This window comes from Qipengyuania sp. CAU 1752 (assembly GCF_054482615.1).
Genome location: NZ_JBTLRE010000002.1, coordinates 1 through 115343, shown reverse-complemented (window position 1 = coordinate 115343; position 115343 = coordinate 1). Strand labels below are relative to the sequence as shown.

General features: G+C 59.7%; 90 protein-coding genes, 4 tRNA genes, 3 rRNA genes and 1 pseudogene (1 of these 98 running past the window's edge). 53 read left to right on the top strand and 45 right to left on the bottom strand.

From position 1 onward, the window contains the following. From ACXYL9_RS13030 to ACXYL9_RS13015, 4 genes are all read right to left on the bottom strand, one after another. On the bottom strand, nucleotides 1-899 hold the 5' portion of the coding sequence (locus ACXYL9_RS13030) for a spinster family MFS transporter (RefSeq protein WP_459039990.1). The gene continues 400 nt to the left of window position 1, outside the view; 899 of the gene's 1299 nt are visible here — the first part of the coding sequence; the start codon lies at nucleotides 897-899; its stop codon lies beyond the left edge, outside the window. 75 nt (nucleotides 900-974) lie between these two features. Continuing rightward, the gene (locus tag ACXYL9_RS13025; RefSeq protein WP_459039989.1) at nucleotides 975-3959 is read right to left on the bottom strand and encodes a TonB-dependent receptor plug domain-containing protein; all 2985 of its coding nucleotides are present in this window, start codon (nucleotides 3957-3959) and stop codon (nucleotides 975-977) included. 207 nt (nucleotides 3960-4166) lie between these two features. Then, nucleotides 4167-6203 (bottom strand): 3-hydroxyacyl-CoA dehydrogenase NAD-binding domain-containing protein, encoded by a 2037-nt coding sequence (locus tag ACXYL9_RS13020; protein WP_459039988.1) that lies wholly within the window; start codon nucleotides 6201-6203, stop codon nucleotides 4167-4169. 21 nt (nucleotides 6204-6224) lie between these two features. Beyond that, nucleotides 6225-7469, bottom strand: a complete 1245-nt coding sequence (locus tag ACXYL9_RS13015) for a serine hydrolase domain-containing protein (RefSeq protein ID WP_459039987.1) — start codon at nucleotides 7467-7469, stop codon at nucleotides 6225-6227. 173 nt (nucleotides 7470-7642) lie between these two features. On the opposite strand from ACXYL9_RS13015, the gene ACXYL9_RS13010 reads away from it, so the two are divergent. Beyond that, a complete protein-coding gene (locus tag ACXYL9_RS13010; protein ID WP_459039986.1) occupies nucleotides 7643-9319 on the top strand; it encodes a class I adenylate-forming enzyme family protein in 1677 nt (558 codons plus the stop codon). Here ACXYL9_RS13010 and ACXYL9_RS13005 read toward each other — a convergent pair. The 4 genes from ACXYL9_RS13005 to ACXYL9_RS12990 all read right to left on the bottom strand — a co-directional run bounded on the left by ACXYL9_RS13005 (nucleotide 9316) and on the right by ACXYL9_RS12990 (nucleotide 14479). Further along, nucleotides 9316-10608 (bottom strand): MFS transporter, encoded by a 1293-nt coding sequence (locus ACXYL9_RS13005; protein WP_459039985.1) that lies wholly within the window; start codon nucleotides 10606-10608, stop codon nucleotides 9316-9318. The two genes, ACXYL9_RS13010 and ACXYL9_RS13005, sit on opposite strands and share 4 nt — an antisense overlap. Continuing rightward, nucleotides 10605-11669 (bottom strand): acyl-CoA dehydrogenase family protein, encoded by a 1065-nt coding sequence (locus ACXYL9_RS13000; protein WP_459039984.1) that lies wholly within the window; start codon nucleotides 11667-11669, stop codon nucleotides 10605-10607. The genes ACXYL9_RS13005 and ACXYL9_RS13000 overlap by 4 nt, the downstream gene beginning before the upstream one ends. 15 nt (nucleotides 11670-11684) lie before the next feature. Then, nucleotides 11685-12896 carry an acyl-CoA dehydrogenase family protein gene (locus ACXYL9_RS12995; RefSeq protein WP_459039983.1) on the bottom strand — a complete coding sequence of 404 codons (1212 nt, stop codon included), beginning with the start codon at nucleotides 12894-12896 and terminating at the stop codon, nucleotides 11685-11687. Between the two features lie 86 nt (nucleotides 12897-12982). Then, nucleotides 12983-14479, bottom strand: coding sequence for an MFS transporter (locus ACXYL9_RS12990; protein WP_459039982.1), 1497 nt, complete (start codon nucleotides 14477-14479; stop codon nucleotides 12983-12985). 150 nt (nucleotides 14480-14629) lie between these two features. Here ACXYL9_RS12990 and ACXYL9_RS12985 point away from each other — a divergent pair, with 150 nt between their 5' ends. Continuing rightward, entirely contained in the window at nucleotides 14630-16153 is a 1524-nt protein-coding gene (locus ACXYL9_RS12985) for an acetyl-CoA acetyltransferase (RefSeq protein ID WP_459039981.1), read from the top strand. On the opposite strand, the gene ACXYL9_RS12980 is transcribed toward ACXYL9_RS12985, so the two are convergent. Then, nucleotides 16150-16614, bottom strand: a complete 465-nt coding sequence (locus ACXYL9_RS12980; protein ID WP_459039980.1) for an ion channel — start codon at nucleotides 16612-16614, stop codon at nucleotides 16150-16152. The two genes, ACXYL9_RS12985 and ACXYL9_RS12980, sit on opposite strands and share 4 nt — an antisense overlap. Then, a complete protein-coding gene (locus tag ACXYL9_RS12975; RefSeq protein WP_459039979.1) occupies nucleotides 16611-18632 on the bottom strand; it encodes a hypothetical protein in 2022 nt (673 codons plus the stop codon). The genes ACXYL9_RS12980 and ACXYL9_RS12975 overlap by 4 nt, the downstream gene beginning before the upstream one ends. A gap of 227 nt (nucleotides 18633-18859) precedes the next feature. On the opposite strand from ACXYL9_RS12975, the gene ACXYL9_RS12970 reads away from it, so the two are divergent. The 6 genes from ACXYL9_RS12970 to ACXYL9_RS12945 are packed head-to-tail and all read left to right on the top strand — an operon-like array spanning nucleotide 18860 to nucleotide 26282. Beyond that, nucleotides 18860-20995, top strand: a complete 2136-nt coding sequence (locus ACXYL9_RS12970) for an FAD-dependent oxidoreductase (RefSeq protein ID WP_459039978.1) — start codon at nucleotides 18860-18862, stop codon at nucleotides 20993-20995. Further along, entirely contained in the window at nucleotides 20982-21932 is a 951-nt protein-coding gene (locus tag ACXYL9_RS12965; protein ID WP_459039977.1) for a hypothetical protein, read from the top strand. Before ACXYL9_RS12970 ends, ACXYL9_RS12965 begins: the two co-directional genes overlap by 14 nt. Before the next feature lie 3 nt (nucleotides 21933-21935). Continuing rightward, on the top strand, nucleotides 21936-23000 hold the full coding sequence (locus tag ACXYL9_RS12960; protein ID WP_459039976.1) for a polyprenyl synthetase family protein: 1065 nt from the start codon (nucleotides 21936-21938) through the stop codon (nucleotides 22998-23000). Next, complete coding sequence (locus ACXYL9_RS12955) at nucleotides 22997-24073, top strand: saccharopine dehydrogenase family protein (RefSeq protein WP_459039975.1); 1077 nt, start codon at nucleotides 22997-22999, stop codon at nucleotides 24071-24073. Before ACXYL9_RS12960 ends, ACXYL9_RS12955 begins: the two co-directional genes overlap by 4 nt. Next, the gene (locus tag ACXYL9_RS12950; RefSeq protein ID WP_459039974.1) at nucleotides 24070-25251 is read left to right on the top strand and encodes an acetoacetate decarboxylase family protein; all 1182 of its coding nucleotides are present in this window, start codon (nucleotides 24070-24072) and stop codon (nucleotides 25249-25251) included. The genes ACXYL9_RS12955 and ACXYL9_RS12950 overlap by 4 nt, the downstream gene beginning before the upstream one ends. Beyond that, nucleotides 25248-26282: a hypothetical protein gene (locus tag ACXYL9_RS12945; RefSeq protein ID WP_459039973.1), complete on the top strand. Its 1035-nt coding sequence runs from the start codon at nucleotides 25248-25250 to the stop codon at nucleotides 26280-26282. The genes ACXYL9_RS12950 and ACXYL9_RS12945 overlap by 4 nt, the downstream gene beginning before the upstream one ends. Here the strand turns inward: ACXYL9_RS12945 and ACXYL9_RS12940 are convergent. From ACXYL9_RS12940 to ACXYL9_RS12920, 5 genes and pseudogenes are all read right to left on the bottom strand, one after another. Further along, nucleotides 26279-28096: a hypothetical protein gene (locus ACXYL9_RS12940; protein ID WP_459040070.1), complete on the bottom strand. Its 1818-nt coding sequence runs from the start codon at nucleotides 28094-28096 to the stop codon at nucleotides 26279-26281. The two genes, ACXYL9_RS12945 and ACXYL9_RS12940, sit on opposite strands and share 4 nt — an antisense overlap. 40 nt (nucleotides 28097-28136) lie before the next feature. Beyond that, nucleotides 28137-28340, bottom strand: a pseudogene (locus tag ACXYL9_RS12935) (TIR domain-containing protein); the annotation flags it as partial. A 50-nt stretch (nucleotides 28341-28390) separates the two neighbouring features. Further along, nucleotides 28391-28579: a hypothetical protein gene (locus ACXYL9_RS12930; protein WP_459039972.1), complete on the bottom strand. Its 189-nt coding sequence runs from the start codon at nucleotides 28577-28579 to the stop codon at nucleotides 28391-28393. Then, entirely contained in the window at nucleotides 28579-32805 is a 4227-nt protein-coding gene (locus ACXYL9_RS12925) for a translocation/assembly module TamB domain-containing protein (RefSeq protein ID WP_459039971.1), read from the bottom strand. The genes ACXYL9_RS12930 and ACXYL9_RS12925 overlap by 1 nt, the downstream gene beginning before the upstream one ends. Beyond that, nucleotides 32805-35069 (bottom strand): autotransporter assembly complex protein TamA, encoded by a 2265-nt coding sequence (locus tag ACXYL9_RS12920; protein ID WP_459039970.1) that lies wholly within the window; start codon nucleotides 35067-35069, stop codon nucleotides 32805-32807. Before ACXYL9_RS12920 ends, ACXYL9_RS12925 begins: the two co-directional genes overlap by 1 nt. 643 nt (nucleotides 35070-35712) lie before the next feature. On the opposite strand from ACXYL9_RS12920, the gene ACXYL9_RS12915 reads away from it, so the two are divergent. Continuing rightward, nucleotides 35713-36420 carry a helix-turn-helix transcriptional regulator gene (locus tag ACXYL9_RS12915; RefSeq protein ID WP_459039969.1) on the top strand — a complete coding sequence of 236 codons (708 nt, stop codon included), beginning with the start codon at nucleotides 35713-35715 and terminating at the stop codon, nucleotides 36418-36420. A gap of 201 nt (nucleotides 36421-36621) precedes the next feature. Continuing rightward, nucleotides 36622-39171: a hypothetical protein gene (locus ACXYL9_RS12910; protein WP_459039968.1), complete on the top strand. Its 2550-nt coding sequence runs from the start codon at nucleotides 36622-36624 to the stop codon at nucleotides 39169-39171. Between the two features lie 66 nt (nucleotides 39172-39237). On the opposite strand, the gene ACXYL9_RS12905 is transcribed toward ACXYL9_RS12910, so the two are convergent. From ACXYL9_RS12905 to ACXYL9_RS12875, 7 genes are all read right to left on the bottom strand, one after another. Beyond that, nucleotides 39238-39993 carry a hypothetical protein gene (locus tag ACXYL9_RS12905; RefSeq protein WP_459039967.1) on the bottom strand — a complete coding sequence of 252 codons (756 nt, stop codon included), beginning with the start codon at nucleotides 39991-39993 and terminating at the stop codon, nucleotides 39238-39240. Nucleotides 39994-40589: 596 nt separating this feature from the next. Beyond that, nucleotides 40590-40666: transfer RNA gene (locus tag ACXYL9_RS12900), tRNA-Met, on the bottom strand. Nucleotides 40667-40766: 100 nt separating this feature from the next. Continuing rightward, a 5S ribosomal RNA gene (rrf, locus tag ACXYL9_RS12895) occupies nucleotides 40767-40881 on the bottom strand. Between the two features lie 125 nt (nucleotides 40882-41006). Continuing rightward, nucleotides 41007-43797 (bottom strand): 23S ribosomal RNA (locus tag ACXYL9_RS12890). A gap of 248 nt (nucleotides 43798-44045) precedes the next feature. After that, nucleotides 44046-44121, bottom strand: a tRNA-Ala gene (locus ACXYL9_RS12885). Nucleotides 44122-44143: 22 nt separating this feature from the next. After that, a tRNA-Ile gene (locus ACXYL9_RS12880) sits at nucleotides 44144-44220 on the bottom strand. Between the two features lie 182 nt (nucleotides 44221-44402). Next, nucleotides 44403-45891: ribosomal RNA gene (locus ACXYL9_RS12875) — 16S ribosomal RNA — on the bottom strand. Together the 16S, 23S and 5S rRNA genes with 3 tRNA genes alongside form the textbook arrangement of a ribosomal RNA operon. 617 nt (nucleotides 45892-46508) lie before the next feature. Here ACXYL9_RS12875 and ACXYL9_RS12870 point away from each other — a divergent pair. The 4 genes from ACXYL9_RS12870 (at nucleotide 46509) to ACXYL9_RS12855 (ending at nucleotide 52619) form a co-directional block, all read left to right on the top strand. Further along, nucleotides 46509-48035 (top strand): lipopolysaccharide biosynthesis protein, encoded by a 1527-nt coding sequence (locus ACXYL9_RS12870; protein ID WP_459039966.1) that lies wholly within the window; start codon nucleotides 46509-46511, stop codon nucleotides 48033-48035. Nucleotides 48036-48127: 92 nt separating this feature from the next. Next, nucleotides 48128-49120: a retroviral-like aspartic protease family protein gene (locus ACXYL9_RS12865; RefSeq protein WP_459039965.1), complete on the top strand. Its 993-nt coding sequence runs from the start codon at nucleotides 48128-48130 to the stop codon at nucleotides 49118-49120. Between the two features lie 55 nt (nucleotides 49121-49175). Then, the gene (locus ACXYL9_RS12860) at nucleotides 49176-50993 is read left to right on the top strand and encodes an ABCB family ABC transporter ATP-binding protein/permease (RefSeq protein WP_459039964.1); all 1818 of its coding nucleotides are present in this window, start codon (nucleotides 49176-49178) and stop codon (nucleotides 50991-50993) included. A gap of 132 nt (nucleotides 50994-51125) precedes the next feature. Then, nucleotides 51126-52619, top strand: a complete 1494-nt coding sequence (locus tag ACXYL9_RS12855; protein ID WP_459039963.1) for a SulP family inorganic anion transporter — start codon at nucleotides 51126-51128, stop codon at nucleotides 52617-52619. A 2-nt stretch (nucleotides 52620-52621) separates the two neighbouring features. Here the strand turns inward: ACXYL9_RS12855 and ACXYL9_RS12850 are convergent, their stop codons facing one another. The 5 genes from ACXYL9_RS12850 to ACXYL9_RS12830 form a co-directional block, all read right to left on the bottom strand. Continuing rightward, nucleotides 52622-53020 (bottom strand): GFA family protein, encoded by a 399-nt coding sequence (locus tag ACXYL9_RS12850; RefSeq protein ID WP_459039962.1) that lies wholly within the window; start codon nucleotides 53018-53020, stop codon nucleotides 52622-52624. Between the two features lie 69 nt (nucleotides 53021-53089). Next, nucleotides 53090-53467 (bottom strand): ACT domain-containing protein, encoded by a 378-nt coding sequence (locus ACXYL9_RS12845; protein WP_459039961.1) that lies wholly within the window; start codon nucleotides 53465-53467, stop codon nucleotides 53090-53092. Between the two features lie 26 nt (nucleotides 53468-53493). Then, the gene (gene hslU, locus ACXYL9_RS12840; protein ID WP_459039960.1) at nucleotides 53494-54795 is read right to left on the bottom strand and encodes an ATP-dependent protease ATPase subunit HslU; all 1302 of its coding nucleotides are present in this window, start codon (nucleotides 54793-54795) and stop codon (nucleotides 53494-53496) included. Between the two features lie 13 nt (nucleotides 54796-54808). Continuing rightward, nucleotides 54809-55366 (bottom strand): ATP-dependent protease subunit HslV, encoded by a 558-nt coding sequence (gene hslV / locus ACXYL9_RS12835; protein WP_459039959.1) that lies wholly within the window; start codon nucleotides 55364-55366, stop codon nucleotides 54809-54811. A 42-nt stretch (nucleotides 55367-55408) separates the two neighbouring features. Then, complete coding sequence (locus ACXYL9_RS12830; RefSeq protein WP_459039958.1) at nucleotides 55409-55885, bottom strand: outer membrane protein assembly factor BamE; 477 nt, start codon at nucleotides 55883-55885, stop codon at nucleotides 55409-55411. A gap of 182 nt (nucleotides 55886-56067) precedes the next feature. Between ACXYL9_RS12830 and ACXYL9_RS12825 the strand changes: the two genes are divergently transcribed. Then, nucleotides 56068-56601: a ubiquinol-cytochrome C chaperone family protein gene (locus tag ACXYL9_RS12825; RefSeq protein ID WP_459039957.1), complete on the top strand. Its 534-nt coding sequence runs from the start codon at nucleotides 56068-56070 to the stop codon at nucleotides 56599-56601. Further along, nucleotides 56598-57128, top strand: coding sequence for a YceD family protein (locus ACXYL9_RS12820; protein ID WP_459039956.1), 531 nt, complete (start codon nucleotides 56598-56600; stop codon nucleotides 57126-57128). Before ACXYL9_RS12825 ends, ACXYL9_RS12820 begins: the two co-directional genes overlap by 4 nt. A gap of 60 nt (nucleotides 57129-57188) precedes the next feature. Here ACXYL9_RS12820 and ssb read toward each other — a convergent pair whose 3' ends face one another. From ssb to ACXYL9_RS12795, 5 genes are all read right to left on the bottom strand, one after another. Beyond that, a complete protein-coding gene (ssb, locus tag ACXYL9_RS12815) occupies nucleotides 57189-57713 on the bottom strand; it encodes a single-stranded DNA-binding protein (RefSeq protein WP_459039955.1) in 525 nt (174 codons plus the stop codon). 121 nt (nucleotides 57714-57834) lie between these two features. Then, nucleotides 57835-59673 (bottom strand): ferrous iron transporter B, encoded by a 1839-nt coding sequence (gene feoB, locus ACXYL9_RS12810; protein ID WP_459039954.1) that lies wholly within the window; start codon nucleotides 59671-59673, stop codon nucleotides 57835-57837. Nucleotides 59674-59689: 16 nt separating this feature from the next. Next, on the bottom strand, nucleotides 59690-59929 hold the full coding sequence (locus ACXYL9_RS12805; protein WP_459039953.1) for a FeoA family protein: 240 nt from the start codon (nucleotides 59927-59929) through the stop codon (nucleotides 59690-59692). 57 nt (nucleotides 59930-59986) lie between these two features. After that, on the bottom strand, nucleotides 59987-60649 hold the full coding sequence (locus ACXYL9_RS12800) for a COQ9 family protein (protein ID WP_459039952.1): 663 nt from the start codon (nucleotides 60647-60649) through the stop codon (nucleotides 59987-59989). A 6-nt stretch (nucleotides 60650-60655) separates the two neighbouring features. Next, a complete protein-coding gene (locus tag ACXYL9_RS12795; protein WP_459039951.1) occupies nucleotides 60656-61273 on the bottom strand; it encodes an ankyrin repeat domain-containing protein in 618 nt (205 codons plus the stop codon). Between the two features lie 186 nt (nucleotides 61274-61459). Here ACXYL9_RS12795 and ACXYL9_RS12790 point away from each other — a divergent pair, with 186 nt between their 5' ends. From ACXYL9_RS12790 to ACXYL9_RS12765, 6 genes are read left to right on the top strand one after another with little or no spacing between them, the layout of a single operon-like run. Then, nucleotides 61460-61963, top strand: coding sequence for an SCO family protein (locus tag ACXYL9_RS12790; RefSeq protein ID WP_459039950.1), 504 nt, complete (start codon nucleotides 61460-61462; stop codon nucleotides 61961-61963). Continuing rightward, a complete protein-coding gene (locus ACXYL9_RS12785; RefSeq protein WP_459039949.1) occupies nucleotides 61951-62397 on the top strand; it encodes a YcgN family cysteine cluster protein in 447 nt (148 codons plus the stop codon). The genes ACXYL9_RS12790 and ACXYL9_RS12785 overlap by 13 nt, the downstream gene beginning before the upstream one ends. Beyond that, nucleotides 62394-63116 (top strand): M48 family metallopeptidase, encoded by a 723-nt coding sequence (locus ACXYL9_RS12780; protein ID WP_459039948.1) that lies wholly within the window; start codon nucleotides 62394-62396, stop codon nucleotides 63114-63116. The genes ACXYL9_RS12785 and ACXYL9_RS12780 overlap by 4 nt, the downstream gene beginning before the upstream one ends. A 42-nt stretch (nucleotides 63117-63158) precedes the next feature. Further along, nucleotides 63159-63587: a hypothetical protein gene (locus ACXYL9_RS12775; RefSeq protein ID WP_459039947.1), complete on the top strand. Its 429-nt coding sequence runs from the start codon at nucleotides 63159-63161 to the stop codon at nucleotides 63585-63587. Further along, entirely contained in the window at nucleotides 63587-64573 is a 987-nt protein-coding gene (gene ribD, locus ACXYL9_RS12770; protein ID WP_459039946.1) for a bifunctional diaminohydroxyphosphoribosylaminopyrimidine deaminase/5-amino-6-(5-phosphoribosylamino)uracil reductase RibD, read from the top strand. The genes ACXYL9_RS12775 and ribD overlap by 1 nt, the downstream gene beginning before the upstream one ends. Then, nucleotides 64574-65194, top strand: a complete 621-nt coding sequence (locus ACXYL9_RS12765) for a riboflavin synthase (RefSeq protein ID WP_459039945.1) — start codon at nucleotides 64574-64576, stop codon at nucleotides 65192-65194. A 71-nt stretch (nucleotides 65195-65265) separates the two neighbouring features. Here ACXYL9_RS12765 and ACXYL9_RS12760 read toward each other — a convergent pair whose 3' ends face one another. Both ACXYL9_RS12760 and ACXYL9_RS12755 read right to left on the bottom strand, forming a co-directional pair. Further along, on the bottom strand, nucleotides 65266-66444 hold the full coding sequence (locus tag ACXYL9_RS12760) for an amino acid aminotransferase (RefSeq protein ID WP_459039944.1): 1179 nt from the start codon (nucleotides 66442-66444) through the stop codon (nucleotides 65266-65268). A gap of 86 nt (nucleotides 66445-66530) precedes the next feature. Beyond that, nucleotides 66531-67370: a DUF1134 domain-containing protein gene (locus ACXYL9_RS12755; RefSeq protein WP_459039943.1), complete on the bottom strand. Its 840-nt coding sequence runs from the start codon at nucleotides 67368-67370 to the stop codon at nucleotides 66531-66533. Between the two features lie 229 nt (nucleotides 67371-67599). On the opposite strand from ACXYL9_RS12755, the gene ACXYL9_RS12750 reads away from it, so the two are divergent. From ACXYL9_RS12750 to ACXYL9_RS12740, 3 genes are all read left to right on the top strand, one after another. Further along, nucleotides 67600-67691: transfer RNA gene (locus tag ACXYL9_RS12750), tRNA-Ser, on the top strand. A 539-nt stretch (nucleotides 67692-68230) separates the two neighbouring features. Continuing rightward, nucleotides 68231-68821 (top strand): hypothetical protein, encoded by a 591-nt coding sequence (locus ACXYL9_RS12745; protein WP_459039942.1) that lies wholly within the window; start codon nucleotides 68231-68233, stop codon nucleotides 68819-68821. Between the two features lie 782 nt (nucleotides 68822-69603). Then, nucleotides 69604-69927 carry a hypothetical protein gene (locus tag ACXYL9_RS12740; protein WP_459039941.1) on the top strand — a complete coding sequence of 108 codons (324 nt, stop codon included), beginning with the start codon at nucleotides 69604-69606 and terminating at the stop codon, nucleotides 69925-69927. Nucleotides 69928-70543: 616 nt separating this feature from the next. Here ACXYL9_RS12740 and ACXYL9_RS12735 read toward each other — a convergent pair. From ACXYL9_RS12735 to ACXYL9_RS12720, 4 genes are read right to left on the bottom strand one after another with little or no spacing between them, the layout of a single operon-like run. Then, nucleotides 70544-71659 carry a hypothetical protein gene (locus tag ACXYL9_RS12735; protein ID WP_459039940.1) on the bottom strand — a complete coding sequence of 372 codons (1116 nt, stop codon included), beginning with the start codon at nucleotides 71657-71659 and terminating at the stop codon, nucleotides 70544-70546. A 12-nt stretch (nucleotides 71660-71671) separates the two neighbouring features. Next, a complete protein-coding gene (locus tag ACXYL9_RS12730; RefSeq protein WP_459039939.1) occupies nucleotides 71672-73840 on the bottom strand; it encodes a GumC family protein in 2169 nt (722 codons plus the stop codon). Between the two features lie 2 nt (nucleotides 73841-73842). Beyond that, nucleotides 73843-74553: a polysaccharide biosynthesis/export family protein gene (locus ACXYL9_RS12725; RefSeq protein ID WP_459039938.1), complete on the bottom strand. Its 711-nt coding sequence runs from the start codon at nucleotides 74551-74553 to the stop codon at nucleotides 73843-73845. Nucleotides 74554-74561: 8 nt separating this feature from the next. Continuing rightward, nucleotides 74562-75998, bottom strand: coding sequence for an O-antigen ligase family protein (locus ACXYL9_RS12720; protein ID WP_459039937.1), 1437 nt, complete (start codon nucleotides 75996-75998; stop codon nucleotides 74562-74564). 492 nt (nucleotides 75999-76490) lie between these two features. On the opposite strand from ACXYL9_RS12720, the gene ACXYL9_RS12715 reads away from it, so the two are divergent. The 23 genes from ACXYL9_RS12715 to ACXYL9_RS12605 all read left to right on the top strand — a co-directional run bounded on the left by ACXYL9_RS12715 (nucleotide 76491) and on the right by ACXYL9_RS12605 (nucleotide 102070). Further along, nucleotides 76491-77810 carry a sugar transferase gene (locus ACXYL9_RS12715; protein ID WP_459039936.1) on the top strand — a complete coding sequence of 440 codons (1320 nt, stop codon included), beginning with the start codon at nucleotides 76491-76493 and terminating at the stop codon, nucleotides 77808-77810. A gap of 155 nt (nucleotides 77811-77965) precedes the next feature. Then, entirely contained in the window at nucleotides 77966-78472 is a 507-nt protein-coding gene (gene nusG / locus ACXYL9_RS12710; protein ID WP_459039935.1) for a transcription termination/antitermination protein NusG, read from the top strand. Between the two features lie 149 nt (nucleotides 78473-78621). Continuing rightward, on the top strand, nucleotides 78622-78978 hold the full coding sequence (locus ACXYL9_RS12705) for a MarR family transcriptional regulator (RefSeq protein ID WP_459039934.1): 357 nt from the start codon (nucleotides 78622-78624) through the stop codon (nucleotides 78976-78978). Nucleotides 78979-79356: 378 nt separating this feature from the next. Next, a complete protein-coding gene (gene glmS / locus ACXYL9_RS12700; RefSeq protein ID WP_459039933.1) occupies nucleotides 79357-81174 on the top strand; it encodes a glutamine--fructose-6-phosphate transaminase (isomerizing) in 1818 nt (605 codons plus the stop codon). Between the two features lie 48 nt (nucleotides 81175-81222). Next, nucleotides 81223-82365, top strand: coding sequence for a glycosyltransferase family 4 protein (locus tag ACXYL9_RS12695; RefSeq protein WP_459039932.1), 1143 nt, complete (start codon nucleotides 81223-81225; stop codon nucleotides 82363-82365). A 15-nt stretch (nucleotides 82366-82380) separates the two neighbouring features. Next, nucleotides 82381-83391 carry a GDP-mannose 4,6-dehydratase gene (locus tag ACXYL9_RS12690; RefSeq protein WP_459039931.1) on the top strand — a complete coding sequence of 337 codons (1011 nt, stop codon included), beginning with the start codon at nucleotides 82381-82383 and terminating at the stop codon, nucleotides 83389-83391. Beyond that, nucleotides 83388-84662 (top strand): Vi polysaccharide biosynthesis UDP-N-acetylglucosamine C-6 dehydrogenase TviB, encoded by a 1275-nt coding sequence (gene tviB / locus ACXYL9_RS12685; protein ID WP_459039930.1) that lies wholly within the window; start codon nucleotides 83388-83390, stop codon nucleotides 84660-84662. The genes ACXYL9_RS12690 and tviB overlap by 4 nt, the downstream gene beginning before the upstream one ends. 45 nt (nucleotides 84663-84707) lie before the next feature. Continuing rightward, entirely contained in the window at nucleotides 84708-84875 is a 168-nt protein-coding gene (locus tag ACXYL9_RS12680; RefSeq protein ID WP_459039929.1) for a WxcM-like domain-containing protein, read from the top strand. After that, nucleotides 84872-86743, top strand: coding sequence for an acyltransferase family protein (locus ACXYL9_RS12675; protein WP_459039928.1), 1872 nt, complete (start codon nucleotides 84872-84874; stop codon nucleotides 86741-86743). The genes ACXYL9_RS12680 and ACXYL9_RS12675 overlap by 4 nt, the downstream gene beginning before the upstream one ends. A gap of 196 nt (nucleotides 86744-86939) precedes the next feature. Next, complete coding sequence (locus tag ACXYL9_RS12670; RefSeq protein ID WP_459039927.1) at nucleotides 86940-88406, top strand: oligosaccharide flippase family protein; 1467 nt, start codon at nucleotides 86940-86942, stop codon at nucleotides 88404-88406. A 60-nt stretch (nucleotides 88407-88466) separates the two neighbouring features. Next, entirely contained in the window at nucleotides 88467-89393 is a 927-nt protein-coding gene (locus ACXYL9_RS12665; protein ID WP_459039926.1) for an FkbM family methyltransferase, read from the top strand. Further along, nucleotides 89390-89953 carry an acyltransferase gene (locus ACXYL9_RS12660; RefSeq protein ID WP_459039925.1) on the top strand — a complete coding sequence of 188 codons (564 nt, stop codon included), beginning with the start codon at nucleotides 89390-89392 and terminating at the stop codon, nucleotides 89951-89953. Before ACXYL9_RS12665 ends, ACXYL9_RS12660 begins: the two co-directional genes overlap by 4 nt. Before the next feature lie 7 nt (nucleotides 89954-89960). Then, nucleotides 89961-91052: a glycosyltransferase family 4 protein gene (locus ACXYL9_RS12655; protein WP_459039924.1), complete on the top strand. Its 1092-nt coding sequence runs from the start codon at nucleotides 89961-89963 to the stop codon at nucleotides 91050-91052. 102 nt (nucleotides 91053-91154) lie between these two features. Further along, nucleotides 91155-92357 (top strand): glycosyltransferase, encoded by a 1203-nt coding sequence (locus ACXYL9_RS12650; RefSeq protein ID WP_459039923.1) that lies wholly within the window; start codon nucleotides 91155-91157, stop codon nucleotides 92355-92357. Between the two features lie 29 nt (nucleotides 92358-92386). Beyond that, the gene (locus ACXYL9_RS12645; RefSeq protein WP_459039922.1) at nucleotides 92387-93469 is read left to right on the top strand and encodes a glycosyltransferase family 4 protein; all 1083 of its coding nucleotides are present in this window, start codon (nucleotides 92387-92389) and stop codon (nucleotides 93467-93469) included. Continuing rightward, nucleotides 93466-94686: a carboxylate--amine ligase gene (locus tag ACXYL9_RS12640; RefSeq protein ID WP_459039921.1), complete on the top strand. Its 1221-nt coding sequence runs from the start codon at nucleotides 93466-93468 to the stop codon at nucleotides 94684-94686. Before ACXYL9_RS12645 ends, ACXYL9_RS12640 begins: the two co-directional genes overlap by 4 nt. Next, nucleotides 94683-95669: a polysaccharide deacetylase family protein gene (locus ACXYL9_RS12635; RefSeq protein ID WP_459039920.1), complete on the top strand. Its 987-nt coding sequence runs from the start codon at nucleotides 94683-94685 to the stop codon at nucleotides 95667-95669. The genes ACXYL9_RS12640 and ACXYL9_RS12635 overlap by 4 nt, the downstream gene beginning before the upstream one ends. 934 nt (nucleotides 95670-96603) lie before the next feature. Beyond that, nucleotides 96604-97653, top strand: coding sequence for an EpsG family protein (locus tag ACXYL9_RS12630; protein WP_459039919.1), 1050 nt, complete (start codon nucleotides 96604-96606; stop codon nucleotides 97651-97653). Between the two features lie 204 nt (nucleotides 97654-97857). After that, a complete protein-coding gene (rfbC, locus tag ACXYL9_RS12625; RefSeq protein ID WP_459039918.1) occupies nucleotides 97858-98424 on the top strand; it encodes a dTDP-4-dehydrorhamnose 3,5-epimerase in 567 nt (188 codons plus the stop codon). Further along, nucleotides 98421-99479, top strand: a complete 1059-nt coding sequence (gene rfbB, locus ACXYL9_RS12620; RefSeq protein WP_459039917.1) for a dTDP-glucose 4,6-dehydratase — start codon at nucleotides 98421-98423, stop codon at nucleotides 99477-99479. The genes rfbC and rfbB overlap by 4 nt, the downstream gene beginning before the upstream one ends. A 2-nt stretch (nucleotides 99480-99481) precedes the next feature. After that, nucleotides 99482-100327 (top strand): dTDP-4-dehydrorhamnose reductase, encoded by an 846-nt coding sequence (gene rfbD / locus ACXYL9_RS12615; RefSeq protein WP_459039916.1) that lies wholly within the window; start codon nucleotides 99482-99484, stop codon nucleotides 100325-100327. Next, nucleotides 100324-101196 carry a glucose-1-phosphate thymidylyltransferase RfbA gene (gene rfbA / locus ACXYL9_RS12610; protein ID WP_459039915.1) on the top strand — a complete coding sequence of 291 codons (873 nt, stop codon included), beginning with the start codon at nucleotides 100324-100326 and terminating at the stop codon, nucleotides 101194-101196. Before rfbD ends, rfbA begins: the two co-directional genes overlap by 4 nt. A 58-nt stretch (nucleotides 101197-101254) precedes the next feature. After that, nucleotides 101255-102070: a class I mannose-6-phosphate isomerase gene (locus tag ACXYL9_RS12605; RefSeq protein ID WP_459039914.1), complete on the top strand. Its 816-nt coding sequence runs from the start codon at nucleotides 101255-101257 to the stop codon at nucleotides 102068-102070. Nucleotides 102071-102090: 20 nt separating this feature from the next. On the opposite strand, the gene ACXYL9_RS12600 is transcribed toward ACXYL9_RS12605, so the two are convergent. After that, nucleotides 102091-103032 (bottom strand): tyrosine-type recombinase/integrase, encoded by a 942-nt coding sequence (locus tag ACXYL9_RS12600; RefSeq protein ID WP_459039913.1) that lies wholly within the window; start codon nucleotides 103030-103032, stop codon nucleotides 102091-102093. Here ACXYL9_RS12600 and ACXYL9_RS12595 point away from each other — a divergent pair, their 5' ends adjacent. Both ACXYL9_RS12595 and ACXYL9_RS12590 read left to right on the top strand, forming a co-directional pair. Further along, on the top strand, nucleotides 103033-103302 hold the full coding sequence (locus ACXYL9_RS12595) for a helix-turn-helix domain-containing protein (protein ID WP_459039912.1): 270 nt from the start codon (nucleotides 103033-103035) through the stop codon (nucleotides 103300-103302). Nucleotides 103303-103333: 31 nt separating this feature from the next. Further along, the gene (locus ACXYL9_RS12590; RefSeq protein ID WP_459039911.1) at nucleotides 103334-103681 is read left to right on the top strand and encodes a hypothetical protein; all 348 of its coding nucleotides are present in this window, start codon (nucleotides 103334-103336) and stop codon (nucleotides 103679-103681) included. A gap of 11 nt (nucleotides 103682-103692) precedes the next feature. Here the strand turns inward: ACXYL9_RS12590 and ACXYL9_RS12585 are convergent, their stop codons facing one another. Continuing rightward, nucleotides 103693-103926, bottom strand: a complete 234-nt coding sequence (locus ACXYL9_RS12585; protein ID WP_459039910.1) for a hypothetical protein — start codon at nucleotides 103924-103926, stop codon at nucleotides 103693-103695. Nucleotides 103927-104909: 983 nt separating this feature from the next. Here ACXYL9_RS12585 and ACXYL9_RS12580 point away from each other — a divergent pair. Next, complete coding sequence (locus ACXYL9_RS12580) at nucleotides 104910-105959, top strand: glycosyltransferase (RefSeq protein WP_459039909.1); 1050 nt, start codon at nucleotides 104910-104912, stop codon at nucleotides 105957-105959. On the opposite strand, the gene ACXYL9_RS12575 is transcribed toward ACXYL9_RS12580, so the two are convergent. Next, complete coding sequence (locus ACXYL9_RS12575; protein ID WP_459039908.1) at nucleotides 105947-106927, bottom strand: glycosyltransferase; 981 nt, start codon at nucleotides 106925-106927, stop codon at nucleotides 105947-105949. The two genes, ACXYL9_RS12580 and ACXYL9_RS12575, sit on opposite strands and share 13 nt — an antisense overlap. Nucleotides 106928-107010: 83 nt before the next feature. Between ACXYL9_RS12575 and ACXYL9_RS12570 the strand changes: the two genes are divergently transcribed. Both ACXYL9_RS12570 and ACXYL9_RS12565 read left to right on the top strand, forming a co-directional pair. After that, the gene (locus tag ACXYL9_RS12570) at nucleotides 107011-107847 is read left to right on the top strand and encodes a rhamnan synthesis F family protein (protein ID WP_459039907.1); all 837 of its coding nucleotides are present in this window, start codon (nucleotides 107011-107013) and stop codon (nucleotides 107845-107847) included. 116 nt (nucleotides 107848-107963) lie between these two features. Continuing rightward, nucleotides 107964-108857, top strand: coding sequence for a hypothetical protein (locus tag ACXYL9_RS12565; protein WP_459039906.1), 894 nt, complete (start codon nucleotides 107964-107966; stop codon nucleotides 108855-108857). Here ACXYL9_RS12565 and ACXYL9_RS12560 read toward each other — a convergent pair whose 3' ends face one another. The 4 genes from ACXYL9_RS12560 to ACXYL9_RS12545 form a co-directional block, all read right to left on the bottom strand. Beyond that, complete coding sequence (locus ACXYL9_RS12560; RefSeq protein WP_459039905.1) at nucleotides 108858-110306, bottom strand: lipopolysaccharide biosynthesis protein; 1449 nt, start codon at nucleotides 110304-110306, stop codon at nucleotides 108858-108860. Nucleotides 110307-110633: 327 nt separating this feature from the next. Next, on the bottom strand, nucleotides 110634-112316 hold the full coding sequence (locus ACXYL9_RS12555) for a hypothetical protein (RefSeq protein WP_459039904.1): 1683 nt from the start codon (nucleotides 112314-112316) through the stop codon (nucleotides 110634-110636). Further along, nucleotides 112309-113328 (bottom strand): glycosyltransferase family 2 protein, encoded by a 1020-nt coding sequence (locus ACXYL9_RS12550; protein ID WP_459039903.1) that lies wholly within the window; start codon nucleotides 113326-113328, stop codon nucleotides 112309-112311. Before ACXYL9_RS12550 ends, ACXYL9_RS12555 begins: the two co-directional genes overlap by 8 nt. A 714-nt stretch (nucleotides 113329-114042) precedes the next feature. Next, nucleotides 114043-114330: a diguanylate cyclase gene (locus ACXYL9_RS12545; RefSeq protein ID WP_459040068.1), complete on the bottom strand. Its 288-nt coding sequence runs from the start codon at nucleotides 114328-114330 to the stop codon at nucleotides 114043-114045. Nucleotides 114331-115343 lie beyond the last annotated feature (1013 nt).

Below are 115343 nucleotides of genomic sequence, written 5' to 3'. Positions count from 1 at the left end.
TGGCGATAGAGCCCGTCGCGCGCGGTTAGACGGTTGGCCAGCCACCCCCCGCCAAGTCCGCTTGCCACCCCTGCGATGGCGAGCAGCGGAGCGACGAAGTTCCCAACCTGCAGCGTGCTGAGATCGAAAATCCGGATCAAATACGATGGCGTCCAGCCGGTCAGCGCATATCCGATCATCGAGGTGAGGGTGACGCCCGCGATCATCCACCGGGCGGCGGCGTTGGCAAAAATGGTTCGGAACCCGTCCATGATGCTCGGCTGGTCGGTCTCCCCAACCGCACCCGGTTCGGCCCGCCTGGGCGGCTCGGTCGCGAACAGCTTGACGAAGATAGCCAGGATCACGCCGGGCAGCCCGATAACGATGAAGGCTACTCGCCAATCGAAAAAATAGGTGAGATTGCCGCCGAACATCTGACCGGCAGCAGCGCCCAAGGTGACGCCCAGCGAATAGATGGACAGCGCCAGCGCTCGCTTTTCGGCAGGGTAAAGGTCGGCAATGATCGAATGGCTCGGCGGGCTGGACCCGGCTTCACCGACACCGACGCCGATACGTGCTGCGAGCAGTTGGACGAAGTTCTGGGCCAATCCGCAAACGGCGGTCATGGCGCTCCATAGCGTAAGCGCGATGGTGATCAGATTGATCCGGTTCATCCGGTCGGCCAGCGCCGCGATGGGAATGCCGAGCGTTGCGTAGAACAGGGCAAAGGCAAAGCCTGATAGCAGGCCCAACTGCGTATCGCTGAGCAACAGGTCGGCTTTGATGTCTTCCAGCAGGATCGCAAGGATCTGCCGGTCCATGTAGCTGAAGAAATAGGTGAGGGTGAGGAGGAACAGCGTTAGCTTGCGCGCGCCGGCGCTGACTTCACCTTGAGATGCGGCAGGCGCAGCGGTTGCCATGTCCAGTTTCCTCCATCCCTGCAGAAAGAAGGGGCCGGAGGTTTGCACCCCCGGCCCCTTGTGTTTTCCGCTTGATCAGAAGCGCGTCCGTAGGCCGATCCGGTAATGGCGGCCGATCGCGTTCCCGATGAACGGGTTGTAGCCCAGCGGAAGCTGCGCTTCAGCCGGTTCGGCATCGGTGAAGTTCTTGATCGCGCCCTGCAACTGCGCTTCGACGCCGGCCAGGTTGAGATCGAGCGTCAACGAGATGTCGTGCTGGGTGAAGGACCCGCTGTCGATGCCGTAATCGGTCGGCCCCTGCGAAGTCTGGAAGCAAGGCGTGCGATTGACACAGCGATCATCGGTCACCCCGTCGATATGGCTGACCGAGTAGCGCAGATTGGCAATGTTCCATGCCAGGTTGACGAAGCCGTTGCCGCGCCATTCCGGCACGGTGTTGGGATCGCGGAAGTAGTTGCCGAAGCCGACCGCGTCGTAGGACGGTTCGACGACAACGCCCTGCAACTCGAAATCAGCAAAGGTGTAGTCGAGATACCAGGACCCGCTGGCACCGAAAGCAAGGTCCATGTCCTGGCCCAATGGGAAGTCGAAGTTCAGGGCGAAGTCGATGCCCGAAACGTCCACGTCAGGTCCGTTGACCCAGTCCGTACGGACACGGCTGATATCGAGACCGTTCGTCGTGCCCTGCACACAGGTGTTGCCGCTGAAGGTGATCAGATTGACCAGCGCACTCGAACAGTTCACCGGCGCCCCGCCGGTGGTCTGGCCGTTGCCCACGAAGCTGGCAATGGCATCGCCAGGCGTGGTCGTAATCCGGTCTTTCAGCGCGATCGACCAGTAGTCGACGCTGAAGACCACTCCGCCACCCATGATCGGCGCATCTAATATGGCACCGATATTATAGGTAAAAGCGGTCTCCGGCCCGAGATCGTTCGGGTTACCGAAGATATCGAGCGATTTGTAGTTGCCACCGGCTGCGGTGAAGCCTTGCAAGGCGGTGATTGAAATAGGTGCGACCTGGCTGGGGATCGGTCCACGGAAGGTGGTACCGACCGAACCGCGCAGCGTCAGCCAATCGGTCGCCTCGAAGCGAGCCGAGCCCTTGGGATTGATGGTCGAACCGACAGCTCCACCATAATCTTCATAGCGGATGGCCGCCTGAACTTCGAGCTGGTCGGTAATCGGAAGCTGCAATTCACCGAAGAACGCATAGACGCTCTGGTCGACATCAACCGGACGCGATCCACCCAGGAAAATGAACGGCCCCACACCCTCGGTCGAAGTGCCCACGCAGCTGAGGTCGCCCTCCCTGAAGCACGGGTTGATGTTCAGGTTCGACTCGTCGTTGATGGGTCGGCTGTTGAAATTGGTCTTGCGATACTGGAAGCCGACAGCGAAAGCGGCGTTGCCCCCAGGCAATTGGAAGCCAGTGTCGCCCGACACCACGGCGTCGACAACGAACTGGCTTTCCTCTTCCACCACCCCGTTGGGTATCTGCAGCCAGCGGACGAGCTCTGGAGAGTTCTCCGCTCCGGCAACATAGAACGGGTTGGCGAGGTTTAGTGTGGGGTTTTCAGGCCCGGCGTTGACGAACGGATTGAAGAATACGCACCCATTTGCGCCAGGCGTCGTGCCCCGGCAATTCGGGCCGCCCAGGCCGTTGAGCGCCGACTGCAAGCGGCTACCCACGATGCCCGGAGCAAACCGCCTGCGATCTGCATCCCAGAAAGTCGCATCGAGGTCGAGCGTCAGGGCGTCGCTGAGTTCGACATCGAAACCGCCGCTGACTCGGAAGGCATCGGTGCTGGCGAAGCCTTCGCCGGCACCGCGATCGGTATCGCGCGGATTGCCGAGATAGCCGAACGGGCGGAACAGGACATTTGTCACCCGCACGATCGGCATGGTGGCAGTACTGCCCGGCAATCCTTGCTGGGCGAGGAACGCCGGAAGCCCCGGGTTGGCGGGCGAAGTTGTGAAGGCACTCAGGAAGCCGGAGCCATTGGGCCCCTGCGTCGGCGGGAAGGCCGGTGAATAGTTGATCGATTCAACATCCGTGCGCGCCCACATGACATCAGTCTGGAATTTGACCTTGTCGCTCAGATCGGCGGTGAACTGGGCATAGACCTGATAGCGATCCTCATCCTCGACGATATTGTCGAAGGGGATGTAGGTGAACCGGCACAACGCGCCGTCCTGGAAGCCGCCAAGATCATTACAACCGCGGTCAGGCCGGGTCTGTGTGGTAACCGCTCCGGTGCCAGTATCGAAATAGGAGACCGCGAACAGCCCCGGCGTCGACAGTGCCGAATAGGCCGAAGGGTTAACCGCGTAATTGGTCTGGGTGTAGTCGCGCGCCGTGGTCGGCAGTTCAGAGCGATGTTGCCAGCCTGCACCGATCACGAGATTGGCATCGCCAACCTCGAACCCGACCAGTCCACTCATTGAATAATTGTCGTCCGATCCGTCGATGATGCTGTAGTCGCCCTGCAATTCGACGCCCGTGAAGGTGCTGCGGGTGATGAAGTTGGCGACGCCCGCGATGGCATCGGAACCGTAGGTCGAGCCGGCACCATCTTTCAGGATCTCGACCCGTTCTAGCGCGAACAGCGGGATCAACTGGGTATCGACAAAGCCTGCGCCGGGAGTCTGGATCGTGCGCTTCCCATTGACCAGCACCAGCGTGCGTTGCGGGCCAAGACCACGCAGGTTGATCGAGCCCACGCCCTGGTAGGCCTGGGCGGCGGTGGCGAACTGGTTGGTATCGCCCAACACTGCGCCGACCGAGGGGAGTTCCTTGATGAATTCGAGCGGGCTATCGACGCCCTGCTTGGCGAGATCGTCGCTGGTGAAGACGTCGACCGGCAGCGCGGCATCTTCCGGCGTACCGCGGATGAGCGAGCCGGTCACCACGATGGTGCGTTGCTCGTCGGGCGAGGAAGTCGCATTGGCATCTACCCCGGCCTGCTGCGGGCTGGCCTGCGCAAATGCAGCCGAAGGAGCCAGAGCCAGAACGCCGGCCATGGCACCAAGGGCAATACTGTTACGGAAAACGGTCTTCATGAGATGCATCCCCTACTGTTTTGCGAGCGGGGAAAGGGGTCAGTACCGCCGACGCGCGTCGACTGCGCGCCGGGGCACTTTCGTGACCGAGGCCTCTCCCAACCTCGGCGACCTTCTTGCAATCATGCCACGGTAGAAGCAAGCAGGAATGTTACAGATTTTCCACGTCAGGCGTTGCAAAAATGTCGCGCCCACAGTTGACGGGGATCAAGTCAAGCGCCCGCCAGCCCCTGCCTTGGCCCGCAGGTAATGGCTGACCGGCAGATCATGTCGTTCCAAGCCTTCCACAACCGTATCGAGACCGATCGTGTCGGCCCAAAACATCGGCCCGCCGGTATAGATCGGCCAGCCATAGCCATTGATCCAGACTACATCGATATCGCTGGCGCGCTGCGCCATGCCCTCATCGAGGATCATCGCGCCTTCATTGACCATCGGATACAATAGCCGTTCGCGGATCTCGTCCTTCGAAATCTCGCGTTGCTCCGTGCCTTCGCGCTTCGCGAAGTCGGCGATGATGTGTTGCACCTCGTCCGATGGCGTACGCTGGCGCGCCTCATCGTAATCGTAAAAACCCTTGCCGTTCTTCTGGCCAAATCGTTCGGCTGCACACAGCGCCTCGCGGATCGTTGTGACCTTTGATGGATCCCGGTGCCAGCCGATATCGATGCCGGCTAGGTCGGCCATCTGGAACGGTCCCATCGGGAAGCCGAAATCGAGCAGGACGTCGTCGACCTCCCAGTAATTGGCGCCTTCCATGATCAGCGCATTGGCCTGCTGTTGGCGCGGGCTGAGCATCCGGTTGCCGATGAAACCGTAACAAACACCCGCCACCACCGCCACTTTGCCGATTTTCTTGGCCAGCTTCATTGAGGTGAGCAGCACGTCATTGCGCGTTTCTGCCCCACGCACGATTTCAAGCAGCTTCATGACATTGGCTGGCGAGAAGAAATGCAGGCCGAGGACATAGCCCGGCCGCTTGGTCGCCTGGGCAATCTCGTCAACATTGAGATAGGATGTATTGGAAGCGAGGATCGCGCCCTCCTTAACCACTTCGTCGAGCTTGCCGAAGACCTCCTTTTTGACCTCCATGCTTTCATAAACCGCCTCGATCACCAGGTCGCAATTGGCGAGATCGCCGTAATCGAGCGTGCCGGTAAGCCCGCCCATCGCCTGCTCGACCTGTTCGGGCTTCATCCGCCCCCTGGCGGCAGTCCGCTCGTAATTCTTGGCGATGACTCCGGTGCCGCGATCGAGCGCCTCCTGCTTCATTTCGAGGATCGTCACCGGAATCCCGGCAGACAGGAAGTTCATGGCGATCCCGCCGCCCATGGTGCCGGCGCCGATCACGCCGACCTTCTTGATGTCGATTAGCGGCGTAGCCGGATCGATATCGTCGATCTTGTTGGCAGCGCGCTCGGCGAAGAAATAGTGCCGCATGGCTGCGCTCTGGGTCCCGCCCATCAGCGTCATAAACAGCTCGCGCTCTTTCTTGACGCCTTCGGCATAGGGGAGCTCGGTCGCTGCCTTGACCGCCCTGATCGCCGCGTCGGGCGCTTCGAAACCGCGGATCTTGCGCGCATTATTAGCCCGGAACTCGTCAAACAGGTCGGGATTGCGGATGCCGTCTTCGTGCGCGTCGCGCTCGCTCGAGCGGGGAATGGGCTTGCCGATCTGGGCGCGCGCGAAGGCTATCGCGTCGGATTCGAGACTGTCTTCGCCCACGATCTTGTCGACAAGGCCGATCACCTCGGCCTTGGCAGCCGGGATCGGGTTGCCGTTGACCACCATCGGCAGTGCTGCCTCCACTCCGACCACGCGCGGCAGGCGCTGGGTTCCGGCCGCGCCGGGGATCAACCCCAGCTTGACTTCCGGGAGGCCCAGCTTGGCGCTCGGCACGGCGACCCGGTAATGGCACGCCAGCGCAACTTCGCAGCCGCCGCCTAGCGCGGTGCCGTGGATCGCGGCAACCACCGGCTTGTCGCCCGCTTCCATCGCGTCGAGCGTTTCGGGAAGGTTGGGGCCCTGCGGCGGCTTGCCGAATTCGGTGATGTCGGCTCCGGCGAAGAAGGTGCGTCCGTCGCAGCGGATCACCACGGCCTTAACACCATCGTCCGCCAGCGCCTCTTCGATCCCGTCCTTGAGACCCTGCCGCACGGCCTGGCCGAGCGCATTGACCGGCGGATTGTCGGAAATGATTACCAGCACATCATCATGGCGTTCGGTGCGAATGGGGGAAGTCATCGGGCGTCTCCTCTTGAATGCTTAGGCGCGGCTTTCGCTCAGCGCGGAATAGATCAACGTCTTCAACTGGCGGCGGATCGGATAAGTGTTGGAGGGGTAGACCTGGGTCATGAAGACGCAGGTAATCTCTTCGACCGGGTCGACGAAGAAAGCGGTCGAATAGGCGCCCCCCCAGTAGAATTCACCCACGCTCGCCGGCATCAGTGTCCTGGCCGGATCAATCACCATCGCGAAGCCGAGGCCAAAGCCGGTCCCGGCATTGTTGCTTTCGGAAAACAGGCTGCTCGACATCTCGGTCAGGTCGGCACCGCCGGGCAGGTGGTTGGTCCGCATCTGTCGCAAGGTCTTGGGGCTGACGATGCGGGCTCCGTCCAGCTCGCCGCCGCTCAGCAGCATGGTGGCAAAGCGATGGTAGTCTGCAATCGTGCCGCACAGCCCGCCTCCGCCGCTGTCGAAGCGGCCCTCTTTGGTCAGCTTGCTGTCTGGACCCCTATCGATCTTCTTCGGCGGCTTGCCGGGCACATATTGATAGGCATCGACCAGCCGCTCGCCCTGTCCCTTGGCAATGCCGAAGGCGGTATCGGTCATGCCTAGCGGGGCGAAGATATTCTGCTCGAAATATTCGCCCAGCCTCATGCCAGAAATGCGTTCCACGCAAACGCCCAGGACATCACTGGCGACCGAGTAGTTCCACCCCTGTCCCGGCGCGAATTCGAGCGGGAGGTCAGCCAAAATGCGGATGAATTCATCGCTATCATGTCGACTGCGCGCGAAATCGAGATTGTGGTCGCGATATACCGCGTCGATATTGGTGCGATTCTGCAGGCCGTAAGTCAGTCCCGACATATGCGTCAGCAAGTCGACGAAGCGCATCGGCGGAGCGGGCGAGCCCGGGGCGAAGGGAACCGATCCGCCGCCGCCGGCATACAGCTTCAAGTCGGCAAATTCGGGGAGGACCTTGGTCACCGGATCTTCGAGCGCGACCTTGCACTCTTCTGCCAGCTGCATGAAGGCGATGGAGGTGACCGGCTTGGTCATGGAGGCGATGCGGAAGATGGCATCGTCGCGCAGGTCCTCGCGCCCCTCGCCCATTCGGCCCTGACGATCATAATACACCGGCTGACCGTCACGCGCGACCACCACCTGGGTCATCGGCAAGCGTCCGCTATCGATATAGCCTTGCTGCAGGAACGACCCGATCCGGGCCAGGCGATCAGGATCGAAACCAAGCTCGCGTGCATCTTGGCAATCGAACGGTGCGGTCATCGTCTCTCCCTTGTGTTTCAAGCTTGTCTTTCGGCGCTTGAGCGCTCTTGCAAACCCACCTAGCATCGGTTGCGAATAAAAACAGACCTGATCAGGGAGAGACAATCTTGGACACTGGTGCGGCGGGCGTAAGCGCCCCTTGGGAATGGAAACCTCCCGAGAACTGGCCTTGCATGTCGCTCGCCGAAGTCGAAGCCACGCTGTGCGCTCCGGGGATGCCGTTCGAGATGGAAACAGCGGATATTCGCGGTGTTTCGACGCGGGTCTGGAAAAACGCGCCGGCCAGTATGCGTATCTTGGCCGACCACGCGCGCAGCCATGGCAGCCGACTGATCACCATCTACGAAGACGAGCGGATCACTTACGAAGCGTGGTATCGCGCGGTTGCCAGCCTGGCCGAGGATTTCCGCGCGCGCGGGATTGGCAAGGCTGATCGCGTTGCCATCGCCATGCGCAATTTGCCCGAATGGCCGGTTGCCTTTTTCGCTGCCACCGCGATTGGCGCGATTGCCGTTCCACTCAATGCTTGGTGGACCGGCGACGAATTGCAGTTCGGTCTAGAAAACTCGGGCGCCCGGATGCTGGTCTGCGACGGCGAGCGGTGGGAGCGTATTGCCCCGCATCGCGCCGCCTGTCCGGCGCTTGAGCACGTCGTGGTCACGCGAGTTGACCAGGCCGACGCCTCGGTAGAGCGGCTGGACGGCATTATCGGCTCCTCGCACGACTGGCCAAACCTGCCCGACAGATTGATTCCCGACGCTGCGATCGCTCCCGATGATCCGGCGACAATTTTCTACACCAGCGGGACCACCGGGCAGCCCAAGGGCGCGCTTGGCAGCCATCGCAATCTGACCACCAACATCCTCTCCAGCGCCTATGCCGCCGCGCGCAGCATGCTGCGCCGTGGGGAAGAGCCGACGCCTGCCGGACCCAAGGTCGGGTTGACCGTGATCCCGCTGTTCCACGTGACCGCCTGTTCGGCCAGCCTGATGGGCCAGCTGTTTGCCGGGCACACGGTGATCTACATGCACCGCTGGGAAACGGTGAAGGCATTCGAACTTATCGAGCGCGAGAAGGTCAATCTCACCGGCGGAGTGCCGACTATCGCGTGGCAAATGCTCGAACATCCCGATCGCGACAAATACGATCTCTCGACCCTCGAAAGCATTGCCTACGGTGGTGCGCCAGCCGCGCCCGAACTGGTGCGCAATATCCGCGAAGTGTTCGGTGCGATGCCCGGCAATGGCTGGGGCATGACCGAGACCATGGCCACCGTTACCAGCCACGCCGCCGAGGATTATCTTAACCGGCCTGACAGCTGCGGACCGCCGGTCCCGGTGAGCGATCTCAGGATCACCGATGAATTGGGCAAGGAACTGCAAACGGGCGAAGTCGGCGAATTGTGGGCACGCGGTCCGCAGATCGTGATGGGATACTGGCAACGGCCCGATGCAACGGCGGAAACCTTCATCGACGGCTGGGTCCGCACCGGCGATCTCGCGCGGCTCGACGAAGAGGGCTTCTGCTATATTGTCGACCGAGCCAAGGACATGATCATTCGCGGAGGCGAGAACATCTACTCGAGCGAAGTCGAAAACGTCCTCTACGACCACCCGGCGGTGACCGATGCCGCGATCATCGGCCTGCCGCATCGCACGCTGGGGGAGGAGCCGGCCGCACTTGTCCACCTCGCCCCCGGGATGGAGGCGAGCGAGCAGGAATTGCGGGACTGGGTTGCCGCGCGGCTGGCCAAGTTCAAGGTGCCTGTGCGGATCGTGTTCGTCGAGGATACCCTGCCGCGAAACGCGAACGGCAAGATCCTGAAGAAGGACCTGGGCGCGTTGTTCTAGACCTGGTCGCGCGGCTCGCTCACCCGCCAGAACACGATGGCCAAGGCGACGGTGATCGATGCGAATGCCACCACGATGAGCGGCGCAAACCCCAGCGCGGCGATGGCGAGCCCGGCGATGATCGGCCCGATTGACGAAACCGCGCCTTCGACCGTGGTGGTCAGCGCGATACGCATGGGGATGTCTTCGTGCTCGCCGAACTCGAGCACCAGCGTCGATGCTGCCATCATCCAGCCGGCGAACCCGAAGCCTAACAGCGCGAAAGCGGCATAGAGGACTACCCCGTCGCCAAGCACCAACAGAGCCAGCCCGCCCAGGCTGCAAACGAGCGCGCCGAGATAGACCAGCCGGAAGCCGAAACGATCGCCCAATTGTCCCCAGGCCAGATTGCTGACCGTCTCCGATGCGAGGAAGGCGAGGCTGAGCGCGCCAATCACGTAGCCGTCTAGGCCAAGCTGCTTGCCAACATAGAGCGTCCAGAACGGCAGGCCGACCCGGGCGATGCTGGAAAAGCCATGCGCAAACAGGAAGGCGCGGTATCCGCGGTGGCGGACCAGCTCGCGGAATTGTCCCCATCGCTCGCCCATCGGCACCGGCACGCGCATTCGCGGCGCCTCGGGCTCGCGAATGCCGAATTGCAGGACCACCAGCCCGATCGAAGTCAGCAGGAAAGCAAACAGGAAGGTCGTGGCATAGCCATTGCCCAGCCACTCGCGCTCGATGATATAGACCCCGGCCGCCCATGCCAGCCCGGCCGCGATGCCGCCGCCGAGCAAATTGCGCATGCCCTGCAGCCTTCCGCGCCGGTCGATAGGAATGACCTTGGCCATCAACATCTGGAACGCCACCCGTTGCGCGCCCTGGAAAAAGCCGAGCATGAGAAAAATCGCCAGCGTGGCCCCGAACAGGATCATCCCGTCGAGCCACCATGCGGTAAGCGCCAGCGCGAGCACCATGACCCGCATTAGCGAGCCGACTGTGATAGCATAGGGCAGGATGTGGCTGCGGCTCTCCACCCGAGCGCCAGAAAAGATCGGCGAAGCCGTGCCACCCAGTTGCAACATCGCCATGCCAAGGCCAACTGCGGCCGCGCTACCGGTCTGGAGATAGAGATATGCCGGGATGATGGTCGGCGCGTAGATCAGGCGAAAGCCGGTCATCCCGAATACGCCGTGAATCAGCGTGGCGGCATAGTTGCGCCGCAAATTACCCTCGACAAAAGCATGATGGCGCACCCAGACAGCCTCGTCCGGGCGCGCCATACTCGCGTCGCTATCCCCCTCGCTCAATATCCGGCGAGCTTGGCGTAGCGATCCTTCAGGAAGCCACTATTGCCCCAACTTGCCTCGAGCACGCGGGCGCGCTTGAGGTAAAATCCGACATCGTATTCGTCGGTCATCCCGATCCCGCCATGCAGTTGAATGCCCTGCCGGCTGATTGTGTGGAGTGCGTCATTGGCGCGGGCCTTGGCGATGCAGGCCGCCTCGGGCACCTTGAAACCGGTGTCGAGCGCTTGCAGCCCGGCCTCGACCGCGCTGCGCATCATTTCGAGCTCGGTATAGAGATCGGCCATGCGGTGCTGAAGCGCCTGGAATGAACTGAGCACCTGGTTAAATTGCGTGCGCTGCTTCAGATAATCGAGCGTGTCGTCGAACACCTGCTGCGCCATGCCCAACATCTCGGCTCCGGTCATGACCCTCGCGCGATCGAGGATGGCCTCGGCCAGGTCTTCACCACCTCCTGCCAACTTGTCCGCCGGGGCATCGGTGAAGGTTACTTCGGCATGGTCACGCTGGTCGGTGAGGCTGCGCCTCGACAGCGAAACACCTTCGCCCTTCTCGACCAAATAAACCCCGTCGCTCGCCAGCACAACGAACAGGCCGGCACTATCGGCCTCGTGCACGAACGGCTTGGCGCCGGTCAGCTTCCCTTCCGATACGGTCGCCGTCGAATTCGCGCCGGCGTGGCGCTCTGCATCGTCAAAGGCGAGAGTTCCAACAAGGTCACCGCTGGCGAGCGGCGGGAGATACTTCTCCTTCTGCTCCTGCGAACCGCCGAGAATAATCGCGCCTGCCGCGAGTGCGCTGGCCACCAGCGGGCTGGCAGTAAGCGTTTTGCCCATTTCCTGGATTACCAGACCAAGGCTCATCCAGCCAAAATCGCTGCCACCGAAATCCTCGGGAATGATGACCCCGGTCCAGCCCATTTCGCGCATCGCGCCCCAAGCTGCCGGATCATAGTTTTTCCCACCATCGCGAACCTTGCGCCACGCCTTCACGGGGCTTTCGTTCTTCGTCCACTCCTGCGCCAAGTCGCGCAGCATGGTCTGTTCTTCGTTCAGGACTGCCATGTGTCCAAGCTCCCCTTACTGGTGGTCCAACATACCAAGAATGCGCTTGGCGATGATATTGTTCTGGATCTCGGTCGAGCCGCCATAGATCGTGGTGGCCTTGCCAAAGAGCCAGCCGCGTACCGACTGCAATTCCTTCTCGGAAAAGCCCTCGCCTTCCCAGCCAAGGCCCTTGAAGCCCATGATCTCGATCAGCATCTCGGCGCGCTGCTGGCCGAGCCGGGAGCCCGCGTTCTTGAGGATCGAGCTGATCTCCGATACGCCGCCTGCTGCCTTGGATTCCTCCATCGCGCGGCGCGCGGTCAGCAGGAAGGTGTTCCAGGCCATCTCGAACTCGGCGATACGTCCGCGCAGATCGGCATCAGCGAGTTGCCCGTTCTCATCGGTACCGAGATAGTGTTCGGCGATTTTCGACAACGGCTGCGCATTCAGGGCAGCGAGCGCGCCGCCACCGGAAATATTGGTTCGCTCATGCTGGAGCAGGCGTTTGCCGATGGTCCAGCCCTCCCCTTCCTCGCCGACGAGGTTTTCCTTGGGCACCTTCACATCGGTGAAGAAGGTTTCGCAAAACGGGCTCATGCCGCTGATCATGGTGATCGGCTTCACTTCGACGCCAGGCGAATCCATGTCGATCAGCAGGAAGGAGATGCCCCGGTGCTTGTCGCTGCGGTCGGTCCGCACGAGGCAGAAGCATTTGTCGGCCCACTGCCCGCCGCTAGTCCAGGTCTTCTGCCCGTTGACGAGGTAATGGTCGCCCTTGTCCTCGGCGCTGGTCTGCAGGCTGGCGAGGTCGGAGCCGGCATTGGGTTCGGAATACCCCTGGCACCAGCGGATCTCTCCGCGCGTGATCGGCGGGATATGTTCGTTCTTCTGCGCCTCGCTACCAAATTCGAGCAGTGTCGGACCGAACATCATCACGCCCATACCGCCGATCGGGTTCCAGGCTCCGGCCAATGCCATTTCCTGTTCGAGCACCTTGGCCTGTTTCTTCGTCAGACCGCCGCCGCCATATTCCTTCGGCCAAGTCGGTGTGCCCCAGCCTTTCTTGCCCATCGCCTCGCGCCAGGATTTCTCTTCCGCCGTTTCCTCGCCCGGTCCCTCGACTGTGCGCATGGCGTTGCCCTTGCCCTTGAGGCTGTCGGGAAACTTGTCCGCCAGGAATTGCTTCACCTCGTCGCGGAAGGCGTCGAGGTCATCCTCGGGCCTGGTATCGGCTACGGTGGCCATGCTCACTCTCTCCTCGGTCTTTGAGTCTTATTTTGCTACCTATGCCCCATGTGGGCGCGCAGCAACAGGGGCTTGCGGCGGTATGCCTAACCGCCCCCCGGCCCGGCAATGGGGGTATCGCGCACCATCGTCGCCTTCGCCTGCGCCTCCCGTGCGGCAAGGATTTCCAGATTACGCAGGTGCGAGGCTTCGGTGATCGGATAAGACAGCAGCAGCAGCGATCCGATCGCCCACAGTGAAACAGTGAGCGGCACGTAAAAGAGGATCAGACTGTCCTTGATCGTTTTGCTGACCCCGGTCGGATCGGCGCCAATGGGGAAGTTCGACAGTTCGAGCACCAGTCCGGCAATCAATATCCCCAGCCCCACCGCCGCCTGCGATGTGAGGCTGTTGACCGAAAAGAACAGGCCAGCATTATGCCGTCCGCTCTTGACGGCATGGTCTTCGACCGTGTCGGCGATCATGCCGGAGGCATTCATCAACGAGGTAGCGATCATTGCGTGGTAGACCGCGCCAACCGCGAACAGTGTCGGCAACAGCCGAGCGTCACCTGGCTGGAAGAACAGGTCGAAATAGGTCAGCAGCAGTGGCATGACCCCGATGAGGATCCCCATCAGCCCCATCGCCATTGCCGCGTTTCGCTTCCCGAACCAGCCGGACAGCCTGGGTGCGAGCGGCGCCGCAATGGTGGCGGCAACCAGGTTTTCGACTGTCAGGATTGCCAGCTGAGTAGCAGTCAATTCGAAGACATAGGTGCCGAAATAGATGGTCATCGCCGTGTAGAGGCCAATGGCAGTCTGCTTGGACAAGGAGTAGCCGAAGATCGCCAGGAACGGGCGATGGGTAAAGGCATCCGCCATTTCGCGCGCATGATCGCGCAAGGTCAGCTTTACCGACCGCTCCCGCACCTGCCGCAAATAGGGAATGCGGCTTTTCGTGCCAAACGCGCTGGTGAGGACCGCCAGCGTAATCAGTATTCCGCCGCTAATTGCGAACCAGACATAGCCCTGGGGGTTGAGCTGGCCGCGCGAATATTCGGGCGTGGCGACGAAAAAAAGCATCAGGCTCATCGCGGCGAACCCGAAAGCACCGATGTAGCCGAACCAGAACCGCAGCGCATACAGGCGGGTCCGTTCTGAATATTCCGAGGTCAGTTCTGCCCCCAGTGCCGATGACGGTATCTCGTACAAGCTCATGCACGCCCGGGTCAGCGAAGCCATGCCGAATACCCATGCCCCCATGCCGAGGTCGGTCAGGCCAGTGGGAGGGAACCACGTCAGCGCAAAAAAAACGCCCGCCGGGATCGCCGCGCCGAACAGGTAGGGATGGCGCCGCCCCAACCGGCTCCGTGTCCGGTCACTCACCCGGCCGATGAGGGGATCGACGATGGCGTCGACCACAAGCGTCAACGCAATCGCAGTCGACACGATATAGGCCGGAACGCCAAGCACCTGGTTGAAATAAAGTAGCAGGTAGGTGGCGAATGCGCTGGTCTTGATCCCGCTTGCCAGCAGGCCCGTGCCATAAAGCCATCGCGTGCGGGTGGGCAGCGGCGGAACCTGCGATGTCGTATTCTCGGTCAAGCGATCGCGGCCCTGTTTGCGTTGCGAACCAGCAGCCTAATGGCTGGGGTCGCGAGCACAAGTGGCATCGACCAACGCAACCGCGATTGCGCTTTGCCTTGCGGTTAGAGACAAGCCAAGATGCTGCTGAGCCACCGGAGGACCCCAGCCATGACCGTCAGCCCCGAACACACCCCGGTCATCGTCGGGGTCGGCCAGGTAAATGATCGTCCTGAAAAGCCACAAGACGGGCTCGACCCGACATCGCTGATGACCGAGGCGCTGATACGCGCCGATCGCGACGCTGGCGGTGACTGGATAAACAGGGCGGATTGGCTCGGCATTGTCGGCCAGATCGCATGGCCGCAACTCAACCCGATCGCGGGCAAGGTTGTCGAAGCGCTCCGCATCTCGCCGGCCCATGTCGAGGAAACCACGCCGCATGGCGACAATCCCGTGCGCCTGCTCAACCAGGCCGCCCATGCGATTGGTGCGGGCGAGGCCAAGGTTTGCCTTGTTACCGGGGGCGAGGCGCTACGCACTGCCGGAGCGCTGGCAAAGATCAAGGCGGCTCACGAGGCCGGTAGCGACAAGCCACCCAGGCACGATGCACTGCGCGATGCACCGCATCGGCGCAAGATTGGCTACGCACAAAGCTATGGCCTGGTCCTGCCGGTAGACGTTTATCCGTTGTACGAAAATGCCTTCCGCGCCGCGCAGGGGCAGACCTTGGGCGAAGGACAGCACGAAACCGGGACGATCTGGGCCGGTTTCTCGCAAGTCGCCGCCGCATCCGAGAGCGCGTGGATCCGCAAGCCGCGCGAGGCGGAGGAGATTATCGCGCCCGGCCCAGACAACCGCCCCATCGCCTTCCCCTACACCAAGCTGCAGGTCGCCAATTCCGCGGTCAACCAGGGTGCAGGCTTCATTGTCACCAGCCTGGCCGAGGCACGGCGGCGCGGAGTGCAGGACGATCGGATAGTATTCGTCGGTGCCGGTGCCAGCGCCTTTGAGCCAGAAGATATCCTCGCACGTGATGGCTATGGCGCGTCTGCGGGGATGGAAGCCTCGATCAGGCAGGCGATGGCCTACAACCACTTGTCCGTGGAGGAGCTCGATCATGTCGAACTCTATTCCTGTTTCCCCTGTGTGCCAAAGATGGCTCGGCGCACGCTTGGCTGGCCGCTGGACCGACCAATGACGGTGTTCGGCGGCCTGACTTTCGGAGGCGGCCCGATTGGCAATTACATGAGCCACGCCATCGCCAGCATGGTCGAGAAACTGCGCAGACAGCGCGGGACCGGCCTGCTGTTCGCCAATGGAGGTTACGCGACCCACAGCCACACCATCGCTCTCGGCAGTGCGCAGTTCGCGCAAGTCACTTTCCCGCAAGATTTCGACGTCAATTCTGCTGCTGACGATCTGCGCGGTGCGATCCCGCCTCTTGCCGAGGATTATTGCGGCAGCGCGGCGCTCGAATCCTACACCGTGCACTACAACCGCGATGGCAGTCCGCGCATGGGGACGGTGGTCGCGCTGACGCCCGATGGCGCACGAACCCTGGCGATGGTTCCTGGTGACGACGGAGCCGGAATCGCAGGTCTTACCGATGGGAATTCGGAACCGGTCGGGCGCGCAGGTTCGATCGTGCCCGGCTCCGGCGGTGATGCTCTGAGGATCTGGCAGTTCACCTAGTTCTTGGTAGACCCGATCTCATCGCGGACGGTTTCATCGGGAACCCGCCAGTACCGTTCCATCTTGAGGTAGGTGAAGGACGCGGTCCAGCCGACTAGCACCAGCCCGTTCAAGGCCTCGATCCCTGATACGATACGGATGCCCCCATGCGGGTAGAGATCGCCGATGCCGAGCGTGGTGTAAGACGTAATCGAGAAATAGAACAGGTCGGCGAAGTTGGTCCCTGTAATACCCCCGATGTCGCCCAGCCCGCCCGAGCGGATCATGCCGAGATAGGCTACCGCGTAAATCAGTACTTGTACCAGGTGCGAAATCATCGCCACTGCCAGCACAACCACCATTCGCGCACGGGGGTTGATTGGCAGGTCAACAATGAGGTTGGAGGTCGAGCGCAGGCACTCGTAGTGGATCGCGATCGTCAGGGCGATCAGGACGAAGGATATGAGCAGCGCTGTTATCATGCCGGTATCGTTGTCCTCTTGCCGCTGAACACGGCTTGCCAGTTCTGGATTTCGGAAAACACGATGTCGTCAGTATCATGAACGATCCGCGCCACCTGCGAAAAATCAAGTCTTTCGGGCGAGGCGGCCAGCATCGCCTCGATCCGGTTCGCGATCTGGTCGAGTTCATTCGCGGTGACTTCGGAAATCTCGGCAAAGCGTTCGAAATCGGCAAAATAGCGGATCGCGGCTATCGCGCCGCCGATGGTCGGCAAGGCGACGGCAGCGACGGTGAACCACTTGGCAGTCTTGCCGAGCAGACTGCCGTCGATCAGCCCGGCGGTCTCCATGCCAGCCAGAACGAGGTAAAAGGCGACGAATAATACGGCTGCGGCGAAGGAATATTCGGACATCTTGTCGAGCCGGTGATGGACCTTTTCGAGCCTCGCGGCCTTGCCGTGGTGATAGGACCGCTGCGGCAAGACGTGGTGATCGCGTAGCATTTGGAGCACGGCGTGGAGATAGGCCGTGTCAATGCGCAAGCGCGGCAGGCCGACAGCCCCTATGGCGTGGCGGACATACCATTCCGGCCACCAGTTCTTGACGCCGCGGGGCCAGCGGCCTGCTGCCCGGGCCACGCCGAGCGCGAGGAGATATGGGCTGTGACGCAGGTATTCGGCGGCCCTGCGACTTTCGAACCATCGGCCATGCAGCCTGCGGCGCTGGCCATGCACAGTATTGTAGATGATCAGCACCAGCAGCCCCAACTCGATTGCGGCAAATATCCATTTGCGGCTGACATCGACAAGCGGCAGGTAAAGCACCCCTACAATGATGGCTGCCGCACCGAGAAGAAAATTGAGCACCATTCCCGAGCGGTAACGATCGGCAAGGCCGGACGAGATTGCATCGGTCCAGGCAAACCTGCGCAGTATCTCGCGCTCCAGCCTCGTCGCCAGCTGGGGGTCCTGTCCCGGCAGCGCGGCGATCGATTGCAACAGCGTCTGCCCGCTCCCCGCGCCAATCTCGTCCGGCGTTTCATAGCGCTGGTGGAGCGAGGCGAGGCGGTCGCTCCACCGTTCGCGGCCGAAGAATGTCTCGATCCTGCGATAGACGTGGCCACTCACGATACTGGTATCGCGCCATGTTTCCGGCGCGATTGCGGCGATCCCGGCAAAGCGGCCCTCTGTCACCGGTTTGTCCAGTTCGAGCGCGCTCTTGATGTGGTCGGCGAGCGCGGTGCAGGCCTGTTCGGAAGTTTCATGCGTGCGGGCCGCCAGTTCTTCGGCGGTGTGATAAAGCCGCCATTGGTGTGGACGGGTGGGATCGATCCACAGAACCGGCACGCCAAGTTCCAGCGCCGCAGAAACCGTGTGCCCGGTGCCACCCACAGAATCGACCGATCGGCCGTCCCAAACTGCGATGACCAGGTCAGAATGTTCGACCAGCAACGATCCGGCGATCGCCGCCCGACGCGATGTTGCAATCTGCAGCATCTCGTGGACGGAATGGTTATCCGTGTTGCCGAGGCTGTCGAGCAGGAGCGGGATTATCACCTCGTCCTGGTCGGCCAGTTCAAACAGGCAGGCGCGATCGACTAACGCGTCAAGCGCCGCTGCACGGGTGCCGGTACCGGCATCGCTGGGTGTACCACCCGACAAGAGCGCGCGGGCGTCTTCGACTGAGGAAGCATGCGCGTTGATAGCGGTGTTCAGCGCACGGCCGAAAGGGAGGGGCGCCGTCAGGTCCCAGCCGCGATCGAGAGCCTGCTGCGCGGCCATTTGGTCGGTCCCGTCCGCCAGCAGGGTTACGAGCCGAGTGGTGCAAGCCTTGCTGGCCTCGCCCTCCGCGCTCCGGCCCGCAATTCCGGCGACGATGGTGTCGATCTGCGCAAAGATTTCCTGAAATGCAGCATCGAGCTCGCGCGGCACGTCCGGGAATGCGGGATGGCTCCCTCGGTGCCCGGTAACGCCGACAACCAGGCATGGCCGTGGCAATTCGGGAGCGAAATCACGCGGCGATGCTTGTCGTTTCTGCACCTGTTTCTACCCCCCGGCTTGAAAAGCAAGCCTATCGGTTCCGCAATTGCTTCACAAGACTTGTGGGTTTTCTCAAACTGGCCTCACCGATGGGCAAGAACTACCGCTGCTCGACTGCATGTGCATCAATTGACTTTCCTGCCGACTGCTAGATACTCGACGCGGGGGAGGCTACTGGTGGGGTTTCCAGAAATTCAGAAGACAGCTCTACGCTGCGACAGCGGCGCGTGAGCGAGGGCGAACGTCCAATCCGGATTGCCGTGATTGGTGGCGGCTGCGCCTCCATGACAGCTGCCTGGGAACTTTCGCGACCCGAACACCGGGGTAAGTACCAGGTCACGGTCTACCAAGAAGGCTGGCGGCTTGGTGGCAAGGGGGCCTCCGGCCGCGGCGCCAGCGGCCGGATCGAGGAACACGGCCTGCATATCTGGCTGGGCTTTTACGACAACAGCTTCCGCATGATGCGCCAGTGTCACTCCGAACTGGCCGCTCAAGGCATGGGCGACGTCTTCGGTGACTGGCGAGATGCCTGGACACCAAAGAACGATATCGCCCTGTGCTCGCAATCGAGCGACGGCGGTTTCACCCATTGGCGAGCCCATCTACCGCCGCGCCCTGGCCTGCCGGGTGATCCATTGCCATCCGATGCCGGCTTCAGCCTGACCCACTACCTCGCCCGGGCCTTCGACCTGTTTCGCGCGCTGCTGCTAGACACCACGGTCAATGGCCACGGCGTCGCCACTGCCAGCCAGTCAAGCGAAGATCCCGACCAGCTGGTGCGCCGGCTGACATCGCTTGTGCGGCTCGGGACCTTCGCACCGACGGCCGGGCTGGCCCAATTGCTGGGCCTGCTCTCCTCGCTCAGCCGAACGGCCACGCCCGACAATGCCGACGCACTGTTTGGCGGCGTGGAGCAAGCGTGCGCGTCGTTGAGAAAGTGGCTCGAGGACCAGTGGCTGGCCGACAACGAGAATCGCTATCTGTGGGAGATCGCCGACCTCACGCTGGCCACAATCGTCGGCATGACGCGGCACCGCATCTGGTTCGATCCGCGCGGACTCGACGCGATCGACGATTATGAATGCCGGGAATTCCTGCACATGCACGGGGCTTCGATACGATCGTTGCAATCGCCATTCCTGCGCGGTCTCTACGACCTCTCGATGGGCTATGAAAACGGCGACCTGACCCGCCCTTCGCTTTCGGCAGGGCAGGGCCTGCGTGGCACCATGCGAACATTCTTCAGCTATCGTGGCGCGTTCATGTGGAAGATGCGCGCTGGCATGGGGGATGTCGTTTTCGCTCCGCTTTACCTCGCCATGAAGAACCGCGGGGTGAAGTTCGAATTCTTCCACCGGCTGACGAATATGGGCAGGGCGCCAGATGGCGACCATGTCGATCGGCTGACCTTCGATGTCCAGGCCCGCACCAGGTGCGGTAAGCCTTTCGAGCCCCTCGTAATGGTCGCCGACAAGCCGTGCTGGCCTTCCCGCCCGGATTTCGATCAGCTCGTAAAGGGCAACCGCATGGCCGCGGAGGATTGGCAGTTCGAATCGCACTGGGATCGGCGCCGCGCTGGTGAGAAGACGCTCAGGGTCGGCGAGGATTTCGATATGGTCGTGCTGGGTGTCGGCATCGGGGCTGTGCCCTATGTCGCCAGCGAGTTCGTGGAGCGCGATCCGCGCTGGAAATCCATGTGTGAGAACGTCAAGACGGTCGCCTCGCAAGCCTTTCAGGTCTGGCTCGACGAGGATCTCGAGCAGCTCGGCTGGGAAGGCCCGGCCTATATTACCGGCGCCTTCGCCAAACCGTTCGATACCTGGTGCGACATGGCTCACGTCGTTCCCGAAGAGGGGTGGAAGAGAAAACCGCGCACCTCAGTTTATTTTTGCGCTGTCCTGCCCGACCCGCCCGACCCGCCTGACGATGATGACCAGGCCTATCCGGCCCGTCGCACCGCCGAGGTCCGCGATAACGCCGCGCAATTCTTGCAAGGTCCGATCCGCGAAGTCTGGCCAAATGCGTTTGACGCCGATGGTGGCTTTCGTTGGTCAATACTGGCTCCGCCCGATGACGGTTCGCATGATGGCTCACCAACAAACCACTTGCGCTTTGACAGTCAATACTGGCGCGCCAATGTCAATCCTTCGGAGCGCTACGTCATTCATACTCCCGGCAGCTATCGCCACCGGATCTCTCCACTCGACATGACTTACGACAATTTGACAATCTGCGGTGATTGGACCGATAGTGGTTTTCACTCGGGTTGTGTTGAAGGGGCCGTAATGTCCGGCCTGCTTGCGGCGCATGCCATCTGCGGATCGCCGAAACTCGAGGATATCATGGCCTATGACCACCCCTGAGACGCCTACTGAAAAGCGCTCGGCCTCGTCGCGGGCCAAGCGCAAGCCTCCTGCTCGCTCCGGCCCGATCCGCAGCGGAGCGCAAATGGCCAAGGGGAGCGTCCCGGACCAGGCCGGCCATACCTTGAACACCAAGCATGCCGCGCACAGCGAGCCTGCCGCATATGCCGCACACTCTGGGCCTGCCGCACACTCGTCTCCAAGTCCCCAGGCCAGCGCCAGCGTCGATCCCAACTTCCGTCCCGAATCGAACGGCGCCGAAGGAGTGATCAACGACGCTGTCGCCGAGGCGGTGCGCAACGCTTACCAGGTGCTGGGCGATACGGTCGCACAAGGTCGCATCGCTGCCGACCAGTTTCAGCACGGCGATTATAATATGCGCGATGTGCCAGTGGACGTGCGGATTCTCGGTCAACGGATGATCAAGCTGGCGCGCGACCTGAGCGAGACAACTTTCATCGTTATCGAGCAATTGCTGCGGCAGATGACGCGCATTCCGGATGCACCCAAACTAGGCGCCGCGCCCTCAGTGCCACCCTTTCCGACCGGGAGCGGGATGTCTGCCCGGGAGCACAGCGACAGGCCACCATCAAGTCATGCTGGGCCCGGACCGCAACAATCGGCCGGGCCTGCAGACGAAACGATCGAACTGGATGTCGTATTTACTGGCAACACTAAGGCGCACGCATTGGCGTCGCGCCTTGCGCGTCCGGCCAAGCCTACCGGCCCGGAGGAACTAAGCGTCACTCCGCTGCAAAGGATCGATGGCAAGGGCAAGGCAATCGAGAAGGTGCGGTTTTCCGTCGACATTGGTGGCAAGCTGTTCGCCACAGTGACTGTTCCAACGCGGCAGGCGCCGGGTCGCTATTCGGGCATCGTGATGGTCGAGTCCGAGGCAGCACCGCTGGGCACACTTACGATCGAAGTGCGGAAATAGACGGTGAACGTGGGCTTCCAGCCGGTGTTCGCACCTGCCGAACCTCCGGCAGGAAGCCTGGTCGCGCGCTATGCCGGCACTACGCGGAAAATGCTCGATCGCTATCTCGCGGTGGAAGGTGAGGCACCCTATCTGGGCGAGCTGATGGCCGACTATCCGGGCCGCGGCGGCAAGATGATGCGCCCTGCCATCTGCATCGCCAATGCCCGCATTTTTGGGGACCAGCTGGCGGAGGACTACGCCCCGGCAATCCGCTGCGCCGCAGCAATCGAATTGTTGCACAACGCTTTGCTTATCCATGACGACGTGCAGGACGGCAGCGAGGAACGGCGCGGTCGGCCAACCCTGCATGCGCTCCACGGTATTCCGTTGGCGATCAACGCCGGCGATGCGCTGATGTTCACCGCCTTCCAGCCGCTGATGGACGCGGTCCGGCCACTCGGCACGGAAGTCACCCGGCAGGTGCTCGAAGTAACCATGGCCATGGCCCGTCACACCGCCGAGGGGCAAGCGCTCGAACTGGGCTGGCGCGATCGCAATGTGAACGGCCTGACCGAAGCGGATTACCTGCGCATGGCGCTCAAGAAGACCGCCTGGATGGGCATGATCTGGCCCGCACAGCTCGGCGTTATCATTGGGTCGGCCGGGTTCGTCGATCCCGAGCGCGTGTTGAGGTTCGGCTATTTCCTCGGCCTGGCCTTCCAGATCGAAGACGATTTGCGCAATCTCTCGCATGACCCCGGCTACGGCAAAGAGCGCAACGGCGATTTGCTGGAGGGCAAGCGCACATTGATGCTGATCCACCTCAGCAGCGCCTGTTCAGACGGTGAACGAGTCCGACTCGACACGTTTCTGGGGCAGCGCCGCGAGGATCGAGCCCCTGAAGACGTGCAATGGTTGGCCGGGCTGATGCAGGAATATGGCTCGATCGACTATGCCCGGCAGGTTGCGCAGGCGATGGGCGGCGCGGCCAGTCACGAATTCACCCTCGCCTATGCGGGGAAGGCTTCCTCCGAAGACCTGCAATACCTGGCCGGGTTGGTCAGTTGGGTGTTCGAGCGGCCATGACGGGGAGGGTTCTCCTATATGGAGCGACTGGCTTCACCGGTCACGAAATCGCCAGGATGCTTGCCGGCAACTGCGACCTCGTCATCGCTGGCCGCAGCGAAGAGAAGATCCATGCACTTGCCGAGCAACTCGAGCTGCCATGGCGCAGTTTCGAACTGGACGATCCGCAAGTGCTCGATATCGCGCTGGAGGATATCGACCTCGTCCTACATGCTGCTGGGCCGTTCACCGTCACCGCGCGACCAATGATGGAAGCGGCACTGCGCAACCGGGTGGACTATCTCGACCTCGCAGGGGAATGGCCGGTCTTTCTCGAAGCAGCCGAACTCCACGGGCGGGCCAAGGAAGCGGGGGTGATGATCCTGCCGGGCATTGGGCTGACAGTTGCCGCGTCCGATTGCCTTATGGCGATGGCCAAGGAGCGTTGGCCCGATACTGTCCGGATGTGCCTCGGCATCTCGCGCGCGCAGGTCATTTCGCGTGGCAGCGTCGCCAGCGCGGCCCAGATGATGGATCCCCGCGTTGTTGTCAGGCGTGAAGGCGAACTGGCCACCGTGCCAGCGGGCAGCCTCGTGCGCTCCTTCGATTTCGGTGCCGGGCTGAGCGAGGCTACCGCGATGAGCTGGGCCGATGTCATCACCGGAGCCGTCACTACGGGGGTGCCGGATATCGAGGTCTATTCGGAAATGCGCTGGGCCGAGAGGGCGAGCTATCGGCTTTCCGCCATGGCCATGGATGTGTTCGGCGCCGCGCCAGCGCAGACCTTGGGCAAGGCAGTGGCGAAACTTTGGCCCCAGGGACCTGGCATGGAGGCACGCGGACAGGCGAGCTTCGTCATGGTCGTCCACGCACTTGATTCCTGGCGGCGCGAGCGGCGCATGGCGATCCGCACCCGTGACGGATATAGCTTCAGTGTGTTGACTGCCGTGGAGGCCGTCCATCGGATCCTCGCCGGCCAGAGAACAGACGGATTCCAGACCCCCGCGCTGGCGTTCGGGCAGAATTTCATCTTCGAAGCTGACGCAGCCCGGCGCGAAGACCCCGAGCGGGAATACAGGAGCGCAGTGGCATGAGGGTCAAAACGACACGCGGACCGCACGCCATTCCCTTCGTCCAGTCGGCGGGCAGCGAACAGGTGCCACCGCCCTATCATTTCCCCAATGTCACGGTGAACGCGTTCGTCTGGCCGGTCGATATCGCCCGCGTGCAATCCTATTGCGACACGAACTTCAATCTCGGCAGCGAGGAAGAACGTGGCTTTGTCTATCGCCCTGCCCCTTTCTGGCCCTACGCGACCCTGCTGTTTCTCGAATACCCAGTCATGATCAGTTCTGGTCGGCTGACGCAGAACATCGGCGAATGTCCATACTCCGACCGCGGGATCATCAGCCAGACCGAGGTCTTCATCGCCGTTCCGGTAATTCGGTACGGCATCGGTCCGGCCGGACTCCTGACCCAGACTACGCTTGAATGGGCCCTTCCGTTCATCGTCGTCGGCAATCCGATGTCGAGCGTGTGCGGTCGCGAAATGCTTGGTCTTGGCAAATTGCTGGCAGATATCGAGACCGGCGAAGGCGATTATCCCGATAGCTTCGCCGGGGTCGTCAAGCTGCCGGGCTGGGAGGATTCTGACAAAAAAGACAACCCGATGAAGAACATGGAATTCCTAAGCGTTTACACCAACCCGGTCCTTCCGACATTCCGCACCAGCAAGTCACCAAAGGCATCACTCGCCACGCTGTTCGATAGCCGCGAGGCCAGCATGGGGATCGAGGAAATTGCCAATATCTCCAATTTCATCACCGATGCCTCGCTGGGGATGATCCCCACCAACATGCATACCGTGGGGCTCAAGCAATATCGCGACGCCAAGGACCTGGATCGGGCTGTATACCAGGCGATCACTACCTGCCGCGCGCGCTATTCGAACCTCGACGATTTCCGCCTGTACGATGAATCTGACATTCGCATCGCCTTTCAGGACAAGGGCAGCTTCCACGAGATATTGCAGGTCTTCCTGGAGGTCGGCGATACGCCGTGCGGCGGTTTTCATACCGTCCAGCCAGCGGCCGGTTTCCGTTTTCTTGCGGATATCGATTTCGACCAGATGCGGGTGATCCATTCCTTTGCAATCGACCGTGATAACGGTCTCCAGCCGATCCCGGCGCAGAGTGACCTGACTGCCAACTGGGCGCGCCCGCTCGAAGGATTCTTCGGCCCCCTCACTCGCCCTGAGCGGAACGCGGAATGACCAGGTTCATCGACAACTTCTCCACCGATCACCTGCTTCCGCCTTGGATCTCCAGAGGCGCGCGCAACTGGGTATTCGTCATCGATGTGGGGGAATGTTGCCTTGAGAACTACCTCAACTCCCACCTCAATTGCGGCGAGCCCTATTTCTACGCGGCCTGCGATCAACCCTTCGGTGTACTGCGGATCACCGAGCACGACGAATTCTCGAGCGGGCATCACAAGAACAGTAACGGGCGAACCTTACAGAAGATCGACGTCACCTGGGCATATCCGGTTCGTCGCTGGAAAGTCTCTCCCGATAACTTCCATTACAACGAGGAGGTTGTCTGGGTCGAACCGCTGGCCTTCGACAACAATAGCTACACCATGTTCTCCAGTCGCGAGATCTGGGGAACCGAAGCCGACATGGCCCGGATCTCGATCGAAGAACACAAACATTCGAGCCGACTGCATATCGACGTGGCAATGGAGGGGATTCGCGAATTCAATCCCAAGTCAAAAAGCCACACGCTCGGAATCATGCATGTGGCAATGGATTCAGATGATTGCACCGAACTCGAGACTGAAGAGTCCAAACATCCGCAATTGAAGGAATTTGTCGACTTACTGTTTAAGAGCGTGCGTCTGGACGGTCAGCCGCCCGATATCAATCGGAACGGTAAGCTTAACACCGTCAAACAGTTTCGCGACGTGTTCAACATGCGTGAGGCAGTCTACCGGGCTATCATAGAATCGCACACCGACCACACCGACGTGAAGAACCTGAAATTCCATGATGGTTCGACGGTCACACTGGACTTCATGTGGTCGGACACAATGAAGGAGGCGCTGACCCAGCAATTCGGCCTCGAATGCACTGACCCCAAAAGACACAAACCTGTCGGCCACCCCGGAGGTTCAGAAATGATTGACGGTGTCGGGGTCGATTGGAACCTGCCACGACTAACTAAGGGTGTCGTGCTCGCCGCCTCGTTTACCTCGGATATTCGGTATGAAATTACCGATACGCTGTACACTTACGGCGATTAACCGCCCGCCGCTGCAGCCTGGCGCACGCTGCGTTTCACCTCGGCCTTGAAATCGTAGGGCGTCCAATCGACGCAGTCCGGCCACTTGCCGGTCTTCACCCAATATTCGCACAAGCCGAGCTTGCGGCACAATTCGATGAAGCGCGTAGTCTTGTTGACGTCGCTCCAGCGGCCAAGCACAACGCCGGGATAGATTGCGCTGGGCCTGTCGCCCTCGGGCTGGAAAATATGATCGAATGAAGCGCGCTCGGCCATCTGCAAGGCCTCTTCGGTCATACCGAGATCCGAAACGCTCTGCACAATATTGAGCGGCACCGTTCCGGTCTTTTCGAGCAACCTCTGGTAGCTATCCAACCGGTCGCGCTTCTTCTCCTCGTCGCCCGACCACAGGGCCTCTGCATAAAGCCGGGTTTCGCGCAGCGCCCATGCCTGCCAGCCATCGAAATCCTCGGCATCCCCGACAGCACCGTCATAGGCATCGCGAAATCCGAGACCTGCTGAAAAGCCTAGCAGCGAAAGCAGGATCCCGGCGTTCTTCGGCCAGCGACGATGGAGCGAAAGGAGCATTCTGATCGACGCCTCGTAATCGCCGACATAGGTGCGCATTTGTGCGACGTGAAGCCGGGCCGAGGGCATCAGTGGGTTGAGTTCGCAGGCCTGCTCGGCCAGCCGCAGGGCCTCGCGAAAACGTCCCACGCTCCAGCAGAACACGCTCATTTCATTGAGCGCCTCGGGATCATGCGGAGCAACAGCCAGTGCCCTGTCGAGCAGTTTTTCGCGATTGCTATATGCACCCCAGGGCTCAAGCCTGGCCAGGGCAACGTGGGCACCAATCCGCTTGGGATCGAGGCGCAAGGCTGTTTCGGCAGCATGTATAACGCCGGTCCGCCCCTCGGCAAAATTGGTCTTCGTATGGGCGGAGCGCAAGATCCAGGCCCTTGCGCCAGCCAGCAATTCCCAGGCCGGGGCGAAATCGGGCGACGAATGGGCAACCTGTTCAAGCATCGGCACGGCTTGGGTCGCGCTGTCGTCGAATTCCGGGTCACCTTCCGCCAAGATCCCCCGGGCGCGAAGAAACAATTCATATACCGAAGGATCGAGAACCGTCGACTTGGCAGGGGGCGCCAGCTTGACTTTCAATGCCTCGGCGACCGCTTCGGCGATATTCTCCTGCAGAGTGAATACATCGTCGAGATCGCCATCGAACCGGTCCGCCCACATCGCATTATGCGTGGCGCAATCGACCAGTTCGGCGGATATCCGCACGCGCGATCCGCTCCGGCGCACCGTGCCGTCCAGCAGGTGGCTAATTCCGAGCGCACCGGCAACCCGGTCGATGGTCTTGTCCTTGCCGCGAAACTGGAAACTGGACGAACGGGCAACGACGCGCAGCTCGGTCAGGCTCGCCACCGTGCGCTGAATTTCTTCCGAAACGCCGTCACAGAAATAGGTTAGCTCCTCGTCGGAACTGAGATTGTCAAAGGGCAGGACCGCCAGCAGGGGAACCGTGTCCTCCAGCACCTCGGTTGCCGACCGGGCTGGTTCGGGTGGCGGTTCGACCGGAACAGGGGTGTGCGGCGTATGGGCCGGCTTGGCGACGAACTTGGCGACGTCTTCAACAAATGCCAGCCAGGCCGGATCGTTCACCTCCCCGGCCCAGTGGCCCAGCTCTGCTGTTTGTGTAAGCTCGAACATGATCGGACGCTCGCAAGCTTCGATCATCGCTGGAACGAGTGTGCCGTTGCGTTCGGCGATGGTCGCCTCTGCGCGCACCCAGCGCGAGCCGACAGAACGCGGCGACCATAGGACCACCACGGCCTTGGGGTGGGGGGGTGGTGTTGCACAACCCCGCCTCGGTCACCTCGTCATAGGCTTCACCCGAGCGCAGGGCCTGATCCCACCACACGGTGAAGCCCTCACGCTCCAGCCCTTCGGCAAAGCGCCGCGCAATATCCGCATCCTTGCGGTTATATGAGAGGAATATGTCGGAGATGCTGCCTCCTCTGACGTCCCGCTCGTCCTGTATGGCATGGTAGCCCCCCCAAGGGGCGTGTAGCAACCTCAATCGGTAGGGTCAGCCTGGAGCGTGGACCAATGCCACCACCGCGTTCAGCCGGGGTCGGACTGTGGTTCGGCTGTTTGCGACGATCCCGGAGAAGGTTGCTCGGCCAGTTCGGCATCGAGGTCCTGGGCCTTCTCCTCGATGCGCGTCTGCGTCTCTTCGTAGCGTTCGTCGAACGTAGGTTCGCTTTCGCAGGCGAGCAACAGAAGCGGCAAGGCGAGGCCGACACGCCGCATTAGTAGTTCTTCCGATAGCGAACGTTGATATTGGTCGCGCCCGAGCCGCCTGCCTGGCTGAGGATCGAGAGGAACGGGGTCAGGGCAATCTCCAACTGCGTCGCGGTAAAGCCGCGCGCATCGGTGATGAATTCGACATAGATGTCGTCGGAGATATACTGGCCGGCTGCCAGTGCAGTTCCACGCCCGTTTTCCTCGTCAGGGCCGAGAATACGCAAACGGTCTATGCCGGTCGCCGAACGCAGCTTGCCGAGCGGATTGAGCCCCCCTCCGGTTCCCCGCAACGAATTAAGCGAAGCGGCCAGCTGCACCGCCTGGATCGCGGACAGATTGCCGACCGAGCTGCCGAACAGGATCCGTGCCACGATTTCATCCTGCGGCAGGCCGGGCGTACTGGAGAATTCGATCTGCGGATCATAGGCCCGCCCTGCGATTTCCACGTTCACCGCCACATCCTCGATGTCCTCTGTCGCCGTGATGGCCAGCGTCGGGTTGATCGTCGGGCCGCCGGTAAAGCCGATCCGTCCCTGGTTGAGTGTGAAGGATCGGCCAGCAAAGCCGAGCGTCCCGCGAATGAGTTCGACAGCGCCGCTAAGGCGGGGATTGGTGCTCGTGCCGATAAGCCGCAGGTCGGCGCTCCATTCGGATTCGAGCCCCATTCCGGAAACGTAGAGCCGCTCTGGTGCGTCGAGCGAAACATTCAGCCTTAGCAATTCGAAAAGACCAGGTTGGTGCTCCGCCGGTTCGTCGCCGGTGATCCGCTGCGGTCCGCGGGGCGGTTTGAACCGAACCCCTGTGAGCTCAGGCACCTGGGCCGCACCCTGCCGGATGATTTCATAGCGTGTTTCGGGCAGGTTCAATTGGCCGGAAAGCAGCGCGGTTTGCCCTGCGGTCTTGGTCAGGCGGAGGTTGCCGTTGGCGGTGGTCGACAAGGCGTCGCTGCGGGCCAGCCGGGCGTTATCAAGCGCAATGGCCAGGTTCATCGGATAGCCGTTTTCCGCCGAAAGGCTGATGAACCCGCTGGCATCGACGCTGCCTTCGCCCGCCGTCGCTGTCAGTCGTTCGATTTCCAGCCGGTTGCCACTGAACCGCCCGGCCAGCGCCATATTGGTGAGGCGCGTACCATAGGTCTGGTTCTCGTAGATCAGCTTGTTGGCTCGTACGATCCCGGCCAGCCGAGGGTCCTGTACCCGGCCGGAGAAGTCGGCGGCGACACCAATCGGTCCTGACAGGCTTTGCTTGGATGCACCGGCAAAGGAAAACAATGTTTCCGCAGGACCGTTGTAGCGGATGCCGCCACCCAATGGAGCTGCAAGGAGCCTCGTGGTCCACGACCCCGCCCCCGGAGGCAGCGGTCGCAATGTTGCCGACATCCGCCCGATAACGCTGCCGCGGCGGCGCATAACGGCCCGCGCCTCGCCGCCATCGGGCAGCAGCTTGCCGACAAAATTGAAATCGACCGGCTGGCTGACCGATAGAGCGGTGGTGCGGCTGAAATTACTGATCTTGAGGCGAGCATCGGCACGTGGAAACGCCGAGGCCGTCGGCTGCTCGAAATCGAGGCTACCGGTAGCTCGGCCCTGAAGACCCAGTCCGGGCACAAAGGCGTCCATTATGCCCAATTCCAGTGAATCGAGCCGGCTTTGGATCTTGAGCCCGTCGCCATAGGTACCGGCCAGGCGAATGTTCCCGCGGCCGAAATCAATCCGTGTCGGCAGCAATTCATAACTGCCCTCACGCGGCAGGATGCGCGCAGGGTTGGCGGTTTGGAAAGTGATCCCCCGCACTTTCCCTTTGATTGCGGCGCGCCAAAGCTCAGGCTGCAGATCGGCGTTGGCTGACACGCGGAAAGGAACTCCGCCGACGCCCTCGGCCAGGATGCGGGCCTTGCCGCGTCCGTTGCGATAGTCGATTTTTGCGCGCGCGGCGTTGAGGTTCAAATCGCCAATACGCGTTTGGGATAGCTGCGCGTCTGCGACCACATAAGGCTGGTCGTAGAGGATTACGCGGGCATCGATAATGGCCGATCCGATAGTCAGATCGGCCGGTCCGGGAAGGCGTGTATTCTGCGCCCGCAGATTGACCAGTGCTGCCTGGTATTGTCCTTCGGCCTGCAGACGAACGACCCCGGACACGCCTTGCCCATCGGCCACCAGCCGCCCGGCGAATGGCCCGGCAGCAGTCTGCTCCAGCGATCCCGAGAAGCCTATGCCAGCCAAGTCGCCGCTGGTGATGTCGAGCGTTGTGCGGGCACCTGTGCCCAGCACGACATCGGCCCGCAACGGCCCATAATCGGTATCGCCCTTGGCCTGTAGGCGATAGCCATTCCGCGCTGTGCTGATATCGGCTTGCAGGTTGGCAAGGCCAATCCCCAGGTCCGGACGTTCGGCGGTGACGATCGCCTGCGGATTGTCGAGCGTGCCTGTGACCTGCAAACCGACCGGCCCATAAGCATCAGTGACCCCGTCGGCATTGAGCGCCAGTCGACCGTCGGGCGCGTAAAAGCCCTGCCCCCCGGTCACGCGAACTTCGGGTGAGCGCAAGGTAAGGTTGGTAAAGCGGACAAGCCCGTCGGCGCCGTAGCTTACGTCGCTGGCGGCAACGACATTGCCGCCGAGAAAGTCTCGCACGCCATCATTGAACAGCCGGGTCGAGCGCGCCCTGACCTTGCCCGCGAGTACGAAACCTTCGCGGCGCGATTCGAGATCGACATCGGTTTCGATGTCAAAAATGCCGACGCTCTCGATCCGGTAATTGTCGATCTTCCCGTCGATCGCGCCGGTGTAGAGCCCGGTCGATGTGTCTGCGAGCAAGATCAACCCGGCATCGATGCGGTCCGAACGGATGCGCATATTGTCCGACAGGATGCGTGGCCCGTTGATGGCAAGATCCCCCGTCAACCGCACATCGCGCAATGTCCCGCCAGCAACCGTGTCGAGCCCGAAAATACGCGCTGCGCGCGCTTCGACCGGGATCAAGATCGCACCGGCATTGACCCGCGCCGCGCCGGAAGCGCGAAGATTCTCTAGGCCAACGTCATCCATCACCAGGCGATTGGCGTTGAGAGCATATTCGACCCGTGGTGCGGTGAATTCGCCATTGAGGGTGAGCAGGGCGCGCAGGCCGCTGCCCTGCAGGTTCTCCGCCAGAACCGAAGGGCGTAGTAGCACGAATGCGAGCTTGAGGTCTTCGAAGCTGTTGTCCGACAGATCAACCAGGCCATTGCTGGTCAGCCGGAAGGCGTCGCTCGATACGCTGCCGGACAGCAGTGCGCGCCGATCTTCCAGCGCGGCGCTCATGTCGATGTCGGTCATCGGCCCCAGCAGCTCAGCCGTCGAACCTTCGAACAGTCGGGCGATGCGGGCAGGCCCCTTGAGCGTGAATGTGCCGTCACGTGCCGACAAACGTAGATCGGCGAAATTGCTACCGGCCAGGTTTGCATCAAGCTTGCCGTTCCACGCTTGCCAATCGCCTTTGCCGGCAATCCGGACCGCGAACGGCTCTGTCACCCCGGCCATGGCCGCGAGCACTCCGTCACCAGGAGCATCGACCTTCAGATCGAGTGCGAGCCGGTTATCCTCCGGCACGGCATCAATCGAGAGGGCAATCCGGTCTCCCCCGCCACGCCCCTGCCCGGCAATAGTCCGTCCATCGAAACGGGCCTTTGCCCTGCCGTCAGCAATATGCGCTTCGCCTGAAAGCCTGGCCATACGTCGCTCGCCACTGACGGGCTTCTCGGCGACGAAGCGATCGATCCGGAATTCTGCTATATCAATGTCGTAATCGGGAAGGAGCGGATCCTGCGAGGGCGGTGTCTCGGCAAATTCGGGCAGACGCTGCAGGGTCACCAACTGCGCGGTGAGCGAGCGGATGTCGATATGGCCGTTGGCAAAGGCGAATGGCCGCCAGTCGAGACGCATGGCCGGCGAGGTCAGGAACACGCCTTCGGGATCCGAAAGCGCGACATCTCGCAGGGTCATTTCGCCATAGAGCGAACCCTCGATCCCGCCGATCCCGATCTCCAGCCCGTTCTCGAACTCCAGATCTTCAATCTGGTCGATGACGAATTTCTTGCCTGGTCCGCTGTTGAGACCGAGCAGCAATGCCGCGACCACCAGGAGGAGGCTGCCCAGCGCAATGCCGAGCCAGGTCGCCAGCTTGCGTCCGCGGCCTTTCTGCTCGAACGAAGTGTGCTCGGCCATTTCGGTATCGATCTCGTCGGCCATTAGAAGGCCTGTCCGATGGATACGTAGATGGCGAAGCTGCTTTCGCCCTCACGGCGATCAAGCGGCATGGCGAGATCGAACCGCAAGGGCCCGAAATTGGTATAATAGCGCCCGCCTATACCGGCGCCGAAGCGCAGGTCGGAACCGTCCGGCGTGTCACTTTCATAGACTTGGCCTGCATCGACGAAGCCGACCACGCCGAAATCGCCGAAGCGATAACGCACTTCCAGGCTCGCTTCATTGAAACTGCGCCCTCCAATGGGGCGATAAATGAACGGGTTGGCAGTCTCGTCGGGATCGGTCGGATCGAATTTGGGGTTATCGAGCACGACCCGTGGACCGACCTCCTGATACCCGAAACCACGAACCGAGCCGCCGCCGCCAGCATAGAACCGGCGCGAAGGTGCCAACTCGAACCGTTCGATGCCCTGAATGGTCCCGGCGGCCAAACGACCCGCCAGCGTAATTGCATCTGTCGGCGAGAAGTAGGCAGACCCGTCGAGCCGAGCCCGCACATAGGGCACGAACCCGTCGTGCAGCGCCCCCTCGGGTTCTACCAGCGCAGTGATCCGGAAGCCCTTGGTCGCGTTGAGCAGGCTGTCGGTCTGGTCGACCCCAAGTTGGCCGATCAACCCGCCAATGAAGAACGTGCGCCGATCGAGATCGCCGAGCGCGAAATCGTAATCCTGCTCGTTGGTGCCGATCAGCCGCGCCCCGACAGCGTAGGTCAGCGGTTTGCGCCAGATGCTGGTCGACTCGTAGGTCATCAATGCCGACAGTCGTCCGGTGAAGGCTTCATAGGCATCGTAATCGCTTCGCAACGCCTCGGCCACGACCAGGAAGGCCCGGTCACGCTTCCCGGCATTCGAGCGGCGGAATATCAGTCCGGCACCCTGTTCCCTTGTGCCCAGCACGCCGCGGGCGGTCAGCGCACCTTCGGGCGGGAACAGGTTGCGGTGGGACCAGCTGCCCTCCACTCTGAAACCTTCTCCGGTGCCATAGCCTGCGGTTGCTGCAATCGTGCGCGGTGGAGCGGCCGCCTGATCGACCACGATGGTGACGTATTCGGTGCCATCCCCGGCGTCTTCGCCGGTCTCTTCCGGTTGCACGGATATTGTGTTGAGGAGCCCAGTGGCTACCAGCGCCTGACGCAAGTCGTCGACCATGCGGCTGTCGTAGAGTTCACCCTGTTTGAACTGAGCGAGAACCGCGACGTGATCGGCATCAAACGCGAGATCGCCGGTAGTCCTGAAGCCACCGAACCGCGCGCGCGTTCCGACGGCGACCGGCAGAGTGTAGCTGCCGTCGCCTGTTTCGGGATCGAGCAGGATGTCCCGCTGCCCTATCGTGGCAAAGGGGTATCCGTTTTCAGGCAAGGCGACCGCCACCTGTGCCTCTGCGCCCTGGACGCGCATAGCGATGATCGGCTGCCCCACCTCAAGCGCGAAATTGTCACGAATAAGGTCCGGCGGTTCGACCGGATCTGCTTCAATCGTGATTTCCGAGAAAGTGTAGCGCCGCCCGGGTGCCACCTGGATAACAGCGGTCAGCGATGGTTCGTCGGGATTGCTCGACCGGTCGACCCGTGTCTCGATTTGCGCCTCGTACCACCCTTCCGACGCTAGAAGCCGCTCGATGAGGATGGAATCTTCCTTCAGCCGAGCCAGGACCTGCGCCACATTGGCGGCCTTGCCGTCACCGGTTTCGAGTGCGGAGAGATCATTGAACATGTCGCGCAGGTCGACATCGGCCTCGGCATTGGCATCCTCCAGGCCCTCGATCAGAACCGTATAGCCAACCTCGACAATCTCGGCATCGCTTGCATCCTCGGCAAATTCCACTGGCTCGACCTCGAACTGATCGAGCGGCGGCAGCGGTGCAATCAGTTCGGCATCGCGGATCGGGGCGTCGCCGATCTCCTCAACCAGGTCTCCGTCCGCCAGTGCCGGCTCTCCCAGCGGAGGCTCCTGACCCTCGCCGGGTTCCGCATCGGCCTCCTCCGCGGCCAGCCGACGCTCGAACTCCGCAATCGACTCCAGCGGCATATCGAGGGCGGGGTCACTATCCGGGTCGAGTTCGGGGATCGATGCCTCGAACTCTTCGTCGCTGATAATCTGTTCGATCTCCGGCAGGATTACATCGGTCGGAGGCTCCGGGACTAGCAGTTCGGCGGCCTGCTCCTCAGGCGTATCTTCATCCTGTGCCCACACGGGGGTGGCTAGCGTTGCCACCAGCAGCGCCACGAGCGAGCAACCCGCCCGCATATATCCGTTCCGGCTCGATCGAGCGCCCACGGCTAGACTGGCAAAGACATTCAAATGGCGCGACCTGTTGCGACGGAAGAGAGCCATTGCGGCTCCAATGGGCGGAACATAGACCATCACGCGTTTTCGGCAATCCTGCTCGCGCTAACTCGCACAAACCGGATCGACGCGACTCGACGCGACTCGGGGGGGGGCTGGCCACACAAAGGGATACCGCAGACACAGCGAAAATTGCCAAAGAAGGACTGCATATCCCGACAGGCCTACTCATAGGAGACCCCATTGGCACGGCCCTGGACAAAGCTTGTCATGCACATGCACGACTTTCTTGCTTGCGGACAATATGCGAAGTTGCATCAACCCTAAAAAACAGGCCAGAGCCTTTGGGTCGCACATTCTACATTGAGTTCAATCGCTTGAGTCGCGCTATAGCTTCCAAACATTGGATTTGACCCAAACACTTCACCAATGACATTTCGGGCTATGAGACCACCCTTATCGAGGGAGGGTGGCAAACGTGCGCTTGCCTGTGCGGGACGGCGCGAAAAATTACCGCTGTTTCAAGTAATTGTGTTATAAGCATCGCGTCGCGCAAACTCTAATGGGATACCGAAACAGAACGGTGACCTCCCAGCGAACCGAAATGCGCATCGATCCAGGCATCGATCACAGTCTCAAGAAAATGTTTTTGGGGGCGAGGAACTACGCGCTCGATCACGGCGTGCAGAGCGCAAGTTACCGGATCGTCCCGCCCCTTCATTCGCAGCTTCACGAGGATGCGATCCTGATCCACTACGGCTTTCCCGACGAGTGGATCGCGCTCTATGACGATGATCCCGAATTCCGTCAGCACGATCCGATCGCCGATTTCGTGATCAGCGCCGGCAAGGTCATGAGTTGGTCGGAAGCGATCGAAGCCCAGACCTTGTCGCCCGAGCAGGAAGCATTCGTGGCGGCGATGCACGAACACGGGCTGATACACGGGATTGCCGCACCCATTTATGGTCCCAGGGGTAGTGAAGCCTATTTCACCTTCTCTCTCGGCCGCGAGATAACCGACATCGACGCGCCGCTCGTCGAGGAGTTGATCACATTCGCCACCACCATGCATCGGCGGATCACCAACCTGGCCGAAACAAGAGCTGACGATGTCCCGCAATTCTCCAAGCGCGAGAAGGAAGTGCTGGTCTGGATCGCCCGGGGGAAATCAAACTTGGACATCTCCACGATCCTGGGCGTATCGAACGCAACGGTCGGCACCTATGTGAGCCGCATTTTCCAGAAACTCGGCGTTAACGGCCGTATGGCGGCGACCATCAAGGGCCTGCAGCTCGGAATCTTCAGGCTCTAGCCGCAGGACTGCAGCGCGCAACACGGACCGGCGAATTCGCCCGATAACCGTGACTAGAAGAACCCGATCCTTACCCGTGTTGGAATGTCGTAATTCCGATCGGACAAGTCGATAGCCTTGTCCGTCCATTTACCGATTGCGTATTTCTTGCCTTGGGATAAATAGAAACTCGGTTAATTCTTATCTGGCAAGAACCAACGCATGTGGACTGTTTTTAAAGCGTCGGCATGGATAACGGGGCTGGCGGCAGTCATTCCCGCCAGCTCGGTTGCGGCCCAGCAAGAAACCCAGCAATCTCCGGAAAACTTCCGCCAGGGCGAGATCGTCGTCATCGGCGAGCGCCAGCGCGACCTGTTCGCCGGACTGGTCGCCGAATCCGAATTCGATGAGAACGAAATCGCCGCATACGGCTTCGACACCATCGGTGACCTGCTGGACCAGATCGCCAGCGAGGTCGATATCTCGGGCCAAGGCCCGGTTGTCCTGATCAACGGTCAATTGACGAACGGCATCATGGACATCGCCGACTTGCCGAGCGAGGCGGTGTCGAAGATCCAGATCCTGCCCTCGATTGTGGCTGCGCGGCTTGGCCAGTCGCCGACCCAGCGGGTCATCAACATCGTCATCAAGCCCGACCTGGTGCAAGTGACCACCAACGCCAAGGGCGAGCTAACCACGCGCGGGGATGTATTCCGGGGTGAAGGTGAGCTCAATCTGCTGAAGCTCGAAAACAACAATCGTCGCAGCCTGGTCCTGCGGGTCCAGCGCGGTGACCCCCTGTTCGAAAGCCAGCGGCAGATTCTTCCCGATACCTCGGGGATCCCGTTCTCGACTTCCGGCAATGTTGTCGGCGCCGGAGGCAATGGTGAAATCGATCCGGCACTCAGCCTGCTGGTTGGGCGGCCGGTGATCATAGCCGGCGTGCCCATTGGTGTGAGCCAGCCCGGCCTTGCTCAATTCGCCGCCACGGCTGGCTTGGCCAACCCCACCGATACTGCGCCGTTCCGATCGCTGATAGACGAGCGCGACCAATATTCGGCCAATGCAAATCTCACCCAGCGCTATAACAGGACGACCGCGCTCTCGCTGTCCGGCCGTGTCGAACACACTACGACGTCAGGCTTGAGCGGCCTGTCCTCGAGCCTGTTCACGCTGCCCGCGACCTCTCCCTTCTCGCCCTTCGGGCGCGATGTGCTGGTAGCCGTGGCACTTGGAGAGCCCTTGACGCGTCGTCAGGAAAGCACAGCCGTCAATCTGGGCGTAACGCTGACGAGCCAGATCGGCCAGTTCAGCCTGACCGCGAGCACTGCGCTGATCCATCGGATTACCAACACCGAAACGGACCGCGACTATGACCTGAGCCTTATCGGTGCAGGCTTGCTGGCGGGTACCATCAATCCGTTCACGCCATTCGCTGTCGAGCAGCTTGGCCCGCTCCGCCCCGACCGCGCGCGCTCGCGCAGCGACAACGGCCAGGCGCAATTGATTGCCACTGGGCCGCTGTTCAGGCTGCCGGCAGGGCCCGTTCGATTGACGGCGCGTGTCGACACCCGGCTCGATCGGTTCACCAGTTCCACCAACGGGATAGCAACTGCCAGCAGTGCCCGGTTGTCGCGTGACCAGCTGGGCGGACAGCTCAATCTGCAGGTTCCTTTGCTACCGCTGGGCGGTATCGCGATTGGCGACCTGGTGGCGGATTTTACCGGCGAGGTTCGCGATGTAACCGATGCCGGTACGATCCACACTTATGGTGCCGGGCTAAGCTGGCAAGTCGACCGGCGCCTCAGTCTTCGGGGATCCTACACTGACGAGGAGGTTCCCCCATTTGCGGGGCTTCTTACCGACCCGGTCGTCGTGACCGAAAATTTCAGGATCTTCGATTACCTGCGCGAGGAAACGGTGCTGGTGCGCTTTGTCAGCGGTGGCAATCGCGATCTGGTCACCCCGCAGCGACGGATTACCAGGCTGAGCGCGACGCTGAGGCCGTTCGATTCCATCAACCTGAATATCAACGCAGAATATGTAAATGTGGTCGGGCTCAACGCGATTGCGCCCCTGCCACCCGCCAATGCCGAGGTGCAGGCAGCCTTCCCGGACCGCTACATTCGCAATGCCAACGGCACGCTCGTGCAGCTCGACGCGCGGCCGGTCAGCTATGCACGTGATCGCAGCGAGGAATTGCGCTGGGGCATTGACCTCGCCCGCGTGTTCGGCGGCCCCCAGGGAGGCAGCACGGGCGAAGAGGATGGTCCAGCGGTGCCGTCATTGGGCCAAGGCGTACGGGTGGCGTTCCGTGCCGATCACACATGGTATCTCGAAAAATCCCGCCTCGCGCGCGAGGGCTTGCCGGTCATCGACCTGCTGTCCGGCGGTGCGCTAGGTTTCGGCGGCGGACAGCCGCGTCACCAGGTCCAATTGTCGAGTGCCATTTACCATCGCGGCATCGGGCTGCAGATATCCGAGTCATGGACAGGAGAGTCGCTGGTCAACTCGGGCACCCTTGCCGCACCGAGCACCATCAGGTTCAAGGGCAGGACGACGGTCGATGCCAGGACCTTCGCCAACCTCGGTCCGCTGTTCCCCGACACGCCCGCACTGAAGGGCATGCGTATTTCGCTGGCGGTCAGCAATTTGCTCGATTCGAAGCAGGTCGTGGTCGACCAGGCCGGGACCACGCCCCGCAACTTCCAGCCATTCCTGCTCGACCCGCTGGGCCGCTCGGTCAGCCTGTCGCTGCGCAAGGTATTCTGAGGCTCCGCCACATGAAAAAGGGCCGACCTTTCGGTCGACCCTAGTTCTGTCGATAGTTGAACCTGCTCAGGTGCTGGGCAGGGAATTCGTCGGCGGAGCGTTGGGATCGAACTTGCTATAGAGCGAGTCATAAAGCGCGCGCGAGCAAGCAGTATACCCGTTCTTGCCGACCCAGGTTCCCGGTACACCTTTCACGAGCTTCGTGCTCGGCGAGATGCAGATCAGCACCTGCGCGTCGATCTCGCTCTGAGTGGGATCGGTATAGGGGCCCGGTAGTGTATCAATCATCCTGCTTCCATCTACGAATCGCTCCGAATGGATAGCAGAAAAAGGTGTGTTTCTCTGGTGGCCGGGGGGCGCGATGAAACCTGGGTGAAGACCGTCATTGTCGCCGTTGCTCTCCTTATGCACGTGGCAACCGGTGGCGCTTGCATAGGTGGTCAAAGTTGTGCGGATATTGACCCAGCGCTGAGCACCTCCCGGATATACGACAGTGCGATTCGCGTAGCCGAATATGTTTGGGCTCCCCCCGTTCAAATGCGGGGTTCTAATTTCGCCGAGAACCGAAGTCGGGGATCCGATCGGTACGATATAGATCGGACCGAGAGCCACCACGGCCGTTTCGATCTCCGGACCAACAGTCGCGCCTAGCGCATACGCTGTAAAACCGGACGGCACGCTAGGCGGGGTATCATCCGCGCATTTTTGATCGAGAACGGGGTTGGTCCCCTCCGAGTCCACGGGCACCGCTGCGAGCGCAGGGGTCGCCATGGACGACAGGGAAATAGCGGCCGCAGAGGCCACGAACATTAGCTTCTTCATCACGAAATTCCTCTCAAACGACAAAATCGCCGTGGTTGGGAAAACCACGTCGAGGTAACCCGCGACCCTTTATGGGATTAGCTAACTCTTCTGCCGATTCTTGAGGAAAGTAAACAAGAATATACCAATAGGATTCAACGCTTGTTGGCTCTTTTTGGGACACCAAGAAGCGAGCAGTAGCTGCGACTCGGCTACTTGCGGTCGTCCAAGTAGCCTCAAGAATCGGCTGGATCGTCCTCTTGGGGAGTGCCAAGTATAGTCGCTCGCGGCGAAGGGATCGAACGCCAGTATGCCAGCTTCCCGCATCCTCCAGCGATCGGCAGGATCAGTGGGTCTCCGAACTGGTCGATGGCCGACGCCCGCAAAGCCTAGGCGTCCCATAAGCCAAACGTTCGCGTTATGCGGCGTCGGCAGCTCAAGAAGCGCAGCATCACACCGATGCCAAGCCCTCGCTGGTGCACGAAATCTCGCGTCAAAGGCCAGGGGCCAACGCCCCTGCTCAGATCCACTGGCAGGTGACTGCCAATGCGACCAAGCCAGAACGCAAAAAACCCCCAAGCCAGCTAAGGCAAGGGGGTGAATCTGCTTGAAAACGGTGGTTGCGGGAGTTGGATTTGAACCAACGACCTTCAGGTTATGAGCCTGACGAGCTACCGGACTGCTCCATCCCGCGGCACCGTATTGCGGCGTCGGTAAAGACGCCGAAAGGGCTGCCCTTAACGGGTCAGCCCTTCGACTTGTGAATGGGTTTATACCCGCTCGCTAGCTACAATGCCTCGCGGCGACCTACTCTTCCAGTGCTTGAGCACTAGTACCATCGGCGCTGCCTGGTTTCACGGCCGAGTTCGAGATGGGATCGGGTGGGTCACAGGCGCTATTACCACGAAGCAATGAAGCCAGCGTGCGGGTTTTTAATCGATGCACCCTTTCGGGTTAAGTCAGTGGGCGATCTGGCTCGAGGTCATCTTCCTCAACAGCAATCCACTCAGGACTGTCATTGATGGTGCAGATTCATCAAGCGCGATCAGAACTATTAGGACCGGTTAGCTCCACGCATTACTGCGCTTCCACACCCGGCCTATCAACGTCGTGGTCTACGACGGTTCGAAGATACCTTATCTTTAGGGAGGCTTCCCGCTTAGATGCTTTCAGCGGTTATCCCGTCCATACATAGCTACCCAGCGGCACACCTGGCGGTATGACTGGTACACCAGAGGTATGTTCACCCCGGTCCTCTCGTACTAGGGGCAACTCCTATCAAGTATCGACGCCCACGGCAGATAGGGACCAAACTGTCTCGCGACGTTCTGAACCCAGCTCACGTACCACTTTAATTGGCGAACAGCCAAACCCTTGGGACCTGCTCCAGCCCCAGGATGTGATGAGCCGACATCGAGGTGCCAAACGATTCCGTCGATATGAGCTCTTGGGAATCATCAGCCTGTTATCCCCGGCGTACCTTTTATCCGTTGAGCGATGGCCCTTCCACGAGGGACCACCGGATCACTATGACCGACTTTCGTCTCTGCTCGACTCGTCAGTCTCGCAGTCAGGCAGGCTTATGCCATTGCACTCTCGCAGCCGGTTTCCAACCGGCCTGAGCCTACCATCGCGCGCCTCCGTTACTCTTTAGGAGGCGACCGCCCCAGTCAAACTACCCACCACAGAGGGTCCCTACACCGGATAACGGTGCGAGGTTAGACATCAGAAAACAGCAGGGTGGTATTTCACCTATGGCTCCACTTGGACTGGCGCCCAAGTTTCAAAGCCTCCCACCTATGCTACACAACTCTTTCCTAATGCCACTCTGAAGTTGCAGTAAAGGTGCACGGGGTCTTTCCGTCTAACCGCGGGTACTCCGCATCTTCACGGAGAATTCAATTTCGCTGAGCATATCCTGGAGACAGTGGGGAAGTCGTTACGCCATTCGTGCAGGTCGGAACTTACCCGACAAGGAATTTCGCTACCTTAGGACCGTTATAGTTACGGCCGCCGTTTACTTGGGCTTCAATTCGGAGCTTGCACTCCTCCTCTTAACCTTCAAGCACCGGGCAGGCGTCAGACCCTATACGTCGTCTTGAAGCCGACTTAGCAGAGTCCTGTGTTTTTGATAAACAGTCGCTACCCCCTGGCCTGTGCCCCCCGACAGAGCTTGCGCTTAGCCGGGGCCTCCTTCTTCCGAAGGTACGGAGGCAATTTGCCGAGTTCCTTCAGGATACTTCTCTCAAGCGCCTTGGTATACTCTACCTGACCACCTGTGTCGGTTTCGGGTACGGTCTATATGGAGAGGCTATTTCCCGGGACAACTTGGCTGCCCACTCAATCCAATAAGAGTGAACAACTTCCGCCATCCGTCACACATCTCCAGGCCCACGAATATTAACGTGGTTCCCATCGACTACCCCCTTCGGGCTCGTCTTAGGGGCCGGCTCACCCTGCGCCGATTAGCGTTGCGCAGGAACCCTTGGTCTTTCGGCGAGAGGGCATCTCACCCTCTTTATCGCTACTCATGTCAGCATTCGCACTTCCGATATGTCCACCGTCGGTTACCCTTCGGCTTCAACCACTTACGGAACGCTCCGCTACCGCTCAGAATAAATTCTGAACCCTAAGCTTCGGTGCATTACTTTAGCCCCGTTACATCTTCGCCGCAGGAACCCTTATTTAGACCAGTGAGCTGTTACGCTTTCTTTAAAGGATGGCTGCTTCTAAGCCAACCTCCTGGTTGTTTTGGGATTCCCACATGCTTTCCCACTTAGTAATGACTTGGGGACCTTAGCTGTAGGTTAGGGCTGTTTCCCTTTTGACGACGGACCTTAGCACCCGCCGTCTGTCTGCCGGATAAGACTCGATGGTATTCGGAGTTTGGTTAGGTTTGGTACCGCTCGCGCAGCCCTAGCCCATCCAGTGCTCTACCCCCATCGGCATACATCCGACGCTCTACCTCAATAGATTTCGCGGAGAACCAGCTATTTCCCGGCTTGATTGGCCTTTCACCCCTAAACACAACTCATCCGAGCATTTTTCAACATGCAACGGTTCGGTCCTCCAGTGCGTGTTACCGCACCTTCAACCTGGTCATATCTAGATCGCCGGGGTTCGGGTCTAATCCAACATACTCAGTCGCCCTATTCAGACTCGCTTTCGCTTCGCCTACACCTAACGGCTTAAGCTCGCATGCTAGATTAAGTCACTGACCCATTATGCAAGAGGTACGCGGTCACTTCCTAAAGAAGCTCCCACTGCTTGTAAGCATTCGGTTTCAGGTACTGTTTCACTCCCCTAATCGGGGTGCTTTTCACCTTTCCCTCACGGTACTGTGTTCGCTATCGGTCATGTACGAGTATTTAGGCTTGGAGGGTGGTCCCCCCATGTTCAGACAGGATTTCACGTGTCCCGCCCTACTCAAGTCCTTTTCAATCACTTTCGCATACGGGGCTGTCACCCGCTATGGCCACACTTTCCAGAGTGTTCTGCTAATTTATGAAAAGGCACTGGCCTGGTCCGCGTTCGCTCGCCACTACTAACGGAATCTCGGTTGATGTCTTTTCCTCCGGGTACTGAGATGTTTCAGTTCCCCGGGTTCGCTTCACCAAGCCTATGTATTCAGCTCGGTGATACCTAGTCCACCTCTCCATGATCCCTCGAAAGAGACCAGGAAGAAATGGTGAAGGTGGGTTTCCCCATTCGGAAATCGCCGGATCAAAGTTTGCTCACAACTCCCCGACGCTTATCGCAGCGTGCCACGTCCTTCATCGCCTGTACATGCCAAGGCATCCACCAAATGCTCTTACCTCACGCTTGAGAATCCACACCATCAACGACAGGCCTGCATAAAAGCCTGTTCGCCATACGATGGCACGGAAGATAATCTCAGCCAGATTATACATCTGATTAATGCAATACGTCTGCATCCAATCCGAAGATCGAATGCACGCGTATCGCGGCATCGATTAAAAAACCCATTCACAATGTCAAAGACAGCGGTTTGAAACCGCCTACCGGCCAATGCCGGATCCGTTTTCTTTTCATCCTGGAGAATTCATTTGGGCTGGTGGAGCCTACCGGGATCGAACCGGTGACCCCCTGCTTGCAAAGCAGGTGCTCTCCCAGCTGAGCTAAGGCCCCTGATGCCCAAAAGCGAGATCAATGGTAGGTCCGAGTGGATTTGAACCACCGACCTCACCCTTATCAGGGGTGCGCTCTAACCAACTGAGCTACGGACCTACACCGCCTTCAGCAGCCTAGGGCCGCGAGGGGCGTGAGCCGACTCAGGCGTACCACGCAAACGCTATTATGCGCTTGCGCAATCTCCAGTGATGAAAGGACATGAGGACGACGGCAGTGTTCTTTGGAAACATGCGAAGCACTTCCAGACCGAAGCCTGGCGCTTTCGCAGTTATCCTTAGAAAGGAGGTGATCCAGCCGCAGGTTCCCCTACGGCTACCTTGTTACGACTTCACCCCAGTCGCTGATCCCACCGTGGTTGGCTGCCTCCTGCAAGCAGGTTAGCGCACCACCTTCGGGTAGAACCAACTCCCATGGTGTGACGGGCGGTGTGTACAAGGCCTGGGAACGTATTCACCGCGGCATGCTGATCCGCGATTACTAGCGATTCCGCCTTCATGCTCTCGAGTTGCAGAGAACAATCCGAACTGAGACATCTTTTGGAGATTAGCTAACCCTCGCGGGATCGCTGCTCACTGTAGATGCCATTGTAGCACGTGTGTAGCCCAGCCTGTAAGGGCCATGAGGACTTGACGTCATCCCCACCTTCCTCCGGCTTATCACCGGCAGTTTCCTTAAAGTGCCCAACTAAATGATGGCAACTAAGGACGAGGGTTGCGCTCGTTGCGGGACTTAACCCAACATCTCACGACACGAGCTGACGACAGCCATGCAGCACCTGTCACTAGGTTCCCGAAGGAAAGGAATCTGTCTCCAGAAACCGTCCTAGGATGTCAAAGGCTGGTAAGGTTCTGCGCGTTGCTTCGAATTAAACCACATGCTCCACCGCTTGTGCAGGCCCCCGTCAATTCCTTTGAGTTTTAATCTTGCGACCGTACTCCCCAGGCGGATAACTTAATGCGTTAGCTGCGCCACCCAGACTCTATGAGTCCGGACAGCTAGTTATCATCGTTTACGGCGTGGACTACCAGGGTATCTAATCCTGTTTGCTCCCCACGCTTTCGCACCTCAGCGTCAATACCTGTCCAGCGAGTCGCCTTCGCCACTGGTGTTCTTCCGAATATCTACGAATTTCACCTCTACACTCGGAATTCCACTCGCCTCTCCAGGATTCTAGCTATCCAGTTTCAAAGGCAGTTCCGGGGTTGAGCCCCGGGATTTCACCCCTGACTTGAATAGCCGCCTACGCGCGCTTTACGCCCAGTAATTCCGAACAACGCTAGCTCCCTCCGTATTACCGCGGCTGCTGGCACGGAGTTAGCCGGAGCTTATTCTCCAGGTACTGTCATTATCATCCCTGGTAAAAGAGCTTTACAACCCTAAGGCCTTCATCACTCACGCGGCATTGCTGGATCAGGCTTTCGCCCATTGTCCAATATTCCCCACTGCTGCCTCCCGTAGGAGTCTGGGCCGTGTCTCAGTCCCAGTGTGGCTGATCATCCTCTCAGACCAGCTATAGATCGTCGACTTGGTAGGCCATTACCCCACCAACTATCTAATCTAACGCGGGCCCATCTAAAGGCGATAAATCTTTGGTCCGAAGACATTATCCGGTATTAGCCAGGATTTCTCCTGGTTATTCCGAACCTAAAGGCAGGTTCCCACGCGTTACGCACCCGTGCGCCACTAACCCCGAAGGGTTCGTTCGACTTGCATGTGTTAGGCATGCCGCCAGCGTTCGTTCTGAGCCAGGATCAAACTCTCAAGTTTGTGTCACATACAAGATCAGCACGATCCGAAGATCGCTATCCGACCAAGCATGAGCATCAAGGAGCCGATACCTGCACTGTCAAACGTAATGGATACGAATGAACATGCATCACCCAAGCCACCTGTGGAGGTGGGCGAGGATGTGGCGTCGGCTTATTTAACCGGTTACTGCGGCCTTGTGCTCCGCAGACCGGGCGCCGTCGCCCACATGTCCCTTCATCAAAAACTAACAATGTCAAAGAGCCGACCAACATTGCAAAGCGGACAGCGAAGGTATCCCCGATTTGAACCGGGGGACCGGCTATCCGTTAGTGTTGGCGACCAACCCGGCGAAGCGATTAAAAACCGTCAGCACCGCGTCGGTGAGAGGGCATATATGGGGGGCTCCGGATTCGGGCAAGTCCTTTTTGCAATTTTGCTTCAAAAAACTTCAAAAACGGCGGAATTCTGCAGTTTTTGGCCCATTGGCAGGTGCTGTAGATGGCCATGTAGGGACAGCCAAATAGGCGTATGACCGGTCAATCGGCCTGATTGGGCGTGATTCACCTGATTTTGGCTGCGCAGAATCAGGGCCATGATCATAAGAATCTCAACCTTTGGGGCGTAACGCGCAGCTTGTGACCGAATCTGCCCCTCTCCACACGCCGCACGACGATGGATTCGCGCTGCGCGTACGCAACGCTTTCGCCTGGCGCTGGGGATCGCAGATCATCGCCCAGCTGATCGCCTGGACCAGCACCATCATGGTGGTGCGCCTCCTTGCTCCTACAGATTACGGTCTGTTCGCTATGAGTCAGGTGGTGTTCACCGCACTGGCGTTCCTCAACGGTGCCGGCTTTGCCAGTTCACTGATCCAGACCAACAAGGTCGACGCGCGCCGGATCGGACAGGTTTTTGGCCTGCTGCTTCTATTCAATGTATCGCTCGCGGCGATCCAGTTCGCCGGAGCGCCGATCATGGCGGCTTATTATAAGGAACCACTGATCGCAGATATGCTGAGGATCCAGGCGGTGATGTTTCTGACCGTACCTTTCACCTCATTGCCGGCAGAGCTTCTGGCCAAACGGCTCGAATTCCGGGTCCAGGGCCAGATCGGCATGGCGGCGGCACTTGTGGCGGCGATCCTGGCGCTGGTCCTGGCTTGGCTGGGATGGGGTGTATGGGCGCTTGTCTATGCGCCGATCGCGGGCTTCGTCATCCGCGCCATCGGCCTGACCATCGCCGCGCGATCCCTGGTGAAGCCGATATTCGATTTCCGCGGCGCGGGCGATATTGTCCGGTTTGGTGGGGCGATGACCGTGTGCCAGCTGTTTTGGATCATCCAGAGCCAAAGCGACATCTTCATCGCCGGACGAGTATTTGATACCCACGACCTCGGCCTCTATGCCGAAGCGCTGTTCCTTACTCTGATCGTGACCGGGCGCTTCCTGCCGCCCATCAACGATGTCGCCTTTCCCGCTTATGCCGAGTTGCACAGGGCCGGACGGCCTCTTGGCCCCTATTTCCTCAAGACCTTGCGCACGGTGTTTTTGGTTACCGCTCCACTCTATTTCGGGCTGGCCCTGACCGCCGAACCCGCGGTGCTGACCCTGTTCGGCGAAAAATGGGTCGAGATGTCTCCGATCGTGGCAGGCCTCGCGCTGGCCATGCCGGCCATGGCGCTGCAGATCGTGTGCTCGCCGACAACCAATGCCATGGGCCTGCCCGGCGTCTATGTCCGCTCGAACGCATTTGGCGCGCTGGTTTTTCCCACGGCTTTCCTGGCCGGCATCGCGCTTGGTCCGATGGGACTCGTTTATGCATGGTGGGTGGCGGCCCCGGCCCTGCTGCTCGTCACCCTCGCCCTGACCCTGCCCCGAACCGGGCTTGGCTGGGGCACTCTGGTTAAGGAACTGGCCCCCATCATGCTCGCCTGTGGCGTGATGAGCGCCGCGGTCGTCGGGGTCGCGAATGTGTTGCCGCCGACATGGCCGATGATTCTCCTTGTTGCGCTCGCGGCTACGGGAGCGGCAACCTATGGCCTGACGATCTGGCTGTTCTGGCCAAATCTTGCGCGCGAGACATGGGCCATGCTGCGGCAGCAGCAGATCGAGCCTGGCATTATCAGCGATCCGGCATCGCCATCCGATCCCGCCCCGGCCTAGGATGGGTCTGAAACCGGGCCCGGTTTGGTCGCCTGCCCGGCGCATGGTATGATGGCGCGCCCGAACACAGACGTGCCGGGCTGGAGAGAACCATGTTAAAGCCCCTGATGGGCTCTGCGGCACTTTTATTGGCCGCCCCGCTGCTCGCACAAACTAGTTCGCATTCGCTCGAGACCCCGGTCGAACGTCAGTCCGACTTGTCCGAAGGGGACGAGTACCTGAGCGAGGAAAGGATCCAGGCCCAGAAGGACCGCTATCAGCGTCTGACTGTGCCGGTCACGATCGAGGGCAAGGGACCCTATCGCTTCCTAGTCGACACCGGGGCACAGGCCACTGCCATCAGCCGGCGTATCTTCGACGACCTGCAACTTCAATCACTCGGACGGGCTACACTGGTAGCGATGGGCAGCCGGCGAGAGGTCGATCTCGTCCAGCTCAATGGCCTGGAATTTGCCGGCCGCTTGTTCGACAACCTCGAAGCCCCTTTGCTCGAAGCGCGCAATGTCGGCGCCGACGGTATATTGGGTCTCGACAGCTTGCAGAACATGCGGGTGCTGATCGATTTCAAGGAAGACCGCATCCACGTCAGCGATGCAGAAAGCGATTCGAGCCAGCGCGGTTATGAAATCGTCGTGCGCGCGCGGCGACGGCTTGGCCAGATGATCATCACCAATGCCCGGATCGACGGGATCAAGACATCTGTGATCATCGATACCGGGGCCCAGAACACCGTCGGCAATGGCGCGCTACGCAATCGCATGCGTTCGCGCGGGGAAATGTTGGTCCAGTCAACCGACGTCAATGGCGTTCAGGTACTCGGTAATCTTGGTTTAGCCCGCCGAATGATCATTGGCGGCATTGAATTGACCGGCGTGCCGATTTCCTTTTCGGACAGTCCGGCGTTCACAGCGCTCGACCTCGACAGACGGCCTGCCCTCATCCTGGGCATGCGCAACTTGCAGAATTTCGAACGCATCGCGATCGACTTCTCGACCGCCAAGGTGCTGTTCGACCTGCCAGGCGGAGCCTATAACGTGAACCCCTATCAGCGCACTTTCTTCCCCTCACGCATTCCGGGCGGTTGAGCAGGGGCCGGCTGAAACCTTGCAGTTTGCACGCTGCGCCGCCACTTGAGGGGCCATGCCGCCCGATTATCCCACCGCCGATCGACCCGACATAGACGGCTGGGGAACGCTGCGGCGCTTCCTGCCCTATCTATGGCCCAAGGACCGGCCAGGTCTCAAGCTGAGGATCGTCGGCGCGATGGTGCTGGTGCTGCTGGCCAAGGCCATAATCCTCGCAACACCGCTGGCGATGAAGCGCGCAGTCGACATCATGGCAGCAGAAGGCGACCCGCTGCTGATGCTGGCGATGGGGTTCGTCATCGCTTACAGCGGGGCACGTTTTCTCAGCCTCGCGTTCGACCAGGTCCGCAACATCGTGTTCGAACGGGTTGGCCAGGTGGCCACGCAGGACTTGGCCGAGGACGTCTTTGCCCGCCTCCACCGGCTCTCGCTGCGCTTCCATCTCTCGCGGCGCACCGGCGAAGTCACCAAGGTGATCGAGCGCGGCACCAAGAGTATCGATTCGATGCTCTATTTCATTCTCTTCAACATCGCCCCGACCGTGGTCGAGCTGATCGCGGTGGCGATCATTTTCTACACGTTGTTCGGTTGGGAACTGGTCGCAGCCACCGGCGTCACGGTGGTGCTCTATATCGCAGTCACGCGCTGGATCACCGAATGGCGGGTGCAATTGCGCGCAAAGATGAACGACCTCGACGGGCAGGCGCTCAGCCGGGCAGTGGACTCGCTGCTCAATTATGAGACGGTCAAATACTTTGGTGCCGAGAAGCGCGAAGAGCAGCGCTATGCCAGCGCCACGCGCGCCTATGCCGAGGCCGCAGTAAAGAGCGAGAATTCGCTCGGCATGCTCAACATCATCCAGTCGCTCATCACCAATGCGCTGATGGCCGGCGCGATGGCTTTCGTGGTTTGGCGCTGGAGCCAGGGCGCGCTGTCGGTAGGCGATCTGACCGCGGTCAATATGTATCTGATGCAGCTGTTCCGGCCGCTCGACCTGCTCGGCTGGGTCTATCGCACGATCCGGCAGGGGCTGGTCGACATGGCGGCTATGTTCAAGCTGATGGATACCGAGGTCGAGGTGGAAGATCGGCCCGGCGCACCGGCCCTGATCGCAAATCCGCCGACAATCGTGTTCGACAACGTCCAGTTCGGTTACGATCCGGCCCGGCAGATCCTTCACGGACTCAGCTTCGAAGTGCCGGCCGGTTCGCGCACCGCTATTGTCGGTCCCTCTGGCGCTGGCAAGTCCACCATCGGTCGATTGCTGTTCCGGTTCTACGATCCCCAGGCCGGTCGTATCCTGATTGCCGGACAGGATATCGCGCAGGTGACGCAGAGTTCCCTGCGCGAAGCGATTGGGATCGTCCCGCAGGACAGCGTCTTGTTCAACGACAGCCTGCGCTACAATATTGCCTATGGCCGCGATGCCGCCGTAACCGAAGACGTCGAGCGCGCAGCACGAGACGCCGCCATCCTGCCTTTCATCGAGAAACTGCCTGACGGTTTCGAGACCCAGGTCGGCGAACGCGGCCTCAAGCTGTCAGGCGGCGAGAAACAGCGGGTCGCTATCGCTCGCACTCTGCTCAAGGATCCCCCCATCCTGTTGTTCGACGAAGCCACCAGCGCGCTCGATTCGGGGACCGAGCAGGATATCCTCGCCACGTTGCGGCGGGTCAGCCGCGACCGAACCACGCTGGCCATCGCCCACCGCCTTTCCACGATTGCCGACGCCGATACGATCCTGGTGCTCGACGAGGGGCGCCTTGTCGAGCGCGGGCATCACGCAGAACTGCTGCGCTTGGGCGGTCTGTATGCGCAGATGTGGGCGCACCAGCAGGCAGAAAGCGAAGAGGACGCCGAAGCGGCCGAATAGGCCGTCCAGGATGACCCCAGTGTCGAGGGGGTTGTGCTGCACTGCAGCAATGCGTAATTAGCGGCGCGATTTCATTCGGCCCTGACCATAAGAGTCATCTCCAACGGCCGGACAGCTCACAGGACAGATTTCATGTTTTCAACCGCCGCGTTCAAGCGCGACTGGCTCTCCAATATCCGCGCCGACATCCTGGCTGGCATCGTCGTCAGCCTGGCGCTCATTCCCGAGGCGATCGGCTTCTCGATCATCGCCGGTGTCGATCCGCGCGTGGGTCTCTACGCATCGATCGCGATTGCCATGGTCATCGCCTTCACCGGCGGACGGCCCGGCATGATCTCTGCCGCGACTGCCGCGGTGGCGGTGGTCGTGGTGCCGCTGGTCCGCGATCACGGAGTCGAATATCTGTTCGCCGCGACGATCCTGATGGGGATTTTCCAGGGTATTGCAGCGCTGCTGCGGCTCGACCTGCTGATGCAGTTCGTCAGCCGTTCGGTCATCACCGGCTTCGTCAACGCCTTGGCAATTTTGATTTTCATGGCGCAGATTCCGCAGTTGGTCGGAGTTGGCTGGGAAACCTATGCCATGGTCGCTGCCGGGCTCGCCATCATCTACCTGTTGCCGCGCTTGACCACGGCAATTCCCTCGCCACTGGTAGCAATCGTCATCCTCGGCGCGATTTCGATCGGTATGGGTGTGGACGTCAATACCGTATCGGACATGGGCGAATTGCCCGAGGGGCTGCCCTTCTTTGTGATGCCGGAGGTCCCGCTCAACTGGGAGACACTGCGGATCATCGCGCCCTATTCCGCCACCATGGCGGCGGTCGGTCTGCTCGAAAGCCTGCTGACCGCGCAGATCGTCGACGACATGACGCACACCAACAGCAACAAGCGCCGCGAAAGCGCCGGCCAGGGCATCGCCAACGTGGTCGCTGCTTTCTTTGGCGGCATGGGCGGCTGCGCCATGATCGGGCAGTCGGTCATCAACGTCACCTCGGGCGGACGCGGTCGGCTCTCTTCCTTTACCGCTGGCCTTTCTCTCCTCGTCCTGCTGGCTGTACTCGGCCCGGTCGTCGGACAAGTGCCGATGCCGGCACTGGTGGCGATCATGATCATGGTCTCGATCGGCACGTTCTCGTGGAACTCGATCCCCAATTTGTCGAAGCATCCGTGGCAGTCGAGCGTGGTGATGGTGACCACCGTCGTAGTGGTCGTGGCCACCCATAACCTGGCGCTGGGCGTGCTTGCTGGTGTGATCCTCTCGGGTGCATTCTTCACCCACAAGGTGATGACCATGTTCGAAGTCGTCCGCGAACGGCGCGGCGAAACTGCGATCTACCGCGCCAAGGGCCAGATCTTCTATGCCAGCGTCGAACGCTTCGAAGCCGCGCTTGGTCCGGAAAGCACTCAGCCCGATCCAGCAGATCATGTGATCATCGACGTGTCCAAGGCGCATTTCTGGGACATCTCAGGCGTCGCCGCGCTCGACAAGGTGGTCGAACGGATGCGGCGCAATGGTCGCAGCGTGCAGGTGCGCGGGCTTAACCGTGCCAGTTCCGACCTGGTCGACAAGTTCGCGTTGACCGACAAGACGGGTGTCGAAATCGGGCTCGCGCCTCATCCTTGAGGCTAACCGGATGGAAAACGAGCGTGCTGCGGCAGGCTCGCAAGCGTGGCCTCCCAGTCGAGCCCATCGGCCATCTGGACATGCTTGTCCGGCGCAAACTGTTCGGGATCATCCAGCGTCGCGGTCTGGATGTCGACGATGCCCGGCAAGATGGCTTCGTTCTCATAAAAAAGGCCCGTACCGCACCGACCGCAGAAAGAACGCCGCGCGTCAGGCGATGACACATACCTGGTAGGTTCGCCCTGCCCGATTGAAAATCCATCGGCTGCAACGCCGATCCAGGCCACGCCCGTGGCCCCGGCGCAGCGGCGGCAATCCGAACAATGGCAGACGGAGCTATGCTGCACTTGCCCTTCGAAACGGTACGCCACGGCACCGCAGTGGCAACGACCTGCCGGCATCGATCCCTCCCCTGGTTTCGCGAAGAGGGTGTATATCACTTTCGCCGATAACGGGGAACGGCGTCGCGCCTAGATTGCCTCTGCCTGCAAGTTTTGAAGAATCGCCATGGCCTGGTCTGCCCGATGGGCCGGTACGAACACGTAGTCGTGTCGCAAAGCAGCTACCACGTTGCATGCGATACCTTCCCCGGCCAACGCGGTCGCGACCGCTGCGGTAAGGCCCACCCCTTCGAGCGCCGAACACACTTGCAGCGTTATCCGCGCATAGGGATCGGCGGGAAGCTCGTGCGATCGGGCGAGCGCATGGGGAACAATCAGCGACAGTCCTTCGGCTTCGCGGAAGCTTCCCAGCGCTTGCCCCATCAATTCGATCGCCACCGCCGGCTCATCAGCGCCGACAAAGCACCACAGGTTCTCGTCCAGTGCCGGGTTCATCCCGGCGATCATCGACCGGGCTTCTTTGACCGGTAAGGTCACAGGATATATTTCGACAGGTCGCTGTCGTCGGCGAGTTCGGCCAGCTTGTCTTTCACATAGGCCGCATCGATCACGATCGTTTCGCCTTCAAGCTCCTCGGCTTCGAAGCTGAGTTCCTCGAGCAAGCGTTCCATCACTGTCTGCAGGCGGCGGGCGCCGATATTCTCGACGCTTTCATTGACCTGCGCGGCAATGCTCGCGACTTCGCGGATCGCATCTTCAGTGATCTCGACCGTGACGTTCTCCGTCCCCAGAAGCGCGCGGTATTGCTCGACCAGATTGGCACGGGTTTCACTCAGGATGCGGACGAAATCCTCCACTTCGAGTGCGCGCAGCTCGACCCGGATCGGCAACCGGCCCTGCAACTCGGGGAGCATGTCGGACGGCTTTGACAGGTGAAAAGCGCCGCTGGCAATGAACAACACGTGGTCCGTCTTCATCGGGCCATGCTTGGTGGATACGGTGGTCCCTTCGATCAGGGGCAACAGGTCGCGCTGCACGCCTTCGCGGCTGACGCTGCCCCCGCGCACGTCACTGACAGCGATCTTGTCGATTTCATCGAGGAAGACGATGCCGTTGGTCTCGGCATTTTCGAGCGCCACCCGGGCGACATCATCCTGGTCCATGCGCTTCTCGGCTTCCTCGTCGACCAACTTGTCCCACGCATCGGGAACCTTGAGCTTGCGCCGCTTGGTTGGCGACTTACCCAGTGCCTTGCCCATCATGTCGGACAGGTCGATCATGCCGACATTGCCGCCCAGACCGGGGATATCCATCGGCATCGATGGCGCATCGCGCACATCGATCTCGACCTCGACATCGTTCATCGCGTTCTGGACGATGCGCTCGCGGAAACTTTCGCGGGTCGCCTCGCTGGCATTATCGCCCACCAGCGCATCGAGCAGGCGCTCCATCGCCGCCTTGCTGGCAGCGTCTCGCACTGCGTCACGGCGACGGTCCTTCTCCAGCCGGATCGCTTCCTCGACCAAGTCACGGGCGATCTGTTCAACATCGCGGCCGACATAGCCGACCTCGGTGAACTTGGTCGCCTCGACCTTCACGAACGGCGCCTCGGCCAGCTTGGCCAGTCGGCGGCTGATCTCGGTCTTGCCGCAGCCGGTCGGTCCGATCATCAGGATGTTCTTGGGCGTGACCTCGTCGCGCAATTCGGGCGAGAGCTTCTGGCGCCGCCAGCGATTGCGCAGCGCCACGGCAACCGCGCGCTTGGCATCCTTCTGGCCGATGATGTGTTCGTCCAGCGCGGCGACGATCGCCTTGGGTGTGAGGTTATCAGTCATGGAATTCCGTGGGTCAGACAGTTTCGATGGTGACGCTGTCATTGGTGAATACGCAGATATCGGCGGCAACCTTCATGGCCTTGCGGGCGATCTGCTCGGCATCCTGTTCGTAATCGGCCAGCGCGCGGGCCGCAGCGAGCGCGTAATTGCCGCCGCTGCCAATGGCAGTGATGCCGCCTTCGGGCTCGAGCACGTCGCCATTGCCGGTCAGCACCAGGAGCGTGTCCTTGTCGGCCACGATCATCAGGGCTTCGAGATTTCGCAAATATTTGTCGGTCCGCCAGTCCTTGGCCAGTTCGACCGCGGCGCGCATCAATTGCCCGCTATACTGGTCGAGCTTGCGTTCAAGCCGCTCGAAAAGGGTGAAAGCGTCGGCCGTCGCGCCAGCAAAACCGGCGACTACCTTGCCCTCACCGATACGGCGGACCTTGCGGGCATTCGGCTTCATCACCGTATTGCCCATCGAGACCTGCCCATCGCCAGCGATGACAGTCTTGCCTTCGCGCTTCACGCCGATGATCGTGGTGCCATGCCAGGGGGTCAGCCCGTGGCGCTCGTCTGTATTGTTCATGCCGCGCGATATGGGGCGCGCAGCCGCCGGATCAAGCCGCGCCTATCGCCCTTGCCCGCCAACACCAGGTGCGCCGACTGTGCCGATATTGCCGAACAGGTCTTCCAGGAAGCCGCGCTCGCGGCCCAGCGTCGGCGTTTTGTCGCCATCGGGCGTAAGGTGGACGACATCTTCAAGGCCGCTCTTGTCGGCGGCGATAACGTTGCCGTTGGCGTCGAAGCGGACAGCCAATACCTGGTGTGAATTGATCCGCGGACTGACGAACGGCTTGCGGCCGGTGACGCTGGAAACATAATACCAGGTCGGCTCCCCGAACTGGCTGGTGAAGGTCGGCCGGCCAAGGGTCGCTTCGACCGAGCGCTGGTTATCGATCCCGGGCTGGACGGATTCGAGCAGCAGCTGGTCGACCACGTAGCCACGGCTTTCGCGGATCGTGCCACATCCGCTCAAAGCGAGAGCTGCTGCCAGCAGCCCCGCGCCGCCGAGGAACTTGACCGCAGGCGCCTTACCAAATGCCATCGAAAACCTTCCAATCGTCATGCCTTTGAGCCAGCGCCCCTTTGCACCGGGGCGGCGGCTCCTATATCGGGGCCGAGCCTTACGGCGAAGCGCTCGACACTGCAACGGCGCATCGCCCGATCCCTGTGAGAAGGCCTGTTGTGCCGCTCGGCTTGAATTGCCGATGAACGCATGCCAGCCCGGTGACGAGCGAGACGATGACCTTTCTGAAGAACCTGTTCCAGCGCGGGAGCGACCCCAGGGAGCAATTGCGACCCTTTTGGCATCAGTTGGTCAAGGTCGCTCGCTCACCCGACCTTTATGCCGAATGCCGCGTTGCCGATACTCTAGACGGGAGGTTCGACATGCTCTCAACGATCCTTGCTGTCGCAATGCTAAGGATGGAGCGCGATGAGAAAACGCTCCCCGCCGCTGCCCGGCTGGCCGAATTGTTCGTCGAGGACATGGACGGCCAGTTGCGCGAAGCCGGCATTGGCGATCCGACCGTCGGCAAGAAGCTGGGCAAGCTGATGAGCGCATTGGGCGGCCGGACCGGAGCATTGCGCGAGGGACTGGCGCAGGCAGACGATGCTGCGCTCGTCGCCGCGATCGAGCGAAACGTGACATTTGCTGATGGCGGATCGTCCGCCTGCGTTGCGAGCCGGATTCGTCGCTTCGCCGCGAGCCTCGATGCTCTTTCTTATGACCAAATGCTGCAAAGCGAGCTGATGCTATGAGCGCGCCCGAACTTTCCCGCCCGGTCAAGCTGAAGGGCATCCCGAACGAGCCGGTCATCCTAGAGGCCGACGAAGGTGAGCGCGCTGCCCTCGCCCGGCGATTCGCCATCACCAGCATCGAATATCTGCGTGCCGAGGTAAAACTCGACCCCGAGGGCACCGCGATCAAGGCCAGCGGCACCTTGCGAGCCCGCATCACGCAGGCCTGCGCCATCGCCGGTGATGATTTTCCGGTGGTAGTCGAAGAAGATCTGGCCTTCGTGTTTGTACCCGCTGGACCTGCACCGACCACGGTTGAGTCAGCCGACATCGAAATCGAGCTCGACGGCGTTGAACTCGACGAGATCGAATATTCAGGCGACAGTTTCGATCTTGGAGAAGCGGTGGCCCAAAGCTTGGCGCTGGCGATCGATCCCTATGCCGAGGGTCCGGATGCCGATGCCGTTCGCAAGAAGGCTGGCATCGTCACCGACGATATCCCCACCGGCCCGCTGGCCGAGGCGCTCGCCGCGCTCAAGAAGAACTGACCAGCGCGCACACTGTCGGCATCGCGAGCGAAGCGAGAGGCGGCTAATAGAGCCGTTTGATCAAAACGGGATGTCGTCGTCGAGATCGTCGTAGTTCGAGCCACCGCCAGAACCACCATTCGATCCGGCATCCGATCCGCCTGAGCCGCCGCCACCTTGGTTCCAGCCGCCGTCCTGGCCGCCCGAACGCTGGCCGCCACCGCCGCCACTTCCACTGCCACCACCGGCGCCACCGGGACCGTCCAGCATGGTCAACGTGCCGTTGAAGCCGCGCAGAACAACCTCGGTGCTGTAACGGTCATTGCCCGACTGATCCTGCCACTTGCGCGTTTGCAACTGGCCTTCCACGAACACCTTCGAGCCCTTCTTGAGAAACCGCTCGCACACATTGACGAGGCCTTCGGAGAAGATCGCAACAGTGTGCCACTCGGTCCGTTCTTGACGTTCGCCGGTGGTACGATCCTTCCACTGCTCGCTGGTGGCTATGCGCAGATTGCAGACCTTGCCACCATTCTGGAAGCTGCGGATTTCCGGGTCCTGCCCGAGATTGCCGATCAGCATGACCTTGTTGAGCGAGCCCGCCATAGTTCCAATTCCTTCGTTTCTAACCCGGCGCGCGAGCGCCCGTGAGGTGATTCTGGTATGAGATAGGCTCCCGCCTAGCCGGTCCGCAACTGGCCAATGGGATTTTTGCCCGGTGGCAGGGCTACAACCCTGCCGCCAGCGCCAACCAATAGGTCAGTCCGGCAAAGACATAGGCCAGCGCAAACAGGTAGCCGAGCATGAACATCGGCCATTTCCACCCATTGGTTTCACGCCGGGCGACCGCGATGGTGGACAGGCATTGTGGAGCGAATACGAACCAGGCGAGAAAGGCGAGCGCGGTCGGCAGGCTCCAGCGAGCGGCGATCTGGTCACGCAGTGCGCTTTCGGTTTCTTCCTCGTTCTCGGCCTCGACGGCATAGGTGGTCGCTAGCGAGGCCACGGCGACTTCGCGGGCGGCCATGGCCGGGACCAGCGCCAGAGTCATCTCGCGATTGAAGCCTATCGGCTCGAAGGCCGGCTGCAAGGTGTCGGCAATCTGACCGGCGAAAGAGGCATCGAGCTGGTTCTCCCCCGGCTCGGCCTTGGGGAAGGTCAGCAAAAGCCACAGGATCACAGTGGCAGCGAAAATGATGGTGCCGGCACGGCGAAGGAACACCCACGACCGCTGCCAAAGCCCGATCAGCAGATCCCTGATCCGCGGCCACTGATAGCGCGGCATTTCCATGATGAAGCCGGATGCCTCGCCCGCCGTGACGGTACGGCGCAATACCAGGGCGACCGCCATCGCCCCAACGATCCCTGCAACGTAAAGTGCGAACAGGACCAGTCCTTGCAGGCCGATGCCGGGCCCGATCGTGGCAGACGGGATCACGGCAGCGATGATGACGGCATAGACTGGCAGACGGGCAGAACAGGTCATCAACGGTGCGATAAGGATTGTGGTCAGCCGGTCCTTCGGATCGGCGATGGAGCGGGTCGCCATGATGCCCGGAATAGCGCAGGCAAAGCTCGACAACAGGGGAATGAAACTGCGACCCGACAAACCGATTTGCGCCATCAGCCGGTCCATCAGGAAGGCTGCGCGGGCAAGATAACCGCTGGCCTCCATCACCAGGATGAAGGCAAAAAGGATCACGATCTGCGGCAGGAACACGATGACCGAGCCGACGCCGGCTATCATACCCTCTGTTATGAGATCGCGCACAAAACCTGCGGGCATGTTGGCGACGACAGCAGCCGCGAGCCATTCAGTCGCACTTTCAATAAGGCCGATAAATGGGTCGGCCCAGGCGAACACCGCCTGGAAGACCACGAACAACAGTCCGAACAATATTGCCGGGCCAAGCCACGGATTGAGCAGCACCTTGTCGAGAGAGCTGGCCACCATTGCCCGTTTCGAGCGCGACAGGATCGCGGCGCGAGCGATATTCTTGGCCTCGAGCCGACGCTCGGTCAGGCCAAACGAGGGCCGCGGACCCGGGTCGGTGTCGCCAGCGGCGTCGACGGCGGCAAGCAATTGCTCCAGTCCTTGTCGGCGGACGGCAACAGTCGGCACGACGGGTACGCCGAGTGCCTTGCCCAGCGAATCGGGATCAAGCGTCAAACCGTCGCGTTCAGCAAGGTCGACCATGTTGAGCGCGACAACCGTGGGGCGCCCCAGAGCGATGACTTCCTGCGCGAAGACCAGATGCTGTTCCAGATTGGCAGCATCAAGCACGAGGACCAGCACGTCGGGCTGGCGCTGCCCTTCCTGTTCACCGAAAACGACCCTTCGCGTAACCTCCTCGTCGGGGCTCGCCGCATCAAAGGCATAGCTGCCTGGCAGGTCGAGCAGTTCGACCAGTTCGCCGCTGCCGAGCACCAGCCGGCCGGCCTTACGCTCGACCGTGACGCCGGGATAATTGGCGATTTTCTGCCGTGCGCCGGTTAGCTTGTTGAACAATGCGCTCTTGCCGGCATTGGGATTGCCGACCAGTGCTATGGTACGTGGGGTCGTCATAGTCCGCGCCTGTCCTTCAAGCCGGCTCGACACTGATGGCCTCGGCATGGACCCGGCGCAGTGCGATGGTGGTACGACCGAGCCGCACGGCCAAGGGATCACGCCCGCCAAATACGCCGCGATGGGCGACCGAAATGTCGACCCCGGCATCGAAACCAAGTGCGCGCAGCCGCTTGGCATCGCCATCGGCGATGCCGTCCCAGCGGATTGCGGTGATAATGGCGTTGCGGCCCGGTTCCAGCCCTTCGAGAGTCATGCCAATGCGCTGCCAGACGAGCGGCCTAATTGCAACTGATTATCAATAGTGAAAAGGTTAGCGGGCGGGGTAGCGCAAGCGGCCAAGAAACCGTGTCACGCTGAAAGATTCGCGGCCTGGGCGCAAGAATTGGGCCTTGGCCTTCTCGAATCTCATGACACCGTCGATCCGGCGTTCGAGAAAAGCACCGGTGTCGACCTTGCCCTCGCTTTCGTCATCAATAAACACGGTCAGCGTCGCAGCGTAGATCCCGGCCAGGATCGCCCGTTTGGTGTAATGGTTGTAATCGGTCGCCGTGTCTCCGGCCAACCGCCACATCAGGTCGGCGCTGTGCCAGCCAAGCCGAACACCTTCGGCTGCGTTCTGTGGCATAGCCATGATCGCCAACGCACGACGGACCGCTTCTTCCTGTCCGGCAATAGCATCGAGCCGGTATTGAACGAGCGTGCGGATTCGTTCGCGAACCTTCAGCGCTGCGAGCTTCTCGGGAGTCCAGTCCAGCGCCATCTTTGTGTCGACAGCTGCGATCCAAGCCTTGATCATCACCATCGGACCGCCCTTGAAAGCGAGCTTTGCGACATCGGGATCGACGCCTTCGATGTCGGCAGCCATTCTCACCGCCGCATCGCTCCAGCCGTCGAAGATAGCCGAATCGGCTACGGCCGGGGCCAGCGCCAGCCGGAGTTCATCAAGGGTGAGGTCGTCGGCGTTTTCTATCATCGCAGATCAGAAATCGGGGCCGTAATCTTGCTGTTCCGAGCCGTCGCGCTTGGCATCGGCGGCGGCGAATTCGGCCGACAGGCGCTTGCTGTCGATAATTTTCGCATAGTCGCGTGCCGACCGGCCAGAGTTGTCGTTGCGATCAGGGTCAGCCCCCTTGTCCAGCAGCATGCGGACCATTTCGATGTCACGGCGATGGGTTGCACTGATCAGCGGCGTTTCGCCGAGGCCATTGGCATCGTCAACCCGCGCACCAGCCTTGATCAGCGCTACCATGCTGTCGATATCGCCAAGCGAGGAAGAAATCATGATCGGCGTCAGACCGTCCTTGTTGGCAACGTTGGGATTGGCACCCTTCTGGGTCAGAAACCTCACCCAAACGGCATCGCGCCGTTGGGCGACGATATGCAGCGCGGTGTCGCCACTGGACTTGTCGCGCGTGTTGATCAGCGTGCTGCCAGGCGTGGAGACGATAGTCGTCACCTTGTCGCCATCACGATCGCGCACAGCCTCGAGGAAATTATAGCTATCGGAAAACATCGCCTGCGCTGCCAAGGGCGCGGCAATAGCGGCCAACGACAGCGCGGCAACTAGCGGGATCTGACGAAAAAGAGGCAGCGACACCTTTGCACACTCCGATAAAAGTCTATTTATGACGGAATACCCGTCTCGTTCCCGACCCGTTAGCAGAGGCTGAACGCTTTCGCCATGCTTCGCGCATTCCGACCTATTGCCCTCATCCTTGCGGTGGCGCTGAGCGCTTGCAACGCGCCAAACACACAGCCCGGCCCGACCACGGACGGAGTGGATATGCGCGGAAGCACTGTGGGCGGGGATTTCACGCTGACCGACAATTCAGGCGAGCCGGTTAGCTGGTCAGACTTCGACGGCCGGTATCGCATGGTCTATTTCGGATTTACCAGCTGCCCTGCGATCTGCCCGACCGACGTGCTCAAGATGTCGCAGGGGCTGGAACGGTTCGAGCAGGCCCATCCCGACCATGCCGGCAAGGTCCAGCCGATCTTTATCAGCGTGGACCCCGAACGTGACACGGTAGCCGCGATAGACCAGTTCGTCGGCAATTTTCACGAGCGCCTGATCGGTCTTACCGGCACGCTCGAGGAAACCGCAGCCGTCGCCCGCCAGTTTGGGGTTACAGCGCAGAAACTCGAGCCCGACCAGACCGGCTTTTACGATATGCAGCATTCGACCTTCGTGACCTTGTTCGGTCCCGATGGCGAACCGCTGGGCATCCTACCCGCCGACAAGGGGGCCGATGCGATCGCCACGGAGCTCGCCGCATGGGTGCGTTGAGGGACCGGTTCTGGGAATTGCCGCTCGAAAAACTCGACGAAGCAGAGTGGGAGGCACTATGCGATGGCTGCGGGCGGTGCTGCCTGCACAAGATCGAGGATATCGATACCGGCGAGGTCGAGGAAACCAACGTCTCGTGCAAATTGCTCGATACCGACACCGCGCGCTGCACCGACTATCCCAATCGCAAGAATTTCGTGCCCGACTGCCTGCGACTGACCCTGCGGATCGTCGAGGATGTGGCGTGGCTGCCCGCCAGCTGCGCCTATCGCCTGCGCGCCGATGGGCAAGAACTGCCGCGCTGGCATTATTTGATCTCGGGCGATCCCGAGGCCGTCCATCGCGAGGGTGCGGGAGTGGCTGGAAGGGTCGTCAGCGAGAATCGCTCCGGACCACTGGAACACCATATCGTCGATTGGGGCGACGACCGGTGATCGATTGGCTGCGCCGCGCCCCAGACGACCTGTCGGTGAAGCTGGGAGACACGACCTTGCCGCTCGACATACGCCGCCATCCGACCGCGAGGCGCATGATCCTGCGGCTCGCCGATGATGGTGCAAGCGCGCGGGTTACCTTGCCGCGTTGGGGCCGCACCGCCGACGCAATAGAATTCGCTCACAGTCGGCGTGACTGGCTGGCCCGACAGCTGGACAAGCGCCCACCCGCGCAACCACCGAAGTCTGGTGGCACCATCGCCTATCGCGGCGAGGCGGTGCGCATTGAGTGGGTCCCTTCGCACCCGCGCAAACCACGGCTGCAGGGTGAGACAATGTCGGTCGGCGGGCCGGAAGAGACTTTGCCCGCGCGCCTTCGCCGGTGGCTGCAGGCCGAAGCGCGCGAACTTTTCATCGCCGACTTGGCGTTTTACGCTGAACGTGTCTCGCTACCCGCGCCGGCGTTGGCGCTGAGCAATGCGCGGCGCAGATGGGGAAGCTGTTCCTCTGCCGGACAGGTTCGCATCAACTGGCGATTGGTAATGGCTCCCGACGCAGTGCGCCGTTCGGTCGCCGCGCATGAAACCGCGCACCGGGTTCATTTCGATCACTCGCCCGCCTTCCACGCCCTGCTGGGCGAGATCTTTGAAGGCAACCTGGCCGCTGCCGACGGCTGGCTGAAGAAAAACGGGCGCGGCCTCTACGCGCCGTTCGGCTAACCCTACTGGCGCGGCTGCGCGAGGCATCCTATGTTGCGTGGCATGAGCATGCTTTCGCGCTTCAACCCCAAAACCGGTGCCGAGGACTTCTGGGAAGTCTTTCGCCGGCCACAGCCGTATCGCATCCCGATCCTGCTGATCTCGACGCTGATTCCTTTGACCGTGCTGTATTTCTTCGTGGGCGAGCGCCAGATGATTCCACCGCGCAGTCCAGACGTCACCTACATCACGACCTTCCCCGAAGGCCGCACCGACGAGGAAATTCTCGCTTCCAACATCGAGAACCAGGAACGGCAGGATGCCTTGCGGGCACGGCGCGCGGCGCTGGAAGAACGCAAACGAGAAGCCTATCGCGCGCTTGGCCGTGCGACCGGGCTCGACGTCGATGCGATGGAACGCGAGATCGACGAGGAACGCGCACAGGAAGAGGCGAAGCGCAGCGAATTCCGACCCGCCACCAACAGCGAATAATGCACGTTGTGCCGGGCGATCGGGACTGGCTTGGGGCTGCTGCGCGGCTCGCCAGCCGCGCTCGTCCCACGAGTGCTCCCAACCCCGCGGTCGGTTGTGTCATCGTGCAGGATGGAGTGGTCGCTGGGCGAGGATGGACGCAGCCAGGCGGACGGCCCCATGCCGAAGCGGTGGCCCTCGATCAGGCAGGTGCGAATGCACGCGGCGCTGATGTCTTTGTAACTCTCGAACCCTGCGCCCACGCGTCCGAGCGCGGGCCAGCTTGTGCCGACCTTCTGGTGAAGGCACGCCCTGCCCGCGTCATCTTCGCCGAGACGGACCCCGATTCCCGTACCAACGGCGCAGGCATCCGGCGGCTGCGCGCAGCGGGTGTCACGGTCGAGCAGCTTGCATGCGAGGAGGCCCGGTCCAGTCTTTCCGGCTTTCTGGCCCGCACCCGGCGCGGGCGGCCGCAAGTAACCCTCAAGCTGGCCATGTCGCTGGACGGGCGGATCGCGCTGGCGGACGGCACCAGCAAGTGGATTACGGGTGCCGAGGCGCGCGCGCATGTGCATCTGAGGCGGGCGAAGAGCGATGCCATTCTTGTCGGCGGAGGAACATGGCGGCGCGACCGGCCAAGGCTCGATGTGCGCCTGCCCGGTCTGGAGGCTTGCAGTCCCGAACGGGTAGTGCTGACCCGCGGAGTGCCGATCAACGGCGCCCGGATCATCAATCGGCCAGAACAAATCGCCGAGCTTGCGAACACGCAATATCTTTATGTCGAAGGCGGTGCGCAAGTCGCCGCCAGCTTCCTCGCCGAGGATCTGGTCGATCGGCTCGATATCTACCGCGCGCCCATTGTCATCGGGGACGGCCTGCCCGCATTTGGCGATATCGGCCTGTCCGACCTAGCATCTGCCCATGGCCGCTGGACCCTTGCCGAACGCCGCCAGCTTGGCAGCGATTGCTACGAAGCCTATGAGCGCGTGCGACACGAAGGAGCCTGAATGTTCACCGGAATCGTCACTGCTATCGGCACTATCAACCGCGTCGAGGATCGGGGCGACCTGCATGTGCGGATCGCCTGCCCTTATGACCCTGACGGCATGGCCATCGGTGCATCGATCGCCTGTTCGGGCGTTTGCTTGACGGTCGTGGAACGCGGCGGCACTCCCGGCGATGCCTGGTTCGCAGTGGATGTATCAGGCGAAACTGTGGGCCGGACGCCAGCCGACATGTGGACGAAGGGTCGCCGGTTGAACCTGGAACAGGCGCTCCGCCTTGGCGATGAACTGGGCGGCCACCTGGTCACCGGGCATGTCGACGCGGTCGGCAAGGTGGTCATGGCGCAAGAAACCGGCGGCTCGACGCGGCTGCAGGTTCGCGCCCCAGCCGCCATCGCGCCCTTCGTCGCAGAGAAAGGCTCGATCACTATCGATGGGGTCTCGTTAACGGTGAACGAAGTCGCCGATCAAGATAGTGGCGACGTCTGCTTCGATCTCAATATCATCCCGCACACGGCAGAGGTCACTACACTCGGCACCCTGGCACAGGGCGACGGCGTCAACCTGGAGATCGACGTGTTGGCGCGTTATCTCAAGCGGATGGAAAGCCTGCGGGCCAAGTGAAACTGGTGCGTCGGGTGGTCTGAGGCCGTTCGGCATACCCGCACGTCGACGAGCACTGGTCACGATCCAGTTCAGCCAGTGACATCCGCCAGCGCGCCGATGAACTTGTCGATATTGCCCTTTGTCAGGCCGGCGACATTGATGCGACCCGAGCCAGCCATGTAGATTGCATGGGTCTTGCGCAGCTCGGCGATCTGGGCCTTGTCGAGCGGTAGCATGGCAAACATGCCGTTCTGTTCGGCCAGGGCTGACAAATTGACACCAGGCACTTCATTGTCGGCCTGGCCAAGCCGCTCGCGCACCCAGCGCAGGCGCTGGCGCATGCCTTCCAACTCATCGAGCCAAGTCTGGCGCATCGCATCATCCTGCAACAGGATGCGGACTGCCGCCCCGCCATGATCGGGCGGCATCGACCAGTTGGCCCGCGCCAAGCCCGAGGCGTTGGAAAGGATCGCATCGAGCTGGTCAGGCTTGCGCGCCATGACATAGAACGCGCCGACCCGGTCGCGATAGAGGCCAAAATTCTTGTCGCAGCTATAGGCCACGAGCGCTTCCGGAACCGCATTCAGCACGGTCCGCAAGCCCACCACGTCGCCTTCCAGACCTTCGCCCAGGCCGTGATAGGCGCTGTCAATGATCGGTAGAACATGACCGCTCGCCAGTACATCGGCGATCGCGGCCCAGTCTTCGGGCGTGTAGTCGACCCCCGTCGGGTTGTGGCAACAACCATGGAGCAGCACGGCAGTATTCGCATCCGCGCTTCGCAGCGCCTGCAACAAGGCATCGAGATTGGCGCTTCCGTCTGGGCACGCATGGTCGAACGTCACCGCCTCAAGATCGAGGTCGGCCAGGATCTGCGCGTGATTGGGCCAGCTTGGCACCCCCATCAGCACCTTGGTCACCCCGGCCCGTTGCGCCAATGCGAAAGCAAGTCGACAGGCACCGGTGCCGCCGGGGGTTTGCATCCCCGCAATGCGGCCACCCATGCTCCGGTCGGCCCCGAAAATGAGCGGCATGAGTGCTTCGACGAAGCCCGGATCGCCGTCCGGACCAAGATAGCCCTTGGAATCCTGCTCATCGACAAGCCGCCGTTCGGCCTGCTTGATCGCCTCGAAAACGGGCGTCGCGCCATCGTCGGTGCGGTAAACGCCAACGCCGAGGTCGATCTTGTCGGCCCGTTCGTCGACAGCAAAGAGTTTAATCAGCGCCAGCAGCGCATCGGGAGCTTGGGGTTCAAGTGCATCGAGCATGGTCAAGGCTATTGCCTGCGCTACCCGGCACCCGCAACCTCAATTCGTATTCGCGGCGCTTTGCGAGCCGCAATTTTCTAGTGCGACTAGAAGGGCAGCCAGCGCTGCTTCTTGGAAAACCTGAGATAGCCTGCATTCACGCCGAGCCGCAGGCCGGCTCCGACCCGGATCGGGATCAGCACCACGTTACCCTTGCGCAGGTAACCTGCGTGCACGCCGCCGATCAGATAGGCTTGGCCTTCACCGGCCGGATAACGCTCGTAGAGCTCTTCACTGTCATACAGATTGTATACCAACACAAATGTGTTGCCGGCATTGGCCCCGGCATCGATCCCGATCGACGGCCCCGTCCAGTAAACCGGCTTTTCGCCTTCGACCGCGTGGTAGAGCGTGCCTGAACCGTAGCGTGCGCCGAGAATGAAGGCCCCGCCGGCTTCGCGTCCGACAATGTAGGCGTTCGGTTCGCCCTGTTCGGCTAGCAGTTTCTGGATCATGCGGGCCAGGTCTTCTGCGCCTTCACCGAACAGGCCTTCGGCCGCGCCAATCAGATCGTCTTCGGCATAGGTGCTCTTGGCGGCTTGCGATGTCTTGGCCCCGGCAGATGTAGCGGCAGGAGCAGCAACTGTCTCTGAATTCCATTGCTCGACCGCGCCGGGATCAGACCAGCTTGGCGCAACTGCTGCACCATCGTTAGACGATGGGCCGGTCGCGATGGAGGGCTTTGCGGAAGCGCCTACGCTCGCGGAAGGTGCCGGCTGCCCGTAAACCGATTGCCCTCCGGGCTGTTCGACGAGGTCACCGTCAATGGCGGTGTCGGGATCGATCGTCTCCACACCCTGGGCCGCGAGCGGCGCAGCGAGCAACGCTGCACCGGCAGTAAACGCGGCGAAAGCGGTGCGGGCGGTGCGCCACAGGTGCAACATCATGATGATTCCCTTCCACGAGGGACGGCATGCCCCTCACATGACAGAAGAATCCTTTGCCGCTGACCCTTCAATGAACGAACGACGAAGCGAATCGAAAATGCGGTGAAGCGAGTCCCGCAGCCGACGCGGGGGGGTCGCGGATCGATTTCGCGCCCGGACACGCGAGCCCCCTTGCCCCATTCTAAAGCCGTGGCTATAGCGCGCCCCTCGCAGCCGGCATGCGTCATGCGGAGACGTGGGTGAGTGGCTGAAACCAGTTCCCTGCTAAGGAACCATACCTGGTAACGGGTATCGAGGGTTCGAATCCCTCCGTCTCCGCCACTACTTCTCAGACTGCGCAAGCTTTCAAGCAAAGACAACGGGTGCAGCCCTTGAAGGTGTGCTAATAGTGCACCCAGCCCTGCTGAGGAGAGTTCTTTCATATATGAAAGATGGGAAGGATGCCCCCTGAGTGGAGCCGATCTTCAGTGGAGCCGATCTTCATTTCGTATCTCTCCATTTCTCATCAAGAATGCCGGTTCGGATGGAACAGCGAGCGCCCGCCGTGCGAATCATTGTCTTACTTCCGGCAATTTATTGAGAGAAATGTGGGCGCGAAGATTAGAAAACGTGCCGTTTCCAATACCATCTTCCCCACGAGATTACATATAGATGGCATAAATGGGCTGTTGGATATTGGGACATCCAATTGTCAGGAAAGCAATCGAAGTTCAGGTCCTGGAAACCCAGAACCTTGCCTTCAACTGGATAAGGATGTTGTTAATTGAGATGAATGTCCTACAGTGTGCAGAAGCTGGTTAAACCGTTCTCCTAATTAAATTTCGATCGCGCCACTGCCCTTGGGGATAAACTGGAGCGATATGCCAAAACGAGAAATAGGAGATTCCGGCGGAGCCTCATCTGTCTCGCCAGAGGAAATCTTCACTTCCCTGAACCTGTCAGACTGTAGGGCAAGCGATCTCCGTAAGGTTGCGCAGCTACTACAGCGGCTCGCAAATGCTCTCGATGAGAAGCCAGATACGAAGGATCAGGAGCATGATCCCGACCATCTTCTAACAGAGCATTCTGGCCGCGAGCTCGCTCGCGTGGCGGAGCGTCTTTACTATTTCCGCGAAAGACGAAGCAAGTTTTTGCCAGACCTTCTCCTTGGAGAGCCCGCCTGGGACATCCTGCTCGACCTTTTCCATCATGAAGCTATCGGTCGAAAAGTTGCAACAACAGACGCTCTTATTGCAGCACGTGTTCCCGCAACCACGGCGCTGCGTTATCTCGGCCAATTGGAGCGCGAGGGATTAATTCGACGAGAACGCGCAAGGGGAGATCAAAGGAAACGGGTCGTGGTCCTCACGTCAAAGGGTACATTTGCGATGAGCGAGTATATACGCTCGTTGTTGAAATACGAGCGACAGGAGCGTAAATCTGCCAGTCCGAAATTTCTTCTTCGTAACTGACCTATTGGACGCGCTTGCAAGCGTTTAAGGCACATCTATGGAAAGCCAATTCGACCGATCCAGTTTTATTCGCCCAGGCCCGCTGCGAGGAGGCTGGCGTTTCGGTCAAATATAGATTATGTCTGGTGGTGGACAGCATGGAGAAACCATTGAGCACCTCAGACCCTATGGGCTCTGGGCCTCTACTTGGTCGAGGCAAAGAGGTCACCGCCGCGCGGATCGCGCATCTACGCGTCCGTCTCGAAAATATGCTAGAAGAACTCGATGAGGCGGGGCTTACACTAACCGCTGCGCGCTTTGGCATGGCCATGGATGCGTTTAATAGCGAGAGCGCCGCGGGGGAAAATTAGTGTCCCTCTTTTTCTCGAAGGGTTTTTAAGACTAATGCTAAATTCTGCTCACGTTTCCCACGTAAAAGCTAACACGGGTCTTTGAACATGGTCGTGGAGCTGATTACTTATTTGCAGTTAATTCGTCAGTAACCACGCGAATATATAGATGCCTCTATGACACGCAAAAGCCTTATGACGAAGCTTCCATTGGGAAAGATTTTGAGGACATTCCTCGCAAGCGCCGATTGCGCCACCTCGGAAGGGGCTGCGCCCAAAGAACACTTGGGCGGCTCTGCGCCAATCCGGTCCAGATCGAGACGGGTTCGCGCTGGAATTTCACGAGCAATTGCTTCACGCTTAGGCCTCGTTTGCTTTGCCGCTATAACCGTCAGCAATGCCCCTCCAGAGATTGATCCATTTGGCCCGAAGATATGGCTGTCGGAGCGGGGGATGATTGCCACACTGAACTTCCCGCCGCCGCATCGGACAGCGGCCCGCAATGACATCGACGAGGTACGACTGCCTCTCTTTAAGTGCCGATCGGGTCGAGATGGAAGCATCGCAAGCTTCATTGAATCCGTCAGTTTAAGATACCGCAATGCGGGACTGACCCATCTTGCGACTGACATTTTCCCTTCAAAGAGTAGCGATCAGGTCCATGCAATCATGACATTTCGCATGACAACCAACGGTGGACAATTGGAAACGAAAGAAGCGATTGCGGCGATTGACCGGCGCGACTGCAGCGTGCGCCCTGCTGAATTGCAGGGATAGCTGTCGCTCTTGCAACTCATTCGGGAATTGGCCCGACTTGCGCGACCCCCGTCCAGGCGTTGAAACCTTAAGCGCTGAAAAGGGACAAGCCTTCACCTCGCCTATCGACTGATGTTGGCAGGCTTAAGCGCTGACAGGATCTTTCTTTCCTGCGCTAATAACTATCCCAGCAATGATTGCGACAAGACCCAAGAGCCCCAAGATCGCCCCACTTCCCGCAGCAAGCTCGCTCGCTTCGGAGGAGACAGGAGCGGAGTTACGCTGAGCCGAGACCGCAGTCGCACCGATCGGCGCCAGGGCCGCTGCGAGCGCTGCTGCTCCAATCACGATGCGCTTTACTCTCATGGAATTACTCTCTTTTTCTAAATACTTTTGAGTGCCTATCGGTGCTACCTAAGCTACTGAAAGTCAAGTGGACAATTGGCAGAGCAGGCAAAGTCAGTAGAATAACCTACCATTGAGCGAATCATTCGAAACGAACATTCCAACGGTCTGGCTCAAAATAATGAGGCGCCCCGGACGTCTGGGTAACCCTTTTCAAAAATCCCTGAGAATCAAAGCGATCGCCTGCGCTCACAGATGATAATCTAGCCAATATGAGAGCCCGGGTGTCGCGCTACATTGGGGGCAGCTCGAGACGCTCGAATCGCATATCGACTAGCGTAGCCTGAAAAGGACGCGAACTGTCCCATGCCGAGCCCTCGAGCTCGAGCCAGGCAAAGTCGCAAGCCCCTTTTGAAACCGACCACTCGACTGGCCCGCTCCCAAGCCACTGGCGCTGGCCAAGCACCAATCCCTCCGGCGATGCGCATCGCAACTTGACGCTAAGCTCACCCTCGCCTTCCTCGCTTTCAATGGAGGCGTCCATCTGAAATTTGCCAGGTTCCAGCGCCACCAGTTTTCGTGCCAATTGGCCTGCGCTATCTCGTTCCAAAAACACACGATAGCGATTGTCATCGACTTTGCGCATGGCCGCGCTTCGTCGCTTCTCCAACTTCCAGTCGAGAGGGGTATAAGACGCCGAGGAAGCCATTTTCACTTCTTGGTAAAATGCAAACGCATCTTGAAACCTGCCATCGGCGACTAACGCACTGACCAGAAACCCGTCACTCTGGGCACTGGTTCTTTGTGGCAGGGCCCTTCGAAGAGCGAGAAAATTGCTGAGCGCGGGCCCCGTCTTCGGTACCCGGCGCCAGAAGCCCTCCAACCACGGCGGATCGCTGCGGAGCAGTCGCTCGACGAGCACGAAGGTCGCGTCGTCGCCAAGACTCGAAGTGAGCGTTTCGAGGATCGGTGACGATACTCCGCGCTCGGTTCGAGCTAGAGTATCGACCAGTTCGATCACACGGGTGGTATTCCCGTTGTGTGCAGCAATTCGAAACAGCGCAAGGTTCACAAGGCTGTTTCGTTTTTCAAGCTCGTAAGCCGTCTCAAACAATGAATGTCCGGCATCGCCATCCGCCGATCCAAGCAGGAAAAGAGCGTTGGTTGCCGTCGGTTCTTGCTCATAAGCTGCTCGTGCTGCAGCAAGGATCGCGGGGTTTAGCTCGAGAGCAAGTCCGTTTCGATCCACATGAGGGCGGGCTCCCGCCAGCACCCTTTCGGCGAGGCGAAAGCCGTTCCATTCATGGGCCCACCCTGGCACAGGCTCACCTGCGTTGACCCTGGCTTGCAGCGCCAACAATGGCGCCAGCGCCAGGGACAAACCAACGAGAATAGGTCGTAGTTTCATGGGAGACCCGCTTCAGGCAGCCTCCTCGCTTGCCGGCTTCTCACCATAGGAATGGCCGTATCCATATCCGTAGCCATAACCATATGTCTCGTTCCGGTTGTCGAGCTTGGTCACAACGGCGCCAAAGATCTTGCCGCCCCCGCGCTCGAGCCGGTCGAGTGCCTGCGCGATCATTCGTTTCTTTCCGCTATTCGCTTCGATCGCCATTACCACTCCATCCACCACCGATGCGATGAGCGGCGCGTCAGCCAGTCCAAGCACGGGAGGCGCGTCGACGATTACGTGATCGTACTGGTCACCAAGCAACTGGAGGAACTCTTCGAAACGTTTGCCTGCAAGCAGTTCAGCTGCGTTTGGCGGCTGCCGCCCCGCTGGAATGGTCGCAAAGTTGAACGGTGCTGCCGTCTGCACCATTGCCTGCCAATTGTCTTCCCCTCGCAGCACGTTGCTCAGACCCTTGCCGGCCTCGAGCTCAAGATACTTTATGAGACCCGAGTGCCGCATGTCGGCGTCGAGCAGTAGGACGCTCTTGCCACGTTCGGTCAAGACCTGCGCCAGCGCCACGCACGATAAACTTTTTCCTTCCGCGGGGCGCGCACTTCCCAGCATCAGGTACTTTGGTACCCCCTTGTCAGAAAGGAAATCGAGGTTGGTGTAGAGATTGAAGTAGGCCTCGTAGAGAGCCGAATTCTTGCTCCCGAGATCGTCGACCAATTCGTCCGGTTCGTTTCGTGGAATGCTTCCAAGCAGCGGTATGCCGAGAATCTCGGCGACCTCTGCGGGGTCGCGTACGCTCTGGTCGAGTTTCTCGCGCAGCAGAATAACTCCCCCTGCAGTCGCCAAACCAAGGAGTAGCGAAAGAAGCATGGTGATCTTCAAATTGGGCTCATAAGGAGTGAGCGGAACCTCGGCAGTGTCGACCAACGAAATATTGTTCTCGCCCACCCCGGCTACGCCGATTTCGCGATAGCGCTGAAGGATCGCGTTGTAGAGCGAGCGGTTGGTGTCGACCTCGCGCTGGAGGATATTGTATTGAACGCTATCACGCCTCTGACCGATAAATTCCCCGCGTAGTTCGGCGACCCGGGCTTGAAGCTGCCGCTCGGTTGCTGCCGCCTGCTGGTAGCGCGCTCTCACTGCGCTTCCCGAGCGGGCTTCTCCCCGCGCGATTTCGCGGTCAAGCTGCGCGATCTGGTCAGTCAGGGCCTTGACCGCGGGATACTCTTCGCCGGCCGTCGCGCGTAGGCGCGCTTTCTCTGCCGCCAACTTGGCCCGCTCCTGGATTAGCGGTTGAATGGTGGCTGCATCCTCGGCGGAAAGTCCGCTGCGGATTGCTTGCAGGGCGCTTTCCGCAGCAATCCTCTCGGTGGTAGCTGTCGCCAGTGCTGCATTGAGGGCCTGCAGATCGCTCGCCACGAGCGTTTGCGAAGCTGTTTCGTCGCTCCGATCGTCCTTGGGCGCATCGATCGTGAACAGGTTGCGTTCGGCCGCATAGGTTATCAATTCGCGCTCGGCGGTCTCGAGCCGTTCGCGCAACTGCTTGAGCCGGTCTTCGAGAAACTTGCGCGCATCGGTAGTCGCGCCAAAGCGGCGATTGAGATTGCTCGCGATATATTCCTGGGCCCAGATATTCGCGATCCGGGCGGATACCCGCGGATCGGGACTTTTGAACCGGATATCGACAAGGTTCGAACTTCCGACTGGGTCAATTGAGATTTGCTTCAGCAGCAATTCAACGAGGAACCTGTCGACATCGCCGCGGATGTCTTCGAGGTTAAACGCGGCGAGAAAGGCTTCGTCCTCCTGGAGCTTTGCCTCGCGCACGACTTGCGCCGCGAGCGAGCGCGATTGCAGCAGTTCGTACTGCGTTTCATAATACTGCGCATCGAGCACCTGGTCTTGCGTTTCCACGCCCTCGACGGCGGTAACATTGTTGTCGACCCGGCTGATCTCGACGCGGGCACTCGCCAAATATTTCGGCGTGACAAGCAGCGTGGAAATAATTCCGATCAACAGGCTCGCGGCCACGATGCCGGCAATCAACAGCTTGTTGTTTTTGACGATCTGCCACAGCTTCTCGGCCGCCGGCACGGCCAACTCGCGCAGGTTCGGCTCTTCGACATGATAGAATTCGTCGGACTGCGCGGTCTCGATCGGCCTTCTTCCGGTTTCCCGCTCCATGATCATTTGCTCCCCAATGTGCGCTCAATCAGGATAAGCGGCGTGAATATAAGGGGAGCAAAGGCTGTGATCGTCTGCAGCCGGCGAAGCGAAGGCGAATCGCCGACCTGGATGACGTCTCCAGGATAGATGACCGGGTCGGCGTAATTGCCCCGCTGGATCGCCTTGAGGTCGTATAGCCCGATGTATCGCTGTCCCTCGACCGTGCGGAAGACCAGGACTTCGCTGAGTTTGGCAGTGTCGGTGGTTCCACCGCCCGTGGCCACCGCTTCGAGCAAGCTCATCGTGCCAAGGATCGGGTAGCGCCCGGTTTTCTTCACCTGGCCGCCAACCGTAAAAACCCGCCCCGGTTGCTCGAGAATATCTACGATAACTTCTGGATTGACGACGTAATCACCGCGCAACCGCCTCGAGATATCCGCGCTGATCTCGCGCGGCCCGCGTCCATCGGCATCGACCATTCCTATAAGCGGAAACTGGAAGTTGCCGGAGGCATCGACCGTCAGCTCGCGTCTGAGATCCTCGAACCCGAGTACGGTAATCTGCAGGCTGTCGTGCGGTCGGACAATGGCCCCCTCGTTGACGTGCGGTGCAGGAAGCGCAGCAAGCTTCGCAACTTCGACACCCGGCGCCGATCCGATCGGGTCAGGCGAGGCACATGATGATAGGGATGCAACCGACAAGGCAAGCAACGCGCAGCGCAATATGTTCATGGAATATGTCAACCGATAGGCTCAGGCTTCGCGCCCGGCTTCTCGTTGCCTCGTTGTTGTGTTAGTTGAAATGTCGTTTCCGACCGGACCGATCTTACGGCAGGACCGGCAAACATGGCAAGCGCGATGATCGCCAACGCCATGATCGAGGGAACGCGCAGCGGATAGTCGACAATGCTTGCCATTGCGAGGACTGCAAGCAGCCCAAGGCCGAGCCAGCTCTCGCGCGAGGCCGGGTTTCCACGCGCAGGTCTCGCCAGAAGCTGCGCCGCGCGCCACGCGGCAAACGCGGTCACGCCAGCCATGATGAGCAGGGCAGCAACGCCCCCTTCGATTGGGAACTGCAACCAGTCGTTGTGAGCCTCGTTGACATAGGCCGGGAAGAGCAGTTCGACGGGTTCGCGCATTCGATAGGCATGCTCGAAGGCTCCCATCCCAGTGCCCCACGGAAGGAAATCGAGGACCATGTCGTCGAGCAGCGGCAACAGCTTCGCCCTCAGGTCTTCAAGAACCGTATTTTCGAGAATGCGAGACAGCGACGGGCTGCGGTTTGCGGCGGCAAACATCGCAAGGATCCCCACCCCGACAGATGCAAGTGCGGCCGGAACCACGAATCTTTTGGGCCCAGATTGCTTGAGAGAAACGCGCTCTGCAATCAAGAAACCGGTGCTCAGTACGACGACCGCGAGCAGGGCCGTCAATCCAGCCCGCGAGGCATTGGTGATGACCGCTGAACCGAGGAACAGCGCGCTCCCTGTCAACGCCCACCGAGCCCCACTTTGCCCAGGTTCCCGGGCGTTCTGGGCGAGGTAGAGGCTGATAAGCACGCAGGCCGACAGGAATACCGCTTGGTGATTGCGATTGGCAAACAGCCCTACTGGATGACCGCGACTGGTAATCTCGTACAGGAACAGCCCGCTGCGCGGATCGGCAAAGAGCTGCATGATGCCAATGAACGCGCTGGCAACGCCGATCGCCACGAACGCGTAGAGGACTCGGTCAGGGTGCCGCACCTGCGCGTAGAGAAGTAGCGCTGCCAGCGGGACAATCAACGAAGCGAGAAAATTCACGGTCGCAGACGGTGCCAGCGAGATCGGCCGCCAAGGTGCCATCCCAACAAGCGTATCGGCGCGTTCGATCATTTCGCGTTCCCCGAGCGCCTGCCAGGCCTCCGGGGGCAGCGGAACCAGCTGCACCAGGGCCATCGCTGCCAGCGCACCGAGCAAGCTGAGCGGCATTATGATTCGCCCAACTTCATCGCGCTTGATGACCATCACCGACCAGGCCACCGCGAGAGCCGCAACGCTGCGCAAAATCCACAAGCTGGCGATGTCCTCGCGCGATCCGCCGCCCGTCAGGAACACGAACGCGAGAAAAATCGCCACCCCGGTGAAGGCATGGCGTTTCCAGCGGTCAGTCCAAATCGTGATCGCGGCGCGTTTCAAGGGTTCTCCGTGGCTTAATGCGTTCTTAGCCAGAATGGCTCGTGCGGGCGCCGTGGCCAAAGCCCACTCCGCGAGCCGCATAACGAGCTTCAACACCCCCTGTCAAAGGCTCATTAAAGTAATAGGCATGTTCAATCGTGAACAACTTCCCGCGGATAGTTATAATTACGTATGTGAAACTACGTACCCGGCTCGTGCCCACAATGGACCCGCCGCCGCAATTGTCCAATATTACCAAGAAAACAAAGCCTTGTGCTCTCCGCCACAGCCGCTTAGGCTTCACTGCGACTCGACGAATCTTTTCAGTTGAAATGTCGATTTCATACAATCCACACGCGCAAGGCTTCTGTAGTCCGCCTCCAGTCAATGCTTGGCCAATTTAATTTGGTCACCATATCAAAGCGATGACGCGATAGGGGCCGCAGGGGGCAGCCGGTTGGGCTGCGCGGTTCAGGGGGCGGGGGTGTGTATTCCCTGTAAGAAGAGAGATACATGTTACTCGAAAGAATGCCGACCATATTGGTTGGCCGGAGCTTTGTTCACTCGCTTCGATTTGAAATTTTGTTGGTATGCGTCGTCGGCGTCCTCCTACCGGCGGCGATCCTCATCGCGCCCCGGCTCCCGCTGCTGGCCGACAGTCTGCGGCTCTACGCCCCCTCGCTGACCGGCATTCTCACGCGCGGTGATCTCAATTCACTCGTCGGTGCAGGGTCTTCGGCGCTCGTCACGATCATGGTTCTGCGCCGCTTCCGGCTCTATCCCGGCACCGCACTGGCACGCTCGATCCTGCCGGTCCTTGCTTCCTGCTATGGCGCATTCCTCCTGCTCGTAGTCCTGTTGCGGCTGGAGTACTCGAACAAGGTCTTGATCGGCTGCTTCGTCGCCACGCTGGTCGCGCGCTATGCTTTCGAATCCTTGCGCATCCGCATTGGCGAAATGGTCTACTACCTCGTTCCCGGGGGGCGCAGCGATGCGATCCGGGCGCTCGACAAATTGCCGGTAGTCCCTCTCACTCGGCCGCGGCTGGTCAACTACTTGCCCGGCGCGCTCATCGCCGACCTGCGCGCTGACCATCCGCCTGAGTGGGAGCGGCTGATTGCCGAGGCCGCGATCGCCGGCTGGCCGGTCTATCACTACAAGCAGGTGTGGGAAGCCCAGACCGGTCGGGTCCGTATCGATCACCTGTCGGAAAACAGCTTCGGTGCACTGGTGCCGAGCTTGGCTTACCAGAAGTTCAAGCGACTGGTCGATCTGTGCACCTGCCTGCTCGTTCTCCCGATTGTCGTGCCGCTGATGGCGCTGACCGCCCTCCTCATCAGGCTCGACGGTCCGGGTGCGATCTTTTTCCGCCAACGACGCATGGGTTTCCGCGGAAAGGTCTTCGACGTCATCAAGTTCCGCACCATGTCCGAGACCAATGACGGCGAGGACCGCGCCCGCTCGGTGACGCTGAGCGACGACCAGCGGATCACCCGCGTCGGTGGTTTCCTGCGCCGGACCCGGCTCGACGAACTGCCCCAGATCATCAACATCTGGCGCGGCGAGATGAGCTGGATCGGCCCGCGGCCGGAGGCGGTCAGCCTCTCGACCTGGTATGAGCAGGAGATCCCCTTCTATCGCTACCGCCACATCGTCCGTCCCGGGATCACCGGCTGGGCGCAGGTCAACCAGGGCCATGTTGCCTCTCTCGACGAGGTCACCGCCAAGCTCCAGTTCGACTTCTACTACGTCAAGAACCTCTCCTACTGGATTGATATCATCATCGCCTTGCGCACTTTGAGGGTCGTCGTCTCCGGCTTCGGAGCAAAGTAAATGATGATGCATGCAATGGTCTTTTCCCGGCTCCGGCATTTCCACTTTAGCGCGCGGAGTTCGTTCGGGTCGCATCTCGATTGTCCACGCGCGGCGACGCACTTCCGGGCACCCTATTTCGGGTGCGTCGCCAAATTTCTCGCGGGGGACGCACGATGACCGCCGCTGCCACCGCGCCCTGGTACGCCGCCCAGGTCAAGCCGCGCCGCGAGGCGCTCGCGCTTACGCATCTCGAGCGGCAGGGTTTTGTCACCCACTGCCCAAAGGTCGAACGCTGGCGCCTGCGCCGCGGCCAGAACGTGCGCGTGACCGAGCCGCTTTTCCCCGGCTATGTCTTCGTGCGCGGCGAGCAAGATCGCCGCTGGCGCTCGATCAACTCCACTATCGGCGTGGCTCGCCTGGTCACCTTCGGCGATTGCCCTGCCCCCGTTCCCGCGGGATTTGTCGAGCGGCTCCAGCACCTCGCCGGCGGCACCGGCAACGTCAGCTTCGAAGAAAAACTTGCTCCGGGTGACAACGTCCGCGTCATTGGCGGCCCCTTCGACGATATTTGCGGCACTCTGGCCTCGAGCAGTGCGCAGGACCGCGTCATCGTACTCCTGCAGATGCTCTCGGGCGAGACCCGCGTCACCCTTCCCCGCGCCCGCCTGGTGGCAGCTTGACTTTCCTTTTCACCTGCCTCCAGTGTGGGCTTGACCAGCCGGGTTCACCTCGTTAACCATTTGCGTTCACGCTTGAACATTGGGGGTCGCATCCCGCATTCAAGACAGGTTTTCGGCCAGGAACGCGCTTCCCGTCCGGTGCGGTAGCCATGCCAGTCAACATTCCACCTGATCCTAATACCATTCTCCATGAGCGCGCCGCGCTCGAATGCGAGTTGCTCTACCTGCTCGAGCTCGAGCCAGGTCTGACCCAGCGCGCGCTGGCCCGCCGTTCCGGCATCAGCCTCGGCCGGGTCAACGCCTGCCTCAAGCAACTGGTGCAGAAAGGCTGGCTCGCGCTCGAGCCACTCCCCAGCCCGCGCCGCCGGAAATACGTCGTAACACCTGGCGGCCTCAGCCACCGCGCGCAGACCGCGCCGGTTCACTTGAGGCGCAAGCGCGCCGAGCACGAGTGGCTCCGGCTCCACATCGACCTGATCGAGCGCGACCTCGCGCGCCGGGGTTGAGGAGGATCATGCCCGCTACCGTTTCGCTAAATGAGCGTTTTCTGCGCGCTCTCGCTTCCGCTGCTTGACGTGTTTTGTGTACGCTATCACATCGTTGCTCGTGCGCGGCTCGGCCTCATGCAGCGCAGCGATAGGGCAACTAAAACGATCTTTTATCTGCGCTAACGCCTTCGGCTACATGAGCGCAATCCGGCCTCAAGCAGCCGCAGGCGATAGGCCACGCAATATAGTCGGTGTTATATAGTCGGCGTTATCGCGCGTGGGGTCGGGCAGCAGGCATCTCGAACTGAATTCTTATACGCGGGCATTGCCCTTGCCGGAGGCATCCGGGCGGCGGCGCCTGCGCTCTTAAAGCCAAGACATGAGAACCTAGAAAATATGTGCGGAATTGTTGGAATACTGGGGCGCAGCGACGTCACCGAGCGCGTCGTTGAAGGCCTCTCGCGGCTCGAGTACCGCGGCTATGACAGCGCGGGTGTCGCGCTTATGGACGAGCACGGTACGATCGCGATCCGCCGCAGCGTCGGCAAGCTCCAGAACCTGCGCAGCGCGCTGGAATCAGCGCCGCTCTCAGGCCTCTTGGGTATCGGGCACACGCGCTGGGCGACGCATGGCGCGGCGACCGAGCTCAATGCGCATCCTCACAGCACCGCGAACGTCACGCTGGTCCACAACGGCATCATCGAGAACTACGCTGAGCTTCGCGCCGAACTCGAGGCCGAGGGCGTGGTTTTCTCCTCGGACACCGACACCGAGGTCGCCGCGCAGCTGCTCGAGCGGTTGCTCGGGGCAGCCGACAGCCTCGAGGCAGCGTTCGAGCGCCTGCTCGGACTGATCCATGGCAGCTACGCGCTCGCGGTAATCTTCGCTGGCCGGCGCGACGTGATGTTTGCCGCGCGCCATGGCAGCCCGCTCGCGATCGGCTATGGCGAGCTTGCCGAGGATGGCACCTCGGAAATGTTCATCGGCTCTGATGCGCTCGCGCTCGCCCCATTCACCGACCGCGTCTCCTATCTCGAGGACGGCGACTGGGCGGTGGTCCGCGCGGACCGCGTGGTGATCCGCGATGCCGCGGGCAGCGAGGTCGTTCGCGACGTTGTCACGGTACCTACGTCCATCGCCTCGGCCGAGAAGGGTCCCTTTAGGCATTACATGCTCAAGGAGATCCATGACCAGCCGCAGACGCTGGCGCAGCTACTGCCGAGTCTGATCGATACGCATGAGTTCACGCTCAAGCCGTTCCTGCCCGATCTCGACTTCAAAGCGATCGACAAGGTGACGCTGTTCGCCTGCGGCACCGCGCATTACGCCTGCCACGTCGCGAAGTACTGGTTCGAAGAGATCGCCGGTATCTCCGCCGAGATCGATATAGCCAGCGAGTACCGCTACCGCCGGCGCATCCACTCCAAGCGCGAACTGGTCATTGCGGTGAGCCAGTCGGGCGAGACCGCCGATACGCTTGCTGCGCTCAAGGACGTGAAGGGCAGCGTTGCTGGCCGGCTCGCGGTCGTGAACGTCCCGACGAGCTCGATAGCACGGGAGGCCGAGTATGTGCTGGATATCGAGGCAGGGCCCGAGATTGGGGTGGCCTCGACCAAGGCATTTACGGGCCAGATGTTGGCGCTTCTCGCTTTGACGCTGAAGGCAGGAAGGGAGACTGGGGCTCTCCGCGAAGAAGAGGCGTGCAATCTCATACGCGATCTCGTCACTCTTCCGCGGGTGGTGAGCGAGACGATCGCGCTCGAGCAGAGGGTCGAATTGCTCGCGCATGAAATTGCACCGGCCAAGGACGCAATCTTCCTGGGGAGGGGTATCCACTACCCTATCGCACTTGAGGCCGCGCTGAAGCTCAAGGAGATCAGCTACATCCATGCAGAAGGCTATGCCGCTGGTGAGCTGAAACATGGGCCTATCGCACTTGTAGACCGCGAGTTACCGGTCATCGTCTTCGACAACGAAGGTGCTCTGCAGGAGAAGACGCTTTCGAATGCCGCGGAGGTCAATGCTCGCGGCGCCCGCGTTTGGCACGTCGGTAAAGCGGCAGCAGCAGACGTGGTCCTTCCGCCCTCCGGCGCGGTGGTGGCGCCCTTCCTCCATGCTGTCGTTGCTCAACTGCTCGCCTATCACGCGGCGTTGGCTAAGGGCACCGATGTCGACCAGCCACGCAATCTCGCGAAATCGGTAACAGTTGAATAGGCACTCGGTCTCCGCGCCATCAGGCGTAAATCCGCTCTAATAGTTCCAATGAAATTCATTCTTACGGTCAATTCCGCCTGGAACATCTGGAATTTCCGGCGGCCTTTGGTCAACGACCTCATAGCCAGCGGCCATGAGGTCATTATATTGACCCCGCACGATGAAAGTGTTCCACGCCTCGAGGGACTGGGTTGTACGCACATTCCTCTTTCGATGAGTGCGAAGGGCTTGAATCCGTTGGAAGGTGTTCTGCTCTTTCGGCAGATGCGTGCAGTCTTTCAGGAAGTCGGACCCGATGTCATCCTGAGTTTCACGATCAAGAACAACCTTTCCGGCGCCTTGGCTGCGAAGTCCTTGGGCATTCCGTTCTTGCCGAACGTGACGGGCCTCGGCACGGCATTTTTGTCTGGAGGACTTCTCGAAAACGTTGCGATGATGCTCTATCGTCAGGCTTTTAGGGGCTTGCCCGTGGTCTTCTTTCAGAACGAGGATGACCGCAATTTCTTTGTAGATCGACGGATCCTACGAACTTCCCAATGCCGGCTGTTGCCTGGATCCGGGATCGATCTCGAACGCTTCGAGGCGGCTCCCCTCCCTGCGCGAGATTCTGATCCCGTCTTTCTCATGATTGCGCGGCTTCTGCGGGACAAGGGTGTCTTCGAATACGTCAAAGCGGCGCGCACGGTAAAAGCGGTGATGCCCCAGGCACGTTTTCAACTGTTGGGCGCTACCGATGCCGCCAATCGTACGGCCATAGGGCGCGACACTGTCGCTGCATGGGAAGACGAGGGTCTGATCGAATATCTCGGAACGTCCGATGATGTCCGCGTGGAAGTCAGCGCCGCCCATTGCGTGGTTCTGCCGTCCTACCGCGAAGGCGCTCCACGAACCTTAATTGAGGCGGCGGCAATGGCCCGACCGGTTATCACCACCGACGTTCCAGGATGTCGGGCAGTAGTCGAAAATGGAGTTACCGGGTTTTCCTGCCAGGTCCGCAGCGCCACGAGCCTTGCCGAAGCGTGCCTCAAATTCCTTCAGCTCGCGGCGACCGCTCAAAGACAAATGGGCGAGGCGGGCAGGGTGAAAATGGAGCGCGAGTACGACCAACGTTTCGTCGTCGAAGCTTACCGCGACGCAACACACGAGCTTCTGAAGCATGCGAAGGAAACACCTGCACTCGCCGCCAGCTAAATTGGATAAAAAGACGTGAAAAGAATATTCATTACAGGAACCGCGGGGTTCATCGGATTCCATCTTGCCAAGCTTCTCCTTGTCGAGGGGTTCGTCGTTCACGGCTACGACGGCATGACCGACTATTACGACGTCAATCTTAAGCGCCGTCGCCACCAGATGTTGCTGCAAAATGCGAACTTCGCTGCGACCGAGGGGATGCTCGAGGACCAGGAACTGCTCGACCGAGTGGTCGATGACTTTGCCCCCGATGTGATCGTGCATCTCGCAGCCCAGGCGGGCGTACGGTACAGCCTCGAGAACCCGAGGGCATACCTCGACGCCAATGTGATCGGTACCTTCAATGTGATGGAGGCGGCTCGTCGGCTGGAGGTCGAACACCTCCTGATGGCGTCGACCTCATCGGTTTACGGCGCCAACGAAGAAATGCCCTTCATCGAAACCGAGAAAGCCGACACGCAACTCACGATTTACGCGGCCACAAAGAAGGCCAATGAAAGCATGGCGCACGCCTATGCCCATCTTTGGGATCTCCCGACGACGATGTTTCGCTTCTTCACGGTTTATGGTCCATGGGGCAGGCCTGATCTCGCGCTTTACAAGTTCGTAGATGCCATTCTCGATGGCCGCCCAATCGATATCTACAATCACGGGGAAATGTATCGTGATTTCACCTACGTGGACGACCTCGTACGTGCGATCCGTTTGTTAATTGACGTTGCTCCTGCTCGTCCGGAGGACGGTGAGGTTGCCGAGGGAGACAGCCTGTCGCCGGTAGCGCCTTACCGCGTGGTCAACATCGGGAACTCGGACAAGGTTCGTCTTCTCGACTTCGTCGATGCAATCGAGGGCTGCCTCGGTCGAAAGGCCGAGCGAAATTACATGGGAATGCAGACAGGCGACGTGCCCGCGACGTGGGCCGACGCTGAGTTGCTGAAAAAGCTGACGGGCTATCAGCCGCAGACCGACTTCCGAGACGGAATCGCTAGTTTTGTCGAGTGGTACAGGGAATATGCAGGAAAATGACTTCTGAGTTGGAAACCATCGCCGTCATCGGTCTGGGCTATGTGGGCCTGCCTCTTGCGCTCGAGTTCGGCAAAAAGCGGCCTGTCGTTGGCTTCGATGTAAACGCCGCCAGAATTGACGCACTGCGTAAAGGCCATGATGCCACGCGCGAGGTGACAAAAGATGAATTGAAAAGCGCGAATCATCTCACTTTCACCATGGATCCCGCCGATTTGGCTGCCGCATCAATTTTTATTATAACGGTCCCCACGCCTATTGACGCTCACAAGAAGCCCGATTTGAGCCCGCTTTTGAAAGCATCAGAGGCCGTCGGACGTGTTTTGAAGCGCGGCGATATCGTGATTTATGAAAGCACAGTTTATCCAGGTGCGACTGAGGAAGACTGCGTACCCATTCTCGAACGCGTGTCTGGCCTTACCTTCAACGTGGACTTCTTTGCGGGTTACTCACCCGAGCGGATCAATCCCGGAGACAAGACCCACCGCCTGCCCAATATTCGTAAGGTGACTTCCGGATCCACGCCCGACGTGGCAGAAAAGGTGGATCGACTCTACGCCAGCATAATTACTGCCGGCACGTTCAAGGCTGAAAGCATCCGCGTCGCCGAGGCTGCGAAGGTCATTGAGAATACTCAGCGCGATTTGAACATCGCGCTCATCAACGAGTTAGCGATCATCTTCAACAAGATGGGTATAGACACTGAGGCTGTATTGGAGGCCGCAGGTACCAAGTGGAACTTTTTGCCGTTCCGGCCCGGATTAGTTGGTGGGCACTGCATTGGAGTCGACCCCTACTATCTCACCCATAAGGCTGAAGCCATAGGCTACCACCCGCAAATCATCTTGGCCGGCCGAAGGATCAATGACGGAATGGGCGCTTATGCGGCGAGCCAGATGATCAAGGCGATGTTGAAGCGTCGCATTCACGTGGAGGGATCGAAGGTCCTAATCCTTGGGCTGACCTTCAAGGAAGATTGTCCTGATGTACGCAACACCCGCGTAGTCGACATTGTTAGAGAGTTGCGAGAATATGGAGTGCAAGTCGACCTGCACGATCCATTGGTTGATCCAGTAGAAGCGCAGTGCGAGTACGATCTGACGCTAGTTGCTGAGCCAAACCGAGATACCTATGATGGGGTCGTCTTGGCGGTCGCCCATGATACTTATCGCAAAAAAGGAGCAGAGAGTTTGCGTACCTACGGGCGGGCCGAACACGTTTTTTGTGATCTGAAAAGCGTTTTTGAAAAAGAGCAAAGCGATCTCAGGCTTTGATCTTGTGACATTTTCGCTAACATTTTTACATGTTCGCTCAAAAAAATGTTCTCATTCTCAAAGGTTTCGCCAGCTGGCGTGGCGCAGCGCAGGTTCTACTTGAACCGTTCGTACCAAGGCCTAGTGGTCGTCCCGATGATCTGGCGCGAGCTGGATAATTTCTCGTCCGGATTGGTCCGCATGGTTCTGGCATCGAATGGCTGTCGGCGATGAACAAGCCTGCCTTTATCGAAAAAGACCACCGTTACCGGGCGGACATCGATATGCTACGCGCCGTCGCGGTCGTGTCGGTGGTCCTGTTCCATGCGGGCTTATCAACCGTCTCCGGCGGCTTTGTCGGTGTCGATATATTCTTCGTGATTTCCGGGTATCTGATATCCAAGCATCTTATCGAGGAAGCAAAAGACACCGGCTCCGTCAGCATCCTAAAGTTCTATCAAAGACGATTGCGGCGCATCGGCCCATCTCTACTTACTGTCTTGGTGACGACGACGCTCGTTTCTCTGCTACTGATTTTCCCATTTCAATTTACCTCCTACCTCGAAAGCCTTCTGGCTTCGCTGAGCTTCGTCTCGAACATCTACTTCTGGACACAGTCCGGGTATTTCGCGGCGCAATCCTCTACCGTTCCGCTGCTGCACACGTGGTCCTTGGCCGTCGAGGAACAGTTTTACATCATCGTTCCCCTGTTGATCCTGATCTTCGCTCGGCGGATGCGACAGCTGACGACCGTTATTTGGCTCATAGCGGCGACTTCGCTGGCATTGTCGATTTGGCAGAGCGGTCTCCGGCCCGGTGCGTCCTTCTACCTGTTGCCGACTAGGATGTGGGAGCTGGTGACGGGAACCATCGTTGCGCAGCTCGTGCTAAGCCGGAACCGGTTTCTCGACCTTTTACCTCCGACGCTATGGGCCGCGAGCGGCTTGCTCCTCATCGGCCTTTCGCTGTTTCTCATCGACGAAAGCATGGCTTTCCCAGGAGCGGTTGCTCTCTTGCCCTGCATTGGGACAGCAATGGTCATTATCGCCGGTCGCGACAATGTGCCGGCGATCAGCATGGCCTTATCTTCAAGACCTGTGCTGCACATCGGGCTAATATCCTATTCGCTATACCTCTGGCACTGGCCGGTCATCGTGTTCTGGCGGTTTCTCTTCCCCGATAATGACGGCTGGCAGTATAGCGCAGCGGTCATCGCCTTGTCATACGTCCTAGCGGCCCTGACCTGGAAATTCGTGGAGCTGCCGACCCGTTCTTCGAAGACGAGCCTAAAAAAGATCGTCTTGAGCCTGGCTGCAGGCGCGACGGCCATGGTATCGGTCGCGGCGGTCGGCCTCGTTACCGCCGGCCTGCCGGTGCGCTTTGCGGATAGCGTCGTCAGATATGCCGCGGCCGCGAACGACCTCATCAAGGTGCCCGGCAATTGCCGGTTCGGAATGCAAGAATGCCAATTGGGTAAGGAAGGCCGCTACACCAAGGCGTTGATCGGCGATTCACATGCCGGAGCCCTATCTCGGGCCTTCGACACGGTGTGGGCCGAGCGCGGACAAACCGGCCTGCTACTTCATCAGAACGCCTGCCCCTCTCTGTTGGGGTACCGGCCCGAGGGTAGGTCCGCGATCTTCGCCGATCGGTGCCTTGATCGCAACACGGATGGATTCCGGAAGCTGGCCGGGGACCGCAATATCGACGAAGTGTTTCTGGCCAATTCGAATTACGGTGAGATCACATCCGAAGACCTTGCCCGCACAATTGAATTCTTCCACGCAGCTGGAAAACGCGTCACCGTCGTGCACGGTTTGCCACTCTCCCGCAACTTGGATAGTGTACCGATCGGTCTCGCGCGTTCCGAAGCGTTCGGCCTTGCCGGGCCGGTGCTACGCATTCCCGACGAGCCGATCGAAGGGTTGAAAGAGAGATATCGTGATAACACAATCCGTTTCGTCGATCTTTCCCGCCTTTTTTGTGACGAAAAAGCCTGCAAAGCGCAGATTCGCGATGACCCAATATTTTCAGACGGCTTGCACATTACCGCGCGAGTAAGCGACACGTATGTCACCGAATTTCTACGTTCTGAAATATGAGGGGAGCGCACCGCTTTTCAGGCTGGACTGGGTTCTGCCACAAACTGACTCGGCGTCCGGCCTGCCGATTGTATCAGCGTGAATATACCGGCTCTCGATTGGGCTTGTCGGGCACTCGTTGTAATCCTGGGTCGGACGCAGCATGGATCCTTTTGCTGGCTGGCTGCCCTTCGTTGGTCATCGGAGATGTTCGTCAATGGCAGGATTAGCGCGCGCTTTCGCCATCCTCGGCGCCGTTTCCGTCATCGGCACCATGACACAGGTAGGCAAAGGCAAGCTCGGTGCGGTCCTTCTCGGGGCAGCGGGCGTCGGGGTGCTCAACCAGCTGACGACCTTTTTCGGGCTTCTTCTTATATTCTCAGGTTTCGGCTTCTTCAACGGGATGATACGACGCATCACGCTGGCCGTGAAGGAAGGGGGAAACCGGGAAGCCCGCGCTCAGATGAACAGCGTCGCATTGTTCTTGGGCGCAGCTTCACTGGTCATCGCCGCGGCGGGCCTATTGGCCTCCGCTACCATTTCGGACCTTCTGTTCACTGACGACGGCCGAAGGGCACATTTGGTGGCGCTGGTGATCCTGGCCGTTCCTATCGCTGTCCAGCAGCGCATCTTCCGGGCCTATCTCAATGCCACGCGCGACCTCAAAGCCATCTCCCGCGCCCAGATCTTCGCGGATTTATCGAGTGTCGGCATTTTCGCCATCGGCGCATGGCAGTTCGGCATCTGGGGCGCGATCGCCGCATTCGTCGGAATGCACGCCCTGCTCCTGCTGGGCATGGGACTGTTCGCCGTCCGCTCCGGCGGATGGGGACTGGCGTTGCCTGATCCGCGCCGATTTGCCTGGTCCGAGATCGGGTCGAACTTCGGCTACGGCATAAACCTACTCATCATGGCTTCCGCCGCTTCGGGAACGGCCATTGTGATCGGGCGCATGATCATATCCAATTACGACCTCGCCCACGCCGGCATATTCGCCGTCGCCTTCAAGGTCGCCACGGTCTATTTGGGCGCTTTGGGCGCGACCGCAGGCAGTTACTACTTTCCCACTCTCGTCGGACTTGAGAATCGCGAAGATCTCGAGCAGGAGGCAAATCGCGCCGTCGCGCTCTATATGGCCGTCCTCCCGCCTGTGATGATCGGGCTGATCGCGCTGGGAGACATCGTAATCCCGCTCCTGTTCAGCGAGGAATTCCTGCCCGCCGTTCTGGTGATGGCGGGGCTGCTCCTGGGCGATCTGTTTCGGGTGACGAGCGAGGCAATGGGATTGACTCTCCTCGCACAGGAAAAGCTTGTGCATTATACCGGACTCTTCCTTCTTTACACGGCCGGTTTCATCACTGTGTCCTGGATACTTTTACCGGGCTGGGGCCTTGTTGGAGTGGCCATCGCGTATATCGCGATGAGGGCATTGGACTTCGTACTCGTGCTCGGTGTCTGCCGCAAATTGCTCGGGATCAGGCTTAACCGAACAGGTGCGTGGCCTTTCGCACTCGCAGTGCTCGCCGTCGCTCCGATTGCTCTTGCGCAATTTCTCGGAGCCTCGCTTCCCTTGAAGCTGGTTCTTGCTTTGGCTGTCGGGATTGCTTGGCTCGTGCTGAGCTGGAACCTGTCGGAATTTGCCGCCCTTCGCGAAAAGGCCCTCCGGCGACTAAAAAACCGATGACCTCACATTCGTCACCATCAAGTACCCTTCGAGCAAGGTTGTAAGCCGGACTATGTCGTCATGAAATTCATTTATCGGGTCGCAAAATTTCTGGGACGGGCCGAATGGTTGAGGCTGGGGGTACGCCGGCGGTTGGTGAAGTTTCTTGCACCGCCCGACGAGGTCGAGCCAGCCGGTTTCGAAACGAGCTTTCGTGGCGGAATGTATCGCGGTGACATCGCCAACATGCAGGAATGGCATGTCTACTTCTTCGGCGGTTACGAGCTGAAGGAACTCGCTTTGATCCGCGATGTGCTGAGCGCGATGGATTGCCCGGTCGCGCTGGATGTCGGCGCCAATTTGGGGGGGCATACTTTGGTAATGGCCCGGCATGCCGCTGAAGTGCACAGCTTCGAACCGTACGGCCCTCTTTGCGAGCGGATCGAGAGGCAGCTGGCGCTCAACGGGCACGAACGTGTCACGGTGCACCAGGTCGGGCTGGGCGAGGCGGACAGCCAGATGGCCTATCACCTCGATACTGAATCGCGCAACCAGGGCACCGGCTCATTCCTGGCGGACCACAACGAGGGCGGCATGGTTGCCACGCTAAAGGTCGTGCGCGCCGATGATTACCTGGCAGATAGGTGCAACCGTATCGATTTCATGAAAATCGACATCGAGGGGTTCGAGGCTTCGGCGCTGGCAGGATTGGCCAACACGCTGAAACGGACGAAGCCGGTTATCATGATGGAGATTACCAAGAGTTCTCAGAAACAGTTCGAAGCGAAGGGCGGCTATGCAGCGCTAATTCCGTTCGACTACGTTCTCTACCGCGTCGAGAACCCCACTTGCCTGTTTGGAATAGTGCAACATAGTGACTACCGTCTTGCACCGCTCGAACGGATCGATGCGGAGCGCAACAGCTATAACGTGCTGATTGTGCCGCGCTCGCGACAGAAGGCCCTGGCACCCTTGCTAGCGCACCAGACATCGCACGCGAGGGCATGATGGCCGCTATTCTCAGGGGGCTGCGCAAGGCATTTTCTTCTGGCGGCAATACGTGGCGGGTGTTCTTTATCCGCGCTGCATTCCCCAATGTTTCCTTTGGCGAAGGAATTTCCATCGGGCCGGGCAGCCGCCTGCGTACCAGCGATGGCGGCGTGCTGAAATTGGGGGAGCATAGCGCGATCGATCCCAATTGCGAGCTGACCGCTAAGAACGGGCGGCTGGCGCTGGGGAAACGCGCTTTTGTCGGCCGTGGCAGCGTGATCGTAAGCCGGGAAGCGGTCACGATCGGCGACGATGCGCTAATTGCAGAATACGTGACGATCCGTGATCAGGACCACCGCTTTGGCGGCACGAAGCCGACCGCAGTCAATGGTTTCAAAACCGGCCAAATCATCATCGGCAACAATGTTTGGATTGGCGCGAAGGCGACTATCACGCGCGGCGTGACTATCGGCAACGATGTCGTCGTGGCGGCGGGCGCCGTGGTCACCAGCGATGTCGCGTCGAGCACAATCGTGGGCGGTGTGCCCGCACGTCCTATCGGCAAGAATCGCGCCTGAGAGCGGAATGCGGGTCCTCCACCTGATCGAAACGCTGGGTAGGGGCGGGGCCGAGCAATTGCTCGTTACCCTGATGCCCGCGCTTGCAGAGCATGGTGTCGAGCCGGTGGTCGGTGTGCTGAATGGCCCGTTCGACCTCCAGCCCGAGCTTGAGAAGCGCGGCATCCGCGTGATTCAGACTCCCGCCGTCGGGCGGTGGAACCTGCCTGCCGCGCATCGAATGCTGTCGTCGATCTCCGACAAACAAGGCATCGCGCTAATTCATGCGCACCTTTATTTTCCAAGCATTTACGCGGCGTACAACGCTTGGCGCGGGGGAGTGCCCATGGTCGAGACGTTCCACAATCTCGCTTATGCCGGGGCCAATCGGCGCAGCTGGAAACTAGCCTTGCGCAAGCATTTGCGCTCGAGATTGCTGAGGCGGGGCGGCGCGCGGTTCTACGGCGTTTCGGATGCGGTGGCACAGCATTATGCGCAGGCTCTAGGGCTGGATCGTGTGGAAACGCTTCCCAATGGCATCGACCTGGCGGCCATCCAAAGCACCGAGCCTTTAAAGCGTAGCGACGACGCATTGCAGATCGTCGTCCCCGGGCGACTGGTAAAGGAGAAGGGGCATGCCGATTTGCTGGCAGCATTGAGCGAGGTAAATATCGGACGATTTGTCCTGCGTTTTATCGGGGGTGGACCGCTCGAGGCGTACTTGCGTTCCCAAGCGGCGAGCCGCAAAATCCCTCTGGAAATCAGTGGTAAGGTAGACCACACGAGCTTCCTTTCGCAGATCGCCGCGGCCGACCTAGTGGTCATTCCTTCGCACCATGAAGGGTTCGGCTTGGCGGCGGCCGAAGCGATGGCTTTGGGAAAACCGATTATCGCCAGCGATGCCGGGGGGTTGGCGCAAGTGGTCGGCTCCGATGGCCTGATGTACCTTTCGGGAGACGTGGCCGCGCTGGCAGCGGGGCTTGGCAAACTTGCCAGCGATCGTTCCTTGCGCGAGGCCTTGGGCACCAGAGGCAGGCAATCGGCATTCGCGCGCTTCGGCGCGGATTCTGCGGCTGAGCGTCTCGCTCGCGATTACCGATCCTTAGCCAAAGCCGGTTGAACCCGGGCGAGTTGTCATGTCTAGAGGGTGGCTTTCGGCAGCGGACGCACTAAGAGGCTTCCTCTTCTCCCGTCCATGCTCGGCGGTTTGCTCACAAGCTTCATGACCAGCGTCCTATACATTTCCTATACCGGCCTGCTCGACCCCCTCGGCGAGAGCCAGGTGCTGCAATACGTAGCTTCGCTGGCGAGTAAGCATCGGATGACGCTGCTCACCTTCGAAAAGTCGGAGAACACTTCCAATGCGGCTGCACTCGCCCGCATGGAGCGTATATGCGCGCAGGCCGGTGTCGAATGGCACCGCAGGGTTTGGCACAGGAAGCCGCCATTGCCGGCCACGGCCTGGGACGTTTTCTGGGGCAGCACGCAGGCGATCGACCTCGCCAGGAGCGTCGACGCCCGGATCGTGCATTGCCGCAGCTATGTCGGATCGCTGATCGGCTTGCGGGTCAAACGCGCGACAGGCGCAAAGCTGATCTTCGACATGCGCGGTTTCTGGGCCGACGAGCGCGCCGATACGGGTCGATGGGATCGCGAAGGTGCGGTCTACAAATCAGTCAAGAAGATAGAGCGGACATTGTTCACAGAGGCGGATTATGTCGTTTCACTCACGCGGGCCGGTGTGCGCGAGTTCGAGCAGTTCGATTATCTCGCAAACGATCCGCCTCCCAGCAGCGTGATACCGACCTGCACCAACCTGGACCTGTTCCGGCCCGACGGAGAGAAGACCGGGCCATTCACGCTCGGATATATCGGATCGGTTGGTGGATGGTATCTGTTCGACCAGGTGGCGCAGGCAGTTGCGCGGCTGCAGCAGCGCGATCCGCAGGCGCGCTTCCTCGCGGTGAACAAGGGTGGGCACGACCTCATACACCAGGCGCTGGAGCGGGCGGACGCCGATATGAGCCGCTGCGAGATCACCACCTGCGCCTATGACGAGGTCGGCGCGATGGCTGCCCGCATGCATGCAGGGGTATTCTTCATCATGCCCGCATGGTCGAAGCGCGCAAGCTGCCCCACCCGCATGGGTGAATTTCTCGGCAGCGGGATACCCTGCCTTGCAAATGGCGGAGTCGGCGACGTCGAAGAGGATTTCACCAGTTCGGGGACTGGCGTGGTGATGCCCACCGATCCGGACGGCCGCGTCATGATGGACAGTCTCGACGAGGCCATTGATCGCCTGCTAGCTCTCGCGAACGACCCCACCATGCTTGCCAAATGCCGCTCAACTGCTGAACAGCTGTTCTCGCTGTCGGGCGGGGTCGCGGAATACGATCGCATCTATCAGCTGCTGGCATCGCAATGAGCGCGGCGAAGCTAGATCGGCTAAAAGTCTTGTTCCTGACGCGATATCCGGTGGAGGGTGCATCAAGCCGCTACCGCGTGCATCAGTACATTCCCCATCTGAAAGAGCTGGGCTTCGATTGCACGGTGCAGAGCTTCATGGATAGCGAGATGTACCATCTTTCCCTGTCCTCCGGGGCGACGGGGCGAAAGATTTGGCTGACGGCCAAGGCGTGTCTGCGCCGTTTGCGCGTGCTCGCGCAATTCCGCGAGTTCCAGGTCGTGTACATGCAGCGCGAGCTGTTCCCCTTTGGCCCGCCGGTGGTGGAGCGAGCACTAGCGCGGTTGGGAGTGCCCCTTGCCTTCGACTACGACGACGCGCTCTTCATCAAGAAGCCCAGCCGTTACAATCCTATCGCCACCTTCTTCCGATCCCCAGACAAGACGCGAAAGATCCTTCGGCTGGTCGATTGCACGGTCGCCGGGAACAACTGGCTACGCGATATCGCTATTGCCGAAAAAGGGCATGCAGTAACAGTCGAAGTTGCCGAAGACGTCTCTCGTTTCGCGACGCTCGATGAAAAGCTGGCGCAGAATCGACCGTTGACGATCGGCTGGCTCGGATCGCCCTCCACAGCGAAATACATGGCCGAGATCGAGGGCGTTTTGCGCCAGGTAGCCAAGGCCAATCCCCATGTGCGCTGGGAAATCATGGGGGGCGGCGAGTTTTCGCAGGACGGCATCGACTGGGAAACGCACGACTGGTCGATCGAGAAGGAACGAGCCGCGCTCGCGCGCTACGATATCGGGCTGATGCCCCTGCCGAAGCAGCAATGGTCTCGCGGGAAATCGGGCGGGAAGGCGCGCACATACATGGCGGCTGGCGTGGTCCCCGTGGTGCAGGCCATCGGCTATAATCTAGAGCTTATCCGGCACGGGGAAACCGGGTTTTTATGCGACGAGGATGCTGACTGGTCAAGCAACCTGCAGAAGCTGATCGACGACCGGGACCTTCGCGTGAAAATGGCAAGCGCCGCGCGCGAAGACATCGAGAAGCGGTTTTCCGTGCGCAAAAAGGCGGCAGAAATCGCTGCCGTACTGCACGATCTGGCCAAGGGGCGGAAACCGGCATGACGGATATCAGGCCGGAATTGCCCGCCATCGTGCTGGGCCTGTCGCCGACGGGGCTGCACGTGGTCCGCGCTCTGGGGAGGACGGGCGTGGAAGTTCACGGCGTGGCAGAACCCAACCAGTCGGGCAGCACGTCGCGCTATCTCGCCAGCGTTACACAGCCTGCCGACGACGCGGCCCTACTCGCGCATCTGCATGGCCTGTCGCGCGATTTCGAAGGACGCGGCATTGCACGCGCGGTCATCATCCCGACCTCGGACCAGCATGTCGAATTCGTCTTGCGGCACTTGTCCGACCTCGAAGATCGTTTCCTTTTTCAGGACAGCTATCGCGATGGTCTGGCGGCTTCCATCATGGCGAAGGACAGCTTCTACCGGCTGTGCGAACAGCATTCCGTGAAATATCCGGTGCTGCGCGAAACGAGTGCGGACGGTTTGCCGGCTTGCGTCGGCTCCATACCCTTCCCGTGGATCGTCAAACCGGCGGAAATCCATCTCGTAAAACGGGAAATGCGCGGAGAAAAGGGCTGGATCGTTCGCAACGCGGCCGAACTGCAGGCCACCATCCCGAAAATTCCGGCCGGCGCGCAGACCTTGCTGGTGCAGGAAATCGTACCGGGGCCGGAGTCCAACATCACGCTGTGCTGCGGATGGTTTGAAGGCGATGGCACGGTGCGCCAGATGTTCACCGCACGCAAGCTTCGCCAGTACCCGCCGGGCTTCGGTTCGGCTTCGCTTGTGCAAAGTTGCCCCGAACTGGAAAGCGCCGCGATCATGCAGCGCCTTCTTTTTGGGATCGATTACCGTGGCGTGGCAGCCGCCGAATTCAAACGTCACCCCGATACCGGCGAATTGTCGATCATTGAGATCAATGTACGTCCATCGCTATGGTTTTCGATATCCGAGGATGCGGGCCGTCCGGTCGTGCTGGAGACCTATCGAACACTGGCCGGAATGCCTTCGCTGTCGGAAGCGCCGCAGCGAGACGGGGTTCGCTGGCGTTACTGGGTAAAGGACATAGCCAGTGCGACGTTTTATCGCAGGCAGTCCGGCTTTGTCCTGCCGCCGCCGGATCTGGACGCAGTGGGGCCTGCAACCAAACAGATTTCAGCCGTCCATGCAAAAGACGATCCACGGCCTTACTCGTCCGAATTCGTGTTCCTTTTGCGAAAGGGGCTGGCGCGCGCATCGCGCTTGCTAGTAAAACCCAAATCAGAATGAGTTCGAAATTTATCATTTCGCTTGATTTCGAGTTGATGTGGGGCGTGCGCGACCACCGCAGTGTGGCGGATTACGGCGACGCCGTGATGGGTGCGCGGAGCGCGGTGCCGCGTCTTCTCGAACTGTTCGACACTTTCGGCATTCAGGCGACATGGGCCACCGTCGGTCTGCTGTTTGCCCGCAACCAGCGGGAGATGGCCGAATTCGCCCCAGAACAGCATCCGACTTATTCCGACACTGCGCTCGATCCCTATCCACAGGTCGCGGCGCTGGCAGGTCAGGACGAGAGCACGGCGCCGCATTTCTTCGCTCGCAGCCTTCTCGACCGGGTGATTGCTAGCGGGTCTCAGGAAATCGCATGCCACACCTATTCGCATTATTTCTGCCTTGAGCCGGGACAGACGGTTGCACAATTCAGCGCCGACTTAGAGGCGAACAAAAACATCGCCGCCGATGCGGGATGCGCCATGCGGTCGATCGTCTTCTGCCGGAACCAGTGGCGCGAAGAATATATTGATGCAGCCGTCGAGGCGGGCCTCGATGTGTTTCGCGGCAACCAGGACGGCTACATCTACCGGTCACGCGCCGGGGCGCGGAACACCCTTTTGATAAGGGGACTGCGCCTGCTCGATGGTGCATTGCCCGTCAACGGGCCTAACGATTTTGCCGAAGCAACCCGATTTCGCGGCGGTGCCAACGTCCCGGCGAGCCGTTTCCTACGCCCTTGGTCCCCCAAGACCGCATTATACAACGTTCTGCACCAGAGGTCGATCAAATCGGAAATGACGCGCGCTGCCAAGGCCGGGCGACATTACCATCTATGGTGGCACCCGCATAATATGGGCCGCTACAGCGAGGCGAATTTCGCCCAGTTGGAAACGATCCTTACGCATTTCCGCGACCTGAAGGATTGCCATGGAATGGAAAGCACGGCGATGGGTGCAATGGGGGAGGCCGCGCTCGTGGACGACGGATCGAACTGACGTGTCGATCTACACCTTGATCTACGTCGACCTCAGGGGAGGTAAGAGATACCGCTCCATCTTGAAGTACGAAGATGCAGTTTTGGGAGGACGTCGAGCGAAACCTTTGATTTTTTCGCAGTTCAATCAGGCGCAGATACGGGCTGCTTGGGGGACCGTCGATCTTTTTGGCGCTCGATCGGAAAAGGATTTCCGCCAAGCGCCTTCTCTACGACCGAGAAGTCGCGCAGAAGAGCCACCGCCTTGACAGGCCACCCAAGCTGATCTGGAACATGATGAGCGGACGAATTCAGATCATCATGCTCCTTCCTAATTTTTGAAGAAACTAGATATTGTGGGCCAAGGGGTTTCGCGCGATAACTTTTCCCATCTCTGCTGTCTTAAACTCGACCTTTCTACCTAAGCTTTTGCTGCAGACTTTGTCTCGGACCGCAGTTTGGCCCCCGATCATAAAATAAACATGCGGCCGCTAATCTTCGCCTAAAATCAATTTAACAAAAATGATATTTCCCGCGCCTTGGGAATTAAATCCGAGGTATTTTTAGGAAACCTATCGTGAATCGCATATCGAGCACGACGGGCGGCGGAATTTTGTTGAAAGGCTACTCCGCCTATGTGACTCATCTTTCGTTTCTCTCGGCACAACTTTCCGGCTGCTACGGTGGAGGGCGATAAAATGATTTTTCGGCCAGCCATTTTTTGCAATTATAAAATACTAATCTTGGCCCTCGTGTCTATGCTCAAACCGCAATGGATTGAACACGAGGTGAGGAAGGTTACGCCCTTTAGTCAAATGCATCAACTCTGACACCGTACTCAAGACTTAGTGGAGTAAACTAATCCGGCAATACGTAGATTATTGCAATGAACGATTGAATAACCAAAAAAAATTATAACAAAAGCGCTCCGATGATCGAATTATAACAGAAACATTATGATAATATACTTAGCGATATTTTTTGCCTTGTCTTTTTTAGCGTACGCCTTGGACCAAAGGTCGCAAAAGGCTCTTTTGCTGCCGCTGCTTGTTTCTCTATTTTGGTTTATGGGGTGGCGTTATCAGGTAGGGTGCGATTTTTACGGATACCTTTCTCGATTTAACAATGCGGAGCTATCCACCGATCTGATCAGTTATTTCGTCAAGAAGGAGGGCGCATTTCTATTTATAACTGCCTGGCTTAAAGAGAACAACTTTCCTTACTATACTCTCAATGTTGTTGCGTCAGCCATTATTCTCTTTGGCTATGCTCGGTATCTTCGGACGTCACCGCAGCCGATAACGGAAATAGCGCTTCTTTTCCCGGTTATTATCCTTCAACTTTCAATGTCCGGATTGCGACAGGGTATAGCTGTTGCCTTACTCACGGCCTCTGTCGTAGATTTCAATAAAGGCAGAAGACTGGCTGTCGCCTCATGGATCTTCGTCGGCGCACAATTTCACGCATCCGTGGCAATTTTCCTCCCCTTAGCCCTATTGGCTGGGCGAAATGTCTCTGTCACGCGGTTCTTAATTGCGGGCATTTTATTTATGCCAATTGTTCTATTCGTTATGGGTGGGCAAGCGGAAGATTATTCCAACCAATATGTTCGAAAGGTATATGGAGCTTCATCCTCCGATGGAGCACTATTCCGCTACATCCTTGTCGCCATACCAATGGCTTATTTCTGGGCAAATCGCGATCATTATCGCAGGGTGATCGATAAGAGAACTGGAATTTTCGAAGCTTTTGCAATAATTACCTTATTAATTGCCCCTCTCTTTTTAGTTTCTTCCCTTGTCGTCCATCGGCTTACCTTCTATGTAATGCCAATTAGCGTGATGATTGCGGCCAATGCATTTCGAGCGCCCCCTCCGAAATTTCATCATGCTGACTTGAAATTAATGCCTTTTCTTTTTTTCGGGGCCTATTTGATTGGATGGATTACTCTTTCAAGTCATGCAGATCGCTGTTATATTCCATATCAGAATTATACCTTCTTATGAGAAATCTATTTTATAGGCACCCTATTTTATATGACGGCTTGACCGTGCGCTCCATGTCTCTTTTCCTTACGGCATTCTGTTCGCAATGTTTCTTGTCTGGACGATGTGGAGGTCAATTTTATGCGGTCTTATATCCCTTGCCAGTCGTGGCTCTTCAGATTTCCAAAGTCGTCTAGGTCTGATTTTCCTTAACGAGCAAAATTCTTGACCATCTCCCCTCTTCCGCTTTCTGGTCTTCTACTCATCACGCCGCGCAGGTTCGGCGACAGTCGAGGCTTTTTCGCTGAAACCTACAATGCCCGAGCGTATCGGGACGTAGGTATCAAGTGTGAGTTGGTTCAGGACAATCACTCGCTCTCTGACAAAGTGGGTGCCGTCAGAGGGCTTCATTTCCAGGAACCTCCCGCGGCCCAAGCCAAGCTTGTACGGTGCGGTCGAGGGGCTGTCTTCGATGTCGCAGTAGACATCCGCGTCGGTAGCCCAACGTACGGCAAGTGGATGGGCTACGAACTTAGTGCGGATAATGGTCTTCAGCTCTTTATACCTTCCGGCTTCGCGCATGGTTTCGTGACGCTGAAGCCGGGCAGCGAGATCGTATACAAATGCTCGGATTATTACGCTCCCGAATCCGAAGGCTCGGTGCGCTGGGATGATCCGGATCACGGCATCGAATGGCCGGACGTCGATAATCCGGTCTTGAGCGAGAAGGACGCCGAGGCGCCTTCCCTTGCACAAATCAAAAGCCCATTTCGCTGGGAGAATTCACAATGAAACTTCTCGTTACCGGCGGTGCCGGTTTCATCGGCTCTGCCGTAGTCAGGCTCGCGATTAAGCAAGGTCACGAGGTACTCAATCTCGACGCTCTCACCTACGCGGCTTGTCTCGAGAATCTGAGCGAAGATGCGGCGAGTGCACTCTATCGATTCAAGCAGTGCGACATCCGCGATCGCGAAGCCGTTCAGGAAGCGATCGACGACTTCAAGCCTGACATTATCATGCACCTTGCGGCGGAATCTCATGTCGACCGCTCGATTGATGGTCCTTCAGATTTCATCGAGACCAACATCAACGGGACCTTCAATATGCTGGAGGCCTCACGAAGCTATTGGGAGAGCGCCGGGAAACCGGATCGCTTCCGGTTCCACCACATAAGCACCGACGAGGTTTATGGCTCACTCCCGGCTGATCCGGACATCAAGTTTACCGAAGATACCTCCTACGATCCAAGGAGCCCGTACTCGGCCTCCAAGGCGAGCTCGGACCACCTGGTGCGCGCTTGGCACGAAACCTACGGCCTCCCGGTCGTCATCACCAATTGCTCGAACAATTACGGGCCCTATCACTTCCCCGAGAAACTCATACCCGTCGTTATTCTCAATGCCTTGGCGGGCAAGCCGCTGCCGATTTACGGTGACGGATCCAACATCCGCGACTGGCTCTATGTTGAGGACCATGCCGAGGCATTGCTCCTGGTTGCAGAGCGCGGACAGGTAGGGCGCAGCTACAATATCGGCGGCGATAACGAGCGAACCAACCTCGAGCTCGTCCAGGCCATCTGCGCCATCCTCGATCGCATCCAGCAAACCAATGGCAGCTATTCGGATCTCATCACCTTCGTAACCGATCGACCGGGTCACGACGCGCGTTACGCAATCGACGCTTCGCGTATTCGCGACGAACTGGGATGGAGTCCCTCGGTCACTGTCGAGGAGGGCCTCGAGCGCACCGTCCGCTGGTATCTCGACAATGAAGACTGGTGGCGTCCGCTGCTGGAGCGCAAGGGGGTGGGCGAACGTCTCGGTACCGGAAAGTCAAACGCTGCGTGACAATGCTTGTCTTTGGAACCAGCGGGCAGGTCGCCCGAGAGCTCCAGAACCTGGCGCCCGTCACCGCGCTGGGCCGCGAAGAGGCGGATTTGTCCGATCCAGAGGCCTGTGCCTCTGCGATTGAGCGACACAAGCCTGAGGCCGTCATCAACGCGGCGGCATACACGGCGGTCGACCGCGCCGAGGACGAGCCTGAATTGGCGACACGTGTGAACGGCGAGGCGCCGGGCGCAATGGCAGCGGCCTGTGCGAAGTTGAATATCCCCTTCGTTCATATCTCGACGGACTATGTCTTCGAGGGATCGGGGGCGGCGGCATGGCATCCTGATGACCCGCCGGCACCGCAAAATGTCTACGGCCACTCGAAACTCCTGGGTGAGCAGGCAATCCGGGCAGCCGGTGGGAACCACGCCATCTTGCGAACTTCCTGGGTATTTTCCGCACACGGTGCCAACTTTGCCAAGACAATGCTGCGATTGGCCGAGACACGAGACGCTCTCAAGGTCGTTGATGATCAGGTGGGAGGACCAACGCCGGCACGAGACATCGCCCGGACATGTCTTGCTATCACCGAACAATTGATCGAAAACCCGGACAAGGCAGGCACTTACCACTATGGCGGGGCGCCCGACGTTTCGTGGTGCGGGTTTGCACGAGAGATCTTTGCGCAGGCAGGTTGCGAAGTATCCGTTGAAGGCATCCCTTCAAGCCAATACCCGACGCCTGCAAAGCGACCGTTCAACTCCCGAATGGATTGCACGACCCTTACAGACACATTTGGCATTGAGCGCCCTGACTGGCGCCAGGGCCTTGGACACATCTTGAAAGAACTGGAGACTACGCGATGAAGGATCGCAAAGGCATAATTCTCGCGGGCGGATCAGGCACACGACTGTACCCGGTGACAACAGGTGTATCGAAGCAACTTCTGCCGATCTACGACAAGCCGATGATCTATTACCCACTCAGCGTTCTCATGCTCGCTGGCATTCGGGATATCCTGATCATCACGACGCCCGAGGATCGCGAGCAGTTCGAGCGGACACTCGGAGATGGCAGCCAATGGGGCATCACGCTTTCCTACACGATACAGCCGAACCCCGATGGGCTGGCGCAGGCCTTCATCCTCGCAGAGGATTTCCTCGACGGCGCGCCGTCGACGATGGTTCTGGGCGACAATATCTTCTTTGGCCACGGCTTGCCCGAGGTGCTCCAGTCAGCAAACCGGACGGAAGGTGCCACCGTGTTCGGCTATCACGTCCATGATCCTGAACGCTACGGGGTGGCGGCGTTCGATGAGAACGGCAAGATCCAGGCTATCGTGGAAAAACCGGAGGTACCCCCCTCGAACTACGCGGTGACAGGCCTGTACTTTGTTGACGGCACTGCCCCGGAGCGCGCCAGGAGGGTCAAACCCTCTGAACGCGGGGAGCTCGAGATCACCAGCCTCCTGGAAACCTATCTGGACGATGGCTTGTTGTCGGTGGAACTGATGGGCCGGGGCTACGCCTGGCTGGACACCGGCACCCATGCATCGCTGCTTGATGCCGGCAATTTCGTGCGGACTCTCACCGAGCGGCAGGGACTGCAGGTGGGATCGCCCGACGAAATCGCATATAGCTTGGGCTGGATCGATCGCGAGGCCCTGCTCAACCGAGCAAAGCGTTTCGGAAAGAATGAATATGGTAAGTATCTCGAGAACCTGGCCACGCCCTAACCCGGCAACACCCGGGCAAGAGCGGGCTGGCCAACTAGATAGACGGAGCCATAGAGCAATGAGCGGGCTGCTTACCAAGAAGTCAGTCGAGAAGGTCTGGGGACGCAGCGATATCCCATCGTACTTCGAACCTGGCTCGAGTGCGAAGATCGGTGAGGTCTGGTTCGAGCAAAGGGTTTCTTTTCCGAATATACTCGTCAAATACCTGTTTACGTCCGACAAGCTGTCGGTGCAGGTCTATCCTTCCGATGTACAAGCGCAACAATTGGAGCGGGGCCAGCAGGGCAAGGAAGAATGCTGGCTCGTTCTCGATGCAGAACCGGGTGCTGCTGTCGCGCTTGGGCTCGATAAGAATTACGAACCCGAGGCAGTGCGGCAGGCTGCCCTTGATGGTTCAATCGAGGACATGCTGGTCTGGCACGAGGCAAGAGCCGGTGACTTCTTCCATGTGCCGCCTGGAACCATCCACGCCATTGGGGCCGGTTTGACCCTGCTCGAGGTCCAACAGAATACCGATATTACCTTCCGGCTGTTCGACTATGGCCGCCCGCGCGAGCTTCACCTTGACCAGGCCATGACGTGCGCTCAGTTCGGACCCTACGACGCCAGCACCAGGAGCGGCGTCGGCGAGACCCCCGACGAGCTCCTGCTGGACTGTCCCACATTCCACATGCGGCTGCTCAAGGACGACCATTGCTTTGTCGCAGCCGAGCCGACCTTGGTCGTGCCCCTCGAGGGCAGCGTCGCCGTCAACCTGGAGCAATTGCCAGAGGGCAGCTGCGCTGTCCTGGAAGTCGGCGACAGGCTGGACACTTATCCAGGCTCGAGCTTCGTGATCGTCCACGACAATCAGCCTGGGGCTCCCTCAAAGTAACAGACGGCGCCTCGAGCGCCTCAAGCCAGCAGGGCCAGCCGCTGCCATCGCAACTGGTGGAGCCGCTCGACCGAGGCGTTCTCGACGTAGCGCGCCAGCACTGACTGGCTCTTCCATCCCCCCGCCTGCATGATCCCGAGCATGTCGATCCCGGCCACCAGCATGTCCTGCGCTGCGCCCACCCGCATCGAGTGGCTCGATAGTTGGCGCACTTTTTCCGGGTCAACATGTGCCCGCGTAGCCGCGCGCTTCACCATCCGCCGAAGCGAACTGGTGGCAAGCGCCCGAGTGGCCACCCTCCCGCAGTGCAATCCCCGAAACAGCGGCCCCTCGACAAGTCCGCTGGCCTCGAGCCAGGCAGCTAGCCGAGCACGCGTGGGGTGCGACAAATAAGCATTCCGTCCCTTTCCAAAGGGGTCGGCCTTGGAGCGGGGCACGCAGATGCGCGACCAGTCCGCCTCCAGGTTCTCGACACGCAGCGCTGCCAGTTCGCTGCTGCGACACAGCGTGTCGTAGCCGACGCTGAAAAGCGCGGCATCGCGCCGGCCAGCCAGCGTATCCGGGCATGCCGCGACGATCTGCGCAAGCAGTCCATGAGTAAGACCGAGGGCCTGCTCCTGCCGTGCAGGCTTGGCCCGCCGGGCGCGTCGATAAGCAAGCCGCACATTGCTGTTCTCGGTAGGGCTGGGGAGGTCCGCCATCCGATGCGCAAACCGGATCGCGTCGAGACGATGCTTGAGTGTCGCCATCGCCTTGGTCTTGGCTTGGTCATCGATGAAATCGGCGATCGCTTCAGGCAGAGCCGGGAGCCAATCATGGCCGAGCTCGCGACACCAATCCTTGAACACCTTGAGGTCATTCCTGTAGCCACGAAGTGTGTTCTGCGAGTAGGCTCCTTCGCAACGAACGAATAGATTATGTAAGTGGTATGGCTCTACCGAATGATTGGGTGAAGATTGCATATGAGCTATAATAGCTCACAAGATAGTGAGAAGCAACCATCCTCGTCGCAACTCAAGGCGGCACGCGGATTGCTCGGCATCAGCTCTAAAGAACTCGCGGAAATCTCCGGTGTGGGTTGGGCAACCGTTCGGAGATTTGAAGAGGCGGCGGGCATCCCACCTTCACGCGGCGGCACTCTTGAACGCGTGAAGTCAGCCCTTGAAGACGCCGGCATCGAGTTTATTGGGGACCCAATGCAGTCGCCAGGCGTTCGCCTGCATCGTAAATAGCCCCCGTCCCTGTCATCTGAAGAACCATCCCATGCAGCGCGTGATTACCATTCTCTTCTGGCTCTCGGTTGGCCTCGCCCTGTTTGGGGCTACCGCAGCGTCGATATCCTTGCCCGGCAACCCCGGCGACAAGTTCAACCATGCGTTGGCCTTTGCAGTCCTGGCATCGCTCGCCGCGCTGGCGTACCCGCGGACCCAGGTAATTACCTTGTGGTTGTACCTGAGCGCTTTTGCCGGCCTGCTCGAGCTGCTGCAGTTCGCACCCTTCCTCCACCGCTCGCCCGAGTGGATGGACCTTGGCGTCGGGATGCTGGCCTCGGGCATCGCCCTCGCGGTGATGGCGCTCTGGCGCCGCACCGTTGCGCTAGCCCCGCTCTAACCACCCTAGAATTAACCCGTCGATCGCCGGCGCGGCGCGGGTGCAGGTTTGGCTTCGCGCGCCATCTGGTGGAGGTCGCCCTTCATCGAAGACAGGTCCCAGCGGCGCAATTCCTGCAGTTCATGGCGGATCTGTCCGAACTGGACGATCGCCTCGTCGAAAAACCGCACGGCCTTGTAGACGAGGAACACCAACGCCGCGGCCTGGACCGCCAACAGCGCTTCAATCACTCCGATTTCCGGCACTGGCCTTCCCCCTCGTCTCGATTGCTTGGCCTGGACCCTGATCTTTCCGCCAGAGCGCGTGGAATGCAACACCGCCGCTCGCGCCGCTCCACAGGTTGCAATACGTAGAACGGGTCCCGTCCGTCGGGCCATGATGCCGTGAGCTCCACGCCAACTGGTGATGCTTGATAAAGGGCGCCCTGCACGCCGCCGGTCCGCAAGGCCCTTTACCTTGGATTAAAGCGGCGCTGCTAACACCAATCCGAAGGCGTCCCTCCACCCCCATGCGTCGTTCCTTCCCGCAGCGAGGGACGCCTTCCATCCCGCGCAAACCGACACCCCTCCCCCGCGCATGCTGAATGTGTTACCTCCCCTTATTCTAACGCCAACTCGTCTGCGGTACTCTTTTTTCCGAAATTTTCGGAAGAATAGCATCGCCGACAAGCAGCCGCCGGGCCCGGGGACCAAGACATATTCAGCCCAAGTGGTAGCGGCGAGAGGCAGGCGATGACGGGCCAATCAACCACGGCCCGGCCCCGGACCCGTTGTCCCGGATTGTGAGAAATGAGGGCGGGGTTTGCGTTGCACGAAACGGACCAAACAGGCCGACTAAGGTAAACAAAACACGCTTTTTTACGAGGGGGAGCGGTGGACTCATGGGGCTGTGTTTTGGGTGGTTTTCACCAACCTCGATCTGCCCCCTTCCCTACCCCCACGCACGATAACACCAGCTGTTGTGCTTAGCAGGCGAAAATCAAGGGATCGGATTATTTGTCAAAGGAACCGGCGCAGCCGAGCATCGAGAACCTAGTCCATCGAGGTGTTATCGACGTAGCCCGCGAGCTCCGCGTTCGTGTTCTTTGGCTCTCAACCTTATCGGATTTCATGAATCTCGCCATTTGGTTTAGGTCGATACAGATAAAACTCTCGGCCAGGTGCAGCGATTGAATAAGCGAATAATACTTTGGGGTACATACGATCTCGGCAAGCCGAGAACCCGAATAATGCGTAATGCCCTAAAGGGTGCCGGTTTCGAGATTACCGAAGTGCATCGGTCGGTATGGGATGACATCGACGACAAGAGCCAGCTTTCGAAACGAGGCTGGGCCCGGCGCGCATGGCGTTTGTTCTCCAGCTACCCAAAGCTTGTCGTGCGGTACATACACGCAGGTCCGCATGATGTCGTAGTGATCCCCTATATGGGGCATCTTGATGTCCTTGTTATCTGGCCTTTTGCGAAACTTCGCCGTGTCCCTGTGGTATGGGATGCCTTTATCTCAGTCTATGACACCGTCGTGCGCGACCGACAGCTGATCCGGGCCTTCAACCCGTTGGCGCTTGCTCTTTACTGCTGGGAGTGGCTGGCATGCCGCGCTGCATCCCGGGTGGTGCTGGATACAAGGGCTCATGCCGAAATGTTCCAGGACCTTTACTGCCTCGATGACAAACGGACTTCAGCCGTATTTGTCGGGGCGGAAGCGGATGCCTTTGCCCGAGTAGCTGGTTCACCGCGCGAGAAATCGCTTCCTTTACGCGTTCTTTTCTACGGTCAATTCATCCCCCTTCACGGCGTCGACACGATCGTCAAGGCCGCGCGATTAGCTCGCGATATGCCTATCGAATGGCATTTTGTTGGTGACGGTCAGGAGGCGCCCAAAATTCGCGCAATGCTGGCTGCGGCCCCCCTACCTAAGCTGCGCTGGACCAGTTGGGTTCCTTATGAGGAACTGAAGCAGGCCATCGCCGAGGCAGACGTGTGCCTCGGCATTTTTGGGAAGAGCGGAAAAGCCGCCCGGGTTATTCCAAACAAGGTTTTTCAAATCTTGGTTGCAGGCAAGCCGCTGGTGACACGCGACAGTCTGGCAATCCGGGAATTGGTCGATGAGGGATCGGCAGGGATCTCGCTGGTGCAGCCGGGCGATGCCGGCGCCCTCCTGGCAGCATTGACCGAGATTGGCGATCACCCCGAATTACCCAGTCTGGCCCCTCACTTCGCCTTGGAGAGACTCGCGCGTGATTGGCGCACGATTATTGTGGGAGTTCAACGCGGGTAGGGCACAAGGGCCGATACATGCCTCGGCAAGTTCAGGCACATTGACCACAAGTGAACCCGAAAATGGTCCCAATCTCTTTGCGAACCGGCAAGCGGGAATAGAAGATTTCTCAACGCTCTGAAGGCATAGCTCGGAGACTTTTCGTTGTCTTGCCATGCCTCCGTGCACAGGGCAGCACACTTGGTGAAGGTTATTCGAACTGAGGGATCAAGTGTGCTCGAATTCGCAAGTTGGTTTAGCTCTTCAAGAAAGTCTCGACGGTACGATCTGAACCGCGTGAACCGTTCCGAGATGTCACGTGGCCTAATCTTCCAAGGCCTGAGCATCTTGAGCACGCCCCCGTTATGAGCATTTGCTCCATGCAGGCGATGAAAGGTGTCGGCATCGCGCACAAAGGTCACTCCATTTGCAAAGACAGCAACCATGCTTATAAGTCTGTCGAAAGGCAATTCGGACTTGAAAATCATAGGGTGGAGGATCTCGCGGCGGCATACCATAGCATGTGCTGAGACGCGGGAACTGCGCAGGAGACTCAATTTATCATCGGCTTGATGCGCTACGCTCAACGCCTCCATCAGCGTCTTGCCCAACGACCGTCCCTCGGCGTCAATCAGATGCGAGGGACCAAATGCTAGCGAGTGGTCGCCGAGGCTGTCGCAGAGGCGCTGAAGCTTTTCATCGCCCCAGATATCGTCTTGGTCCGCGAATGCAATTAAGGGCGCGCGAGCGGCAGCGAGCAGTTCGCCCAGCCGCGCCTTCTGCCCACGATTGTCCGATGCCGGGAGACGGGTTACGCGGCTGTCGCGAGCAGCAAAGCGATCAAGGATCGAGGCGGAGCTGTCGTGCGAACCGTCGTCGATCGCTAGCAGTTCAAAATCACTGTAACCTTGCGCGAGGATCGAATTAAGCTGTGCTTCGAGATAGCGTGCACCGTTAAATGTCGGCAGGAGAATGGCGAGCGGGGGCATAGAGGTAGTGCCTATGGCGGCTTTCCGCGCGCATCAAGAGTCTCTATGCCTGTCGCATCAACAAGAACTTTGGGGGTTGATCCATGCGCCGAGCCTGCTTCTTCGTCAGTTACTGGCACGAACCCAGGCTTGCCGAACATATTCACTATCATCTCGAAGCACTCGCAGCGTTGGGATTCGAGATTTTCTTCGCGTCCAATTCTCCGCTGGACGCAACCGCCCGGGACCGCCTGACGCAGAATTGCGTGGAGGTAGTCGAGCGACCAAACCATGGCTACGATTTCGGAGCATGGCGCGAATTGATCGACCGGGTCGACCTGTCTCCTTACGATGGTCTTTTACTGACCAATAGCAGTATCATCGGTCCACTATTCGACCTTCGTCCGATGTTTGAGGCGATGGCAGCGCGCGAATGCGATTTTTGGGGAATGACCCTAAACCGACTGCATAGAACACATATCCAGAGCTATTTTCTCTATTTTCACCCCGCAGCTTGGCGATCTCAAGCATGGGTGCAGTTCTGGAGCGGTGTGGAAAACCTGTCTGACAAAGAGGAGGTGATCTGGCGATACGAATTGATGTTCTCGCAAACGCTTGAGGCCGCGGGCCTCAAAGGTAGTACCTATATCGCACCAAACCCATGGTGGAGTATGGGATTGCCATCGCTAATCCCGGGGCGTCGCGGCAAGCCGGTGTACTTGGATGATCCTACGATCGCCCGCGCCGCTGCAATCATTCGCGAAGGCATGCCATACGTGAAGGCGTCGTTCTTGCATATAGATGCCAAGAACGGGTCGAGAGGGTTCACACGCCTCCGCGCGCTTCTCGAGACCGACCGACGCGACTTGTTCGAGCGGCTCGCGCGACCGCTATTGCTCTCGGTTCCTAATGCGGCCGATCGGCCAAACAGGGTCGTCTGATGCGCTCGCTTGTTGTCACCAATTTTTTCGAAGGTTGGACTGGTTCCGAAGTCCTCGCGCTGGAAGTCGCCGAGCATCTCGGGGCGACGACCAGCTCCTTCTGGTGCGCCGAGCCGATGAAATCCGCGCTGCGCGATTGGCGCACGATCGAAGACATTGACTTGTCGCAGTTCGACTTTGTCTGGGCGCAGCATCATTCGATCCTTACGTTGCTGGATCGACATTGCGACTCGAAGCGCCCCTTCATCGTATGGGCGTCTCTGTCTCCCTACGAGGAGATGGAGCAATTGCCCGTGTCACTCATAAAAGCGTTCTTTGATCGCGCAGTAGGCAATTCGATCGAAACGGTTGAGGCGCGAGGAATGGAGCGCTCTTTCGATAACGCTGCGCCCGCTGCCTTCCATTTTGATCGCGACCAGCGCGAAGCACAGAACATCCTTTTCGTCAGCAACAACCAACCACCCGAAATGGTAAAAGCGGCGGCGCTGCTTAAGCAGCGCGGATTGTCCATACGTTTTATCGGTCGCGGCCATGAGTACAAGCGCATCGAACCCAGTGACATCGGTTGGGCGGACAGGGTTGTCACTATCGGAAAGACCGCGCGTTATGCGTTGGCCTCGAAAACACCTGTCTACATCTACGATCGCTTTGGCGGAGACGGTTACCTCACGAGCGAAAACTACTTGCGAAACGAGCAGCATAATTTCTCGGGTCGCCCCAACGAACGAAGGGTCGGCGCCGTCGAACTAGCCGAGGAAATTGCCGGCCCCGTCCCGCCATTGGATCTGCCTCCCCAAAGCGTATTCGAGAAGTTCATCGATCAGCTAGTCGCTGAAGCTTCACCCCAGCCATTCGCGCGCACTCCTGATCTCGCTGGCGCTGCGGCGATGGCCTTGATCATCGGCAGGTTCTTAAGGCTCCAGCGTGGAGAGCGCGAACGATTTTTTGGTCGCTATGGCTTGCTTCGCTATGCCCGAGCCCGTCTGCAGTATGCAGGCATTCTTCCTTAATCATGACGCGCGCTTGAGACGCATGATGACCTGGACCACATCGTTAGTAATGCGGCGGAACGATCCGATGTCGGACAGCCAACCCGTGGCCAAATAGGATGTGGCACCGATAGCACCAAGCGCGACGATGCGGACCCAGGATTCCATTGCCGTTGATTGATCGACGCCCCACAACGTCAGCGCCATAAGCGCCGAAGCGAAAAGAATGCCGAGGATGTCGCGAAGTTGTGCCACGAGACCATGCTCGAAGCTTAGCCGGGTCTGTCGGGTATGCAGGAGGAGGCCGGTAATACTCGCGGCGAAGTATGCCCAAGCTACGCCGACGATGCCGAAGAAACTGCCAGCGACGATGAGACCAATACCCAATGACCGTTTGACCAGTTCGAGGTTAAAATAGGTCCGGCTCATGCCCTTCGCGATCAGCAGGTTTGCATTTGCAGCCTGCATCGGCATCGTGATCCCTGCCAGCGCAAGTATGGTGAGCACCGGCGCAGCGTCTACCCATTGCGGACCGTATAGGATCAGCAGCAAATCGCGGGCCAGAAACGAGAGCCCTATAAAGGCAGGCACGGCGAGGAACATCATACCCGTCGTTCCGCGCCGCATTCTATGGATCATAGCACCATTGTCGTCCCTGCTCTCCGACAACAGGGGAAGTGCTACCCGCGCAGTGATTCCGCTGAACAACTGGTTGAACAATTGCGTAACGCCCAGGCCGCGATTGAACAGGCCCAAGTCAGCCGCCGAATAGCGCTTGGCCACTATCAGGGCAGCCCCCTGCATGTAGAAGATCTGAAGGGCCTGCGTAAGAGAGATCGGGCCAACGAAGCGCAATGCCGGAAGGATCGCAGACCAGTCGAAGCGCAGCCTGGGACGCCAACCGGCAATTATCCACAAGCCAATCGAAGTTACGAGCGCCGACAGCATCATCTGGACCACGAGCGCCCAGAGCCTCCCTCCTCCCAATGCGACGATCACCGCTGCGAGACCTGCCGTAGCGCTTGCGATCACACCGACCACGGCCAGCGGCCGGAACCTTAACTGCTTCGTGAGCAATGCCGAAGGCACGGTAGCAACGGAGGCCAACAAGGGTTGGCAAGCGACAACCGGGAGAATCTCGGCCAACGCCGGAAAGTCGTAGAAGCGAACAATGAACTGCCCCGACAGCCACACCAGCGCACCTGCAAGGATTGAAAGACATGCGACGAAAGTGAAAATTCGCGCGAGTTCATCGTCTGTCAGGTCGCGCTGGATAATAAGCGTTCCAAACCCGCCTGCTGTCAATACGCCCGCCAAGGCTACGACCAGCACTACCATGGCGAATATTCCGAACTCGGCAGGGGTCAGCAATCGCGCAAGGAAAATGACCGCAATGAAGTTGGTGCCCTGCTTGGCCAACAGTTCGACACCTCCCCAAAGTCCCGCCCTCCCGGCTCGTGCGAGCGTCATGGCGCGCTTCGACGCGTTCCCTCGCCGCGCATCGCTGTTGGCCTCCTCGAAATCGCAGTGGCTGCCGCCCTAGATGGTGCGCCACCGGCCTCGTTATTGAGCTGCCATTCCGTGGTTGCGACTAGTACTCCTTCGAACCGCCGATGCGGCTTGTCAGCCAATTCATCGCATGCCTTCCGTTCTTCGAACGCATGGCGGCGATCATCTCCTGGACGATCTTTCACCGAGATCTGGTGAAGCTGGGTCGCCGAATCTGCAAGCATTAGCATTCCTTTGCGCATGATCCGAAGCTTTCCCTCCATGAGGCTCAACGGCCTCGCTTGCGGGCTAGAACCTGTGATAGATCGGCCCTGCTGGTGGGGGTCTTCCGGGCACTGGCAGATTCCGGCCCCATCGAATTTTTATCGGCCCTCCGCTCCATCGATGTTCCCCCTTTGCCAATAGCACGACTGCTCCACAACTTAAGTTGCGGTTGGAAATAACTCGTTCGCCCTGACACTCCAGCGTATAGCGGCCGGGGATGGCCAAGCGGAATAATCCAGATGTCTCACGCAGCTGCTTTCCCGCGACCCAAAGGTCACCCCAGTGCTGAATAAAACTTTCGCGCAAGGCGCTCTCATCTTCAGGTGCCAGCCGTGGTTTGGCGTAGGGCGAGCCTGGGTCTAGCGCTTTCGCAATAGCAGGAGAACTTACCAATAGAACAGGTGGAGCGTCGCGCTCGATAGCTTCTCGAACTGGCGGCGGGTCCAGACCAGCGCTGCTTTCAATTCCCCACGAGCTCATGAAAAAGCCACTTTTAAAAAAACTTGGGAGCATGCTGCTGCGTTCGATGTAGGCTACTGGTTCGGGGAACAAGCTGTGCACGGCCGAGGTGTAGGCGCGCTGCGCTTCTTGATCCCGCGGCCAGTAGGAAATGAATTGCGCTGCCGTCCCGGCAGCGCACGCAAACAGCAGGATCTCAAGGAAGAAGCGTCGGTCGTTTACGAGAAGCTTCGCGATGGGCAACGCCGCAATCAGGCAAGGAATAAGTATGAAGGGAATGAAATAGGGGAATGCATTGCGATACAATGCAAAACTCAACAAAGGCAGAACACATAGGAGCAAGGCAAGCGAGCAGAGATCGCCCTTGCTGCGCATGAAATCCTTTAACGCAATCACCACGCCAAGAACTAGAGCGAGAGCAACCAAAAAGCTTCCTGTCGCCCAAGAGAGAATATAGTCGCCGCGCGGGAACCAACCTTGGTCGCCAATGACTTTTTGCGCGGCACTTTCGCTCGCACTCACCCCGTGATCGATGGACAATGCGGCATTCGCGGAAGGCCCCGAGAGCACCGCAGAGTGCCAGAGCCACAATACCAAGCCTGATAACGCCGTGGCCATCGCCGCCATTGCAAAGCGCTTTAACGCCCCGGGAAGGCCTTCTCGTTTCCAGGAAATCGCGAACGCGCCAGCAAATGCGGGGAGGTAGAACACGCCCTTGACGGTGATCAGTAAGGACGCCGCGGCCACAATGCCCGCCGCAATACTGCGCCACCAGACCGGGCGAGCCATGAGCAGGGCCAGCGCGGCCATCAGCAGTGCCGCAGCTATCGGGTCTGTTCGAAAGCTTGCCCCATGCGCGAGCGAATAGGTGCTCGTGAACCATAATACGACGAGCAGCAACGCGCTGATCTGGTCGGCGATCTTGCGAGCAACGAAATAGAGGCAGGCGAGAGCCATAATCTGGCAAAGCAACATGACCAGTCTGCCCGCGATGACCTGGTCTATCTCGCCTATTGGGAGGGCCGTTATCCAACCGAACAGGTGGACGTGAAAATTCTGGAACGGATCCCTTAGTTGCTCGGCTTCGGCGAGATATATGCGGCCAAGAAACCAGTATTCGTCCCAATTTATATTGAGCCTGAATACCAACATTGTTTGAAGCGCGAAAAAAAAGGCGATGAGCAGCAAGACTAGAAGCTTGCGCCTGCGATCCGCCGGTCCATCAGGCGATGCTTCCACGTCAGCCACGGCGTCGCGCGACGGTTTTATCAGTATCTTTTTTAGGCTGCGACCCACCGGTTTCCGGAGAAAGCAAATCGATCCGCTCCTCTAAGCGGCGGACGTGTCGAAGATTGGCCTCAAGCAGCTTGCGGTTCGCGGCTATCAGGTCCCCGAGTATGCCGAGGATCGACACCAGAACCCCGAGGACCAGCAAAGAGCCCCCAATGACGAGCGACTGCACATGGCCATCGCCGTCGCCGGAAAAGTACAAGAACAAGAATCGCACGATCGGAATTGCGCCGATAAATGCTATCAGGGCCCCTGTGAGCAGAAACACTCGCAAGGGATTATAGGTGGTATACGCGCGCGCGATGGTCACGCCCGTGTGCGCGATGAAGCTCGGTATGGAGCCGAAAAGACGCGATGGGCGTGCCGCGGCGTTCGTGCGTATGGGGACACTGACAATTCGCATGCGCTTGCGACCTGCCTGAATGAGCATATCCGTCGTGTAAGAAAAATCGGTGGTAATGAAAATGCGCTGGGCAGCTTCGCGGGTAAACGCGCGAAAACCGCTCACGGCATCGGCAATCTCGGTACGCGACAGTCGCCTGACGACCATGCTGCCAATTACCTGCAGGCGTTTTTTGACTGGGCCAAAGTGGGCATTCTCGCGGACACCCCGATCGCCAACCACTATGTCAGCATCGAGATCTATCAGCGGCCGAACCAGAGCCGCCACGTCTTCACCTTCGTATTGCCCGTCGGCATCGGTATTGACGATAATATCTGCGCCTTCGCACAACGCGCGATCGACACCGCTCTGGAATGCAGCGGCCAGCCCGCGGTTGCCGCGGTGATGGACGATATGGTGAACGCCGGCCGCCGCAGCAGCTTGCGCAGTCCCGTCGCGCGATCCGTCATCGATCACCAGGATTTCAATGGAATCGATACCATCGATATGCCGTGGCAGTGCGCGCACGGTATCTGCGATGTGATCTGCTTCGTTGAAGCAAGGAATCTGGATTACAAGCTTCGTCATCTGCCGCCTTTCCCGGGCGCCACGGACCCCCTCCGCTTCTTCATAGTATGGAATGTTCTACGGGGCGTAAACTGTGCGTCTGCGGTGACACACTAGCAACGTGCAATTTAGTAACCGAATTGAACGGAAGTGCTCGAGTTAGCCCGGGCGGCGGCCCATCGACCAGGTTAGTTCCTTATAGACTAGGTTTGATGTCTGGGCGCTGCTCCAGACATTGCCCCAAGCATAGGCGATCATCGTCCGCCGCTCGCAATATGGGTATTGGACTTACTGTGCACGGGGGTGAATTGCAGTTTTTGCTTTCGCCCCACCCCACCCCCGCGGCAATTTCTATTTTCGGTCTACATCTGGAAAACCACCCTTGCGCGATAATACCACCTGTCGTGGCCCATGAAATTGCTTTGCACTCAAACACGCGCTTCGCGCCTGTGGGCCGCAGGATTCTTTTTGTTAGCGGGAACTTCAGGGGACATTGCAAATGCCAGGTGATGGCCGATCCTGGGGGCGGACCTTCCGGCTTTGGCTCAACTAAAATGAGGCGCTGAGGAGGTCGCGCCCTGACTATGCGCCGAGTTCGAGGCTCGCTTGATTGGGTCCTTCTTGAACCGCTCCTGGCCCGTCCCGCCTCAACCACTGATGGACGTGTGTCCATCTTCTCGATTTCCAGCGACGCTCCGACGAGCTTTGCTCCATACATGGCGACGTCAGTCAATCTCACGACATGTCGATATGCACGGCGCCTGGCGGAACAATGAGTGCCCCTACGCTGCAGCGAGACAGCCCTCCCTGACGCTTGGGTACGGAATTCGCAGCCTTATGAAAGTTCCTCGCAATTGTCGTGCCATCAGCAAAATCGGCGACCTCAAGGAAAAGCACAAACTCGTCCCCGCCGAGCCGGGCGAGCAGGCCATCGAACCTCGCATCACGCTGGATTGTATCGGCGAAATCCTGGAGCAAGATGTCCCCTTCACAATGGCCAAACTTATTGTTGACAACCTTCAGTCCGTCGAGATCGGCGTAAAGTAAAAAGCGCCATTGCGTACTGCGAGTTAGCGTTTCGCTTTACTCGAAAAAAGCCTAGCGATTGAAAGCGCCGGTTAGAAGATCCCTTCTTGCAAGCCACCATTCGCGCTGGAATGGGTGACGTGCGCCGGCTACTGCACCAATGACCACCGCGATCGCGATGAACCGCCTAGCGAAATTTTCCAGCAATTCATGTTGGCCGTGAGGGTAGAGCGCAACGCCGTTCGCTGTGAAAGTGAGTGCGCCAATAATCATGCCAGCGCGCCACCCCAGGCACCATGCAACCAGGCACATGACGAACAGATAATTGGGTCCAAACCAAACATTTCGGCCGGTGGCTATGTCCCCCATGACCGCAAGATCGAGAGCCAATTATATGAATATCCAAGCTTGCGACGCACGCAAGCCGACCATTCACTTAAGCGCACGGGGCACTTTATAAGTCTCTGATGGGTAATGACTTCCATCCACAGGCCGAGCGTAACGAACTTATGCTGAAGATTAAGTAAACACTTTGAGGCATGACCAGACTTAGAAAATAGAAGACGCCATTCTTCGATACCTTTCGCTTCTTTCGCCTGGGCACACTCACTCATTATGGTCTGCTGTGCTCGCCTGCTCATCCGATGTCGCCATTTCCGCGGGTCAGCTATCTTCTATCGAGACAGCAAGGTGATTGCTGACGCAACGATCACGCTCATCGCGAATAAGCTTCGTCGGTGGAAGCCGGCAGGGTGATCCGACGCATGCCAGATGGATGAAATCTTGTCCTCTGGTCAATTGAAAGGCAGATTCCCTTGGCTCAATCGTCGAAGCTGGCTGCTCTCTATCGGCCCAGGTTCCGCCGGACCTAGGTGTCGCCAAGACCGACGAGCTGACCGGCACACCGAACACGGAGGGTACATCAAACCGGATGATCGCCCATCCGCTCGCCTAAGCGCACCGGCCGTTCTGGTGCCCAATCTTCGTTGAACGTGATCGTCCCCTGCTTG

Excerpts from the sequence above, each read along its gene's own strand:
- ACXYL9_RS12560 (WP_459039905.1), bottom strand. The coding sequence starts at position 110,306 with ATGACGCTCGCACGAGCCGGGAGGGCGGGACTTTGGGGAGGTGTCGAA.
- ACXYL9_RS12760 (WP_459039944.1), bottom strand. The coding sequence starts at position 66,444 with ATGCTCGATGCACTTGAACCCCAAGCTCCCGATGCGCTGCTGGCGCTG.
- ACXYL9_RS12565 (WP_459039906.1), top strand. The coding sequence starts at position 107,964 with ATGAAATCCGCGCTGCGCGATTGGCGCACGATCGAAGACATTGACTTG.
- ACXYL9_RS12785 (WP_459039949.1), top strand. The coding sequence starts at position 61,951 with ATGGGTGCGTTGAGGGACCGGTTCTGGGAATTGCCGCTCGAAAAACTC.
- ACXYL9_RS12665 (WP_459039926.1), top strand. The coding sequence starts at position 88,467 with ATGAAATTCATTTATCGGGTCGCAAAATTTCTGGGACGGGCCGAATGG.
- ACXYL9_RS12955 (WP_459039975.1), top strand. The coding sequence starts at position 22,997 with ATGACGGGGAGGGTTCTCCTATATGGAGCGACTGGCTTCACCGGTCAC.
- ACXYL9_RS12790 (WP_459039950.1), top strand. The coding sequence starts at position 61,460 with ATGCGCGGAAGCACTGTGGGCGGGGATTTCACGCTGACCGACAATTCA.
- ACXYL9_RS12905 (WP_459039967.1), bottom strand. The coding sequence starts at position 39,993 with ATGAAGAAGCTAATGTTCGTGGCCTCTGCGGCCGCTATTTCCCTGTCG.
- ACXYL9_RS12980 (WP_459039980.1), bottom strand. The coding sequence starts at position 16,614 with ATGATAACAGCGCTGCTCATATCCTTCGTCCTGATCGCCCTGACGATC.
- ACXYL9_RS12950 (WP_459039974.1), top strand. The coding sequence starts at position 24,070 with ATGAGGGTCAAAACGACACGCGGACCGCACGCCATTCCCTTCGTCCAG.
- ACXYL9_RS12850 (WP_459039962.1), bottom strand. The coding sequence starts at position 53,020 with ATGCCGGCAGGTCGTTGCCACTGCGGTGCCGTGGCGTACCGTTTCGAA.
- ACXYL9_RS13000 (WP_459039984.1), bottom strand. The coding sequence starts at position 11,669 with ATGGCAGTCCTGAACGAAGAACAGACCATGCTGCGCGACTTGGCGCAG.
- ACXYL9_RS13020 (WP_459039988.1), bottom strand. The coding sequence starts at position 6,203 with ATGACTTCCCCCATTCGCACCGAACGCCATGATGATGTGCTGGTAATC.
- tviB (WP_459039930.1), top strand. The coding sequence starts at position 83,388 with ATGACTTCTGAGTTGGAAACCATCGCCGTCATCGGTCTGGGCTATGTG.
- ACXYL9_RS12855 (WP_459039963.1), top strand. The coding sequence starts at position 51,126 with ATGTTTTCAACCGCCGCGTTCAAGCGCGACTGGCTCTCCAATATCCGC.
- ACXYL9_RS13015 (WP_459039987.1), bottom strand. The coding sequence starts at position 7,469 with ATGACCGCACCGTTCGATTGCCAAGATGCACGCGAGCTTGGTTTCGAT.
- feoB (WP_459039954.1), bottom strand. The coding sequence starts at position 59,673 with ATGACGACCCCACGTACCATAGCACTGGTCGGCAATCCCAATGCCGGC.
- glmS (WP_459039933.1), top strand. The coding sequence starts at position 79,357 with ATGTGCGGAATTGTTGGAATACTGGGGCGCAGCGACGTCACCGAGCGC.
- ACXYL9_RS12765 (WP_459039945.1), top strand. The coding sequence starts at position 64,574 with ATGTTCACCGGAATCGTCACTGCTATCGGCACTATCAACCGCGTCGAG.
- ACXYL9_RS12920 (WP_459039970.1), bottom strand. The coding sequence starts at position 35,069 with ATGCGGGCGGGTTGCTCGCTCGTGGCGCTGCTGGTGGCAACGCTAGCC.
- ACXYL9_RS12995 (WP_459039983.1), bottom strand. The coding sequence starts at position 12,896 with ATGGCCACCGTAGCCGATACCAGGCCCGAGGATGACCTCGACGCCTTC.
- hslU (WP_459039960.1), bottom strand. The coding sequence starts at position 54,795 with ATGACTGATAACCTCACACCCAAGGCGATCGTCGCCGCGCTGGACGAA.
- ACXYL9_RS13025 (WP_459039989.1), bottom strand. The coding sequence starts at position 3,959 with ATGAAGACCGTTTTCCGTAACAGTATTGCCCTTGGTGCCATGGCCGGC.
- ACXYL9_RS12570 (WP_459039907.1), top strand. The coding sequence starts at position 107,011 with ATGCGCCGAGCCTGCTTCTTCGTCAGTTACTGGCACGAACCCAGGCTT.
- ACXYL9_RS12640 (WP_459039921.1), top strand. The coding sequence starts at position 93,466 with ATGACGGATATCAGGCCGGAATTGCCCGCCATCGTGCTGGGCCTGTCG.
- ACXYL9_RS12925 (WP_459039971.1), bottom strand. The coding sequence starts at position 32,805 with ATGGCCGACGAGATCGATACCGAAATGGCCGAGCACACTTCGTTCGAG.
- ACXYL9_RS12865 (WP_459039965.1), top strand. The coding sequence starts at position 48,128 with ATGTTAAAGCCCCTGATGGGCTCTGCGGCACTTTTATTGGCCGCCCCG.
- ACXYL9_RS12910 (WP_459039968.1), top strand. The coding sequence starts at position 36,622 with ATGTGGACTGTTTTTAAAGCGTCGGCATGGATAACGGGGCTGGCGGCA.
- ACXYL9_RS12965 (WP_459039977.1), top strand. The coding sequence starts at position 20,982 with ATGACCACCCCTGAGACGCCTACTGAAAAGCGCTCGGCCTCGTCGCGG.
- ACXYL9_RS12600 (WP_459039913.1), bottom strand. The coding sequence starts at position 103,032 with ATGCAATCTTCACCCAATCATTCGGTAGAGCCATACCACTTACATAAT.
- ACXYL9_RS12550 (WP_459039903.1), bottom strand. The coding sequence starts at position 113,328 with ATGACGAAGCTTGTAATCCAGATTCCTTGCTTCAACGAAGCAGATCAC.
- ACXYL9_RS12660 (WP_459039925.1), top strand. The coding sequence starts at position 89,390 with ATGATGGCCGCTATTCTCAGGGGGCTGCGCAAGGCATTTTCTTCTGGC.
- ACXYL9_RS12670 (WP_459039927.1), top strand. The coding sequence starts at position 86,940 with ATGGCAGGATTAGCGCGCGCTTTCGCCATCCTCGGCGCCGTTTCCGTC.
- ACXYL9_RS12730 (WP_459039939.1), bottom strand. The coding sequence starts at position 73,840 with ATGGAGCGGGAAACCGGAAGAAGGCCGATCGAGACCGCGCAGTCCGAC.
- ACXYL9_RS12775 (WP_459039947.1), top strand. The coding sequence starts at position 63,159 with ATGAGCATGCTTTCGCGCTTCAACCCCAAAACCGGTGCCGAGGACTTC.
- ACXYL9_RS12915 (WP_459039969.1), top strand. The coding sequence starts at position 35,713 with ATGCGCATCGATCCAGGCATCGATCACAGTCTCAAGAAAATGTTTTTG.
- ACXYL9_RS12725 (WP_459039938.1), bottom strand. The coding sequence starts at position 74,553 with ATGAACATATTGCGCTGCGCGTTGCTTGCCTTGTCGGTTGCATCCCTA.
- ACXYL9_RS12650 (WP_459039923.1), top strand. The coding sequence starts at position 91,155 with ATGACCAGCGTCCTATACATTTCCTATACCGGCCTGCTCGACCCCCTC.
- ACXYL9_RS13010 (WP_459039986.1), top strand. The coding sequence starts at position 7,643 with ATGTCGCTCGCCGAAGTCGAAGCCACGCTGTGCGCTCCGGGGATGCCG.
- ACXYL9_RS12580 (WP_459039909.1), top strand. The coding sequence starts at position 104,910 with ATGCGTAATGCCCTAAAGGGTGCCGGTTTCGAGATTACCGAAGTGCAT.
- ACXYL9_RS12745 (WP_459039942.1), top strand. The coding sequence starts at position 68,231 with ATGCCAAAACGAGAAATAGGAGATTCCGGCGGAGCCTCATCTGTCTCG.
- rfbD (WP_459039916.1), top strand. The coding sequence starts at position 99,482 with ATGCTTGTCTTTGGAACCAGCGGGCAGGTCGCCCGAGAGCTCCAGAAC.
- ACXYL9_RS12575 (WP_459039908.1), bottom strand. The coding sequence starts at position 106,927 with ATGCCCCCGCTCGCCATTCTCCTGCCGACATTTAACGGTGCACGCTAT.
- ACXYL9_RS12800 (WP_459039952.1), bottom strand. The coding sequence starts at position 60,649 with ATGATAGAAAACGCCGACGACCTCACCCTTGATGAACTCCGGCTGGCG.
- rfbB (WP_459039917.1), top strand. The coding sequence starts at position 98,421 with ATGAAACTTCTCGTTACCGGCGGTGCCGGTTTCATCGGCTCTGCCGTA.
- hslV (WP_459039959.1), bottom strand. The coding sequence starts at position 55,366 with ATGAACAATACAGACGAGCGCCACGGGCTGACCCCCTGGCATGGCACC.
- ACXYL9_RS12805 (WP_459039953.1), bottom strand. The coding sequence starts at position 59,929 with ATGACTCTCGAAGGGCTGGAACCGGGCCGCAACGCCATTATCACCGCA.
- ACXYL9_RS12655 (WP_459039924.1), top strand. The coding sequence starts at position 89,961 with ATGCGGGTCCTCCACCTGATCGAAACGCTGGGTAGGGGCGGGGCCGAG.
- ACXYL9_RS12605 (WP_459039914.1), top strand. The coding sequence starts at position 101,255 with ATGAGCGGGCTGCTTACCAAGAAGTCAGTCGAGAAGGTCTGGGGACGC.
- ACXYL9_RS12755 (WP_459039943.1), bottom strand. The coding sequence starts at position 67,370 with ATGATGTTGCACCTGTGGCGCACCGCCCGCACCGCTTTCGCCGCGTTT.
- ACXYL9_RS12635 (WP_459039920.1), top strand. The coding sequence starts at position 94,683 with ATGAGTTCGAAATTTATCATTTCGCTTGATTTCGAGTTGATGTGGGGC.
- ACXYL9_RS12830 (WP_459039958.1), bottom strand. The coding sequence starts at position 55,885 with ATGGCATTTGGTAAGGCGCCTGCGGTCAAGTTCCTCGGCGGCGCGGGG.
- ACXYL9_RS12930 (WP_459039972.1), bottom strand. The coding sequence starts at position 28,579 with ATGCGGCGTGTCGGCCTCGCCTTGCCGCTTCTGTTGCTCGCCTGCGAA.
- ssb (WP_459039955.1), bottom strand. The coding sequence starts at position 57,713 with ATGGCGGGCTCGCTCAACAAGGTCATGCTGATCGGCAATCTCGGGCAG.
- ACXYL9_RS12595 (WP_459039912.1), top strand. The coding sequence starts at position 103,033 with ATGAGCTATAATAGCTCACAAGATAGTGAGAAGCAACCATCCTCGTCG.
- ACXYL9_RS12845 (WP_459039961.1), bottom strand. The coding sequence starts at position 53,467 with ATGATCGCCGGGATGAACCCGGCACTGGACGAGAACCTGTGGTGCTTT.
- ribD (WP_459039946.1), top strand. The coding sequence starts at position 63,587 with ATGCACGTTGTGCCGGGCGATCGGGACTGGCTTGGGGCTGCTGCGCGG.
- ACXYL9_RS12860 (WP_459039964.1), top strand. The coding sequence starts at position 49,176 with ATGCCGCCCGATTATCCCACCGCCGATCGACCCGACATAGACGGCTGG.
- ACXYL9_RS12985 (WP_459039981.1), top strand. The coding sequence starts at position 14,630 with ATGACCGTCAGCCCCGAACACACCCCGGTCATCGTCGGGGTCGGCCAG.
- ACXYL9_RS12715 (WP_459039936.1), top strand. The coding sequence starts at position 76,491 with ATGTTACTCGAAAGAATGCCGACCATATTGGTTGGCCGGAGCTTTGTT.
- ACXYL9_RS12735 (WP_459039940.1), bottom strand. The coding sequence starts at position 71,659 with ATGAAACTACGACCTATTCTCGTTGGTTTGTCCCTGGCGCTGGCGCCA.
- ACXYL9_RS12820 (WP_459039956.1), top strand. The coding sequence starts at position 56,598 with ATGAGCGCGCCCGAACTTTCCCGCCCGGTCAAGCTGAAGGGCATCCCG.
- ACXYL9_RS12945 (WP_459039973.1), top strand. The coding sequence starts at position 25,248 with ATGACCAGGTTCATCGACAACTTCTCCACCGATCACCTGCTTCCGCCT.
- rfbA (WP_459039915.1), top strand. The coding sequence starts at position 100,324 with ATGAAGGATCGCAAAGGCATAATTCTCGCGGGCGGATCAGGCACACGA.
- ACXYL9_RS12680 (WP_459039929.1), top strand. The coding sequence starts at position 84,708 with ATGTTCTCATTCTCAAAGGTTTCGCCAGCTGGCGTGGCGCAGCGCAGG.
- ACXYL9_RS12590 (WP_459039911.1), top strand. The coding sequence starts at position 103,334 with ATGCAGCGCGTGATTACCATTCTCTTCTGGCTCTCGGTTGGCCTCGCC.
- ACXYL9_RS12705 (WP_459039934.1), top strand. The coding sequence starts at position 78,622 with ATGCCAGTCAACATTCCACCTGATCCTAATACCATTCTCCATGAGCGC.
- ACXYL9_RS12695 (WP_459039932.1), top strand. The coding sequence starts at position 81,223 with ATGAAATTCATTCTTACGGTCAATTCCGCCTGGAACATCTGGAATTTC.
- ACXYL9_RS12630 (WP_459039919.1), top strand. The coding sequence starts at position 96,604 with ATGATAATATACTTAGCGATATTTTTTGCCTTGTCTTTTTTAGCGTAC.
- nusG (WP_459039935.1), top strand. The coding sequence starts at position 77,966 with ATGACCGCCGCTGCCACCGCGCCCTGGTACGCCGCCCAGGTCAAGCCG.
- ACXYL9_RS12740 (WP_459039941.1), top strand. The coding sequence starts at position 69,604 with ATGATTGCCACACTGAACTTCCCGCCGCCGCATCGGACAGCGGCCCGC.
- ACXYL9_RS12675 (WP_459039928.1), top strand. The coding sequence starts at position 84,872 with ATGAACAAGCCTGCCTTTATCGAAAAAGACCACCGTTACCGGGCGGAC.